Origin of the sequence: uncultured Tenacibaculum sp. (assembly GCF_947495995.1) — a bacterium.
Lineage (GTDB): Bacteria > Bacteroidota > Bacteroidia > Flavobacteriales > Flavobacteriaceae > Polaribacter.
The window spans coordinates 1-115,343 of record NZ_CANMAX010000009.1 but is presented as its reverse complement, the minus strand read 5'-3'; the positions used below and the strand labels follow the sequence as shown (position 1 = coordinate 115,343).

The 115,343-nt window shown below is 30.2% G+C and carries 109 protein-coding genes, 1 tRNA gene and 1 pseudogene (1 of these 111 running past the window's edge); 64 read left to right on the top strand and 47 right to left on the bottom strand.

What is annotated here, in order from left to right:
• Both Q1A15_RS18235 and Q1A15_RS18230 read left to right on the top strand, forming a co-directional pair.
• Window positions 1–144 carry the end of a class I SAM-dependent methyltransferase gene (locus tag Q1A15_RS18235; RefSeq protein ID WP_299627407.1) on the top strand. Its footprint begins 666 nt before the window's first position, so 144 of the gene's 810 nt are visible here — the last part of the coding sequence; its start codon lies off the left edge, out of view; its stop codon occupies window positions 142–144.
• A 75-nt stretch (window positions 145–219) separates the two neighbouring features.
• On the top strand, window positions 220–1,557 hold the full coding sequence (locus Q1A15_RS18230) for a lanthionine synthetase LanC family protein (RefSeq protein ID WP_299627405.1): 1,338 nt from the start codon (window positions 220–222) through the stop codon (window positions 1,555–1,557).
• A 64-nt stretch (window positions 1,558–1,621) separates the two neighbouring features.
• Here the strand turns inward: Q1A15_RS18230 and Q1A15_RS18225 are convergent, their stop codons facing one another.
• Window positions 1,622–3,514 carry a SulP family inorganic anion transporter gene (locus Q1A15_RS18225; protein WP_299627403.1) on the bottom strand — a complete coding sequence of 631 codons (1,893 nt, stop codon included), beginning with the start codon at window positions 3,512–3,514 and terminating at the stop codon, window positions 1,622–1,624.
• Between the two features lie 149 nt (window positions 3,515–3,663).
• Between Q1A15_RS18225 and pyrR the strand changes: the two genes are divergently transcribed.
• Genes pyrR through Q1A15_RS18205 form a run of 5 tightly spaced genes read left to right on the top strand, consistent with a single transcriptional unit; the run spans window position 3,664 to window position 6,769 of the window.
• Window positions 3,664–4,221: a bifunctional pyr operon transcriptional regulator/uracil phosphoribosyltransferase PyrR gene (gene pyrR, locus Q1A15_RS18220; RefSeq protein ID WP_299627401.1), complete on the top strand. Its 558-nt coding sequence runs from the start codon at window positions 3,664–3,666 to the stop codon at window positions 4,219–4,221.
• A complete protein-coding gene (locus Q1A15_RS18215) occupies window positions 4,221–5,153 on the top strand; it encodes an aspartate carbamoyltransferase catalytic subunit (RefSeq protein ID WP_299627399.1) in 933 nt (310 codons plus the stop codon). The genes pyrR and Q1A15_RS18215 overlap by 1 nt, the downstream gene beginning before the upstream one ends.
• Window positions 5,154–5,159: 6 nt before the next feature.
• Window positions 5,160–5,492 carry a hypothetical protein gene (locus tag Q1A15_RS18210; RefSeq protein ID WP_299627397.1) on the top strand — a complete coding sequence of 111 codons (333 nt, stop codon included), beginning with the start codon at window positions 5,160–5,162 and terminating at the stop codon, window positions 5,490–5,492.
• 18 nt (window positions 5,493–5,510) lie between these two features.
• A complete protein-coding gene (locus tag Q1A15_RS21050) occupies window positions 5,511–5,831 on the top strand; it encodes a T9SS type A sorting domain-containing protein (protein WP_363322695.1) in 321 nt (106 codons plus the stop codon).
• Window positions 5,828–6,769, top strand: a complete 942-nt coding sequence (locus Q1A15_RS18205; RefSeq protein WP_299627395.1) for a ribonuclease Z — start codon at window positions 5,828–5,830, stop codon at window positions 6,767–6,769. The genes Q1A15_RS21050 and Q1A15_RS18205 overlap by 4 nt, the downstream gene beginning before the upstream one ends.
• On the opposite strand, the gene Q1A15_RS18200 is transcribed toward Q1A15_RS18205, so the two are convergent.
• Entirely contained in the window at window positions 6,766–7,128 is a 363-nt protein-coding gene (locus Q1A15_RS18200) for a CoA-binding protein (RefSeq protein ID WP_299627393.1), read from the bottom strand. The genes Q1A15_RS18205 and Q1A15_RS18200 overlap by 4 nt on opposite strands.
• A 100-nt stretch (window positions 7,129–7,228) precedes the next feature.
• Here Q1A15_RS18200 and Q1A15_RS18195 point away from each other — a divergent pair, with 100 nt between their 5' ends.
• A complete protein-coding gene (locus tag Q1A15_RS18195) occupies window positions 7,229–9,697 on the top strand; it encodes an outer membrane beta-barrel family protein (RefSeq protein WP_299627391.1) in 2,469 nt (822 codons plus the stop codon).
• A 52-nt stretch (window positions 9,698–9,749) separates the two neighbouring features.
• Here the strand turns inward: Q1A15_RS18195 and Q1A15_RS18190 are convergent, their stop codons facing one another.
• The 7 genes from Q1A15_RS18190 to rpmH all read right to left on the bottom strand — a co-directional run bounded on the left by Q1A15_RS18190 (window position 9,750) and on the right by rpmH (window position 19,847).
• The gene (locus tag Q1A15_RS18190) at window positions 9,750–10,403 is read right to left on the bottom strand and encodes a hypothetical protein (RefSeq protein ID WP_299627390.1); all 654 of its coding nucleotides are present in this window, start codon (window positions 10,401–10,403) and stop codon (window positions 9,750–9,752) included.
• 87 nt (window positions 10,404–10,490) lie between these two features.
• Window positions 10,491–11,816 carry a TolC family protein gene (locus Q1A15_RS18185; protein WP_299627388.1) on the bottom strand — a complete coding sequence of 442 codons (1,326 nt, stop codon included), beginning with the start codon at window positions 11,814–11,816 and terminating at the stop codon, window positions 10,491–10,493.
• A gap of 13 nt (window positions 11,817–11,829) precedes the next feature.
• Window positions 11,830–14,988, bottom strand: a complete 3,159-nt coding sequence (locus Q1A15_RS18180) for an efflux RND transporter permease subunit (RefSeq protein WP_299627386.1) — start codon at window positions 14,986–14,988, stop codon at window positions 11,830–11,832.
• Between the two features lie 3 nt (window positions 14,989–14,991).
• Window positions 14,992–16,122: an HlyD family efflux transporter periplasmic adaptor subunit gene (locus Q1A15_RS18175; RefSeq protein ID WP_299627384.1), complete on the bottom strand. Its 1,131-nt coding sequence runs from the start codon at window positions 16,120–16,122 to the stop codon at window positions 14,992–14,994.
• 9 nt (window positions 16,123–16,131) lie between these two features.
• Window positions 16,132–16,587 carry a MarR family transcriptional regulator gene (locus tag Q1A15_RS18170; protein ID WP_299627382.1) on the bottom strand — a complete coding sequence of 152 codons (456 nt, stop codon included), beginning with the start codon at window positions 16,585–16,587 and terminating at the stop codon, window positions 16,132–16,134.
• A gap of 141 nt (window positions 16,588–16,728) precedes the next feature.
• Window positions 16,729–19,581, bottom strand: a complete 2,853-nt coding sequence (gene carB, locus Q1A15_RS18165; protein ID WP_299627380.1) for a carbamoyl-phosphate synthase large subunit — start codon at window positions 19,579–19,581, stop codon at window positions 16,729–16,731.
• A 104-nt stretch (window positions 19,582–19,685) separates the two neighbouring features.
• On the bottom strand, window positions 19,686–19,847 hold the full coding sequence (gene rpmH, locus Q1A15_RS18160; protein ID WP_095072834.1) for a 50S ribosomal protein L34: 162 nt from the start codon (window positions 19,845–19,847) through the stop codon (window positions 19,686–19,688).
• 218 nt (window positions 19,848–20,065) lie between these two features.
• Between rpmH and Q1A15_RS18155 the strand changes: the two genes are divergently transcribed.
• The 3 genes from Q1A15_RS18155 to Q1A15_RS18145 all read left to right on the top strand — a co-directional run bounded on the left by Q1A15_RS18155 (window position 20,066) and on the right by Q1A15_RS18145 (window position 22,825).
• Entirely contained in the window at window positions 20,066–21,679 is a 1,614-nt protein-coding gene (locus tag Q1A15_RS18155; RefSeq protein ID WP_299627377.1) for a CTP synthase, read from the top strand.
• 94 nt (window positions 21,680–21,773) lie between these two features.
• Window positions 21,774–22,343, top strand: coding sequence for a Crp/Fnr family transcriptional regulator (locus Q1A15_RS18150; protein WP_299627376.1), 570 nt, complete (start codon window positions 21,774–21,776; stop codon window positions 22,341–22,343).
• A gap of 59 nt (window positions 22,344–22,402) precedes the next feature.
• Window positions 22,403–22,825: an SRPBCC domain-containing protein gene (locus Q1A15_RS18145; protein ID WP_299627375.1), complete on the top strand. Its 423-nt coding sequence runs from the start codon at window positions 22,403–22,405 to the stop codon at window positions 22,823–22,825.
• Window positions 22,826–22,830: 5 nt separating this feature from the next.
• On the opposite strand, the gene Q1A15_RS18140 is transcribed toward Q1A15_RS18145, so the two are convergent.
• The gene (locus Q1A15_RS18140) at window positions 22,831–24,063 is read right to left on the bottom strand and encodes an FtsX-like permease family protein (protein ID WP_299627373.1); all 1,233 of its coding nucleotides are present in this window, start codon (window positions 24,061–24,063) and stop codon (window positions 22,831–22,833) included.
• Window positions 24,064–24,067: 4 nt separating this feature from the next.
• On the opposite strand from Q1A15_RS18140, the gene Q1A15_RS18135 reads away from it, so the two are divergent.
• Window positions 24,068–25,342 (top strand): DUF1343 domain-containing protein, encoded by a 1,275-nt coding sequence (locus tag Q1A15_RS18135; protein WP_299627371.1) that lies wholly within the window; start codon window positions 24,068–24,070, stop codon window positions 25,340–25,342.
• Here Q1A15_RS18135 and Q1A15_RS18130 read toward each other — a convergent pair.
• The gene (locus Q1A15_RS18130) at window positions 25,317–26,333 is read right to left on the bottom strand and encodes a cysteine synthase family protein (protein WP_299627369.1); all 1,017 of its coding nucleotides are present in this window, start codon (window positions 26,331–26,333) and stop codon (window positions 25,317–25,319) included. The two genes, Q1A15_RS18135 and Q1A15_RS18130, sit on opposite strands and share 26 nt — an antisense overlap.
• 106 nt (window positions 26,334–26,439) lie before the next feature.
• Window positions 26,440–28,602 (bottom strand): S9 family peptidase, encoded by a 2,163-nt coding sequence (locus tag Q1A15_RS18125; RefSeq protein WP_299627367.1) that lies wholly within the window; start codon window positions 28,600–28,602, stop codon window positions 26,440–26,442.
• 66 nt (window positions 28,603–28,668) lie between these two features.
• Between Q1A15_RS18125 and Q1A15_RS18120 the strand changes: the two genes are divergently transcribed.
• From Q1A15_RS18120 to Q1A15_RS18100, 5 genes are all read left to right on the top strand, one after another.
• Window positions 28,669–28,992 (top strand): YbaB/EbfC family nucleoid-associated protein, encoded by a 324-nt coding sequence (locus Q1A15_RS18120; protein ID WP_299627365.1) that lies wholly within the window; start codon window positions 28,669–28,671, stop codon window positions 28,990–28,992.
• A gap of 10 nt (window positions 28,993–29,002) precedes the next feature.
• Window positions 29,003–29,377 (top strand): VOC family protein, encoded by a 375-nt coding sequence (locus Q1A15_RS18115; RefSeq protein ID WP_299627363.1) that lies wholly within the window; start codon window positions 29,003–29,005, stop codon window positions 29,375–29,377.
• A gap of 51 nt (window positions 29,378–29,428) precedes the next feature.
• Window positions 29,429–29,692: a DUF2752 domain-containing protein gene (locus Q1A15_RS18110; protein WP_299627361.1), complete on the top strand. Its 264-nt coding sequence runs from the start codon at window positions 29,429–29,431 to the stop codon at window positions 29,690–29,692.
• Window positions 29,693–29,707: 15 nt separating this feature from the next.
• The gene (locus Q1A15_RS18105) at window positions 29,708–30,043 is read left to right on the top strand and encodes a CCC motif membrane protein (RefSeq protein WP_299627359.1); all 336 of its coding nucleotides are present in this window, start codon (window positions 29,708–29,710) and stop codon (window positions 30,041–30,043) included.
• A 179-nt stretch (window positions 30,044–30,222) separates the two neighbouring features.
• Window positions 30,223–33,198, top strand: a complete 2,976-nt coding sequence (locus Q1A15_RS18100; RefSeq protein ID WP_299627357.1) for an AAA domain-containing protein — start codon at window positions 30,223–30,225, stop codon at window positions 33,196–33,198.
• 57 nt (window positions 33,199–33,255) lie between these two features.
• On the opposite strand, the gene rocD is transcribed toward Q1A15_RS18100, so the two are convergent.
• The 3 genes from rocD to Q1A15_RS18085 all read right to left on the bottom strand — a co-directional run bounded on the left by rocD (window position 33,256) and on the right by Q1A15_RS18085 (window position 35,606).
• Window positions 33,256–34,536, bottom strand: coding sequence for an ornithine--oxo-acid transaminase (gene rocD, locus Q1A15_RS18095; RefSeq protein ID WP_299627355.1), 1,281 nt, complete (start codon window positions 34,534–34,536; stop codon window positions 33,256–33,258).
• A 143-nt stretch (window positions 34,537–34,679) separates the two neighbouring features.
• Window positions 34,680–35,063: a DUF6768 family protein gene (locus Q1A15_RS18090; RefSeq protein ID WP_299627353.1), complete on the bottom strand. Its 384-nt coding sequence runs from the start codon at window positions 35,061–35,063 to the stop codon at window positions 34,680–34,682.
• 6 nt (window positions 35,064–35,069) lie between these two features.
• Window positions 35,070–35,606: an RNA polymerase sigma factor gene (locus tag Q1A15_RS18085; RefSeq protein WP_299627351.1), complete on the bottom strand. Its 537-nt coding sequence runs from the start codon at window positions 35,604–35,606 to the stop codon at window positions 35,070–35,072.
• Between the two features lie 126 nt (window positions 35,607–35,732).
• Between Q1A15_RS18085 and rlmD the strand changes: the two genes are divergently transcribed.
• From rlmD to Q1A15_RS18035, 10 genes are all read left to right on the top strand, one after another.
• Entirely contained in the window at window positions 35,733–37,184 is a 1,452-nt protein-coding gene (gene rlmD, locus Q1A15_RS18080; RefSeq protein ID WP_299627348.1) for a 23S rRNA (uracil(1939)-C(5))-methyltransferase RlmD, read from the top strand.
• Between the two features lie 6 nt (window positions 37,185–37,190).
• Window positions 37,191–37,685, top strand: coding sequence for a DUF6452 family protein (locus tag Q1A15_RS18075; RefSeq protein WP_299627346.1), 495 nt, complete (start codon window positions 37,191–37,193; stop codon window positions 37,683–37,685).
• Window positions 37,660–38,382 carry a DUF6048 family protein gene (locus Q1A15_RS18070; RefSeq protein ID WP_299627344.1) on the top strand — a complete coding sequence of 241 codons (723 nt, stop codon included), beginning with the start codon at window positions 37,660–37,662 and terminating at the stop codon, window positions 38,380–38,382. Before Q1A15_RS18075 ends, Q1A15_RS18070 begins: the two co-directional genes overlap by 26 nt.
• A 61-nt stretch (window positions 38,383–38,443) precedes the next feature.
• Window positions 38,444–39,391: a 2-oxoglutarate and iron-dependent oxygenase domain-containing protein gene (locus Q1A15_RS18065; protein WP_299627342.1), complete on the top strand. Its 948-nt coding sequence runs from the start codon at window positions 38,444–38,446 to the stop codon at window positions 39,389–39,391.
• Window positions 39,392–39,394: 3 nt separating this feature from the next.
• Entirely contained in the window at window positions 39,395–39,718 is a 324-nt protein-coding gene (locus tag Q1A15_RS18060) for a translation initiation factor (protein ID WP_299627339.1), read from the top strand.
• Window positions 39,719–39,889: 171 nt separating this feature from the next.
• Complete coding sequence (locus Q1A15_RS18055) at window positions 39,890–40,822, top strand: DUF1835 domain-containing protein (RefSeq protein ID WP_299627337.1); 933 nt, start codon at window positions 39,890–39,892, stop codon at window positions 40,820–40,822.
• A gap of 7 nt (window positions 40,823–40,829) precedes the next feature.
• Window positions 40,830–41,699, top strand: a complete 870-nt coding sequence (locus Q1A15_RS18050) for a nucleoside phosphorylase (RefSeq protein WP_299627335.1) — start codon at window positions 40,830–40,832, stop codon at window positions 41,697–41,699.
• Window positions 41,700–42,554, top strand: coding sequence for a substrate-binding domain-containing protein (locus Q1A15_RS18045; protein ID WP_299627333.1), 855 nt, complete (start codon window positions 41,700–41,702; stop codon window positions 42,552–42,554).
• 24 nt (window positions 42,555–42,578) lie between these two features.
• Complete coding sequence (locus Q1A15_RS18040; RefSeq protein WP_299627331.1) at window positions 42,579–42,737, top strand: hypothetical protein; 159 nt, start codon at window positions 42,579–42,581, stop codon at window positions 42,735–42,737.
• Between the two features lie 156 nt (window positions 42,738–42,893).
• Window positions 42,894–44,144 carry a T9SS type A sorting domain-containing protein gene (locus Q1A15_RS18035; protein WP_299627329.1) on the top strand — a complete coding sequence of 417 codons (1,251 nt, stop codon included), beginning with the start codon at window positions 42,894–42,896 and terminating at the stop codon, window positions 44,142–44,144.
• Window positions 44,145–44,175: 31 nt separating this feature from the next.
• On the opposite strand, the gene Q1A15_RS18030 is transcribed toward Q1A15_RS18035, so the two are convergent.
• Window positions 44,176–44,817: a protein-L-isoaspartate(D-aspartate) O-methyltransferase gene (locus Q1A15_RS18030; RefSeq protein ID WP_299627327.1), complete on the bottom strand. Its 642-nt coding sequence runs from the start codon at window positions 44,815–44,817 to the stop codon at window positions 44,176–44,178.
• Between the two features lie 117 nt (window positions 44,818–44,934).
• On the opposite strand from Q1A15_RS18030, the gene Q1A15_RS18025 reads away from it, so the two are divergent.
• Both Q1A15_RS18025 and Q1A15_RS18020 read left to right on the top strand, forming a co-directional pair.
• Window positions 44,935–45,900 carry a Gfo/Idh/MocA family oxidoreductase gene (locus Q1A15_RS18025; RefSeq protein ID WP_299627325.1) on the top strand — a complete coding sequence of 322 codons (966 nt, stop codon included), beginning with the start codon at window positions 44,935–44,937 and terminating at the stop codon, window positions 45,898–45,900.
• A 31-nt stretch (window positions 45,901–45,931) separates the two neighbouring features.
• Window positions 45,932–46,819: a 3-hydroxybutyryl-CoA dehydrogenase gene (locus Q1A15_RS18020; RefSeq protein WP_299627323.1), complete on the top strand. Its 888-nt coding sequence runs from the start codon at window positions 45,932–45,934 to the stop codon at window positions 46,817–46,819.
• 68 nt (window positions 46,820–46,887) lie between these two features.
• On the opposite strand, the gene Q1A15_RS18015 is transcribed toward Q1A15_RS18020, so the two are convergent.
• The 6 genes from Q1A15_RS18015 to Q1A15_RS17990 all read right to left on the bottom strand — a co-directional run bounded on the left by Q1A15_RS18015 (window position 46,888) and on the right by Q1A15_RS17990 (window position 55,455).
• Window positions 46,888–47,808 (bottom strand): hypothetical protein, encoded by a 921-nt coding sequence (locus Q1A15_RS18015; RefSeq protein WP_299627321.1) that lies wholly within the window; start codon window positions 47,806–47,808, stop codon window positions 46,888–46,890.
• Window positions 47,809–48,337: 529 nt separating this feature from the next.
• A complete protein-coding gene (locus Q1A15_RS18010) occupies window positions 48,338–50,929 on the bottom strand; it encodes a T9SS type A sorting domain-containing protein (RefSeq protein ID WP_299627319.1) in 2,592 nt (863 codons plus the stop codon).
• Window positions 50,930–51,123: 194 nt separating this feature from the next.
• Complete coding sequence (locus Q1A15_RS18005; protein WP_299627317.1) at window positions 51,124–52,245, bottom strand: efflux RND transporter periplasmic adaptor subunit; 1,122 nt, start codon at window positions 52,243–52,245, stop codon at window positions 51,124–51,126.
• 30 nt (window positions 52,246–52,275) lie between these two features.
• Window positions 52,276–53,517, bottom strand: coding sequence for an ABC transporter permease (locus Q1A15_RS18000; protein ID WP_299627433.1), 1,242 nt, complete (start codon window positions 53,515–53,517; stop codon window positions 52,276–52,278).
• Between the two features lie 5 nt (window positions 53,518–53,522).
• Entirely contained in the window at window positions 53,523–54,752 is a 1,230-nt protein-coding gene (locus Q1A15_RS17995) for an ABC transporter permease (RefSeq protein WP_299627315.1), read from the bottom strand.
• 1 nt (window position 54,753) lies between these two features.
• The gene (locus Q1A15_RS17990) at window positions 54,754–55,455 is read right to left on the bottom strand and encodes an ABC transporter ATP-binding protein (RefSeq protein ID WP_299627313.1); all 702 of its coding nucleotides are present in this window, start codon (window positions 55,453–55,455) and stop codon (window positions 54,754–54,756) included.
• A 145-nt stretch (window positions 55,456–55,600) separates the two neighbouring features.
• Here Q1A15_RS17990 and Q1A15_RS17985 point away from each other — a divergent pair, with 145 nt between their 5' ends.
• Genes Q1A15_RS17985 through Q1A15_RS17975 form a run of 3 tightly spaced genes read left to right on the top strand, consistent with a single transcriptional unit; the run spans window position 55,601 to window position 57,372 of the window.
• A complete protein-coding gene (locus tag Q1A15_RS17985) occupies window positions 55,601–56,017 on the top strand; it encodes a thiol-disulfide oxidoreductase DCC family protein (protein ID WP_299627311.1) in 417 nt (138 codons plus the stop codon).
• Window positions 56,018–56,668: an HAD family phosphatase gene (locus tag Q1A15_RS17980; RefSeq protein ID WP_299627309.1), complete on the top strand. Its 651-nt coding sequence runs from the start codon at window positions 56,018–56,020 to the stop codon at window positions 56,666–56,668.
• Window positions 56,668–57,372 (top strand): SMI1/KNR4 family protein, encoded by a 705-nt coding sequence (locus tag Q1A15_RS17975; RefSeq protein WP_299627307.1) that lies wholly within the window; start codon window positions 56,668–56,670, stop codon window positions 57,370–57,372. The genes Q1A15_RS17980 and Q1A15_RS17975 overlap by 1 nt, the downstream gene beginning before the upstream one ends.
• A 19-nt stretch (window positions 57,373–57,391) precedes the next feature.
• Here the strand turns inward: Q1A15_RS17975 and Q1A15_RS17970 are convergent, their stop codons facing one another.
• The 6 genes from Q1A15_RS17970 to Q1A15_RS17945 form a co-directional block, all read right to left on the bottom strand.
• Window positions 57,392–58,552, bottom strand: a complete 1,161-nt coding sequence (locus Q1A15_RS17970) for a tyrosine/phenylalanine carboxypeptidase domain-containing protein (RefSeq protein WP_299627305.1) — start codon at window positions 58,550–58,552, stop codon at window positions 57,392–57,394.
• Window positions 58,553–58,576: 24 nt separating this feature from the next.
• Window positions 58,577–59,407 (bottom strand): N-formylglutamate amidohydrolase, encoded by an 831-nt coding sequence (locus tag Q1A15_RS17965; RefSeq protein WP_299627303.1) that lies wholly within the window; start codon window positions 59,405–59,407, stop codon window positions 58,577–58,579.
• Window positions 59,407–59,733, bottom strand: coding sequence for a hypothetical protein (locus Q1A15_RS17960; protein ID WP_299627301.1), 327 nt, complete (start codon window positions 59,731–59,733; stop codon window positions 59,407–59,409). The genes Q1A15_RS17965 and Q1A15_RS17960 overlap by 1 nt, the downstream gene beginning before the upstream one ends.
• Before the next feature lie 2 nt (window positions 59,734–59,735).
• Complete coding sequence (locus Q1A15_RS17955) at window positions 59,736–60,575, bottom strand: rhodanese-like domain-containing protein (protein WP_299627299.1); 840 nt, start codon at window positions 60,573–60,575, stop codon at window positions 59,736–59,738.
• Between the two features lie 9 nt (window positions 60,576–60,584).
• Window positions 60,585–61,616 carry a glutathione synthase gene (gene gshB, locus Q1A15_RS17950; RefSeq protein WP_299627297.1) on the bottom strand — a complete coding sequence of 344 codons (1,032 nt, stop codon included), beginning with the start codon at window positions 61,614–61,616 and terminating at the stop codon, window positions 60,585–60,587.
• 121 nt (window positions 61,617–61,737) lie between these two features.
• On the bottom strand, window positions 61,738–63,063 hold the full coding sequence (locus Q1A15_RS17945) for a dicarboxylate/amino acid:cation symporter (protein ID WP_299627295.1): 1,326 nt from the start codon (window positions 63,061–63,063) through the stop codon (window positions 61,738–61,740).
• Window positions 63,064–63,205: 142 nt separating this feature from the next.
• On the opposite strand from Q1A15_RS17945, the gene Q1A15_RS17940 reads away from it, so the two are divergent.
• Together Q1A15_RS17940 and Q1A15_RS17935 are read left to right on the top strand one after the other, a co-directional pair.
• A complete protein-coding gene (locus tag Q1A15_RS17940; protein WP_299627293.1) occupies window positions 63,206–63,847 on the top strand; it encodes a DUF937 domain-containing protein in 642 nt (213 codons plus the stop codon).
• Between the two features lie 90 nt (window positions 63,848–63,937).
• Window positions 63,938–64,243 carry a DUF6787 family protein gene (locus Q1A15_RS17935; RefSeq protein ID WP_299627291.1) on the top strand — a complete coding sequence of 102 codons (306 nt, stop codon included), beginning with the start codon at window positions 63,938–63,940 and terminating at the stop codon, window positions 64,241–64,243.
• A 3-nt stretch (window positions 64,244–64,246) separates the two neighbouring features.
• Here Q1A15_RS17935 and Q1A15_RS17930 read toward each other — a convergent pair whose 3' ends face one another.
• Window positions 64,247–64,549 (bottom strand): hypothetical protein, encoded by a 303-nt coding sequence (locus Q1A15_RS17930; protein WP_299627289.1) that lies wholly within the window; start codon window positions 64,547–64,549, stop codon window positions 64,247–64,249.
• Between the two features lie 85 nt (window positions 64,550–64,634).
• Here Q1A15_RS17930 and Q1A15_RS17925 point away from each other — a divergent pair, with 85 nt between their 5' ends.
• The 11 genes from Q1A15_RS17925 (at window position 64,635) to Q1A15_RS17875 (ending at window position 75,943) form a co-directional block, all read left to right on the top strand.
• Window positions 64,635–65,267: a CoA pyrophosphatase gene (locus Q1A15_RS17925; RefSeq protein WP_299627287.1), complete on the top strand. Its 633-nt coding sequence runs from the start codon at window positions 64,635–64,637 to the stop codon at window positions 65,265–65,267.
• 41 nt (window positions 65,268–65,308) lie between these two features.
• Entirely contained in the window at window positions 65,309–66,127 is an 819-nt protein-coding gene (locus Q1A15_RS17920; RefSeq protein WP_299627286.1) for a lysophospholipid acyltransferase family protein, read from the top strand.
• A gap of 36 nt (window positions 66,128–66,163) precedes the next feature.
• Complete coding sequence (locus Q1A15_RS17915) at window positions 66,164–67,255, top strand: M42 family metallopeptidase (RefSeq protein ID WP_299627273.1); 1,092 nt, start codon at window positions 66,164–66,166, stop codon at window positions 67,253–67,255.
• Window positions 67,256–67,353: 98 nt separating this feature from the next.
• A complete protein-coding gene (locus Q1A15_RS17910; RefSeq protein WP_299627271.1) occupies window positions 67,354–68,262 on the top strand; it encodes a hypothetical protein in 909 nt (302 codons plus the stop codon).
• A 129-nt stretch (window positions 68,263–68,391) separates the two neighbouring features.
• Entirely contained in the window at window positions 68,392–69,540 is a 1,149-nt protein-coding gene (locus tag Q1A15_RS17905) for an aminotransferase class V-fold PLP-dependent enzyme (RefSeq protein WP_299627269.1), read from the top strand.
• Between the two features lies 1 nt (window position 69,541).
• Window positions 69,542–70,090, top strand: coding sequence for an NUDIX domain-containing protein (locus Q1A15_RS17900; RefSeq protein WP_299627267.1), 549 nt, complete (start codon window positions 69,542–69,544; stop codon window positions 70,088–70,090).
• A 218-nt stretch (window positions 70,091–70,308) separates the two neighbouring features.
• The gene (locus Q1A15_RS17895) at window positions 70,309–71,070 is read left to right on the top strand and encodes a hypothetical protein (protein WP_299627265.1); all 762 of its coding nucleotides are present in this window, start codon (window positions 70,309–70,311) and stop codon (window positions 71,068–71,070) included.
• 183 nt (window positions 71,071–71,253) lie between these two features.
• Entirely contained in the window at window positions 71,254–71,634 is a 381-nt protein-coding gene (locus Q1A15_RS17890; protein WP_299627263.1) for a cyclophilin-like family protein, read from the top strand.
• Window positions 71,635–71,647: 13 nt separating this feature from the next.
• The gene (locus Q1A15_RS17885; RefSeq protein ID WP_299627261.1) at window positions 71,648–73,585 is read left to right on the top strand and encodes an alpha-amylase family glycosyl hydrolase; all 1,938 of its coding nucleotides are present in this window, start codon (window positions 71,648–71,650) and stop codon (window positions 73,583–73,585) included.
• A 67-nt stretch (window positions 73,586–73,652) separates the two neighbouring features.
• A complete protein-coding gene (locus tag Q1A15_RS17880; RefSeq protein ID WP_299627259.1) occupies window positions 73,653–75,263 on the top strand; it encodes a class I SAM-dependent methyltransferase in 1,611 nt (536 codons plus the stop codon).
• A gap of 8 nt (window positions 75,264–75,271) precedes the next feature.
• Complete coding sequence (locus Q1A15_RS17875; protein ID WP_299627257.1) at window positions 75,272–75,943, top strand: DUF4272 domain-containing protein; 672 nt, start codon at window positions 75,272–75,274, stop codon at window positions 75,941–75,943.
• A 436-nt stretch (window positions 75,944–76,379) separates the two neighbouring features.
• Here Q1A15_RS17875 and Q1A15_RS17870 read toward each other — a convergent pair whose 3' ends face one another.
• The 6 genes from Q1A15_RS17870 to Q1A15_RS17845 form a co-directional block, all read right to left on the bottom strand.
• Window positions 76,380–76,799, bottom strand: coding sequence for a hypothetical protein (locus Q1A15_RS17870; protein ID WP_299627255.1), 420 nt, complete (start codon window positions 76,797–76,799; stop codon window positions 76,380–76,382).
• Entirely contained in the window at window positions 76,796–77,428 is a 633-nt protein-coding gene (locus Q1A15_RS17865) for a hypothetical protein (RefSeq protein ID WP_299627253.1), read from the bottom strand. The genes Q1A15_RS17870 and Q1A15_RS17865 overlap by 4 nt, the downstream gene beginning before the upstream one ends.
• A 26-nt stretch (window positions 77,429–77,454) precedes the next feature.
• Window positions 77,455–78,696 (bottom strand): CapA family protein, encoded by a 1,242-nt coding sequence (locus tag Q1A15_RS17860; RefSeq protein ID WP_299627251.1) that lies wholly within the window; start codon window positions 78,694–78,696, stop codon window positions 77,455–77,457.
• Between the two features lie 92 nt (window positions 78,697–78,788).
• Entirely contained in the window at window positions 78,789–79,625 is an 837-nt protein-coding gene (locus Q1A15_RS17855) for a DMT family transporter (protein WP_299627249.1), read from the bottom strand.
• A 182-nt stretch (window positions 79,626–79,807) separates the two neighbouring features.
• Complete coding sequence (locus tag Q1A15_RS17850) at window positions 79,808–82,297, bottom strand: PIG-L family deacetylase (protein ID WP_299627247.1); 2,490 nt, start codon at window positions 82,295–82,297, stop codon at window positions 79,808–79,810.
• 172 nt (window positions 82,298–82,469) lie between these two features.
• Window positions 82,470–83,894 carry an AAA family ATPase gene (locus Q1A15_RS17845; RefSeq protein WP_299627245.1) on the bottom strand — a complete coding sequence of 475 codons (1,425 nt, stop codon included), beginning with the start codon at window positions 83,892–83,894 and terminating at the stop codon, window positions 82,470–82,472.
• Between the two features lie 105 nt (window positions 83,895–83,999).
• Here Q1A15_RS17845 and Q1A15_RS17840 point away from each other — a divergent pair, with 105 nt between their 5' ends.
• The 6 genes from Q1A15_RS17840 (at window position 84,000) to Q1A15_RS17815 (ending at window position 89,160) form a co-directional block, all read left to right on the top strand.
• A complete protein-coding gene (locus Q1A15_RS17840) occupies window positions 84,000–84,734 on the top strand; it encodes a hypothetical protein (protein WP_299627243.1) in 735 nt (244 codons plus the stop codon).
• Window positions 84,709–85,533: a DUF3822 family protein gene (locus tag Q1A15_RS17835; protein WP_299627241.1), complete on the top strand. Its 825-nt coding sequence runs from the start codon at window positions 84,709–84,711 to the stop codon at window positions 85,531–85,533. The genes Q1A15_RS17840 and Q1A15_RS17835 overlap by 26 nt, the downstream gene beginning before the upstream one ends.
• Window positions 85,534–86,070 (top strand): RsmD family RNA methyltransferase, encoded by a 537-nt coding sequence (locus Q1A15_RS17830; protein ID WP_299627239.1) that lies wholly within the window; start codon window positions 85,534–85,536, stop codon window positions 86,068–86,070.
• 402 nt (window positions 86,071–86,472) lie between these two features.
• Window positions 86,473–86,856 (top strand): BlaI/MecI/CopY family transcriptional regulator, encoded by a 384-nt coding sequence (locus Q1A15_RS17825; protein ID WP_299627237.1) that lies wholly within the window; start codon window positions 86,473–86,475, stop codon window positions 86,854–86,856.
• 112 nt (window positions 86,857–86,968) lie between these two features.
• A complete protein-coding gene (locus Q1A15_RS17820; RefSeq protein WP_299627235.1) occupies window positions 86,969–88,162 on the top strand; it encodes a peptidoglycan DD-metalloendopeptidase family protein in 1,194 nt (397 codons plus the stop codon).
• A gap of 86 nt (window positions 88,163–88,248) precedes the next feature.
• The gene (locus Q1A15_RS17815) at window positions 88,249–89,160 is read left to right on the top strand and encodes a M23 family metallopeptidase (RefSeq protein WP_299627233.1); all 912 of its coding nucleotides are present in this window, start codon (window positions 88,249–88,251) and stop codon (window positions 89,158–89,160) included.
• Between the two features lies 1 nt (window position 89,161).
• Here Q1A15_RS17815 and bshC read toward each other — a convergent pair whose 3' ends face one another.
• Entirely contained in the window at window positions 89,162–90,772 is a 1,611-nt protein-coding gene (gene bshC, locus Q1A15_RS17810; RefSeq protein WP_299627231.1) for a bacillithiol biosynthesis cysteine-adding enzyme BshC, read from the bottom strand.
• A 112-nt stretch (window positions 90,773–90,884) separates the two neighbouring features.
• On the opposite strand from bshC, the gene Q1A15_RS17805 reads away from it, so the two are divergent.
• The 5 genes from Q1A15_RS17805 (at window position 90,885) to Q1A15_RS17785 (ending at window position 96,095) form a co-directional block, all read left to right on the top strand.
• Window positions 90,885–92,819, top strand: coding sequence for a BatA domain-containing protein (locus Q1A15_RS17805; protein WP_299627229.1), 1,935 nt, complete (start codon window positions 90,885–90,887; stop codon window positions 92,817–92,819).
• Complete coding sequence (locus Q1A15_RS17800) at window positions 92,816–94,075, top strand: dihydroorotase (protein WP_299627227.1); 1,260 nt, start codon at window positions 92,816–92,818, stop codon at window positions 94,073–94,075. Before Q1A15_RS17805 ends, Q1A15_RS17800 begins: the two co-directional genes overlap by 4 nt.
• Window positions 94,076–94,078: 3 nt before the next feature.
• A complete protein-coding gene (locus Q1A15_RS17795) occupies window positions 94,079–94,408 on the top strand; it encodes a hypothetical protein (RefSeq protein WP_299627225.1) in 330 nt (109 codons plus the stop codon).
• 6 nt (window positions 94,409–94,414) lie between these two features.
• On the top strand, window positions 94,415–95,047 hold the full coding sequence (locus Q1A15_RS17790) for an alpha/beta fold hydrolase (protein WP_299627223.1): 633 nt from the start codon (window positions 94,415–94,417) through the stop codon (window positions 95,045–95,047).
• A gap of 112 nt (window positions 95,048–95,159) precedes the next feature.
• A complete protein-coding gene (locus tag Q1A15_RS17785) occupies window positions 95,160–96,095 on the top strand; it encodes a sterol desaturase family protein (protein ID WP_299627221.1) in 936 nt (311 codons plus the stop codon).
• Here Q1A15_RS17785 and Q1A15_RS17780 read toward each other — a convergent pair.
• Together Q1A15_RS17780 and bcp are read right to left on the bottom strand one after the other, a co-directional pair.
• Complete coding sequence (locus tag Q1A15_RS17780; protein ID WP_299627220.1) at window positions 96,092–97,300, bottom strand: lipid A-modifier LpxR family protein; 1,209 nt, start codon at window positions 97,298–97,300, stop codon at window positions 96,092–96,094. The genes Q1A15_RS17785 and Q1A15_RS17780 overlap by 4 nt on opposite strands.
• A gap of 75 nt (window positions 97,301–97,375) precedes the next feature.
• Window positions 97,376–97,828 (bottom strand): thioredoxin-dependent thiol peroxidase, encoded by a 453-nt coding sequence (gene bcp / locus Q1A15_RS17775; RefSeq protein WP_299627218.1) that lies wholly within the window; start codon window positions 97,826–97,828, stop codon window positions 97,376–97,378.
• Window positions 97,829–97,864: 36 nt separating this feature from the next.
• Between bcp and nth the strand changes: the two genes are divergently transcribed.
• The gene (nth, locus tag Q1A15_RS17770; RefSeq protein WP_299627216.1) at window positions 97,865–98,524 is read left to right on the top strand and encodes an endonuclease III; all 660 of its coding nucleotides are present in this window, start codon (window positions 97,865–97,867) and stop codon (window positions 98,522–98,524) included.
• A 229-nt stretch (window positions 98,525–98,753) separates the two neighbouring features.
• Here nth and Q1A15_RS17765 read toward each other — a convergent pair whose 3' ends face one another.
• Window positions 98,754–99,341 carry a sigma-70 family RNA polymerase sigma factor gene (locus Q1A15_RS17765; protein ID WP_299627214.1) on the bottom strand — a complete coding sequence of 196 codons (588 nt, stop codon included), beginning with the start codon at window positions 99,339–99,341 and terminating at the stop codon, window positions 98,754–98,756.
• Window positions 99,342–99,591: 250 nt separating this feature from the next.
• On the opposite strand from Q1A15_RS17765, the gene uvrA reads away from it, so the two are divergent.
• The 5 genes from uvrA (at window position 99,592) to Q1A15_RS17740 (ending at window position 105,738) form a co-directional block, all read left to right on the top strand.
• A complete protein-coding gene (gene uvrA, locus Q1A15_RS17760) occupies window positions 99,592–102,384 on the top strand; it encodes an excinuclease ABC subunit UvrA (RefSeq protein ID WP_299627212.1) in 2,793 nt (930 codons plus the stop codon).
• Window positions 102,385–102,426: 42 nt separating this feature from the next.
• Window positions 102,427–102,978: a YqgE/AlgH family protein gene (locus tag Q1A15_RS17755; RefSeq protein WP_299627210.1), complete on the top strand. Its 552-nt coding sequence runs from the start codon at window positions 102,427–102,429 to the stop codon at window positions 102,976–102,978.
• Window positions 102,979–103,499: 521 nt separating this feature from the next.
• Entirely contained in the window at window positions 103,500–103,655 is a 156-nt protein-coding gene (locus Q1A15_RS17750; protein ID WP_299627208.1) for a hypothetical protein, read from the top strand.
• A 164-nt stretch (window positions 103,656–103,819) separates the two neighbouring features.
• Window positions 103,820–104,593, top strand: a complete 774-nt coding sequence (locus Q1A15_RS17745; RefSeq protein ID WP_299627207.1) for a hypothetical protein — start codon at window positions 103,820–103,822, stop codon at window positions 104,591–104,593.
• An 11-nt stretch (window positions 104,594–104,604) separates the two neighbouring features.
• Window positions 104,605–105,738, top strand: a complete 1,134-nt coding sequence (locus Q1A15_RS17740; RefSeq protein ID WP_299627205.1) for a hypothetical protein — start codon at window positions 104,605–104,607, stop codon at window positions 105,736–105,738.
• Window positions 105,739–105,793: 55 nt separating this feature from the next.
• Here Q1A15_RS17740 and Q1A15_RS17735 read toward each other — a convergent pair whose 3' ends face one another.
• Both Q1A15_RS17735 and Q1A15_RS17730 read right to left on the bottom strand, forming a co-directional pair.
• Entirely contained in the window at window positions 105,794–106,621 is an 828-nt protein-coding gene (locus Q1A15_RS17735) for an aminotransferase class IV (protein WP_299627203.1), read from the bottom strand.
• Between the two features lie 92 nt (window positions 106,622–106,713).
• On the bottom strand, window positions 106,714–107,097 hold the full coding sequence (locus Q1A15_RS17730; protein ID WP_299627201.1) for an START-like domain-containing protein: 384 nt from the start codon (window positions 107,095–107,097) through the stop codon (window positions 106,714–106,716).
• A gap of 105 nt (window positions 107,098–107,202) precedes the next feature.
• Between Q1A15_RS17730 and Q1A15_RS17725 the strand changes: the two genes are divergently transcribed.
• Window positions 107,203–107,276 (top strand) — tRNA-Met (locus Q1A15_RS17725).
• 52 nt (window positions 107,277–107,328) lie between these two features.
• The gene (locus Q1A15_RS17720; RefSeq protein WP_299627199.1) at window positions 107,329–107,484 is read left to right on the top strand and encodes a hypothetical protein; all 156 of its coding nucleotides are present in this window, start codon (window positions 107,329–107,331) and stop codon (window positions 107,482–107,484) included.
• Between the two features lie 1,855 nt (window positions 107,485–109,339).
• Here the strand turns inward: Q1A15_RS17720 and Q1A15_RS17715 are convergent.
• The 6 genes and pseudogenes from Q1A15_RS17715 to Q1A15_RS17690 form a co-directional block, all read right to left on the bottom strand.
• Complete coding sequence (locus Q1A15_RS17715; RefSeq protein WP_299627197.1) at window positions 109,340–110,371, bottom strand: L-dopachrome tautomerase-related protein; 1,032 nt, start codon at window positions 110,369–110,371, stop codon at window positions 109,340–109,342.
• A 237-nt stretch (window positions 110,372–110,608) separates the two neighbouring features.
• Window positions 110,609–110,815: a hypothetical protein gene (locus Q1A15_RS17710; protein WP_299627196.1), complete on the bottom strand. Its 207-nt coding sequence runs from the start codon at window positions 110,813–110,815 to the stop codon at window positions 110,609–110,611.
• Between the two features lie 231 nt (window positions 110,816–111,046).
• Complete coding sequence (locus tag Q1A15_RS17705; RefSeq protein WP_299627194.1) at window positions 111,047–111,649, bottom strand: hypothetical protein; 603 nt, start codon at window positions 111,647–111,649, stop codon at window positions 111,047–111,049.
• Window positions 111,650–112,080: 431 nt separating this feature from the next.
• Complete coding sequence (locus Q1A15_RS17700; protein WP_299627192.1) at window positions 112,081–112,224, bottom strand: hypothetical protein; 144 nt, start codon at window positions 112,222–112,224, stop codon at window positions 112,081–112,083.
• 631 nt (window positions 112,225–112,855) lie between these two features.
• Window positions 112,856–114,499 (bottom strand): glycoside hydrolase family 16 protein, encoded by a 1,644-nt coding sequence (locus Q1A15_RS17695; protein ID WP_299627190.1) that lies wholly within the window; start codon window positions 114,497–114,499, stop codon window positions 112,856–112,858.
• Between the two features lie 13 nt (window positions 114,500–114,512).
• Window positions 114,513–115,343 (bottom strand): annotated as a pseudogene (locus Q1A15_RS17690) (hypothetical protein); the annotation flags it as partial.

Here is a 115,343-nt window from a genome sequence, read left to right as displayed (position 1 = left end):
CGTTTATTCTCTGCATACCAACCAGAAAGCTTTATGAAAAATATCACTCAAGAATACGGTTTAAAACTATTAAAACATATTCCTGGTAAAACTGAAAATAATCAGAAACCTCAACAGGATGTCTGGTTATTTCAGAAAAGCTAATTCAATTATTTTTTAGTTGTTTTTATTTAAATTTGGCAAACTAAATCACAACCAATTAAAATTAAATCAATTAAAATGTTAAAAATTAAAAGTTATCACTTTTACTCAATTTTGCTTACCATTCTTTTTGTTTCTTGTAATTCTACTCCCAAAAAAGAAAACACAAAATGGTTATCTCTAGCTAAAAAAACTGAGAAATATATCTTAAAAGGTAAAGATTCTTTTTCATATGGAATGGCTTGGAATAACATGCCTGATAGTACTAAGTCTAGAGCTGATGTATCAGTTTACAGTGGAGATTCTGGAATTATTCTGTTCTACTTAGAACTGTATAACGCAACAAAAGATACTACATATTTAAATCAAGCTAAAATTGGTGCTAATACATTAGAATCTCTCATTAAAGATTCTATCACATCTCCTTATTTCACTGGACTTTATGCTGGTTATTCAGGAATAGGTTTCACATTAGCAGAAACTTATAAAGTAACTAAAAATAAGAAATACAAAACTGCGGCTTTAAAAATCGTTGATCTTCTAGAGCAATATGCTGAAAAAACAGATCATGGAATTGAATGGAAAGGTTTTAATGATATTATGTACGGAAGTGCTGGTATAGGTTTATACTTACAATACATTAGTGATAAATTTGATTATAAAAAAGCGGATAGTCTTTCTGTTTTAGCAGCAAACGGATTAATTGATAATGCAATTGACACTTTAGGTGGTTATCGATGGGTATTCTCTCCTAAATTAACTAAGCCTATGGATAATTTCTCTCATGGAACAGCTGGTGTTGCATATTTTTTATCTGAAACTTATAGAAGAACTAAAGACAAAAAGTTTTTAGATGCTTCTTTACAAGCTACCAAATTACTGAAAAACATTGAGAATTCTAAAGGATATATTCCTCACGATTTACCTAAAGGAAAAGATCTTTACTATCATGGTTGGTGTCACGGTCCAGCAGGAACAGATCGATTATTTTATTCTCTTTATCATTCAACTGATGATAAAAAATGGATTGATAGAATTACAACTACTGCAGATTATTTAATTACAGACAATATAGACAAGGAAGAAAAACCTGGATATTGGAATAACGTTAGTAGATGTTGTGGTACCGCTGGAATTGCTGAATACTATGCTTGGGTTTATGAAATCACAAACAATGAAAAATATTTAAATTTTTCAGAAAAGCTTACAGAAAATCTTTTAGCTAAAGCTACGCATGAAAATGATTATATGAAATGGGTACAAGCTGAACATCGTGTAAAACCAGAATTTTTAGCTGCTCAAACAGGTTTAATGCAAGGAAATGCAGGTATCGGACTTTGGTTTTTAGAATTAGATGCAATTCATAACAATAAGAAAAAATTGATTCAATTTCCAGATAAACCGAAAGTAGAATAGTTTTACTAAAATAAAAAAGCGTCATAGTTAATTATGACGCTTTTTTTATTGAATTTTATATTCATTAAAATTTATATTCATGTAATGATTTAGGAAAAGCTTCAGGGTTTTCCGCTAAATGATAACGAGGATCATCTACATCTTCAATAATAACATTATGAAACTTATCACTAGCCTTATACATTAACACTTTAGAATCTTCATTTAAATGCTTTAATTTAATCGATTTTCCAGCTGCTTGATACTTCTCTACAAGTACAAATAATGCTTCTAAAGCTGAATGATCTGACACTCTACTTTCTACAAAATCAATTTCAACATTTTGTGGATCATTTTTAATATCAAATTTCTCATTAAAAGAAGTAATACTTCCGAAGAATAATGGTCCCCAAATCTCATAAACTTTTGTTCCATCTTCACGCATACGTTTACGTGCTCTAATTCTTTTCGCATTTTCCCAAGAAAAAGATAATGCAGAAATAATAACACCAACAAAAACAGCAATAGCTAAATCAAAGAAAACAGTAACTGCAGAAACTATAATTAATACAAAAGCATCTGACTTTGGTATTTTCTTCATAATTCTAAAACTAGACCAAGCAAATGTTTCAATTACCATCATAAACATTACTCCTACTAAAGCTGCAATTGGTACTTGCTCAATATATTTATCTGCAAATAATATAAAAACTAAAAGTGTTATTGCCATTGAAACACCAGAAAGTCTTCCTCTACCACCTGCATTAATATTAATTACTGTTTGACCGATCATACCGCAACCACCAGTACCGCCAAACATTCCGCTTAAGATATTACCAGCTCCTTGTGCAACACATTCTTTATTTCCATTACCTCTAGAATCTGTTAACTCATCTACTAGATTCATTGTCATTAAAGTTTCAATTAAACCTACCGAAGCAGCTAAGAATGCATATGGCGCAATAAACTTTAAAGTATCTAGATTAAATGGAAGATGACTCCATAAATCGAAAATATTTAGTTTTTTAGAAATTTCATCAACTCCATTTAAACCAGCTCCTCCACCTTCTCTAATAAAATCACCAACATTTATAGAATTAATTCCTCCTAAGATTACTATAAGTGAAACAATTAAAATAGCTGTTAAAGCCGCTGGTACTTTTTTAGTTAATTTTGGTAAACCCCAAACAATTAACATCGTAAGTAATACTAAAGCAATCATAGTGTACAGATCTTTCCCTTGCATCGTTTCTTTTACAACTCCATGATCTTTTACCGAGTAAAATCCATCTTCAGTACTATTAAAAACTACTTTTTTAGTATTTACATCAAACACTTGTCCATTTGAAATAAGAAAAGCCTCTTTGTTTGTATTTGCATTTACTACAGAATTATTATTAATAGTAAATAAAACTGTGTTTGAAGCTAAGTCTTTAACTTGGTTGTTTTCTACATTATAAACTAACTCTTTAGAAATCGTTTCTCTTTTGTTTTCTCCGTATACATTTTTTACGTGTTCTTTAAACATTCCCAATTGGGCCATGAAGATTACAATAGCCAATCCGTTCACAAATCCCATCATAACTGGATGCGGAATTAAACGTACAAACTTTCCTAGTTTAAAGACTCCAGCCAATACTTGTATAATACCCATCAACACCACTGCTGCTAACAGATAAAAATACCCCATATTTTCTACAGGTTGATCAAATAAAAGTCCTTTCGCATGACCTTCTTGAATCATATTAACAAAGATTACAGCAACTGCTCCAGCTGCTCCAGAAATTAATCCCGGTCTTCCTCCAAAAAGAGCTGCGATTAAACCTATAACAAAAGCACCGAAAAGTGCTACAATAGGACTAATTTGTGCAACGAATGCAAAAGCCACAACTTCAGGTATCATAGCTAAAGAAACTGTAATACCAGCTAACGCATCATCTTTTACGTTAATCTTCTTATTTCTAATGTATTTCATCATAATAACACGAGTCTTTTCTAAAAGTTGGCAAATGTAAAGATAATTTTATTGATATACTTTTTTGGTTTCGTTAACTTTAAATTTTGTTCACTTACTTTTTTACTTTAATTTTGGCCGAAAGAACTATCAAGAAAATTGGTAGCCAGGTCATGAGCAGAAAAACTTTACTTACTTCAAAAGAAATCGACATAATTCTGCATCGTTTAGCTTGTCAGTTAATCGAAAATCACAACGATTTTTCAAATACTGTTTTAATAGGTCTACAACCAAGAGGTACCTATCTTGCCCAACGTTTAAAGAAAATTCTTATTGAAGATTACAACATAGAAAACTTAAAATTAGGTCTTTTAGACATTACCTTTTATCGTGATGATTTTAGACGTAATGATGAACCCCTAGAAGCAACTCCTACTCAAATTGATTTCTTAATTGAAAACAAAAAAGTGGTAATTATTGATGATGTATTATACTCTGGAAGAAGTGTTAGAGCAGCTTTAACAGCTTTGCAAGCCTTCGGAAGACCAATTAATATTGAACTTTTAGTATTAATTGATCGAAGATTTAGTAGACATTTACCAATACAACCAAACTATAGAGGTAGACAAGTTGATGCTATTAACGAAGAAAAAGTTGTAGTAAACTGGGAAGAAACCCATACAAAAGACGAAATTTATTTAATACCAAAACAACCAAAGATAGATAACTAATGAAGCAGTTAAGTGTTGAACATTTATTAGGGATTAAATATCTAAACCAAAACGATTTAGAACTTATTTTTGAAACTGCAGCACATTTCAAAGAAGTTATTAATCGTCCTATTAAAAAAGTACCTTCATTACGAGATATAACTATTGCTAACTTGTTTTTTGAAAACAGTACTAGAACAAAATTATCTTTTGAACTTGCTGAAAAAAGACTATCTGCAGATGTAATTAATTTCTCTGCGGGTCAATCTTCAGTAAAAAAAGGAGAAACTCTAATTGATACTGTTAACAACATTCTTTCAATGAAAGTTGATATTGTTGTTATGCGTCATGGAAACGTTGGTGCTGGAGTTTTTCTTTCAAAACATGTAGATGCTAAAATTGTAAATGCTGGTGACGGAACTCACGAACATCCAACACAAGCTTTACTTGATAGTTTTTCAATGCGTGAAGCATTAAATTCTAATCTAAAAGGAAAGAAAATAGTTATTGTTGGTGATATCTTACACTCTAGAGTAGCTTTATCAAACATTTTTGCATTACAAATGCAAGGTGCTCAAGTTAAAGTATGCGGACCAACAACTTTAATTCCTAGATATATTTCAAGTTTAGGTGTAGAAGTAGAAACTAATCTTAAAAAAGCGCTTGAATGGTGTGATGTAGCTAATGTTTTACGTGTTCAACACGAAAGAATGGCTATAAAATATTTCCCTTCAACTAGAGAATACACGCAACTTTTCGGTATTAATAAAGAAATTCTAGATAATGTTGGCAAGGATATTGTAATCATGCATCCAGGACCAATTAATAGAGGTGTTGAATTAACTAGTGATGTAGCCGATAGTAAACAATCTATCATATTAAATCAGGTAGAAAATGGAGTTGCCGTACGAATGGCTGTACTTTATTTATTGGCGCAACAAATTAAAAGATAAATAGCTATGAAATTTGAGCAAAAACAGGATTACGTATTATTCACTTCTGAAAGCGAAAGTTTTAATGATTTTTATGATTTTTTTACAGCTAATCATAAAACTTTTACTCAAAATAGTGTATTTATTTACCTTTCGTCGAAACTTAACCTCCAAACGTCGGATATTTCCTTATTTTTACAATATGCTGATTTACATCAAAAAAACGGCACAACATTTGTTGTAATTTACCAAAATGTTGATGTAGATAGCTTTCCTGAAACGTTTAATATAGTTCCTACTTTAGTAGAAGCCGAAGATGTTTTAGAAATGGAAAACATACAACGAGACTTAGGTTTTTAATATATATAATCCCCAATTATGATAAGAAAACTACTTTTTATTCTTTGTATTACTTGTGTTGTTTCTGTTTTTTCGCAGCAAAAATCTGTGAATAAGTTAGTCGCATCACAAAATAGATACAACTCAATCACCAATATATCTTTTAACTCAACTAACAAACAACAAGTTATTATTAGTGTAAAAAATGTTCTAGGTAAAAATGTATTTCTAAAAAAAGTTATGGCCCATAAAGGGAAAAACACCATACGTTTTGACAGAAACAAATTAAAATCTGGAATTTACATTTACGCTATACAAACAAACAATACAATAATATCGAAACGTTTTGTACTTAAATGAGTTTACAGTTAACAATTTTAGGATGCCACTCTGCAACGCCAAGAGTTAATGCATATCCTACCTCTCAGTATTTAGAAATTAATAATCGCCATTTTTTAATAGATTGTGGTGAAGGAACACAACGACAAATGAGAAAATATAAAGTTGGTTTTTCTAAAATCAACCATATTTTTATTTCTCATTTACACGGAGATCACTTTTTTGGACTGATTGGTTTGCTATCTACTTTTGGTATCTTAAATCGTGAAAAAGATTTACATGTTTATGGCCCTAAAGGAATTAAAGAAATAACTCAATTACAGTTAAAACTTTCTATGTCTCATGTGAGATATAACATTGTTTTTCATGAATTAACTTCAAAGAAAAGTGAACTTATTTTTGAAGACGATAAAGTTTTGGTTCACACCATACCTTTAAATCACAGAGTGTATACAAATGGTTTTTTATTTACAGAGAAACCAAGACCTAGAGGTTTACACTTAGATAATATTAAGCAATACGACGAGATCGAAATTTGCGATTACCACAACCTAAAAGCTGGCAAAGATTTTATTTTGAGTTCGGGAGAAATTGTTCCGAACACAGAATTAACCGTAAATCCAGAAACCCCAAAAAGCTACGCATACTGTAGCGATACTACTTTTAAACCGGATATTATTCCGATTATAAAAAATGTTGATTTATTATATCATGAATCAACATTTTTAAAGGAATTAGAACACTTATGTGATCGTACAAAGCATTCTACTGCTGAACAAGCAGCAACGATAGCTAAAGAAGCAAATGTTGGTAAATTAATTTTAGGACATTACTCAAGCCGTTATTCTGATGTTACTTGTTTTAAAAAAGAAGCTGAAACAGTATTTAAAAATGTAGAACTTGGAGAAGTTGGTAAAAAATATACAACTAGCAAAGCTTGTAAAGAACTGGTGAATTAATATTGACCAGTTCCTAACAAAACTAAAGTACAAGCTGCTTCAGTTTCTATATTTTCTTCTTGTAATAATTTTATAAATTCATAATTCTCAGTTCCTGGATTGAAAATCACTCGTTCTGGACGTAAGTCTATAATGTAATTATAGTATTGTTTTTGACGCGATGGATTCAGATACAATGTTACCGTATGTATATCTTTATACGGTATTAATTCGGTATCTATTGTAACTCCTGCAACAATTCCTGAACGTAATCCTATAGCTTTTACCTCAACTTTTTTATCTACCAATCTTTTTATAGCTTTATTCGAATATCTCTCAGGTTTTATCGAGGCTCCAATGACTAATGTTGTTTTTTTCATAGTTGTTAATTTAAGTTAAATAAAACTTAAAACCGAAATTTTAGGTAACGTTTTTCTCTGTACAGTGTCTAGTCGGTATAACAACTAAAAGATTACAGCAATGCAAAAAGTACTATGCTTATTCATAATGTTAATAAGCACATTTTCATTTTCTCAAATGAAAAAAGAATATTTACCTAAACCCGGAAAAGTTTCTGGAAAGGTAATAGATAAAGTATCAAAAGAACCATTACCATACGTGAATATTATTATTCGCGACACTGCTAAAAAAGTTTTAACTGGAGGAATTACAAATGAAAAAGGAATTTTTAATGTACCTAAAATTCCATTAGGAAAAAACATCGTAGAAATTCAATTTATCGGTTATAAGACAATCACAAAAGAAATTGTAATCGATAATAAAAGTCGAAATGTAAAAATGGGAACTATCGCTTTAGAAGAAGATTCTACAACTTTAGACGAAGTTGAAGTAAGAGCTGAAACTTCTACTGTAGTTCAGAAAGTAGATAGAAAAGTAATTAACGTAGGAAAGGATTTAACTTCTGCTGGAGCAACTGCTTCTGAATTATTAAACAACGTTCAATCGGTAAGTGTTGATAGCCAAACTGGAAATATTAGCTTACGTGGTAACGAGAATGTTAGAGTTTTGGTAGACGGTCGTCCAACAAATGTTCCTGTAGCTCAATTATTAAGACAGTTACCTTCTTCTTCAATTAAAAGTGTAGAATTAATTACAAATCCTTCTGCTAAATACAATCCTGAAGGAATGAGTGGAATCATTAACATCATCTTAAATAAAAATGCAAATATTGGTTTTAACGGTTCTGTGAATACTGGAGTTGAAGCTGGACATTATGTTCGTTATAATGCTTCTACTAATATGAACTATAAAACTGGAAAAGTAAATTTCTTTGGAAATTATGGATTCAATGGTGGAAAACAATTCAACTTTGGTTTTGTAAACAGAGACAATGTAAACTTGCAAGATTTCCTTTTCAAAAACGATAATGAATCTCATTTATTCAAAATCGGAGCTGATATGTATATCGACGATAAAAATACTTTCTCGTTTTACACAACACAAAACTGGGCTAACAATTTTGCAAATGGTCGTGTATTAATTACAGATAACACAAATGCTTTAATTAGTAATTCACCAAATACACAAGATCCAAACAGTCATAATCAAACGTATAACATTAACTATAAGCACGATTTTAATGATAAGGGACATAATATTGAATTTGAATCTACATATTCATTAAACGATAATCCTACATTCTTAACGAACTCTGATTTATTATTAAATCCAACTGATAGAGATTATAGATTATTGAATTACTTCAATGATATTAATAATGAAGGTGAAAATATCTTACTAAATTTAGATTATACAAATCCTATTTCTAAAAAAGGAAAATTAGAAGTTGGGTTAGAATATAGAAGTAATGAAACTGACAATACTAATATTACAAATCAAGAAAGACATGTAATTACTGGAAATACTATTACAGGTACTACTCCTATTGGAAATTCTAGTTTTACATACGATAGAAAAATATATTCTGGTTATGTGAATTACGGACATCAATTTGGAAAACTTACGATGCAATTAGGTGCTCGTTTAGAGCAATATGAAATTGTAGGAAACTTTACAGGATTAGATGACAACTCAGTATTAAGAACAGAAGTAGTTACAGATGATATCTTCTCTGTTTATCCGTCTGCATTCTTTACATACAATCCATCAGAAAAGAATCAATTTCAATTAAGTTATAGCAGAAGAGTTGATCGACCAAGCATACAGCAAGTAAATCCGATTAGAGAATGGAGTACGCCATTAATTACTTCAATTGGTAATGAAAATTTAGTTCCTCAGTTTACAAACTCTCTTGAAGTAAACTATACACGTAGAATTAAAGGTGGATCTATTACTTTAGGAACATTCTATAGAAATATTAACGATGTTATTTCTAGAGTAACGTTTAAAGATCCTACAGATGTTTCAGATGTACGTCAGATCTTAACATTCCAAAACTTTGAAGATACAGACGCATACGGAATCGAACTTTCTGCAAATTATAAAATTGCAAACTGGTGGAGAGCAAATGCTAGTGCAGATTTCTATTCTCAAAAGCAATTTGGTATTGCTGATTTAAACGATCCTAACGCACCAAGATTAGAAGTACAAAACGAAGTGTTTAATGCTAGAATTAGCAATAGCTTTACAGTATCTAAACGATTACGTTTACAATTATTCGCAATGTATCGTGGAGCTCAAGAAGATATTCAATGGAAAACAGATCCAATGAAAATGGTGAATTTAGGAGCAAATTATACTGTATTTAAAGGAAAAGGAAACTTAACTTTTAGAGTTAATGATATTTTTAACACAATGCAATTCCAATTTCAATCTAGCAATCCGTTTACACAAAATGGACGCTTTAAATGGGAAAGTAGAACAGCTTATATTGGTTTCAACTATCGTTTTGGTGGAGGAAAGAATAAAGCAAAATCTAGAAGACGTAGAGATAGTAACGAGAAACAAGGTGGCGGAGGTTTCTTTTAACTGAAGGGTAAAAATTAAACGCTAAAAGTCGAAGTAATAACTTCGGCTTTTTTTATTTCAATTTAGTGACTCCAATATTTATAAATCTTCCTGTTAAGGTTCTTCCAGCATTTAAAACATAACGAAGAGAAATTTCATCATTAGCATTTAAACTATACATTAAAACACCTGTTCCTCCCCACCAGTCTTGAGAAGGTAAAGTAACAAAACCTCTTGTTAAATATCCTGCTAAACTTCCATTTCTAAACGCTCCTATAATATACTTCGTTCCTCCTGATGGCATATTCGATGTAGATAATTCTGCAGAAATTAAATATACTCCTGATTGAAGAACTCTAATTTTACCATTTCCTGTAACTATAAAAACATCTGAATCTATAGTTTGAATATGACTTCCATTGATAGGGAAATCAAAATAAGTATTTGTTGCATTGGGTAAAGTATATCCTCCTGTTCGATTCAATACGACTACCTTTAATGAATTCGGATTATTTAAAGGCACCCAATTTGTACCATTATAGTAATAAAATATTTTTTCGTTGGTACTATATGTAATTACACTTTCAACTGGAGAAGTTATGGCTTGAATTTGAGCTGTAGTTCCACTAGGAAAACCAGATACTGGCACTCCCGACAAAACTTGGGAATTTAATGCTATACTTAATAAAAGTAGTGTAGATGCTACTATAATTCTTTTAAAAAACATTGGAATAAAATACTTTTTAGATGAAATAAAAACAGATAATTTTATTAAAAATAAAAAAACCGAAGTATAAACTTCGGTTTTTTCTATTTAAAAATTCTTATTATCCAATAATGTTCCGCCTAATTGTAAGAGTTGAAGCTCTGCGTTTTTGGCAACATACTTTGCATTATTTCTACTTAACTCTGCATTAATTAAATTGATTTGTGCTTGACGAAAATCTATAGAAGAAATTTGTCCTAATTTATAACGCTCATTAGAACGCTCAAAGTTCAATTTATTTGTTAATACATTTTGCTCTTGAGCTTTTAAAGCAAACAAACTATTCTGATAAGTTTCCCAAGCATTATTTACATCTCGTTCTAATTGCTCTTGCAATTGTTCTTTTCGAATCTCTTGAGTTTCTAAAGCTATTTTAGCATTCTTTACATTGGTTTTTGTACGTCCACCGTCAAAAAGATCCCAAGAAAGATTTAAACCAGCGGTTAATCCAGTTTGCGTATTACTAATCGGACTAAATGCATTGGTTGCATCTCCTGTATTTCTATTCCAAGCATAAGAACTTGTTAAACTTACATTCGGCATCCAACCAGATTTATTAATCTTTACATCTAATTTACTCAACTCAATATTCTTTTTTGACTGTAATAAATTCGCATTTTTAGATGTGGCATGATTTAAAATATCATCTAAGTTGATTTTTATATCGTATAATACATTTGTATCAACATTTACAGGCGTATTTACATTTCTGCCTAAAACAACATTTAAATCTCGCTTCGCATTCTTTAGCTGTCTATTAATATCTATATAATTAATACTATCATTGTTCACATCAACTTCAGCATTTAAGACATCTAACTTGGTACTCTGTCCGTAATCAAAACTATATTTTGCTCTTTCTAAACGTTTTTTAGAAATCTCTAAAGCTTGTTTTTGAGTAGTTTCATTTTCAGACAATCTTCCAACTTCATAATACGCAATGAATAATGTAATTACTGTATTTTCCATTACTTGTCGCGCTTGTAATTCTGATAAATTATAGCTCTCTTTTAAACGCTTAAAAGTATTCTGACGATTAAATCCATTAAAAATGGTATAGTTCAATCCTACAGAAGCATTATACGTTTCAGATTCTGCTCCAGTAACAGAGTTTACTGTTCCGTCTTGAAATTCAATATCGGTATCATTGTTACTATATCTTGCTCCTGCATTTCCTGTAACCGTTGGTAAATAACCACTATTATAAATACTCTTATTATTTTTTGCTGTTGCTACGTTATTCTTGGTTACTCGAATATCGTAGTTATTCGCTAAAGTTAGCTCTAAAGCTTTCTCTTTAGTTAGTAATTCTTGTGCGTAAAAAGAACCACTCACTAAAAAAAGTCCAAGTATAATTTTTAACTGTTTTTTCATGTTCATTTACTTTTTAAGCTAATTCTTCGTTTTCTGATTTTAATTCTTTAATCGCTCTTTCCACTTCTTCTCTAGTTGGCTTTTTTCCTTCCCATAACCAATAGAAATATACTTTCACATAGTTTGAGATTGATAATAATACTGGCAACGTTAAAAGAGTTAAAAATGTAGCAATCATAATACCATAAGCAATAGATATTGCCATTGGAATTAAAAACTGTGCTTGTCTACTCGTTTCAAAAATTAACGGAGCTAAACCAGCAACTGTAGTTATTGTTGTTAAGAAAATAGCTCTAAAACGAGATCGTCCAGCTTCAAATAACGCTTGTTCATATTTCATTCCCTCTTTTAAATAACTATTGAATTTACTAATGAGGACTAATCCATCATTTACCATAATTCCGATTAATGCGATAATTCCTAAAAGTGATAAAATATTAACAGCAAATCCGTGAATCCAGTGTCCCCAAGCAACTCCAATCAAACTAAAAGGAACCATTACTAATAACATAAAAGGTTGACCATAAGAACGGAATGTAAATACAATTACAATGTAGATTAATAATAAAATTACTGGTCCGACTATTTTTGCTGATCCTGATACTTTTGAAGCTTCTCTATTCTGACCTTCATATAAAGCTGTAACTGATGGATACTTTGCTGTGATTTGAGGCATTATTCGTTCTCTAATATCAGTTAAAGCATCTGTTGCACTCGCTTGTGCATCTTTCATATCTGCTTCAACTTTAATTTCACGCTGACCTTCTAAGTGATTGATTGAAATCTCTCCCCTTTCTATTTCATAACTTGCGATTTCAGCTAAAGGAACTCGAGCTCCAGTTGGAGTAGCAATTCGCATTTCATCTAAATTCTTGATAGACGAACGCTCTTTTCTATCGTAACGAACCCAAACTTTGATTTCATCTTGTCCTCTTTGAAAACGTTGTGCTTGTCTTCCGAAGAAACCACTTCTAATTTGAGACATTACTTCGTTTAAATTTAACCCTAATAAATAAGCGTTATCTTTTAATTGAATTTTTATCTCCTTAATTCCTTGCGGATCGTTGTCGGTAACATCTTTTAATTCTTGATTCTTTTTAAGTTCTGATTTTAATTCAAGCTTCGCAGCTTTTAACTCTTGGATATTATTACTTAATAAAGAAACAGAAACCGGACTTCCTCCAAAGTTTCCTCCAGAACCAAAGGTTAACGATTCTACTCCATACACATCTCCTACTCTATCTCTAATCTCATTTGTAATTTCTCTAGAACCAAAAGTTCTTTCTTCACCAGGTAAAAGGTTAATTCGTAGTGAAGCTTTTGCTGAACCTGGACCTATTTGTTTTAATACATTTTCAACTACAGGTTCTCCATCAATTCCATATTTCTCAGTAAACTCTTTCTCTACTTCCCAAACTTTAGTTTCAATTACAGAAATAATACTGTCTGTAATTTTTTCATTCGTTCCTTGAGGCATTGTTAAGTTTACAGAAACACGGTCACTGGCGATAGAAGGGAAAAACGTTCCTTTTATTATTCCACCTTGAAAAGCTCCCATGGTAATCATTAACAACGCAATTGGAATAACTAAACCGAAAAATTTAAACTCTAAAACAAATTTAAGTGCAGGTGCATAAATTTTATCTCGCATAAAATCCATAACATCTTCTGCATATTTATTGAATTTATATAATTTCTGATTTCTATCTAAAGATTTTGAATGTGCAACGTGCGCTGGTAAAATAATTAATGCTTCTACCAAAGAAAGAATTAATGTTAACGCAACAACTGTGGCAACTTCTCCAAAAAACTCTCCAATATTTCCATCTAAAAAGAAGAATACCGAGAATGCTAAAACTGTGGTTGTAATTGCTGAAATGATTGGCGGAACAACTTCCATAGTTCCATCAATTGCAGCTCGAATTGGATTTTTTCCTTGTTCAAAATGATGATAAATATTTTCGGATATTACAATTCCATCATCCACCAGAATTCCAATAACGATAATCATTCCGAATAATGATAAAACGTTAATTGTAATATTGAAATATCCTGCTAACATAAACATTCCGAAGAATGCAACTGGTAAGCCTGCTGCTACCCAAAATGCTAATCGTGGACGTAAAAATAAAGACAAGAATAGCATTACAAGTAACATTCCTTGCCAAGCATTTTTAAATAATAATTCTGTACGTTGATTTAAAGTAATTGAAGCATCTCTAGTGATTTCAACTTGAACATTTTCATGCTCTTCGTTAAACTTTTCTATATACTCGTTAATCTTCTCTGCAGACGTTAATAAATCTTCACTGTTTGTGTTACTTACTTGAACGCGGACAGCTAAATTTCCGTTGTAATAATTTCGGTTTGGTGTTTCATTCCAAATATCTTTTACCGTTGCAACATCTTTTAACCTGATAATTCTACCTGATGCATCTGCTCTTACAACTAAATTATCTAACTCATCTCCATAATACGATCTGTTATTGGCACGAATTAAATATTCTTCTGCATCTGTTTTTACAGAACCTCCTGTAGTTAAAATATTTGCTGATGAAACTGCACTTGCGACTTGATTGAATGTTAAATTGTAAGCTAATAAATCATTCTCACGTACAGCGATTTCAATTTCTTCATCTGGATAACCTGAAATTGTAATTTGTGAAATTCCATCAATTCTTCTAATATCATTTTCAATATCTCTAGCGATGGATTTCAACGACTTTAATGGAATTTTATCTCCAGTAACTACAAAACTTATGGTTTCTGCAACGTTTTCAACTTTCGAAACAACTGGCGGTTCCATTCCTGTTGGAAAATTAGGAACTTTATCCACTGCATTTTTAACATCAGCTAAAACCACGTTTATATCGTAATCTTTTAAGGTTTCTACCGAAATACTTGCTGCATTTTCTGATGAAGTAGATGTTACACGATCGACACCTACTAAACCTTTAAGATTATCTTCTATTTTTAATACGACTCCTTCTTCAATCTCTTGCGGAGAAGCTCCAGGATATACTACATTAATCGTAATAAACTTTGCTCTAGTTAATGGAAAGAAAGAAGATTTTAACGTAGAAAAACCAAAATATCCTAGAATTACAAAAGCAATAATGATAATATTTACTGCAACAGGATATTTAATAAAATATGCTATTATTTTCTTCATTGCTTATTTGTTTTCTGTTTTTTGAGTTTCAGAAAAGATTTTAACTGGCATTCCTACATAAGCTCCTGCAACTGGTTTAGAAACCAATTGTTCACCATTTACCATACCTTCAATAACAACTGTATTTTCATTAAAATGAACTGGCTTAATTGCTATTAGATCCAAAGCATTGTTCTTAACGACATAAACAGATTTATTTTCTACTAATAGTTTTCTGTTTACTTCTATAGCTTCAGGAACAGACTTTGTAGTTACATTCGCTTCTAAATACATTCCTTCACGTAATCCGTCTCCTTTTACTAGTATAAAGATTTGAACAGTTTGAGATGTTTGATCTATCTTACCATTAATTCTGGCTACAGTTCCTTCCCATGTTTTAGTTTTCTCTAAATTTTGTAATATTACTTTTTTACCTTCAACTAAAATATCTGCAAAGCTTGCACTAACAGATAATGGTAATTCAAAAATTGATGTATCTATGAATTCTCCCATTTTTTGCCCAGATCTAACCAAAGTTCCGTTTGTTACTAAAGCTTCAGTTAAAACACCATTAAAAGGCGCTCTAATATTGTATTTTCCTAATCTTACTTCAAGATTTTTAATATTGTAAAACGTAGTGTAAATGTTTTTACCTGAAATAAAATATTTTTCTTTATCAGATTTAGGTTCTGGCAAAGGCGCTAATGTTTTATTGATATCGAAATTTTGTAAATACGTATTCCAAGCTTGAAAAGAATCTGCATAATCTAAACGAATATCTGGCATTACAGAAGCAATTAAATTCTGAAACGAACTACGTTGCGATTGAATAGATGCATAAAATTCTTGATTATTAATTCTTAATAAAGTTTGTCCCTTTTTATAAGTAGTACCTACTCTAAAATCTTTACCTGCAGTTTGTAAAACTCCTTGTACTTCTGAATAAATATCTACTTTATTTTTGGCAGTTAAATTTCCATTTGCGGTAATTGCAATAGGAATTTCTTTGTTTTTAACAGTAGTTACAAATACTGTTTTTTCAATTTTAGTTGCTTTTGGTTTAGGATTCTTCTTACTGTTTTTAAAATAACTTGATAGTAAAAATGATAAAGCTAAGACGACAATGCTTACTCCTGTTATGATTAGTTTTCTCATGTTTTATATTTAGTTGTTATTACAACTTTTCCCTGATTTTGATATTAAGTTTTCTTGTACTTTTTTTATGACTTCTATTGTTGATTTTATCTCTTCTGTTGAAATATTTTCTTGTAATGATTGTGCAAAACCCTCTATAATTGGTAATGTTTCTTTAAATAATAATTCTCCTTTTTTAGTTAAAAAAACATGGTTAATTCTCTTATCTAATTTTGATGGAATTCTAGCCACCAAACTTTTCTTTTCCATTGTATTTATTAACCTTGTAAGTGAGGTTTTATCTCTTCCTGTTAAAAAAGCTAACTCTTGCTGTGGCACACCATCTTTCTCATCTAATTTCTTCAACAATATCCATTGTGTTTTCGTGAGCTTAATATTTTTCTCATGAAAGATATCTTGAATATGATTGTCAATCATTTTCGTTGTTTTACCTAACCAAGGTGCTAATGTATTTTCTAATCCCATAAAAGCTATTTATAAGATACAAAATTACGGTTAAGGTTTAATTTAGTTGCATATACAACAAGTTAACTTTCTGTTAAAAAAGGCATAAAAAAAACCTGAAGATTGCTCTTCAGGTTTATATTATAATTTACAAATAAGTAATTATTTACTTAAATACATTTTTCTTCTAGAGTATAAATCGTAGAAATCATCGTCTCTTAAATTATCTATAAATAAAATGCTCTCTCCTGTACTCTTCATTTCTGGTCCTAGATTCTTATTTACATTTGGAAATTTATTAAAAGAGAATACTGGTTGCTTGATTGCAAACCCTTCCAACTGTGGATTAAAATCAAAATCAGTCACTTTTTTATCTCCTAACATTACCTTCGTAGCATAGTTTACATAAGGTTCTTTATAAGCTTTTGCTATAAACGGAACAGTTCTAGATGCTCTAGGGTTTGCTTCAATGATGTATACTTTATCATCTTTAATAGCAAACTGAATATTAATTAATCCAACAGTATCTAATGCTAGTGCTATTGTTTTTGTATACTCTCTTATTTGATCTAATACTAACTCACCTAAGTTAAAAGCAGGTAATGTAGCATTAGAATCTCCTGAGTGAATTCCACAAGGTTCTATATGCTCCATAATACCGATAATGTATACATTTTCTCCATCACAAATTGCATCTGCTTCTGCTTCAATTGCACCTTCTAGATAATGATCTAATAATAATTTGTTATTTGGAATCTTACGTAATAAATCAACTACATGCTCTAATAACTCTTCTTTATTGATTACAATTTTCATTCCTTGACCTCCTAATACATATGAAGGACGTACTAAAATTGGAAAATCCAACTCATCTGCCAACTTTAATGCTTCATCAGCATTTTCTGCCACACCAAATTCAGGATAAGGAATGTTATTTTCTTTTAATAATGTTGAGAAACTTCCTCTATCTTCTGCTAAATCTAACGCTTTGTAACTTGTTCCGATAATTGGAATCCCGTAACGATCTAACTTCTCAGCTAATTTTAAAGCTGTTTGTCCGCCTAACTGAACAATTACACCTTCTGGCTTCTCATGCTTAATGATATCGTAGATGTGCTCCCAGAAAACAGGCTCGAAGTATAACTTATCAGCTGTATCGAAATCTGTAGAAACAGTTTCTGGGTTACAGTTAATCATAATTGTTTCGTAACCAGCTTCTTTTGCTGCATAAACTCCGTGAACACAACAATAATCAAATTCAATACCTTGTCCGATACGGTTTGGTCCAGATCCTAAAACGATAATCTTTTTCTTGTCAGATACTTTACTCTCATTTGCCACATAACGTTCTCCATCAGCAGTTTCAATCTCTTGCTCGAATGTTGAATAGTAGTAAGGAGTTTGTGCTTTAAATTCAGCAGCACAAGTATCAACTAATTTATAAACACGTTTGATTTTATAATCTTCACGCTTCTTGTATACTTCACTTTCTAAACAGTTTAACATGTGAGCGATCTGACGATCTCCATATCCTTTTTGTTTAGCTTCAAGTAATAATTCTCTATCTAAAGTATCAATTGTATATGTAGAAATTTCCTTCTCTAAGTGGAATAACTCTTCGTATTGTTTTAAATACCACATATCAATCTTAGTGATATCATAAATCTTACTTAAAGGAATTCCCATTGCAATGGCATCATAAATTGCGAAAACACGATCCCAACTTGCATGAGTTAATTTATCTATTACTTGGTTATAATCTTTATATCCTTTTCCGTCTGCTCCTAAACCGTTACGCTTAATCTCTAAAGATTGAGTTGCTTTGTGTAACGCTTCTTGGAACGAACGCCCAATTCCCATTACTTCACCTACTGCTTTCATTTGTAAGCCTAAAGTTCTATCTGAACCTTCGAACTTATCAAAGTTCCAACGAGGAATTTTCACGATTACATAATCTAAAGTTGGCTCAAATAATGCAGAAGTAGACTTTGTAATCTGGTTATCTAATTCATCTAAAGTATAACCGATTGCTAATTTAGAAGCGATTTTTGCAATTGGATATCCTGTTGCTTTACTTGCTAAAGCAGAAGAACGAGATACACGTGGATTAATTTCAATTGCGATGATATCTTCTTTTTCGTCTGGAGAAACTGCGAACTGTACATTACATCCACCGGCAAATTCACCAATACTACGCATCATTTTAATTGCCATATCACGCATTTTCTGATAAGTTTTATCAGATAATGTCATTGCTGGAGCAACTGTGATAGAATCACCAGTATGAATTCCCATTGGATCCATATTTTCAATAGAACAGATAATAACAACATTATCGTTATCATCACGAAGTAATTCTAACTCGTACTCTTTCCACCCCATCATGGCTTTATCAATCATAACTTCGTGGATTGGAGAAATCTCTAAACCTCTAGTTAATGATTTTTCAAACTCTTCTTCGTTATACACGATAGAAGCTCCTGCTCCACCTAATGTAAATGAAGCTCTAATACATAATGGAAAACCAAACTCCTGAGCAATTTCTTTACCTTTTAAATATGAAGTAGCTGTAGCTTGTGGTGCCATCGGTACATCGATAGTTCCCATTAACTCTCTAAACTTCTCTCTGTCTTCTGTGATATTAATTGCATCAATATCTACTCCGATAATCTCTACTCCAAAATCTTCCCAAATACCTTTTTCGTCAGCCTCGATACATAAGTTTAATGCTGTTTGACCTCCCATTGTTGGTAAAACTGCATCTATTTGTGGGTGTTCTTTTAAAATTTTGATTATAGAACGAGTATTAAGAGGTAATAAGTAAACGTGATCCGCCATTGAAGGATCAGTCATTATCGTTGCTGGATTAGAATTGATTAATATCGTTTCAATTCCATCTTCTCGTAATGAACGTAATGCTTGCGATCCTGAATAGTCAAATTCACACGCTTGTCCGATTACAATCGGTCCAGATCCAATAATTAAAATCGATTTTAGTTCTTCTCTCTTAGGCATTTGTGTTGTATTGTGTTGTTTATGTAAAAATATAAAATTGATTAGGTATAAAAAAAGGTGTTACTAATAAAAAGTAACACCTCTATATAATTGAATAACAATCATTATTTCTTTGGTCTCGTTTCAGATGAAACTGATAATTTTTTTCTTCCTTTCGCTCTTCTTCTAGCTAATACTTTTCTACCATTAGCAGAAGCCATTCTTTCGCGGAAACCGTGTTTGTTTCTTCTCTTTCTTTTTGATGGTTGGTAGGTTCTCTTACTCATTTTAAATAAATCTTAAAATTTTTCTAAACTTATCTTTTGCTAATAGTGAAATTCGACTGCTAAAAGCGTGGGCAAATATACAACAGTTTTTCATTTTGACAAATCTTAAAAAGCTTTTTTTTAGAATATTTTTTTTAGAGCAATTTTCACACATTTTTTTATACTTTTTGGTTGCAAAATCTATCATTGTTATTACTTTTGCCCAAACCTAATACTACATGAACAACACTAAATATGTATTCGTAACAGGTGGTGTAACTTCGTCACTTGGTAAAGGAATTATTGCTGCCTCTTTAGCAAAGTTACTACAAGAACGTGGATATTCTGTTACAATTCAAAAACTGGACCCTTACATTAATATAGATCCAGGTACTTTGAACCCATATGAACATGGGGAATGCTATGTTACAGATGATGGTGCAGAAACGGACTTAGATTTAGGTCACTACGAGCGCTTCTTAAACATTCCTACTTCACAAGCCAACAATGTTACAACTGGTAGAATTTACCAATCTGTAATTAATAAGGAAAGAAGAGGAGATTTCTTAGGTAAAACAGTTCAGGTTATTCCTCACATCACTGATGAAATTAAACACCGCATTAAGATTTTAGGAAACACTGGCGATTATGATATCGTAATTACTGAAATTGGTGGAACTGTTGGTGATATTGAGTCGTTACCTTACATTGAAGCTGTTCGTCAATTACAATGGGAACTTGGTGAAGATAATGCTATTGTTATTCACTTAACTTTAGTTCCTTATTTAGCAGCTGCTGGAGAATTAAAAACGAAACCAACACAACACTCTGTAAAAATGTTAATGCAAAGTGGTATTGGTCCGAATATCTTAGTATGTAGATCAGAACATGAAATTTCTGAAGACATAAAAAGAAAACTAGCTTTATTCTGTAATGTAAAGAAAGAAGATGTGATTCAATCTTTAGATGCTGAAACAATATATGACGTTCCTAATCTAATGTTTGAAGAAGGTTTAGATCGTGTAGTGCTAAATAAATTAGATCTTTCTACAGAAAAACAACCAGAACTTGTTGATTGGAACTGTTTCGTTAAAAAATATAAGAATCCAAAGCGCACTTTAGAAATTGGACTTATTGGAAAATATGTAGAATTACACGATTCATATAAATCGATTACCGAAGCATTTATTCATGCTGGTTCTACTCATGAAGCTAAAGTAAATGTTCGTTGGATTCATTCTGAAGAATTATCAGTAGATAATATTAAAGAACATTTAGAAGGTTTAGATGGTATGTTAGTTGCTCCTGGTTTTGGAGAACGTGGAATTGAAGGTAAAATTGAAGCTGTTAAATATGCTAGAGAAAATAACATTCCTTTCTTAGGAATTTGTTTAGGTATGCAAATGGCAGTGATTGAATTTGCTAGAAACGTATTAAACTTATCTGATGCGAATTCTACTGAAATGAACGAAAAAACTTCTGCTCCTGTTATTAACTTAATGGAAGAGCAAAAAGATATTACCGACATGGGAGGTACAATGCGTTTAGGAGCTTGGGATTGCCAATTAACTGAAGATTCTAAAACTTTTGATGCGTATAAAACTGCTGATATTAGTGAAAGACATCGTCACAGATATGAGTTCAATAGTGAATATAAAGAACAAATTGAAGCGGCAGGTATGAAAGCAACTGGTATTAATCCAAAAACAGGATTAGTAGAAGTTGTTGAAATTCCAAATCACCCTTGGTTTGTTGGTGTACAATATCATCCAGAATACAAGAGTACGGTTTTAAATCCGCATCCTTTATTCTTAAGCTTTATAGAAGCTGCAATCAAATATTCAGAAAACTAATTTCTTAATTATATACATGTAAAGGCATCAACAATAGTTGGTGCTTTTTTATTTAGAAAACAATATCTTTATACTTAATAATCTATTGTTTTACATGGTTGCATTACAACAACAAATTCAATCTTATTTTGGTATTACTCCAGATGAATTTGTAGCTATTGAACATTTGTTCTCGAAAACTGAATTAGCTAAAGGAAGTTACTTTGTTAAGAAAAGTCAGTATTGCGAAAAGTTAAGCTTTATTAAAAGTGGATTCATACGCATTTATGCAACAGAGAACGATAAAGAAGTTACACAATGGATTTCTACCGAAGGATATTTTATTACAGATTTACATAGCTTTATTTTTGATCAAAGATCAAGATGGAATATGCAGGCTTTAAACAACTGTGTATTGTACACTATCACCAAAGAAAACTATAAAAAGCTTTATCAAATTTTACCTAATTGGTATCAAATTGAGAAAAAGTTTGTTGCTAGCTGTTTTACTATTCTTGAAAATCGAGTTTTTGATCATCTTTCCTTAAATTCTGAAGAACGTTATTTGAAGTTTTTCAGTCAAAATAAAACATTATTCAACGAAGTTCCTTTGCAATATTTAGCATCTATGTTAGGAATGACTCCTGAAACTTTAAGTAGAATTCGTAAAAAACATAATTCTTGATTTATATCAAGAGTAACAGTTCTATTCTTTCAGAAATTTGTTTTCATAAACTATAACTCATGAGAACAGAAATTACTACCTCAACTCAAATAAATGCTTCACCAGAAAAAGTTTGGAGTATTCTCTTAGATTTTAATAACTATTCAAACTGGAATCCTTTTATTACAAGTATAACTGGGGTTCCTAAAAAAGGAGAAAAACTTCATGTTCAAATCGGTTCTATGCAATTCTCTCCTATTATTCTTGAATATAACATCAACAAAGAATTAAAATGGAAAGGAAAGTTACTTTTTAACGGCCTGTTTGATGGAAAACATCGATTTTTACTAGAAGACAATAAAGATGGAACTACAACTTTTATTCACTCTGAAAAATTCTTCGGAATCTTAGTTCCTTTATTTTCAAAGAAGATTCACACAGAAGTCAGAAATGGTTTTATCAGTATGAACAAAGCGTTAAAAGAAATTGCTGAACGAGTTTAAAATTACTATTCAAATTTAATCGCTTTTGAAGGTTGTATTTTAGATATAATCATTGATGGAACCAATAACATCACTAAACACAATAACAACGTTCCTATATTAAGTAAAAACAAGTAAAAGAAGTTAAATTCTACTGGTACTGTAGATACGTTATATGTTTGCGGATCTAATCCAATTACTTTAAAATATTTCTGAATTAACAACAACACAAAAGCGATGAGGTTTCCCCAGAAAAGACCTTTTAAGATTAAATATCCTGCATTGTATAAAAATACTTTTCGAATTTCTTTATTCTTACTACCTAAGGATTTTAAAATCCCGATCATTTGTACACGCTCTAGAATAAGTACTAATAGCGCAGTTATCATATTTATTCCAGCAACTAAAATCATTATTCCAATAATAAACCAAACATTATTATCAAAAAGTTTTAGCCAATCGAAAAGTTGCCAGAAATTCTGTAATAAAGTACTTGCTTGTAAAGTCGGACTAATATTTAAATTAATCTCCTCCCCTTTTTCTTTTAAAAGATCAAAATCATCAATTAATACTTCGAATCCTCCAACTTCATTATCTTTCCATCTATTAATTCGTTGTACTTCTTTCAAATCACCAACAATAATAGAATTATCAAATTCAGCAAAACCAGTTTTATAAACTCCAACAACTACAGGTTTTCTAGATTTAAATCCGGTTGAAGATTCCACTTGAAAACCAATATTTATAGTATCATTTAAATTTAATTGTAACTGATCTAAAACTGATTTAGAGATTAAAATTTCTCTATTTCTTGGTTGATCGTAGTTTGGTAATCTTCCTTCAACTAAAAAATCTTTGAAAAATGAGAAATCATAATCTTTATTTACACCTTTAAAAACAACTCCTTGAAAATCGGATTTCGTTCTAATTAAGCCGGCTTTGTTAATGTAAGGTTGTACTTTTTTTATCCCAGAAACGTTTTTAAAATTAGGATAAAAATCCTGATTCAGATCTATTGGAACTGTAGAAACATCTGAAAAATTATTATCATAATTTGTGATCTGAACATGTCCTTTAAATCCTGCAATTTTTTCTCGAATCTTATTCTTAAAACCTAAACTTACCGATACAGAAATAGACATAATAGCAATACCTAAACTAATAGCAACGATCGCTATTTTTATTATTGGTGATGAAATACTATTTTTATGCTCTTTACCAGCAATTATACGTTTTGCAATAAATAATTCGTAATTCAAAGAAATGTTTTTTAATACAACCAAAAGTACATATTTATTCTTGTTTTTAACTACGATTTTTTTTCTTAGTTCTTGTAAACAAACTTCAGAAGTTTCACCTCAAAAGAACCAGGAAACAGAAATTATTCCTGAAGAAAAAGATACCATAATAGTTACCGCAGCTGATCAAACTGCAATTTATATTCCGAAAATTATAGGAAAGAAAGTAGGAATTATTGCAAATCAAACTTCTGTGATTAATAAAATTTCGAAGTTTAATCCAGAAATTAAAGGTATTCACTTAGTTGATTATCTACACAATTCTGATACAATTGATGTGATAAAAGTTTTTGCTCCTGAACACGGATTTAGAGGTAAAGCTGATGCAGGTGAAAAGGTAAAAGATGGTATTGATACTAAAACTGGATTGCCGATTATTTCTTTATACGGAAAAAACAAAAAGCCTTCTGCTAAACAATTAGAAGGTATCGATTTCATGATTTTTGATATTCAAGATGTAGGCGCACGTTTTTATACTTACATTTCTACGTTGCATTATGTAATGGAAGCTTGTGCTGAAAATAATATTCCTTTACTTGTTTTAGATCGACCAAATCCTAATGGTCATTATGTAGATGGGCCAATGTTAGAAACTGAACACAAAAGTTTTATTGGAATGCATAAAGTCCCTGTAGTATATGGAATGACAATTGGTGAATATGGTAAAATGATTAACGGAGAAAAGTGGTTAAAAAATGGAATTCAGTGTGATCTAACTGTAGTACCGATCAAAAATTACACGCATCATTCTACGTACAGTTTACCAATTAAGCCTTCACCAAACTTACCAAATGATAATTCTATCAATTTATATCCAAGTCTTTGCTTCTTTGAAGGAACTAATGTTTCTGTTGGTAGAGGAACATCTAAACAATTTCAGATTGTTGGTAGTCCATTTCATCATTTAAAAAGACACCATTATAATTTTACGCCAAAACCAAATGAAGGTGCTAAATACCCAAAACATGAAAACAAAGAATGTTACGGTTACGATTTATCTTCGGAAGAGAGATTACAACAGCTAAATTTACAATGGTTAATTGAATTCTATAATGCTCATAAAGAATACTCAAAAGAAAAAGTATTTTTCACTTCTTTCTTCACTAAATTAGCTGGAACTAAACAATTACAACAACAAATTGAAGATGGTTTATCTGAAGAAGAAATCAGAAAAACTTGGCAAAAAGATCTTGAAGAATTTAAGAAAGTAAGAGCTAGATATTTACTTTACGACGAATAGAAAACCCTTGAGCTTTCATCCATTCATCAGAATAAATCTTATCCATATAACGAATTCCATGATCTGGTAAAATTACAACAACAAAACTATCCGATTTAAACATTCCTTTTTCGGCATATTGCTGTGTTGCTTGAATTACAGCTCCAGATGTATAACCACATAATAAACCTTCGTTACGAACTAGTTCTCTTGCTGCTAATGCTGCGTCTTCATCAGTTACCTTTTCATAAATATCTATGACATCAAAATCTGTTGAAGTAGGAATTAAGTTTTTTCCTAAACCTTCAATTTTATATGGTGAAATTTCGTTTGGATCAAACTCTTTTGTTTCGTGAAACTTTTTAATTGCAGAACCAACTGCATCTACTCCTAAAACTTTAATATCTGGATTTTGTTCTTTCAAAAATCTTCCTGTTCCAGAAATAGTTCCTCCTGTTCCACTAGCTACAACTAAATGTGTAATTCTACCTTCCGTTTGTTTCCAAATTTCTGGTCCGGTTGTCTCATAATGAGCTTCTATATTTAACTCATTAAAATATTGATTGATGTAAATAGAGTTTGGAGTTTCACGATGTATTCGCTTCGCAGTTTCGTAATAAGATCTAGGATCATCAGCTGCCACATTTGCAGGACAAACATGTACCTCTGCTCCCATTGTTTTTAAAACATCAATCTTATTTTTTGAAGATTTATCACTTACAGCTAAAATACAACGATAGCCCTTTACTAGACTTATCATTGCTAAGCTGAATCCTGTGTTACCTGAAGTAGTTTCTACAATAGTATCTCCTGGTTTTAAAATACCTTTCTTTTCAGCATTTTCTATAATATGAAGTGCAATTCTATCTTTTGCTGACTGTCCTGGGTTAAAAGATTCTAGCTTTGCGAAATATTCCCCTGGTAACTCTTTAGTTATGTTATGTAATCTAACAATCGGGGTCTCTCCTACTAAATCTAAAATCGAATCTACTATTGCTTTGTTCCTATCCATTCTATATATAAAGAAACGTTATTGCAAAATTTATCATCTAATTGTAATTGAGATGTTTGTTTTTACAATAACGCTTACACTTACTCAATCGAGGGCAAAAATATAATTATTTTTCTAACTTATCTTCTAATGCTAATAAGAAAGTATATTCTCTAGCAGTTTCTTTTAAAGAATCGAACCTACCAGATGCTCCTCCATGACCTGCTTCCATATTCGTATGTAAGAATAATAGATTATCGTCTGTCTTTACTTCTCTTAATTTTGCAACCCATTTCGCTGGTTCCCAATATTGCACTTGACTATCGTGTAATCCTGTAGTTACCAACATATTTGGATATGATTTTCCTTCTACTTGATCGTATGGTGAATACGATTTAATGTAATCATAATATTGCTTATCGTTTGGATTTCCCCATTCGTCATATTCTCCAGTCGTTAATGGAATACTATCATCTAACATTGTAGAAATTACATCAACAAAAGGTACAGCAGCTATAATTCCGTTATATAATTCAGAATCCATGTTTACTACAGCTCCCATTAATAAACCTCCAGCAGAACCTCCCATTGCATATAAATGCTTTGGAGAAGTATATCCGTTATCAATTAAATATTTAGAGCAATCAACAAAATCGTTAAACGTGTTTTTCTTATTCAACATTTTTCCATCTTCATACCATTCTCTTCCTAAATATTGACTCCCTCTAATATGTGCTAAAGCGAAAATAAAACCTCGGTCTAACAGACTTAAACGTGTTGTTGAAAATCCATCAGAAACCGTATATCCATAAGAACCATATGCATATTGTAACACTGGAGTATTTTCGTCTATTTTAGTATCTTTTCGGTAAACAATAGAAAGTGCAACTTTTTTACCATCTCTGGTAGTTACCCATAAACGCTTACTTTCGTAATTATTTTTATCGAATTTTCCGCCTAATACTTCTTGCTCCTTTTTTATTTCTTTGGATTGATCTTTCATATTGAAATCAATCACAGAACTTGGAGTCGTCATTGAATTGTATGAATAACGAATTACATCTGTATCAAACTCTGGATTTGAATACACACCTGCAGAATATGTTTCTTCATCAAAAGGTAAATAGTAATCTTCAGTTCCATCCCAACGTTTTATTCTTGTTTTGAATAATCCATTGTTTCTTTCTTCAAGAACTAAATAATCTTTAAAAATTGAGAAATCTTCCAAGAAAGTATCTTCTCTATGCGGAATCACATCTACCCAATTTTCTTTAGCTGTATTATCTTCTGGAGTTTTCATAACTTTAAAGTTAGTTGCTCCATTCATATTTGTCTTGATATAGAAATGATCTTCATAGTGAGCTATATCATATTCTAAATCACGCTCACGTGGCTGAATTAAACGAAACTCACCATTTGGATTATCAGCTTCTAAAACTTGATATTCACTAGAAACAGTACTGTAAGATCCAATTACTAAATATTTTCTCGATTTTGTTTTGGTTACAAAAGTTCCGAAAGTTTCATCTTTCTCTTCAAATACTAATACATCTTCAGAAGTATCTGTACCTAAAACATGCTTATAAATTTTAGAACTTCTTAATGTTACAGGATCTTTTTTAGTATAGAATAATGTTTTATTATCATTAGCCCAAACACTTCCCCCTGTTGTATTCTCTATTTTATCATCATAAATTTCACCTGTATCAAGGTTTTTTACTTTAATAAAATACTGTCGTCTACTTACTGTATCTGTTGCATAAGCTACCAACTTATTATCTGAAGTTACATTTAGTCCGCCCAACTGAATATAATCATGTCCTTCTGCTTCTTTATTAACATCAAACATAATTTCTTCTTCCGCTTCTAAACTACCTTTCTTTCTAGAATATATAGGATATTGCTGTCCTTTCTCATATCTAGTAATATAGAAGTAACCATTCTTTTTATAAGGAACCGACTCATCGTCTTCTTTAATTCTTCCTTTCATCTCTTCAAATAAAGAAGATTGAAAATCGTTTGTATGTCCCATTACATTATCGAAGTAAGTATTCTCAGCTTCTAAATAATCGTAAACTTCTTGAGTTTGCTCGTCTTTATTTTCTGCGTTTTTTTGTTCATCTGATAAACGCATCCAGAAATAATTATCAATTCTAACATCACCATGTTTTTCTAATGTTTCTGGTTTTTTAGGTGCTAAAGGAGGTATAATTTTATTTGCCATCTTTTCTTTTTTGCAGGAAGCAAAAATAACACTTAAAGCGATACTGAAAACAAGTTTTTTTCTCATTTCACTAATTTTTAGTTAAGTATTGTAGTAATTTTGTAGTTGAATTTTATTAAAACACAATTACATATGTTCGGAGATTTATCTGGAATGATGGATAAGCTTAAACAAGCACAACAAAAAGTTGAAGAAACAAAACAACGTTTAAATACTGTTTTGATTGATGAAAGTGGAGCTGAAGGAAAAATAAAAGTTACAGTTACTGCTAATAGAGAAATTAAAGCAATTACTGTTGATGATAGTTTATTACAAGATGCTGAAGAATTAGAAGATTATTTAGTTTTAACACTAAATAAAGCATTAAAAAGAGCTGGAGAAATTAACGAACAAGAAATGGCTGTAGCTGCTAAAAGTGGAATGCCTAACATTCCAGGAATGGACATGTTTAAATAATTTTTACGCTATGAATCTGAATCAAATTACTGTTCCTTCTTTAGACTTATCTAAGTCGGTTGCTTTTTACCAAAAACTAGGTTTAACTCTTATTGTAGATGCTTTACCTCATTATGCAAGATTTGTATGTCCTGATGGAAATTCAACTTTTTCATTACATTTAGTTGAAGAATTACCAAAAGGAGATGGAGTTTATGTTTATTTCGAGTGTGAGAATTTAGATGAGTATGTTGAGCAACTGAAAAAACAAGGAATTGTATTTGATCAAGATCCTGTAGATCAAACATGGCTATGGCGAGAAGCTCGATTAAAAGATGTAGATGGAAATCAACTTATATTATTTTATGGTGGTGAAAACAGAATTAATCCGCCATGGAAAATATAAAGTATGCATAAAGAGCCAGAAAAAAATATCGAGAGTCACATGCTTCCATGCATGAATAAAAAGATTTTTGGAATAGACTGTCCGGGTTGTGGTTTCCAACGTTCATCTGTATTAGTTTATAAAGGTGAATTTAAAGAAGCATTTCATATGTTTCCCGGTATTTATACTTCGATTCTTTTCTTTTTAGCTGTTATTGCGCATTTCATATTCAAAAAAAAGATCACTGTTAAAATTTTACTTATTATTGCTATTATTAATGTTATAACGATAACTATAGCGTATTTAATTAAAATGAATACAATATTTTTCAATTAAAAAAACTCACAAATTATGTTCGAATTAGAAGAAAGAACTTTACCTAATGCTAATGTTGTATTAGTGCTTGGAATTTTATCAATATTAGGATGCTGTTGTTACGGATTACCTGGTATTTTACTTGGCGTAGTAGCATTAATCTTACATAAAAAGGATAAAGATTTATATTTAGCTAATCCATCAATTTATACAAATTATTCCAACTTAAATGTTGGGTTTATTATGGCTATTATTGGTATTGCTTTAAGTGTACTTTACATTTCTTTAATTTTTTGGGCAGTTTCTATGATTGGATGGGATGCTTTACAAGATCCAGAATTAATGCGTGAACGATTAGAACAAATGCAGTAAAAAACTTTTTTCTGTTATCGAATATTATAAAGTGAGGAAATCACTCACTTTCAACAATACGAAAAAGCAAACTTTAAAAAGTTTGCTTTTTTCGTTAATAAAAAACACTCAAAAAATCACTTCTTATTTTTAAAATAACCTATTTTCGCCACCTTTTGTAAGATTACGGGGATTAAATAATGGGAGAAAAAAACTGGTTACATTACTATAAAAATAGTTTAACAGATAGCGAGAATTTAGCTGTAGATATTGCTAAAATTAAGAACTTACAATATCAAAACAATTCTGATCTTAGCAACGCTATTATTAACGCTAAACAAGCTACAGAACTTATAGATGCTGAAGAAAGAAGAATTAACAGACTTCGTGGTATTTTAAAAAAAGATAGTAGCAATTGGCACGAAATAGATAAAACTAAAATCTTAATCGCTCCTTTTCATTTAGAATATCAAACTGATAACCCTAAATTTAAACAACGAATTATTCATCCTTTTTGGATTTATGCTTCAGTGAATCGATTAGGTCAGTTATCTGCTCCTAAAGATATTTTCCCATTGATTGTTCGTAATTATATGACACCAATGGCTGATGTGAAAAACGATTTTATTTTCACTTCTATAGATACGGTTTTAGATGCTAAAGAAATCGAACCTCCAATGCCAGAATATGAAGATGAAGTTGTGCCTTGGGATGAATATTGGGATTATATCAACGAGGTTTTTGAAGCTATTACCTATAAAAATTTATTCAATTATAAAGTAGATCGATATACTACTCAGTTTAAACTAACTTATTTCGCGGTTAGTTCTAAAATATCTACGGCAAAAAGTATTTTGTTTTTGTATGAAAACTTAATTGAGTATGATGAGGAATTACCTTTACTCTCGAAAATAATTGATCCGTTACAAATAGAAAAACGAGATGCAATTACAGATGAAGATTTTCTAAATTACAATCATCTTCATTTGGGACAAATGTCTAATGAATTTCCTTTATCTGTAAGTCAACGTAAAACATTATTGTCTTATTTAGCCGGAGAAGAAAATTCTGTAACAGCCGTAAACGGACCTCCGGGAACTGGTAAAACAACATTATTACAAAGTTTAGTTGCTACAGAAGTCGTAAAAAGTGCAATCATTGGAGATGAACCTCCGATTGTTTTAGCTTGTTCTAACAACAATCAGGCTGTAACAAATATCATTGATAGTTTTATCAACTCAAAAAGTAGTTTAGAAGAATTATCTGAACGTTGGGTTCCAGATTTTAAAGGTTATGCTACTTACCTTCCTTCCAACGGAAAGAATGAAAAATACTTAGGTGATATTAATTTCTTAAAGGGAAATTTATTCGGTCATGAAGGTACTTTGTGTAATCTTGAAAATGAAGAATATTTAGATGAAGCCGAATATTATTTCTTAACAAAATATTGCAACTATTTCAATGTACAGAGTAATTCTTTAGAAGATGCAATTCATCATATTCAAGATGAAATCATCATTATTGAAGAACTCTTGATTGATAGTGTCGATTATCCTAGAAATCATATAAATTCAATTAAAAAAATAAACAGCTCGTTATTACATGAAGAAAATCATGTATCCCGAGAAAACTTTAATATCACTAAGCTTACAGAATGGAGAACTATTTTAAGTTCTTTAAAAGCTAGTTATAAAAAACCAGACTTTTTATCACTTGTAAAACAATATTTCAAAGTTAACTTTGAAGAAAATATTGATGGCAACGAATGGATTTTTAAAATTGATGAAAGCACCATCACAGATAAAGAGAGAACTAATACGTATTTAAAAGAGTTAATCAATTATTTAAACATTGCATTACAATCTAATTTGAAGCTAAAAAATTGGCGTCAAAAAATGAATATGCAAAGTTTCCCGATTACTAAAGAAGACGATTTATGGGCTTCGGAGTTTGAGAAGTTAAACTCAAAAAATCCAACACCTCGTTTTTATTATGACGAATTAGATATTTCTTTGCGCCATAAAGCATTCTTACTAGCTACTCATTACTGGGAAGGAAGATGGTTATTAGCCACAAGAGAAGCTTTAGAAGAAGACACAGAACGAGGAACTGGAGAACATGCAATAATGCTCAAATGGAAACGAAGAGCAATGTTAACTCCGTGTTTCGTTGCTACTTTTTATATGGCTCCGAGTCACTTTTTATATAGTCAATATCAAGGAGAAAACGAAAACGGAAAACCGATTTTCAAATATTTCCCACTGTATAACTTCCTCGATTTATTAATTATTGATGAAGCCGGACAAGTAACTCCTGAAGTTAGTATTCCTGTATTTGCTATTGCCAAAAAAGCTTTCGTTGTTGGAGATTTAAAACAAATTCAACCTATTTGGTCTATTCCTTCTCGAATTGATAGAGGTAATTTATCGAGCTTAAATATCATTCAACAAGATCAAGACATGGAGTATTTAGAAAACTCTGGAGTTTTGGCATCTAACGGATGTATTATGAAAATGGCTCAAAATTCTTGTGAATTTGAAACTCCAATTGCAAATACAAAAGAACAAGGGTTGATCTTATTAGAGCATAGACGTTGTAATGATGAAATTATAAACTTCTGTAACGAATTGGCCTATGGAGGTATTTTAAAACCTATGAAAGGAAAAGCAAGAGAAGGACAAGCTTTTCCATCAATGATGGCCTATCATATCGAAGGTGTAAGTGAACGTAAATACAATAGTCGACAGAATGTTCAAGAAGTAAAAGCAATTATAACTTGGTTACAACAAAATAAGGAGAGAATAAAAGAAGCTTATGATGTTGAACGCGTTGAAGAAGTTTTAGGAATTATCACACCTTTTGCTAGTCAGAAAGGAGAGCTTTCAAAGGCATTACTAGAAGCTGGTTTTAAAGTAAACGACATTAAACTTGGAACTGTACATGCTTTACAAGGTGCAGAACGAAGTATTATTTTATTTAGTTCTGTGTACACTAATGAAGATGAAGGAACCATGTTTTTTGAAAAAGATAATAAACCAAACATGCTTAATGTTTCTGTTTCTCGTGCAAAAGACAGTTTTATTTTATTTGGAGATACTAGAATTTTCGATGAGACAAAAAACACCCCTTCAGGAATATTGAAAAAACATTTAAATATTTACGAAACCACCAATTAATCATAAAAAAAGCCTCACAAAATTGTGAGGCTTTTTCTTTAATTAAAGTGTAATATTTTATTTATCAAACTCTAAAATTGTTTTCTTGATAATAGAAATACAATCTCTAAGTTCTTCTTCATTCATTACTAATGGTGGTGCAAAACGGATAATATTTCCATGAGTTGGTTTAGCTAACAATCCGTTATCTCTTAAACGCATACAAATATTCCAAGCAGTATCACTTTCTTCAGAATCGTTAATCACAATAGCATTTAATAAACCTTTACCTCTTACTAAAGTTACCAATTCAGTTTCGTCTACTAACTTCCCTATTTCTTCACGGAAAATCTTTCCTAAACGATCTGCATTTTCAGCTAAGTTTTCATCTCTTACAACTTCTAAAGCAGCTATTGCAACAGCAGCAGCAATTGGATTCCCTCCAAAAGTAGAACCATGGTTTCCAGGACGAATTACATTCATAATTTCGTCATTTGCTAAAACTGCAGATACTGGATAAGCTCCTCCACTTAATGCTTTTCCTAAGATTAAAATGTCTGGTTTTACATCTGGAGTTCCAGAACAGTTTTTATCTTCACAAGAACAGTTTCCACAAGTTGCTAATAAACGTCCTGTTCTAGCAATTCCTGTTTGTACTTCGTCTGCAATGAATAACACGTTATATTTTTCACATAATGCTTTCGCAGCAGCTAAATATCCTTCAGAAGGTACATAAACCCCAGCTTCACCTTGAATTGGTTCTGCCATAAATCCAGCTACATTCTTGTTATTCACTAACGCTTCTTCTAAAGCTTGTAAATTATCGTATTCAATTTTAATGAATCCATTTGTAAAAGGTCCGAAGTTTTTACGTGCTACAGGATCATTAGAAAATGAAATGATTGTTGTAGTTCTTCCGTGGAAATTATTCTTACATACAATAATTTCTGCTTCATTTTCATCAATTCCTTTTACCTCGTAAGCCCACTTTCTACAAATTTTTAAAGCAGTCTCAACAGCTTCTGCACCTGTGTTCATCGGTAATAACTTATCAAAACCAAAATACTCAGTTGCAAATTTTTCATACTGACCTAACATATCGTTATAAAACGCACGAGATGTTAAGGTTAATGTTTTTGCTTGATTTACCATTGCATCTACAATTTTCGGATGACAATGACCTTGATTTACTGCAGAGTACGCTGATAGGAAATCGTAATATTTCTTTCCTTCTACATCCCAAACATACACTCCTTCACCTTTGCTTAATACAACTGGTAACGGGTGGTAGTTGTGAGCTCCATACTTGTTTTCTAAATCGATTGCTTGCTGTGACGTTAATTTTTCTAAAACAGCCATTTCCTTAATTTTTTTAAAAATTTATAAAATAACCATTCCTACTGTACCTTTATTCTTTCGAAGAAGTTCGAAAAAGCAGCGTGGGAGAGAAATCATCCCTAAGAGGTCTGCAAATTAATAAATATTCATCGGCTAATGAAATCTTACTTCAAGCTTTTTGATGCTAATGATAGTATTTGTATTTCTAATCTTTTTATCTCTCTTAATAGCGCGTTTTTATCCATTTGCATCCAAGCAAATATCTTCAACATACTTACACCAAGTAAAAAAATGACAGCTCCGGTTGCCCATTTTATCAATTCTTTAGTTTCCGTGGCATCAAAAAACTGAACAAGGCAGTATATGAAAAACCCGAAAAAGATTAATGTAACCATATTCATAGCAACTAAAATCCATTTATTTTTCCCTTTGAATAAACCAAAAGCCATTTGCCAAATGTTTTGCTCTTCTAACTCTTGATAAAAAACAGCTTCTTCTTCTGTTAATGTTTCTTTTATCAATTCATCGATGTCTTCTGTAAATTTCATATTGTATTATTTTATTGTATTTTTTAATTTCTCTCTTGCATGAAATAATCTTGATTTCACTGTACCTACTGAAATGTTGAGCAATTCACTTATTTCAGTTAATGATCGTTCTTCAACATAAAAAAGACGTATTACTTGCTGATGTGCAAGCGTTAATTTTTTAATTGCAATTCTTAATTTTTCTTTCTTTTCATTTATTGATTCTTCTGAATTTTCTTCAAATTCAACATCTTCTTTATAAAATGTCAAGTGTTTTGTTTGTCGCTGCTTCTTTCTTAAATAATCCAAAGCTTTTCGTTTAACAATTTGTATTGCCCAACTCTTAAATTTACCGACATCTTCTAAAGTATCTAACTTATCTACAATAACAACCCAACTTTCTTGAGCTATATCTTTAGCAATCGCTGAACTTCTCACGTACGAAAAAGCAATTTTACAAAAAGGCTGATGCCACTTTTTTACTAAAATCAAAAGTGCTTTACGCTCTCCATTTACATAAGCTTTGATAAGCTCTTTATCTGTATGTGCAGTTTTGTTTTTCATAAGTTATGTTCACTTACATGACGCATATTTTCACAAAAGGTTCATTTTAATATAAATTAATATTCGAAACCAATCTCAATAAGAGATATCTTTTCTAATTTTGCAAACCTTTAAATCAATATACAGATGCCAAGAAGAGAACGTAACAAGTTTGTTAAAAGAGGAGAAATTATTGAAATTCTTATTGAAGACTATGCTTTTGGAGGAAAAGGTATAGGACGTATTCGTAACGAACATGGAGAATTTGTAGTTTTTGTTCCGAATACTTTACCAGGTCAATTGGTGAAAGCACGAGTTACAAAATCTCAAAAGAAATATGCAGAATGTAAATTGGTAGATGTACTTAAAGCTTCTGAAGATGAAATTCCTTCAAACTATCAAGAAGTTCCTGGTGCACCTTATATTCAACTTCCAATAGAAAAACAACACGAGTACAAATACACAAGTACAATGTCGTTATTCAAAAAAATAGGAAAGATTGAAAATATTGAAGACTACTTTGATGAATTTGTAAGTTCTCCAAATGTATTTCACTATAGAAATAAAATGGAATATAGTTTTTCTGCCATTGGATATGATCGTGAACAAAAAACCGATGTAGATGAATTTACACTTGGTTTTAAAAGACGTGGTGTTTGGTGGATGGGTGAAAATTTAGATAAGGATAGTGGTTTATTCGATGCTGAATTTGAAAATAGTTTAAAAAGGATTAGAACTTATTGTGAAGAAACTGGTTTGGCACCTTGGCACGGACCAAAAAAAGAAGGTTTTTTCAGATATTTTGTAGTTCGAAAATCATACAAAACCAACGAATTACTTTGTAACTTAGTTACTACATCTAAAGATTTACCGAAATTTAGCATGCCTAATTTCGTTTCTCTTTTACAAGAGTTATTTGGCGATCGATTAGCTGGACTGTTACATACTATAAACGATGAAACTGGAGATAGAACAATCGCTACTTCTGGAAGTATTGATTTGGTATATGGTAAAGATAAAATTGTTGAGGAGTTATTAGGTTTGAACTTTGAAATTAGTATGAAAAGCTTTTTTCAAACAAATCCGAAATCAGCTGAGAAACTTTATAGTAAAGTAATTGATTATGCTTTAGAAAATAAAGATGCAATTGATAACACAATTGTAATGGATTTATTTTGTGGTACAGGAACTATCGGTCAAATATTAGCTTCTCGTAGTGAAAATGCTAAAATTGTTGGAGTTGATATTGTCGCTTCTGCAATTGAAGATGCTAAGAAAAATGCCAAACGTAATAATATTGAAGGCGTAGAATTTTATGCAGCTGATGTTGGTAAGTTTTTACTAGAACAACCTCAGTTCAAAAATAAAATAAAGACTATTATTTTAGATCCTGCTCGTGCTGGTATTGCTCCTAAAACACTTAAAAAAATCATAAATCTAAACGCAGATAGAATGGTTTATGTATCTTGTAACCCAGCTACTCAAGCTAGAGATACAGAGCAATTACAAGAAGCAGGTTATACTATTAAAAAAATAAGTTTAGTAGATCAATTTCCTCATACTGCTCATATCGAAACAGTAGTTTTATTTGAAAAGTAATAGTTTATGAGATTTTTAAAATATACTGTAATTCTAATTGTAGTTACAATTTGTTTTTTATCATGTGAAAAAGACGATTTCTGTACACAAACTCCTGTAACACCAAATCTTGTTTTACGCTTTTATGATAAAACAAACTTGACAGAATTTAAGGATGTACAACGTTTTTCTATGACAGCTTCTGGTATTCAAAATGCAGATAGTTTATTTATGAATATCACTGCAGACAGTATTGCAATTCCATTAAATACTTTAACGGAAGAAACTGTTTTCACTTTAAAAAGAAACGAAACAGATAGTGATGCTAGTGCAGGAAATGAATTTGCAACGCTAACAGTAAAATACACTCCAGAAAACGATTATGTATCACGTTCATGTGGTTTTAGAGTCATCTTTAATGAGGTTACTTTTGAAAAAACAGGATGGATTGATCGTTTATCTGTAACTGAAGTAGAATCTATTAAATCTCAAACAAATGCGCACGTTAACATATTTCACTAAGTTAGTCTTATTCTTATGTGTGGTTAACCTGCACGCTCAAAAAACTTCAAAAAAAAATACTCCTAAAGATACTGTAGTTTATAAAACTGGCTACGGATTACGTTTGGGTATCGATTTAAGCAAACCAGGATTAAGTTTTATAGATAAGAGTTATACTGGTTTTGAAATTGTTGGTGATTATCGTGTATCTAAGAACTGGTATGTTGCAGCTGAAATCGGTCACGAAGAAGAAATAACATTCGAAGACTTTACTACTTCAACTTCAAAAGGAAATTACATACGTTTAGGAGGAAACTTGAATACGTATACAAATTGGTTAGACATGAATAATGAAGTTTATGTTGGTGGTCGTTATGGTTTTGCCATCTTCGAACATACTCTTAATGAGTTTACACCAAATACTTCTACAGGTAATACTGCTACTCCTGATTTCTTTCCAATTCAAACGATTACAACTCCTGTTAGTGAATCTGGATTAACAGCACATTGGATTGAATTCCAATTAGGTATAAAAGTAGAAACATTTAAAAACCTTTTTATTGGATTTCACGGATCTTATAAAATCGGTTTAAGTATAGATGATCAAGATAATTTCAAAACATTATATGCTCCTGGTTTTAACAGAGTCTTTGAAAGTAATACAGGTTTCGGTTTTAACTACACAATTTCGTACCTAATTCCTTTTGTTAATAAATAATTTTAGAGCTTTCCCTCTATTTTACTACTTTTACATTAAGTAATAAACAAACTTATTAACAATGGATAGAATACCTAGCGTTGATTTAAGAGATTTTTTGTCTGAAGACGAAAATAGAAAGCAGAAATTTATAAATGAAATTGGAAACGCGTATGAAACTATTGGTTTTGTTGCATTAAAAGGGCACTTTTTAGATGAAACTTTAGTAGACAATTTATATGCACAAATCAAAAAGTTTTTCGAGTTACCTGTAGACACTAAACAGAAATATGAAATTCCTGGTATTGGTGGACAGCGTGGGTATGTTTCTTTCGGAAAGGAAAGTGCAAAAGGTAAAAAAGAAGGTGATTTAAAAGAGTTTTGGCATTTTGGTCAATATGTTGAAAATAATCCTACCTTAGAGAAAGAATATCCTGCAAACGTAAATGTAGAAGAGCTTTCTGAATTTAATGAAGTAGGAAAGCAAACCTATAAAATGTTAGAAAAAACAGCTAAGTATGTATTACGTTCTTTAGCTTTATTTCTAGATTTAGAAGAAGAATACTTCGATCAATATATCTTTAATGGTAATAGTATTTTAAGACCAATTCACTATCCGCCAATTCATGAAGAACCTAAAGGAGCTGTTAGAGCTGCTGCTCATGGTGATATTAATTTAATCACATTATTAATGGGAGCGCACGGAAAAGGATTACAAGTTCAAAATCATGATGGAGAATGGATTGACGCAATTGCTCAGCCAGATGAATTAATGATTAATGTTGGAGATATGTTATCTAGACATAGTAATAACAAGTTAAAATCTACAATACACCGTGTAGTAAATCCTCCAAAAGAGTTATGGGGAACTTCACGATATTCTATTCCTTTCTTTATGCATCCAGTTTCTGAAATGAAATTAGATGTTTTAGAAAACTGTATCGATGAAAACAATCCTAAACAATTTGAAGATATTACTGCTGGTGAATTCTTAAATGAGCGTTTACGCGAACTTGGATTAATAAAATAAGTAATGGACTTACAAGATCAATTAAAAAACCTTTTTCCAGATCATAAATTTGAAGAGTCAAAAGAGGAAAAAAAACCTGATGTTTGGTTACAAGACGAACCTTTGCTTTGTAAGTATGAAAAACGCAAAGGTAAACCGATCACAATAATAGATGGTTATAATGGTGCTACTGAAGATTTTAAAAAATTAGCCAAAGAAATAAAGACTAAATTTTCAGTCGGGGGTAGCTTTAAAGACGATAAAATTATAATTCAAGGTGATTATCGTGACAAAATTATGGAATTGTTAAAAGAAAAAGGTTTTAACGTTAAGAGAGTTGGTGGTTAACATATTAATTATGTTAACCATTTTTGTTAAAATCTCTTAACTCAATTTTACAAAAATCACTTTTTTAACAAAAAAAACTCTAATTATTTAAAAATTAGACCAAATCAAAATAATATTCTTAACGTATTATTTTTTTTATTATTATTGGAGAGCATTTTTAAGTCCTTATAAATGAGCTCATATTTACATATTACAAACGGTGATACTACTACTGAAATTTTAAAAAATTTAAAAATAGAAGGTGAAATTATCACTTGGAGAGAGATGTTGTGTGAAGGAAAAACTACTACAGATGTTGGTAGCGAAGATTTTTGGAAACTACGTTTTGACTTTTTTAGTTCTGCTTACAAAATAACAAAGAAGACTTTTATCGATTTTACACTTAAAGAGTATAGAAATCTGTGTAAGCAAAATCAAGATGAAATTATTTTATGGTTCGATTACGATCTGTTCTGCCAAGTAAACTTGGTTGCTGTAGTAAGTTGGCTTAAAAGGTATAGAAAAGGCAGAAAAATTACTTTAATACAAAGTGGAAAGTCTGATAATCATGAAAAAAATGTTGGTTACGGCTACTTATCACAAGAAGAACTTTTAGATTTATATAAAAATAGAGTAACCTTAACTCAAGATGATATTGAATATGCCGATTATATATGGCAATTATACTGTTCAGATAGTCCATTACGATTAGAAACCGTTCATAAATTTAATCCTTCTTCCCCTTTCATTTATTTATCAGAAGCTATTAATGCACACTTAAAACGTTTTCCTTCATTAGAAAACGGATTGAATAGCATAGAAAATACTATTCTTGAAACTGCTAATACTTCAAACGCTAAAAATGAGAATGAATTGGTACAATCTTTATTAATAAATCAAGAAGTTTATGGCTTTGGAGACGTACAGTATGCTAAAAAGATAAAAGAGTTAAAAGGTCTATTTTCTTCATTAAATCCTGTAAAATTAAGTGAGACAGGGATTAAAGTTCTTCATAATCAATTAAATCACTATAGAGAATTACGTTCTGATTTTTCGTATCTTGGCGGGGCAAAAAAATACAGCTATTTGTATGTTAATGCTACAAACAAGCTACTGAAATTATAACATCTTAATGAAGATTAAAAACTCTGAACTTATTTTAAATGCTGATGGCAGCATTTATCATTTAAACTTGAGACCAGAACATATTTCTACTGACATTATTTTTGTTGGTGATCAATATCGTGTAGATAAAGTAACAAAACATTTCGATTCTATTGAATTTTCTACGCAAAAACGAGAATTTAAAACGACAACTGGTATTTATAAAGGAAAAAGAATTTCTGTAATTTCAACAGGAATTGGTCCAGATAATATCGATATCGTTTTAAATGAATTAGATGCATTGGTTAATATCAATTTCGAAAGTCGTGAAATTAAATCAGAACATACGAAACTAAACATAACTCGAATTGGTACTTCTGGTTCTTTACAAGACGATATTCCTGTAGACAGCTTTTTACTAAGCAGTCATGCAATTGATCTTAACGGAATGTTACAATCGTACAATACTGAAGAAATTGCTCATCCAGATATTGAAGATGCTTTTGTAAAACAAACGGATTGGTCTTCTAAAAAGGCTTATCCTGTTGTAATTTCTAATTCAGAAGAATTAGCCAATAAACTTTCTTCATCTGAAACTTATGAAGGAATTACAGCTACAGCTGGAGGTTTTTATGGGCCACAAGGAAGAGTCTTACGATTACAACTACAAGATCCTGAATTAAATCATAAAATTGATAATTTTTCATACCAAGAACACAGAATTACTAATTTAGAAATGGAAACTTCTGCAATTTATGGTCTTTCAAAATTACTAGGCCATAACGCATGTTCTATGAATGCTATTTTAGCCAACCGTGCTAATGGTACATTTAGTGAAAAACCTGGCGATATTGTTGAAAAATTAATCAAATACACGCTAGATAAATTAGTTGAATAAATGTTGAATTTAAAAGTAGGTGGTGTTCCAGAACATTTTAACTATCCTTGGTATATTACCTTAAAAAACAAAGAGTATACATCGCAAGATATCAATTTACGTTGGCAGGATTTCCCTGGTGGAACTGGTGCCATGTGTAAAGCTTTACGAGAAAAAGAAATTGATATTGCTATTGTACTTACTGAAGGAATTATCAAAGACATCATCAATGGAAACCCTTCTAAAATTATTCAGACTTTTGTTGAAAGTCCTTTAATTTGGGGGATTCATGTTGGAGCTAAATCTAAATTTAAATCTATTGACGATTTAGAACATGCCACTGTTGCAATTAGTAGATATGGATCAGGTTCACATTTAATGGCGATTGTTAACGCATATAACAATGGTTGGGATATAGATAAACTACAGTTTAAAGTAGTTAAAAATCTTCAAGGTGGTATAGATGCATTAACCAATGGAGAAGCAGATTATTTTATGTGGGAACACTTTACTACAAAACCATTGGTAGACAATGGTACTTTTAGAAGAGTTGGTGACTGCCCTACTCCATGGCCTTGCTTTGTTGTTGCTATTCGAGAAGAAATTCTAGAACAACATCCAGAAGAAATAAAAACTGTTTTAGATATTATCAATAATTGTACAGCTGATTTTAAATCAATTGAAAATATTGATGAAACACTGGCTTTACGTTACGAACAACAGTTAGAAGATATTCAAAAATGGTTATCAATCACCGAATGGAATGATGGAAAACCTATTTCAGAAAAATTATTAACCAGCATTCAAAATAAAATGGTAAACTTCAACGTTATTGAAGAGAAAATTGATTCTGGTAAATTGATTAAAATTTTATAAATTAGCATTTCTAAACGTATTAAGATGAAAAGAGTAGTATTTATTGCAATTTGTGTAGTTGGTTTATTAGGATTAACATCATGTGGAAGCACAGCTCCTTGCGGCTTATCACAAACTAAAACTAAGCAAACTCAACAAAACTATCAACAAGAGGTTGTTGTTGCAAATGCAACAGCAGAATAAGTTGATTGTTCTTTTTTCAAATTCAATAAATCCGCTTTCTTTAGCGGATTTTTTTGTTTCTAACACTTCTACACACTTTTAAAAACCTAATAAATAGGATTTTAAACTATATTTCACTAGTTTTAACTGTACTTCAATATAAAACCAGATAGAAATATGAAATCAAAAATTACTTTATCAATAGTTTTAGTTTTTATCGCATTATTACAATCACAAAAAAGTAATTCGCAAGTAGACGATGTTCAAGTTTTTGGTTTTATACACAGTTTAGTGCATCATGCTTCTCAACGAGAAACTCCAATTCCTGAAACTGCAACGTTCTACTGGGTTAACGATATTGTTCAGAGCACTTCTGATACATTTGCTGCCTCTGGTACATTTGGTCAGCTTACAGATCATGTTGATCGAAACCTTCCTCCTACACCTGGAATTGGTTACAACGGTGTTCCTGGTACTTGGGATCCTGATACTGGTGGAACTTTTACAACCTCTACCACAAATACAATTTTAATTACTGCTGCTAATTTTATTCAATATGTTCCGTCTACACAACCAGATCCTGCCGATCCTACAGCTGGACGATCTGTGGTAAGCAAAACAGAAACACTTTTTGATTGGTTAAACAACGAAAAAACAAATCTTCGCTTTTATATTTATGGAAATTGGCCTGAGATGGATTTAATGAATAGCTATCCACCTACTTTACCGACTCAAAATGAAATTGATGAATTTCATAATATTACGATGGGAACTTCTGGAAGTTTTGATTCTTGGTGGACCGATTATCAAGATGCAATTGTTGCATCAAGATCTAGTTATAATGCTCGTTTAATTCCAGTAGGAAGAATCATCAGTCAGATATTAACTTCTGTGATTCCGAATCAAATTCCGTTTGATGAATTATATGAAGATTCTGATCCACACGGTAGAGCTAATATTTATTTTTTAGCAGGAATGATTACTTATGTCGCTTTGTATGAAAAAGAAATTCCGGCTAGCTACATGCCCTCTTCAATTATAAGTCCAGTGATAAGAAATAACCTGACTCAAATTCGAAATTTTATTACTCAAGAACTCAATAACTTTAACTTTTCAAATGGAGATAGTAGAGTCTTTTACAACAGACCAGTATTAAGTACTGATGAAAATCAAATTGTAGAAAATAATATTAATATCGTACCAAATCCTGTTACTAATACTTTTCAAATTGAAAGTCAGAATAACAACACATTTGATATTTCAATTTATAATGTAAACGGACAACTATTGAGAAACATTCCGAATTACAACACAGTAACAGAATATAATTTTATTGACATCAACGCTCTTTCTAGTGGTATTTATTTTTTGAGATTGAAAGATCAAACAAACAATTCTACGATAACACGAAAAATTATAAAAAGGTAGTTTATAAAGTCAACACCTCAAATACTTATAACTAATTCTTTTCCTTTAACATTGGTACAAACTTGAAATCACCAAGTTCGTGCTTTTCAAATTCTTTAAGAGATTTACGAATTAATAAAGTCATAATTTGAGTTCCTTCGCCAACAGGAATTAAAAGCTTTCCTCCTACTTTTAGTTGACCTAATAATGCTTTTGGAATAAAAGGAGCTCCAGCTGTAACTATAATTTTATCAAAAGGAGCTTGCTCTGGTAAACCTTTGTAACCATCTCCAAAAATAAAACGCTTCGGTTTGTAGCCAATTTTAGGCAAAAACAACGCTGTTCTTTTAAATAATTCGTGTTGTCTTTCTATAGTATAAACTTCTGCTCTTAATTCTAATAACACAGCTGTTTGATAACCAGAACCTGTACCAATTTCTAATACTTTTTCACCTTCTTTAATTTCCAATACTTGCGATTGAAAAGCTACCGTATATGGATGAGAAATTGTTTGGTTTGCAGCAATTGGAAATGCCTTATCTTGATATGCATGATCTTCAAAACTACTGTCTATAAATAAGTGTCTTGGAATTTTTCTTACTGCATTCAGTACTTTTTCATCTATAATCCCTTTCTTATGTAAAACATTAGCTAATTGGTTTCTAAGCCCTTGATGTTTGGTAGTATCTCGCACAACATATAAATTTTCCGCGGGTTAAAAGTAGCAATAAATACCAAAAAAAATCTATAAAAGTGTATCTTTGTTAACACTGATTTGTAAATCAGTTCAATAAAAATAAATCCGAAATTTATGCTAAAAGCTGGAGTTTTAGGTGCAGGTCATTTGGGTAAAATTCACCTACGCCTTTTACAAGAATCTGATAAATATGAACTCGTTGGATTTTACGATCCTAATAAAGAAAATGCAGATAAAGTTGTTACAGAATATGGTTACACCTTTTTTGATACAGTAGAAAGTTTAATCGATGCTGTAGATGTTATCGATATTGTAACTCCTACTCTTTCTCACTTCGACTGTGCGAAATTAGCCATCGAAAAAGGGAAACATATTTTTATTGAAAAACCTATAACGAATACAATACAAGAAGCTGAAGCAATTCGAACTTTAGCTAGCCAGAATCATGTTCGTGGTCAAGTTGGACATGTTGAGCGTTTTAATCCTGCTTTTACCGCTGTAAAAGATATTATTGAAACACCTATGTTTATTGAGACACACCGATTGGCTGAATTTAATCCTAGAGGAACTGATGTTCCTGTAGTTTTAGACTTAATGATTCACGATATTGATATTATTCTTTCTGTTGTAAAATCGAAAGTAAAAAATGTTTCTGCAAGTGGTGTTTCTGTAATTTCTGAAACTCCTGATATTGCAAATGCAAGAATAGAATTTGAAAATGGTTGTGTTGCCAATTTAACTTCGAGTAGAATCTCAATGAAAAACATGAGAAAAACTCGTTTCTTCCAAAGAGATGCTTATATCTCTGTAGACTTTTTAGAGAAGAAATCTGAAGTTGTTAAAATGAAAGATGCACCTGAAACTCCTGACGATTTTGCTATGATTTTGCAAAATGCAGAAGGTATTAAAAAGCAAATCTATTTTGAAAATCCTAAGATAGAACCAAACAATGCGATTTTAGATGAGTTGAATTCGTTTGCCGATGCAATTAAAAACAACACTACTCCAATTGTTTCTTTAACGCAAGGAACAGAAGCTTTACGAGTAGCACATCAAATTATCGATTGTTTTTCTAAATAATAATCCAAACAACACTAAAATTAAATTTTACATGAAAAATATTGCAGTAATTGGTGCTGGAACTATGGGAAATGGTATTGCCCATACGTTTGCTCAATTTGGTTACAATGTTCAATTAATTGATATTTCTCAAGCAGCTTTAGATAAAGGTTTAGCTACTATTTCTAAAAACTTAGATCGTATGGTTGCTAAAGAAAAAATATCTGCTCAAGATAAAGAAGATACATTAAACAATATTACTACGTTTACTTCAATAAAAGATGGAGTTCAATCTGCTAGTTTAGTGGTTGAAGCTGCTACTGAAAATATTGATTTAAAACTAAAAATATTTAAAGATTTAGATGAAGTTTGTGCTGAAGATACTATTCTTGCTACAAATACTTCTTCTATCTCAATTACTCAAATCGCTGCTGTTACAAACAGACCAGAAAAAGTAATAGGAATGCACTTTATGAACCCTGTTCCTATTATGAAATTAGTTGAAATTATTAGAGGTTATAATACTTCTGATGAAGTTAACAATACTATTGTTGAACTTACTGAAAAGATTAAGAAAGTTCCTGTAGAGGTAAATGATTATCCTGGTTTTGTGGCTAACAGAATTTTAATGCCTATGATTAACGAATCTATTGAGACTTTATACAATGGAGTTGCTGGTGTTAAAGAAATTGATACTGTAATGAAATTAGGTATGGCACACCCAATGGGTCCATTACAATTAGCTGATTTTATTGGTTTAGATGTGTGTTTATCTATTTTAAATGTAATGTACGAAGGATTTAAAAACCCAAAATACGCACCATGTCCATTATTAGTTAATATGGTAACTGCAGGTAAATTAGGAGTGAAATCTGGAGAAGGTTTTTACGATTATAGCGAAAGTAGAAAAGCAGAAAAAGTGGCTAAAATGTTTTCATAAAAATAGCTAAGCCTACTTTTTATAATATAGAAAAAGCAATCTAAAATATTTTAGATTGCTTTTTTAGTTTAATCGCCTATTGGATTTATTTCTTGTGGTGGAGTTTCTGTACCAACCCAAGTAATTAAAATCTCTCCATTTAATGTTTGCTCTGGACCAGCACCAAATGAATTTCTTAATTTCACATCAACAAACTTAATTGCAATCTGAAATTTCTGAGCTAAAATTTCTTCATTAGGTTCAAATATTTCGCTACGAGTTACATCTTTTGTTATTGTTCCATTAGCTCCAAAATTAGGTCTAAAATCTTCTAATTCTCCACCAATAGGAATTTGTAAACTAACATCTGCTAAATCTCGTGGATTATATACTTGAAATCCTGGATCGAAAAAATTTTCAGAAAAATCGACTATAGTAATTTGTGGTCTTAAAACAACATCATTAGAAATTAATGGATCATCTACTGGATCAAATCTATCATTCCAACGTCCACCAATAGTCAACAAAGTACCACTGTCGTTCATAAAAATATCATTCTTAACCAAGTCTAATCTTGTAATATTATCATTAAGTTTAAGATTATGATCAACTATATAAAAACCAGGAAAAATGAATCTTTTTACAACTCTACAAGATTGATCATCGACAGACGAAACATCATAAGAACCAGGCAAAGGATTATCAAATTCTCCTTCGTTACCATTTAATTGCCCTACTCTTCTTCCTGGATAAGCTGCATTACCTGCACGCATATTGTTAACTTCTAAAGGAGTAATTGAGTAATTCTCAAACTGAGTTTCGTAATTTGTAACATGAGAAACTGAGAAAAAACGCTCTACTACGTTAGATTTAAATTCTAAGTCACAAAAATTACCTGATGCATTTCCATCACCTCCATTTTCACCCCCCATTTCATCTTCTGAACTACTACAGGCTATAAAAAAAACAGAAAGTAATATGAAAGTTATTTTTTTAAAATTGATTTTCATTTGAATTCTTTTTATGTTCCTAACAAACTTATTTTTAAATCAAAATCTAACCAATACCTATTAATAGTGATTTTTTATTTTGGATATAAAAAAAGGAACTCAAAATTGAGTTCCTTTCTTTTTTTGGGGTATTACATGTTAAAATGTAAAAGGGGAAAAACATTATAGTGTATAAATTGGGGATTATACGAACTATTGATACTTTTATTTTTTAAAAGGGTGCTTATTATTCTTTTTTACATAAACTGGAATCTTTTGTACATTCATCTTAGGATTCACAGTTTCAAAGATATTCGCGATTAATTCATTTAGGATTTCAAAAACTTTCATAATTTCAACTTTTAAAGGGATTAACAAACTTTCTTACTTACGTTTGCTAAATTACAAAGCTTTTCAAGTTTAGAAATCGTTTTTTAGACTTCTAGTAGCTATACAATCGATAAACGGTAAGTATTCGTCGTTAAATTAAATTAAAGAACTCATTTACTGTTTAAATAGACGTAATAGCTACTTTAGTCTTACAAAAGAACTATTTGAAAATCAGTTTACCTTTCATTTCATGTTCTTTAGAGCTTATCTTGTAGAAGTAAATTCCTGATGCAAGTTGTTTTCTATTGAAGTTTATTGCATTGCTACCTACTTTAGCAGTTATATTTTCGTTATGCACTCGTTTACCTAATACATTAAATACTTCAAAATTGTATTTATTGGTTGTATTTGAGTTAAACGTGAACACAGCATTAGTTTCTATTGGATTTGGACTTACAATTGCCTTTTCAATTAAAGACTCGTCTTTTATAGAAGCTGTACTTTGTTTTGAGAATTTAATATTACCAATGTCTAAAGTTTTCTGAACTGTAGTTCCGTCTTCAGCAACAAGTGTAATGAATAACATTTTCACATCGTTTAAATTCACTTCACCACTTAAATTAGACATGATATCACCTTTATACATAGTATAGCTTGTTGTATTCTCAGTCAAATTCACTGTTATGTAAGGTTGATCGTTCCAATCTGCAACACTCTCTTTAACAAAGATCATTTTCATTTGTCCATCTCCTTTTGCATTGAATGAAACTTGATCGTATTCAGATAAATCTACTTGTTCAAATTTTGGCGTTAAAGATCTGTAAACAGATACATCTTGATTTGCAGTTGCTGTAAACGAAATGTTTCTTTCAACTTTATAAACACCATCTTCATCTGTTTCATTATTTGCGATTACATTAAATGAATCTACAAAAGTTTTAGAACTATCATCAACTCCCCAAGTTCCATCAGAAAGGAATAAATCATCTGGAGTTATATCATAACGATTACGAAGTCTGAATCCGAAGTCATAAAGGTTTCCAATATCTAAAGTTACATTGTTTATATAACCTGTTAAATCTACATTAAATGTTACTGCTTCTCCTGTGCTTGTTTCAGTTACTCGTTTATTTCCTTCAATAACTACTGTTGATGGTCTTAAATTATTAATGATTTCTAAATCAATCTTACCACCTCTTCTATAAGCTGCTTTCTTAATAAATACTGGTGGAGCATCTGAACTTCTATACTCACTAATTGGTTTTTGAACTTCTAATAAACGTAAAACCTCTACCGACATATTGTATAAATCATCTATAGAACTTGCCCAAACTTGGAAATTGTAATATCCGTCATCTTCATACTGATCTAAATTCCAGTGCGATTCTACAATAAACGAACTATTATCTGCCGATTCTCTTACTGAAAAACTTGCTACAAATTCTATAGAACCATTTGGTTGTTTAACTCTAGATTTGATAAATAATTCATCATTTACATCCATGTTAGAAACTGATAATAATTCAGCTCCTGTAAATCGGTCACAAATATGTTTTGTATGCTCGTAAACTTTATCTTCTGTTTTTAGAACTAGTAATGTTCCGTATGCCTGATTGTCTCTCATATAATCTACAGAAACTAACTCAGTAGCATTAGTAATTCCAACTAAATCACTTGGAGAACTTTCAACTGCAGTAGCTCCTGGAATAATATCCATTGGTACAAAATCCCAAAGTGAAATATTTTGATTACTAGATCTTCTTGCATAGAAACTATTTTTCTCTACTTTTCTAGCTTTTGCAGCATCGAATTTGTAATTCTTTTTTATTCTATTAATGTTTCTCTGATTAATTTGTTCAGATAAGCGATTGTTACTTTCTAATCCTCCGTTATTACCTGTTGAAGTTGGGGTAATATCTGGACAAGAAGCTACTCCTGAACAAGAAGGATCATCACAATCTACTAAACCATCACCATCATCGTCTACTCCATTAGTACAATCTTCTTGGGGTACTGGCGCAGTTGGGCATCTTGCTCCATCGTTTTGAGAACTAGAAGGACCAAATGCAAAAAGATTAGATGTCATGTCTAAACTACTCGTTACATTTTGAACAGCATATATGACGTAAACTGTTCCTGTTTGATTAGCTGACACATAAAAATTTCCATCTACATCAAAATATACTGCTCCATAAGTATAATTTAAACCAGACAAAATTGGAACTTCTCCTAACGATGTTACGTTTCCATTAGAAGGATCGATTTTATATAAAATGTTAGAGTTTTTCTCCACAGTATATAACATATCATCTACAGCATTGAATGCCCAATCGTGGTTTCCTATACTTTGAGATAAAGTTCCAGTTCCTATTTTAGTTAAATAATTAGCTGAAGCTGGATCTAAATCAATCATATAAAAAGAGTTTCCTCCTGATTTTAGATAGTAAATCCCATCTTGATTAACATCTCCTACATAACTGTAAGATGCTCCTGCAACAGTATATACTGTCGTTTCATAATCATTTCCAACTCTTATAATGGTATTTCCGTCTGTAGATTTTAAAGAACCCCAGATGTAGCCATCTTTTTCGTTGTATCCTACGCCGTTGATCACAAACGTAGATAAATTGATTCCATCTAAAATAGCATTTCCTGAAGCTAAATTTTGAGCATATACATCGTTGCTCTGAAATAAATAGGCTTCTTGAACACAATTGAAAGGCTCATTTGTTTGTGAAGTTAAATCCTGAAAAGTGAATGTTAAGATAATTACTAGTATTAAACTCTTTAATTTTGAGTAATAATTCTTCATGGTAAAAGTCGTTTATTGGGGGTTTAACAAAATGTTTATCACCAATTTACGATTTAAACCTGTAGATTACACAGGAAAAATACTGTTTCGTAGTTATGTTTCGTTTAATAACTTTAAAAAATAGATCAATGGTATTAAAAACACAAAAGGAAGCCTTTAATAGCTTCCTTTTGCGTTTTATCGATAGATTATGATTAATTATCTTCTTTCTTATCTTTATCGTCTTTAGACGCTTTATTCCATATTTTAATTTTGTCTTCTAAAGTAACTCCAGATTTCACCTCGATATTTACTCCATCAGAAATACCTAATTCTAATTCTTTCTTTTCGAATTTCCCATCTCCTAATTCAATTTCAACATATGGTTTTTCTGTTTTCTTGTCGAATCTCAATAAAGCTTCTTTAATAGCAAGAACATCTTCTTTCTTGTCTAATACGATATCTGCGTTTGCAGAATACCCTGCTCTAATAAAGTTACTATCATCTAAAGTTACATCTGCCTTAATTTTAAACTGAACAGCTCCGCCTTCTTCAGTACCTTTTGGAGCGATGAAATTTAATTCTGCAGGAAACTTCTTATCTTCAATAGCTCCTAATGAAACCTGTAATTTAGTTCCTCTAATTAATTTTCCGACTTCAGATTCGTCTACTTTTCCTTCAAAGATCATTTTATTCATATCGGCAATAGTTGCAATTGTTGTACCTGCATTAAAACTATTACTCTGAATTACTTGATATCCTTTTTTAACTGGAATTTCAACAATCATTCCTGAAGAAGTTGCTCTAATATTTGTGTTCGCAGCGCTTCCTAATCCTGCAGTTGTTCCTCTTTTTACAATATCCATATTAGATTTTGCATTAGATAAACGTTGCTTTGCATTATTAAATGATAATTCTGAATTTTCAAATTCTTGTCTAGAAATTACTCCTTTTTCAAAAAGACTTCTATTTCTATCAAATTGCGTTTTAGCATTCTCAAATGAAAGTTGCGCATTTTTAATTTCGTTATTTGCAGAGTTTAATGCTTCTACATTTGGCACTACTCTTACAGTAGCAATTAAATCTCCAGCCTTAACTACTTGTCCTTCTTCAACTAAAACTCTATCTACAATACCTGCTATTTGTGGCTTAATTTCTACTTCTTCTAAAGGAACTACTTTACCAGTAGCTACTGTTTTTTTAACGATCGTAGTTTTAAAAGGTTTTTCTGTTTCGAATTGTACTACGTTCTTCTTATTCTTTTTCGCAAACCAGATTAAAACGGTTGCAAACAGAATTGCTACAATTATTAATATAATTTTGGCTCTTTTACTCATTGTATTTGTTTATAAAGTCTGATTATTATTTTATTCTTCTCTTAATGCTTCGATTGGTTTTATTAGTGTTGCCATATAGGCTGGTATTAATCCTATTGAGGTTCCTAATACGATTAGTATTCCAAAGGCTATTAATATGATTGGAATATTTACTGTTGGATTTAATAGTGCAGCATCTGGTCCGGTAGCAAATGCTTTATCTATGAGATAGAGAATTAGTCCTCCAAATATAATCCCCAACATACCTGCAACTACAGTTAAGAAAATAGATTCTAATATTACTTGTAATCTTATTTCTATTGGTGTTGCTCCTAATGCTCTACGTATTCCTATTTCTTTAGTTCGCTCTTTAACTGTAATTAATAAGATGTTACCAATTGCAAAAACCCCTGCAATTAAAGTTGCTATTCCCACAAACCAAGTTAAGAACTGCATACCTGTTAAAAAACCTGTGAATTTTCCAATTTCTTTACCTAAATTAACTCCTCCTAAAGCTTTATTATCTTCAGGATCTACCTTATGCAAGTTTTTTAATGCTAATTGGATATCTAGCTCAAATTGTTCTATATCTACTCCTTCTTCAGCGGTAATCATCATCCAATCTATTCGATTACCTCTATTATAGACTTGTTGAAAAGTAGTGAACGGTATATATGCTGTATCTCCGTCAAAATCGATTGCTCCTGATTTATAAACTCCTACAACTTTATAGTTTACATTATTGATAATGATGTATTGATTAATTGGATCTTCATTTTTCTCAAATATTTGTTTATAGATATTTTCCTCTATAACAGTTACCTTGGTTTTATTTTCAATATCGTTTTGATTTAAAAACCTTCCATAAATTAGATTCTTTTTTTGAACCTTATCTAACACAGGATAATCACCACTTACTTGAAAATCTCCAGATTTAAATCCATTTACAATTAAGTTCATTGTTTGACATCTTGGAACAATATATTTTAATCGTCCATCAAACTCCTCCTCTAAAACTCTTACATCTTTACTTTTTAACTGAATTCTTCTTCCTTTCTGGAATCCTTTAAATGGTTTCTCTGTTCTGTTAGTCCAAACTACTAAACTATTTGTAGCAAAATCTCCAAATAAGTTTTTAAAGTTGTTTTCCATTCCTCTTGCAGCTCCAAGTAGTACTACTAACAAAAATATTCCCCAAAGCACTCCAATAATTGTGATTATAGTACGCGTCTTGTTTTTACGGATTCCTCCGTAAATTTCTTGCCAAGTATCTGAATCAAATAAAAATTTAATCATAATTAATCTGCTCTTAGTGCTACAATTGGTTTAATCTGTGCTGCTCTTTTTGCTGGTAAATAACCGGCAAGTAAACCTGCTAATATTAGGATGATTGTTGCTCCTATAACTATTCCAGGACTTACACTTGGATTATAAATGAAATACTTTTCTAAACTATCTCCAATTTGATCCAAAATAAAGGTTCCGAGTAATAATCCGAGATAACCTGCTAAACCTGTTATTAGTAATGATTCTTTTACTACCATACTAATAATTGAAATTGGTTTTGCTCCTAGTGCTTTACGGATTCCGAATTCTTTTGTTCGTTCTTTAATAGAGAAAATCATGATATTACTAATTCCAATAATTCCTGCTATTAAAGTTCCTGAACCTACAAATATTACAATAAAGAATAATGCTGCTGTTAACTGTCCAACTCCTTTATTTGCTTCTGCCATATTTCTAATAAATAAAGCACTTTGATCATTAGGATGAATATCTAATCGTTGTTTTAAATCTCTTTCTAATCCGTTTCCGAAGGCCAAAGCTTTGTCTATTGTTAATCTTGGATTATAACCAATTAAGATATTATCAATAAAATCGTTATTTCCATATAATTTTTGAGCAGTAGTAATTGGCATATAAATGTTACGCTCTTCTCTATCTCCACCTTCATCAGAAAATACCCCTACAATTTTATATGAAATGTTATTTACATTTACATATTTCCCAAGTGCTACGCGTTCTCCAAATAAATCTTTCTTAACTAAGCGACCAATTACAATTACTTTATTTTTCTGATTTAAATCTAAAGCATTTATGAATCTACCTTCATCTATAATTGTTTTCTCTAAATATCTATGATCAGGATGTACAGCTCTAATATTATAATTGTCTTGATTATTTTTATAAGCAACTTGAGCACTTAAATATTTTCTAGCTGAAATATGTTGAATTTTATCAGAATAATTATCTACGATGTAGTCTAAGTCTTTATTCCTTAATTTAATTCGCCTACCAGATTGAAGTCCTTTATATGGTTTAGTTGTTTTCCACACTCTAACAAACATTGAATTATTTGCGTCATCAACAAAAGCTTGCGTAAAAAAGTTTTGTAAACCATTTACAATACCAAATAACAAGGTAAATAATAAGATTGCGAATGAAATGGTAAATCCAGAAAGTATTGTGCGGAGTTTATTCTTATTTATACTTTGAAAAATCTCTCTCCAAGAATCTATATCGAACATACTAGTATACTTTTTTCAAATCTTTTTGTTTGGTATACTCGTCACTAATAATAACTCCATCTTTCAATCGAACAATTCTGTTCGTTTGTTCTGCTACATCTTCTTCGTGAGTAATTACAAAAACAGTCATTCCTTCGTCATTAATTCCTTTTAAAAGATCCATTACAGAATCTGTTGTTTTAGAATCTAATGCTCCTGTAGGCTCATCTGCTAAAATTACTTTAGGTTTTGTTACTAAAGCTCTAGCAATAGCAACTCTTTGTTTCTGACCTCCAGACAATTCATTAGGTAAATGATTTGCCCATGGTCCTAACTCTACTTTTTCTAAGTATTCTTGAGCTATTTTCAAACGTTCCTTTCTTCCCATTCCTTTGTAATAAAGTGGTAAAGCAACGTTTTCGACTGCTGTTTTGTATGATATTAAATTGAACGATTGGAAAACGAATCCTAAGAATTTATTTCTTAAAATCGCTGCTTTCTTTTCGTTTAGATTTTCTATTAGTTGTCCGTTTAAGTAATATTTACCTTCATCATGACTATCAAGTAGACCGACTATATTTAATAAAGTTGATTTACCAGATCCTGAAGATCCCATGATCGATACAAACTCCCCTTCTTTTATATGTAAATCTAGTCCTTTTAATACATGAAGTGATTCTTTTCCTATCGGATAAGATTTATGTAGTCCTTCTATTTTAATCATATGGTTAGTTAATTTTTACATTAAGTATATGGTTGCATAATAAATCTTATGCTTTTATACATACTTACAAACACAAGACGCTAACTTTCAATTTTTGTTACAAAAAGTTATTGTAATTTTGAAAAAAACTTTTTCAACTCTGTTTATGCTTGATTTTCCAGCAGATAAAAAAATAATAATCTTTGACGGTGTTTGTAATTTATGCAATCAAAGTGTTTTAAAGGTAATTAAATTAGATAAGAAAAACGCTTTCCTTTTTACTTCTTTACAATCAGAAATAGGAAAAGAAGTACTTGAACATTTAAAGATAGATACTTCAAAAATCGATTCTATTATTTTGTTTGATCCTAAAGGAAAATATTATATCAAATCTTCTGCTGCACTAAAGATTATGAGTAGTTTTAATGGTTTTTGGAAATTAACTCAAATTTTCTGGTTAATTCCAAAAGCTTTACGTAATCTTGTCTACGATTTTATAGCTAAGAATCGTTACAAATGGTTTGGTAAGAAAGATCAATGTATGATACCAACACCTGAGTTAACGTCAAAATTTTTGAGTTAAATGGTACAAGATTTAAAATGCGTAATCTTTGATATGGATGGCGTAATTATAGATTCTGAAGAATTACATAAAAAAGCTTACTATCAAGTATTTGAATCATTAGGATTAGATGTAAGCGAAACACTATATACTTCATTCACTGGTTCCTCTACCTTAAATGCTTTTCAGAAATTGGTAAAGCACTTTAATCTTAATGATGATCCTGAAACATTAGTTCTAAATAAGAGAAAACGATATATTGATTTCTTTGAAACTGATCCGAATTTAAAACTTATTGATGGTGTAGAAGAACTAATAAAGTACTTTTTTAACAAGGGTTATGTTTTAGTTTTAGCGTCTTCTTCTGCCATGGTAAATATCAATCGTGTTTTCGATCGATTTGATTTACAACAGTATTTTAAAGTTAAAATTAGCGGCGCAGAGTTAAAAGCTTCTAAACCACACCCAGAAATATTTCAAAAAGCTGTACATTTGGGAGGATTTAACAAGGGGGAATGCATTGTAATTGAGGATTCTGACAATGGAATTCAAGCAGCTAATGATGCTGGTATTTTTGTTGTTGGTTATGATAATCCCATAGTAACCAACCAAACATTAAAGAATGCCGACATGGTGATCTCTGATTACAAGCAGTTAATTGAATTATTTTAATGAAAGCAACGACTTTAAAGGCATTCATTATAACGCTTGTGTTTATTTTAGCGTTTGGTGGATTGTCTATATACATATCTCATAAATCTGAATCTAATGCAGCGGAAAAAAATGTCGCTGAAAAATTACAAATTGTAAAGAAAGTTAGAGATCAGATTGATTCTATAGATTTTGATTCTAAAGTGGAAGATCAAACTATGGATCAAGTAATTTCACTTTTAGATGATCATCAACTTCACGGAAAAAGTGGAGCCAAGCTTACTCATTTTGATATTCAAGAAATTGAACAAGATTCTGATCTTATTTTTCCTCAATCTTTTGTATTATTCTTAGAATATTTTGGAAACAAAGCACAACTGTATGGGAAATATTCTTTAAGAGATATTAAAAAACCAATTTTCTTATCAGAATGTATTGATGATATTTCTAGAAAAGTTGCACATGAAGATGGTGATGAAATTAGTGCCAATTCAATACTTTGTTTAACTTCTATAAATGCTAAAAAAGGTATTTGGTGTTGGTTAGTTGATAGTGAAAACTCTGAAAATGGTGAATGGCCAATAGCTTTTTTCAATAAAGCTGATCAGAAACTTTATTACGAAGTTGAAAACTTTAATGAATGGTTATCGTTTTTAATCGAACATAAAAACAGACCGTACGACGTTACTTATTCTGAGGATGACGCCATTAATTCTGCTGACTAAAGCTTCTTCTTAAATCTTCTTATTTTAAGTTCTCAAGAATAAAATCGATAGTTTCATTTGTATTATTATTCTCCCCAAAAGAATCAGTTATAAACTTTGAGGAAACCGCAAAATTATTCTCTATTAAATACTTTATTTCATCTTCAAATTCTAGAGATACTTTTCCTGTTAACAAAGTACTTAAATCTCTACCTTCTCTATAAAAATTATAAATTTTCTTTAGCCCGGTTAGGTATAGATAATCTTTAGTAAAACCTCCTCCTCTATAAGCTCTTAACGTAATATAAAAAGCTGATTCTCTATTTAAATCATACGTGTTATGTAATGATCTAAATGTTTTTGAAAATGAATATCCTTTGGCTAAACCATTCACTGCTAAAACACGATATGCTAATTCTTTCAACCTTTTTAAAGTAAGATTGCCAGACATATATTCACTAAAAACAGCTAAACCTTCTTGTGTTTCTTCGTTATTAGGAAAACCATGAGAGAATATTTTTAAAGTATGCTCTAGTGCATTCATGGTAGTAACCATATGCACACCAATTTCATGATTCGTTAAAATAGCCATTTCATTTTCAGAATAAGTATGATGACTATTTACCACTAAAGTTTTTGTACTATTTAAAACCATAGCAATAGCACTCATGGTAGAAGAGTGTTTGATATTGTAATCAAAATCGTAATGCTTTCCGTAGTCTCTAAAAATTGCTTCTGCTTCTTTTGGAGAATATTTTGGCTGAAATTGAGGGTCAGTTTCACTATCATCTTCAAAATGTAAAATAAACTTAGCGTTTTCTACATCTGCTTCCGTTGGTGAACCAAAAGAACGCAAACTATTGTAGTAAAACTTCTTTCCTTCACCAATTGTTTCTATACATTGAATTAATCCTGAGTAGAAATAAATGATTTCTTCATATAAATTTCTAATTTTTTCGTCTTCGATAGCTTCTAAGTCTAGAGCAAAAAACTGACTGTGTAACTTAAACTTATCGAAATCTCTTTCAGGATATTTAAATGATGGATCTGTTAGATATTTAGAAGCAAAAAACTTTTGTTTTTCTTCTTCAATATTTATTGGATTTACATATCGTAACAACTCGATTTTCTTAACAAGTGTATCGATTTGTTTATCTATATCTAATATTTTCTGTGTTTTGGTTGAAGTCTCAATCATCATTTTCAAAAACTCAATACTGCAAAGTTAAGATTTATGTTTAGCATAAAAATCGAAAGCATGTTCTTTTAACATGTCATCTAAATATTTTTTTACTGCTTTTACTACTTCTGGATATATAATTTGATTGATTTCATCGCAATATACTTTTGCTATTTCTGTGGCCAATACAAGTGTATTTTTAAAATTTGAAGTTATAAACTTTAGAAAATATCCATTTCCTTGAAAAGTATCATTTATTTTAGAAGTTGAAATTATTCCGTTAGGTAAAGGCATTTTTTCTAATAATAATCTCCAACTTTCAATTTCGTTTTTGAATCTTTCTTGATCTACATTTGAAGTTCCTAAATTCCATGTTGGCACTTCTCTATCCCAACGTTGCCAATTATAACTATGCATATCATAAACGATACAAGCTCCAAATTTACCTTCTATCTTCTCTATAAGTTTATATACTACTTTATAGAACGTTTCATGCTTTTTAAGACTCTTAATTTTCATCTCTTCTGCCAAAGGAGTTTTCCACAACTTCTTTCCCCAAGCATCTTCATAAATAGCATTATCTGGCGCACGGTTTAAATCATACTCAAAACGAGAATCCAAACCTGAAATTACAATTGGATGAGATGAAACCACTTGTTTTGTACATGGATCTTCTTCATACCAACGATCGTATTCAGAATGTAAACAATTATCCCAAAGTTCTTTTCTAAATTGATGTCCATCATGAACAGCGGCACAAACGTAAGGCTGATAATCTTCAATCTTTAATGTGAATGAATAATCATCAGAAACTGCTTCAAACATTTCTTCGGAAGCTATCTTTTGTATGATTTCTTCAACCGAAAGTTTTTCCATTATTTTAGAATTTTCTGTAATGTTTCAAAAATTTTCTTTTCGATTTTATCCACAGTTCCATCAGCAAAAAACACCTCTTTAATATCATTTATTAAAGCTCTTTTTTCCTCGTTAGAGTAGTTGTTCGTAAGTAGGTATTCTTTAATATTTTCAATAATATCTTCTTCTTTATCGAAGACAATTTGTGTATGTACTTTATTAAATGTTTTTTCGTCTACTTTAGAAAGAATGTATTCTCTTTCCTCTTCTGTTTCTAATAAGTTACATTGAGCTGCATATAACAAAACATATGCTTCAAACTCAATTTTAGTCCAATCTATACTCATATTTATTTTTCAATTGGTAAATCTGGTAAACTTCCCCACTCTGTCCAAGAACCATCATAAACAGCATAATTATTGTGTCCTGTTAACTCTAATCCTAAAGCCAAAATACAAGCTGTAATTCCTGTACCACATGAAAAAATATACGATTTATTTGTGGGATTTATTGTTTTAAAAACTTCTTGCAAAGCTTCTTTTGTTTTCATTTTTCCTGATTCTTGTAATTCTGTGTACGGTAAACTATAAGAATTCGGAATATGCCCGCCTTTAACAGTCGCTCTTGGTTCTGGAGTTTCAGCATAAAAACGACCTTTAGATCGTGCATCTGCTACACAAAAACTCTCATCAATAATTTTAGATAAAACTTGATCTATAAAAGTTACTTTTTCGGGTTGAAGTTTTGCTTTAAAGTTACCTTTCGATAACTGTTGTTTATAATTGTTTTCTACAGGGAAATTATTCTTTTTCCATTCAGGTAAACCACCGTTTAAAACCGCTACATTATTAAAACCAAATGTTTTAAACAACCACCAAACTCTTGCTGAAGAATAAACTCCTAATTGATCGTAAATTATAATACAACTATTTTGATTCACACCTATTTGCTGTGCTTGTTCTTCGAAGTAAGCTGTCTTTGGAAAAGTATTAGGAAATTCACCTTCTTTATCTAAAAAGACACCTTTTAAATCAAAGAAAATTGCATTTGATATACATTCTTTTTGTTCATTAGTTACCTCTTTAGAAGTTACTTTAGGAATAGTAGCATCGAAAATAATTAGGTTTTCCTGATCTAAATTTTTGTGTAACCAATCTACCGTTACTAATGGTTGATTAACATGTAACATAACTTTTTTTCAAGCTTCTTCTACTCTTCGTTTTAAATCTGTCATTCTTCTGAAAGCTGCATTCTTTTCTAACACTTTACTTTCTAAAAAGTCTATTACTTTTTCTTGAAGTCTTACCTTAGAAACTTTATTGATGTATGTAATTCCGCCTGGACTCATAACATTTACCTCAACCAGTTTTCCATTGATTACATCAATTCCAACAAAATACAATCCGTCTTTTACTAGTTTCGGACCAATTTTTTTACATAAAATCTTTTCTGCTGGCGTTAGTCTATGCTTCTCTACTCTACCTCCTGCAGTAACATTAGATCTATGATCTTTCTCTCCAGGAATTCTTTTCATTGCTCCAATTGGCAATCCATTTAACATTAAAATACGCACATCACCTTTCTCTGCTCCTTCTATATATTCCTGAAGAATCACATAATCTGAAGATCCATCTCTTTTACTAATGTAAAAATCTAACAAGGAATTAATATTCCCCATTGCTGACTTTTCAATTAAAATAACCCCAGATCCTCCATAACCATTTAATGGTTTCAAAATCATTTTATCTGAAGTTGATTCTTCAATAGTCTTTATAAGGTAGTTTTTGTTTTTGGAAACGTGAGTAACTGGAATAATCTCGTTATTTGGATCCTCAAAAACTGCAGTATACAGTTTATTATTTGCCTCTCGCATTCCTTGAACAGAATTGATGATAAAAACATCATCTTTTACCGAATCTAAGAAGTTCAGCATTAATGGATCTAAAGGCGGATTTGCTCTCATGAAAATGGCATCAAACCCAGCTAAAGGCAACATTTCTTCTCTTACAGTTGCTTTTTTAAAGTACGATTTGGGTGAAGAAGGAACTTTATCCATTCTATCAATAATAGTACAAAAAGCATTTGTTACACTATTACGAATTGTTAAGTTAGAAGGTGTACAAATAGCAACTCCATGTCCTCTTTTTGCACATTCATGAATAAGTGTTAATGAAGAATCATTGTCTGGTTTGATATCTTCCCAAGGATACATTAAAAAACAAATGTTCATTTAAATATTTATCGTTTAGTTAGTTTAAAATAGGCTATCAAAATACAAAAAACACCAATACTAGAATTAGTATTGGTGTTTATAAAATTACTATTTTTTTATATATGATAAAGAAATAAAATTATTTTACTTCATCGTAATGGTCGTCCCAGTTTTTTGGCTTTGGATCACCTAATTTCCCTACAGATTTTGCTACTAAAGTAGATACTGTTGCATCTCCTGTAACATTAATTACCGTTCTACACATATCTAATGGTCTATCCACAGCGAAAATTAAAGCTAAGCCTATTGCTAATTTATCTGCTGGAAAACCTACAGACTCTAAAACAATTACTAACATCACCATACCTGCTCCTGGAACTGCTGCAGAACCTATTGATGCTAGTAAAGCTGTTAGAATAATTGTTAATTGGTCTCCAAATGTTAAATCGAAACTTAAAGCTTGAGCAATAAAAACTGCTGCTACAGCTTGATATAAACTAGTTCCATCCATATTAATTGTTGCTCCAACTGGCAGTACGAAACTAGATACTTCTTTATCTACTCCAACATGCTCTTCTACACGTTCCATTGTAACTGGTAATGTCGCTGCACTTGAACTTGTTGAGAAAGCTAATAATTGTGCAGGAGAAATTTTACTTAAAAACCATAATGGATTCTTTTTTACAAAAACACTTATTAGAATCATGTAGAAAACTACCATTAATAATAATCCAAACACTACCGTACCTCCGTACTTTAACAATGCTAATAATAAATCTGGATCATTAGACGATACAACTACATTTGCTAATAAAGCAAACACTGCATAAGGAGCAAATAACATGATTAAATCTACCATTTTTAAAACAACTTCATTTAAAGAATCAAAGAAATGTTTTAATGGCTCAGATTTTTTCTCTCCTATTAATAACATTGAAATACCTAAGAATATCGCAAAGAAAATTACTTGTAACATTGCTTTGTTATTACTCATTGCTGCCATTGCATTATCTGGAACCATATCTACTAAAAATTGTAATGGTCCACTTGATTTCTGACGTGTAGCTTCTGCTATTTTAGATTGTACTCCACCACTATTTGCATAGGTTTGAGTTAACTTTTCAATAGTTTCTTCAGAAATTCCATCTCCTGGTTTTACAACATTTACTAACAATAAACCAATGGTAATAGCAATTACTGTAGTTCCAATGTATATAACAATAGTTCGTATTCCTATATTCTTAAATTTTGAAATATCTTTTAAATCAGAAATTCCTTTAATCAATGAAGCAATAATTAAAGGCACTGCTATTAATTTCAATAGTTTTACAAAAATAGATCCGAAAGGTTTTATCCAATTTCCAACAAAAGTAGTTCCTCCACTAACGTTAGTCATTACTAATCCAAATATAATACCCAGAATCATCCCTATTAAAATCTTCCAGTGTAGTGCTAATTTCTTCATAAATTAAATTTAGGTTGTGTAAAGTATGCGTAAAAATATAAAATTGAATACAATTATAACATGAATAAATTTCAAGAAAATTGTGACTTTGTTTTTGTATATTGTGTCTGTATAATCGTAGAATTAATATAAAATCAAAGAAATGGAAGGAATTTTAGACTTACTAAACAGCCCTATGGGTAAAACAATTATTAACGGAGTTGCTGGATCTACTGGTCAAGATAGTAATAAAACTGGTAGTGTTTTAACAATGGCTTTACCTGTTTTAATGAAAGCAATGCAACGTAATGCTGCTACTCCTCAAGGTGCTGAAGGATTAATGGGAGCTTTAACTAAACATGATGGTGGTATATTAGATAATTTAGGCGATTTATTTAATGGTGGTGTTAATAATGATGTTGTTAATGATGGAAGTAAAATCTTAGGACATGTTTTAGGGTCTAAACAACAGGGTGTAGAGCAAGTTATTGGTCAGAAAGCAGGAATGGATGTTGGCGCTGTTGGAAATATTTTAAAAACTGCTGCCCCAATTTTAATGGGAATGTTAGGTAAACAATCGAGACAAACTGGAGTTAGTAATTCTGGCGGTATTGGAGATTTACTTGGAGGGATGTTAGGTGGAAGTAAAACTCAAAACGAACAAAGTTTCCTTGAAAAAATATTAGATGCTGACGGAGACGGAAGTGTTATCGACGACGTTGCTGGAATGGTACTTGGGGGAAGTAATAAAAAATCTGGAGGTTTATTAGGTGGACTTTTAGGTGGTTTGTTTGGTAAGAAATAAGATTCATTACATATAATAACAAAAGGGTAAACAAGTTTTGTTTACCCTTTTTCTTTTCTATACATTTGCGTTTTTATTAAACTTTTTTTTGTGGATAAATTAAAAGAACGCTGGGGACTAAAAACTACATGGGATGTAGTAGCTGTACTAATTGTTTTTGCCATTAACGGTTCATTTTCTGCTTGGGTAGCAAAACCTGTTACCAATTTACTTGGATTATCTCCAGAAACTATGAATCCTTGGCTATATTATCCTTTAAGAATCCTTTTAATCTTTCCAATTTATCAAACTACATTACCAATTGTTGGATGGTTATTTGGTCAATTTAAATTTTTCTGGGAATTCGAAAAAAAGTTCTTATCACGTTTAGGCTTAGGCTTTTTATTCAAAAAATAGTTCTTAAACTTCTATTGTTTTTCTAATTTCTTTATCCTTTTTTGCTGTAAACACGTAAGTGTACAACCACATTAATGTAAAGGTTGGAATAATATCTAATCCAGGTAAAATTTCTTCAATAAAAGAAATAGCTCCTGCAATTTTCCCTTTATTTCCTTTATACATTTTCGTCAAAATATAAGCTGATGCAGGTGCCCAAAAGATATCTATAACTTCTCCTAAAAAAGGAATTATAAAAGAAGCATAACCTACAAGGTCAAAAAAGATACTTAAAATCAATTTTTGGTATTTATTTTCTGTATTCATATTTTTATTTTTTGTTATAGTTCAACCAAAACAAAGGTTTTACTATACTATTAGACCCTAAAAACGAAAAAAAGTAACACCTTAAATGGATTTTACTCAATTTAAATCACACATACGACAACTAAAAACCAAGCCTTTAGGAGGTTTAACTTCTCAGTTCAAATTAGTTCCTGAAATAAGAATTAAAATCTCTGAGGAAACCATAAAAAAAAGTAATCCACGAAAAGCAGCTGTATTTTGCCTATTTTATCCTAATAGTGAAGGAGAAATGTTTTTTCTTCTTACCAAGAGAGCAAGCTATAAAGGAACACACTCTGCTCAAATAAGTTTTCCTGGCGGAAAGGTAGACGACGTTGATAAAGACCTAGAGGACACGGCACTTAGAGAACTTGAGGAAGAAGTTGGTATCCATAGAAATACTATTACATTAATAAAACAAATGTCTGATACTTACATTCCTCCAAGTAATTTTATGGTGACTCCTTTTATTGGATTTTCAGATGAAAAACCAGAATTTATAATCAATGAAGAAGTCGCTAACACAATAGAAGTTTCCTTAAAAGATCTATTAGATGATAGTTTAGTATCTTCAATTGAAATGAATACTTCGTACATGAAAAACATCGAAGTACCATGTTTTAAATTTAATGGATACATCGTTTGGGGCGCTACAGCTATGATCTTATCTGAAATAAAAGATTTGATAAAAGAATCATGATTAAAAATCTTTTGTAAATTTGTTTAACTAAAGAATACTATATGCCCCTGTTTAAAAGGAATCCTTTTGGCCATATTTTGTTTATAAAGAGGTTTTTAATTCAAATTTTAGGAATTATTTCTCACGGCCGTTATAGAAGTTTTAACGAACTACAAATCGAAGGATCAGATATTTTAAGACAATTACCAGACAAAAACATACTATTTATATCTAATCATCAAACGTATTTTGCAGACGTAGCTGCGATGATACACGTTTTTAATGCTTCCTTAAAAGGTAGAGATGATAATATTAAAAACATTGGTTATTTATGGAAACCAAAATTGAATGTTTACTATGTAGCAGCTGGTGAAACTATGCGTTCTGGACTTCTACCTAGAATTTTTGCATACACTGGTTCTGTTTCTGTTGAACGTACTTGGAGAAGCGCTGGAAAAAACATCAATCGTCAAGTAAAAATGTCTGATATTTCTAATATTGGAAAAGCTTTAGATGATGGTTGGGTTATTACATTTCCGCAAGGAACTACAACGCCTTTCAAACCAATTCGTAGAGGAACTGCTCACATTATCAAAACATTTAAGCCAATTGTTGTACCTATCGTTATTGATGGATTCAGAAGATCTTTCGATAAAAAAGGATTAATGATTAAAAAACGTAATGTGTTACAATCTATGGTAATTAAAGATCCGTTGGAAATTGATTACGATAATGAAAGTATCGAAAGTATTGTTGAAAAAATCGAATATGCCATAGAACAACATCCTTCATTCTTAAAAGTATTAACACCTCAACAATTAAAGGAACAAGAAGAATTTATCGAAAGTAGAAGCTTCTGGGGTGTTGATAAAAAAGAATAGAAGTACAAAGAATACTAAAAAATAAAATCTAATATTATGTCTAAAGACAAATCTATATTAAATGAAAAATCACTTGATTTTTTAGAAAGATATCTTAATAATGCTGCTCCTACAGGTTATGAATGGGAAGGGCAAAAAATATGGATGGAATACCTAAAACCATATGTCGATGATTTTATTACCGATACTTATGGTAGTGCAGTTGGAGTTATCAATCCAGATGCTAAATACAAGGTAGTTATAGAAGGACATGCAGATGAAATTTCTTGGTATGTAAATTATATTTCTGAAAAAGGATTAATTTATGTGATTAGAAATGGTGGAAGTGACCATCAAATTGCGCCAAGTAAAGTAGTAAACATCCACACAAAAAATGGTATTGTAAAAGGTGTATTCGGTTGGCCAGCGATTCATACAAGAGATCGCGGAAACGAAACTCCACCTAAACCAGATAATATTTTTATTGATGTTGGTTGTGCAAACAAAGAAGAAGTTGAAGCTTTAGGTGTTCACGTAGGATGTGTAATTACATACCCAGATGAATTCCATGTATTAAACGGAGACAAGTTTGTATGTAGAGCTTTAGACAACAGAATGGGTGGTTTTATGATTGCTGAAGTAGCTCGTTTACTTCACGAGAATAAAAAAGAATTACCTTTCGGTTTATATATCACAAATTCTGTACAGGAAGAAATTGGTTTACGTGGTGCAGAAATGATCACTGAAACAATAAAACCTAACGTAGCTATTGTTACAGATGTAACTCATGATACAACTACACCTATGATTGACCAGAAGAAACAAGGTCATTTAGAAATGGGTAAAGGTCCAGTTATAGCTTACGCACCTGCTGTACAACAAAAGTTACGTGATTTAATTATTGAAGGAGCTGAAGAAAATGAAATTCCTTTTCAACGTTCTGCTTTATCTAGAGCTACAGGAACAGATACTGATGCTTTTGCTTACAGTAATGGTGGTGTTGCTTCTGCTTTAATTTCTTTACCATTACGTTATATGCATACAACTGTAGAAATGGTTCACAGAGAAGATGTTGAGAATGTAATAAAAATGATATACCAAGCTTTATTAAAAATAGAAGACGGAGAAGATTTTTCTTACTTTAAGTAAGAAAAATTCAAAAATATTTTTAACCCTTACAGATATTGATCCATCTGTAAGGGTTTATTTTTTTGGTAATATATTGATATCAATATTAATTTTAGAAAATGGTAAAAGAAAAATTTGATTATCAATATTTAGGTTTAAAAATATTAATTTATGGAGGTACGCTCGCCTTTTTTCTATTTCAATGGTTTGGACCTGGACTTATAAAAGCATATAAAGAAAAAAAAGAACGTGAATTAATACTACATGGAGGTAGTATTTCTGAAGCTAACGCTACTATACAAGAAAGAAATAAAAAATTAATAGAACTTAACAATTTAGAGAACGAAGAAGCTAAAAAACATAATGAGTTTTTAGTCTTCACTAACGATACTACTAGAACTATTACAACTCTTTTGCAAGCTAATAGAAGATATCGCGATAATTATAAAAATCCTTATAGTATTGGCTATAATACTATTCAAAAAAATGAAGAGGATATTAATTATATAAATGATTTTTTTAATAAAAAAGACAGTTTAGGTTATAACATTTTTGCTTTGAATGCCTTTAAAAATCAAGAGGTAAAATTAATGCAAACAAACACTATTGATACAAATTACCGATTTAAAGTTTCTTATTTTTATTACTATACCGAAAAGCAAAAAAAACATTTAGCCAAGCGCATTAATGAAAAGCCTAATAACCACTTTAGTTTCGTTTTTGAATCAAAAAAAGAAAAATTAGCAAAACTAGACAGCATTCAATTTTCAAAAATTGTTTTAAGTGAGGTAGAATTAAAAGATGAAAAGATAAACCAACGTGGTTTGGTTAAACTCTTTGCTCCTAGAATTAGCGCTAATAATTATGGTGTTTTTTATTTTTCTTGTTATAATAAACCAATAGATAGTATTACTTTTCATAAAAAAATCATCTCTTTTACATCGATGTTTCTAAAAGATTTAAAAGGTAAACATAATGGAAAAATAAGGCGTTTTACTGTTCCAGAAAACAAATTAGATTATGAATGATAGTATAATTCATAAGATAACTAAACAGGAGTATGTATTTTGTAGTATTTTGAACAAGTTTAAAAATCTAATACGATTTTAACAAAAGTTCAAAATGACATTTTTTATTTTTATGGAAAATCAATACAAATGAGCTTAACACATCAAAAAGATTTATTTGATATTCCTGAAGATATTACCTACTTAAATATAGCTAGTCTTTCCCCTTCTTTTAAAAGCATAGAAGAAGCTGGAATAAAAGCCGTGATGGAAAAAAGTAAACCTTATTTAATTCCAAGTTCAGACTTTTTCAATCCGGTTACTAAACTTAAAAAATTATTTGCACAACTTATCGATGTTGATGATTACAATAGGATTGCCAATATTCCATCTGTTTCTTACGGATTAGCTACTATTGCTAATAACATTACCTTAACTGAAGACAGTGAAATTGTATTGATTGAAGAGCAATTTCCTAGTAATTATTATATCTGGGAAAAATTAGCAAAGAAGTACAACGCAACTCTTAAAATTGTGGCTCAACAAGAAAATGGTGAGCTTTGGAATCGTGCAATTTTAGAAGCAATTAATGATAAAACTGGGCTTATAGCACTGGGAAATATTCACTGGGCTAACGGAACCATATTTGATGTAAAAGCTATTCGAGAGAAAACAACACAACACAATGCGTTATTAATTATAGACGGAAGTCAATCTGTTGGAGTCTTATCTTTTTCTGTAGAAGAAATTCAACCAGATGCTATGATTTGTGCTGGTTATAAATGGCTTTTTGGTCCTTATGGATGTGGTTATGCTTACTTCGGATCATATTTCGACAATGGTAATCCTATAGAAGAAAATTGGGCTAATCGTTTGGGAAGTGAAAACCTTAGTAATTTAACAAATTATGCATCTGAATATAAACCACTAGCCAATCGTTACTCTGTAGGCGAACATGGAAGTTTTATTTATGTTCAAATGCAAATTGCTGCCATCACTCAATTACTTGAATGGAGTGCAATTGATATTCAAAACTATTGTCATCAAATCACTAAAACATCAGTATTAAAACTTAAAGAAGCTGGTTGTAGTATTGAAAACGATGAATTTAGAGCGAAGCATTTATTCGGTATAAAATTGCCTAATTCAATAAATAAAGATGCTTTAAAAGAAAAGCTATCTCAAAATAAAATATTCGTTTCTTTTAGAGGTGATTATATTCGAATTTCATGTCATTTGTATAATACTGAAGCTCATTTCGAAAAATTAACGCAATGCATTATTTCAGAAATTTCTTAGCATGGATGAATTAATTGATATTGTTGATGAACAAGGAAATTACACCGGAAAAACTTGTTTAAAATCAAAAGCCCATAAATTCGGTTACTTCCACCCTACTGTTCATATTTGGATATATACTAAAGATCACAAGATTTTACTTCAGCAAAGAGCTTTCACAAAAAAAGTTTTCCCTGGATTATGGGATATTTCTGTTGCAGGTCATATTGGAGCTGGAGAAATTATTGAAGAAGCTGCCATTAGAGAAGTTGAAGAAGAAATCGGATTTAAGGTTAAACCAGAAAACCTAATAAAAATAGGAACTCGAAAACACCAAGTCAATCATCCGAATGGAATTATTGATAATGAATTTCATCATGTATTTATTACTGAATTGAATGTTCCTGTTGAAGAATTAATCATACAAGAAAGTGAAGTAGCTGGACTACAACTTTATGATTTAGATATTCTAAATAAAACATCGGAGTACGAAAATGTTCTTCTGCCTGAATATAGTCAATACTACGAATCTGTATTTACAGCTATTATCGCTAAAACTGAAAAATCTTAAAATTCTTTCTTCTTTTTAGTGTTAAAAAGCACCTACATAATGTTAAAAACAATAGGAAACTTCATCTAAAATGATATGAAAAATGCATTTTATAATATAAAAAACACAATTATTGTGTCGTTTTATACTATACATACAGTTAACATAAAAGGTTCATTATCAAACCAATCAGTTTTTTAAATTTGTGGCGAATTTTGAAAAACAAAAAACTTCATTTGATGAAAAAAAGTACCGTTTTTATAGTCCTATTACTGGCTGTGAACTTTATAAGTTGTAAGACTGAAAAACACAATTTTCCAATAGATAAAGAATATTGGGATGTTAATGATTATGACAAAGCTATTTTTGATTTAAGGTTTACTTACGAAGACAATGAAACAAAACCAACCTTCGACAATCCTGAGCAAAGAGTTATTTTAGAGAAATTAACAAACCCAGATAATTATAAAGTACTTTTAGACAACAACGATCTAGATTTAAACCAAAAAAGTAAAATAGCTGCTAACTTTATTTCACAATGGAATGAAATGAATAAAATTTATGCTATTACCGATACTAGCGATAAATTTCTATACGGAAAAGAAATGCTTGCAATCTGGCAATTTGGTTTAGGATTACAACTTGCTGCTTTTGATATCGAATTTGATCAAGTTGTAGCAAAATCTAAAGATCCATTATCAGAAGAAGTAGAAGAAAATATTGAACCTAGCATTAAGAAATTAATCAGAAATTATGCTAACTATTTAAGTTTAGCAGCTAAAGAAAATTCTTTCTATGAAAAAGAAAAAGAAGATTATGCTAAAGGGTTAGATAAGTATTTTAAGCAACTAATTCAGGTTTATCCGGATGCTGATTATGATCGATTATTAAAGAAAGCCACTTCAATATTAGAAGTTGCAAAATCATCTACAATCAAAACTCCATTAAAAAACTTAATTGCTTTAATCAACACTCAAAAGAATAAAGAAGAACAAGCATAAAACAACGTTTATCGTTTTTTATTAGCACTAATGTTAAAGTAAAATTTAATATTAGTGCTATTTTTTTGTAGTTACATTAAAATTAATTTTCTCAAATTCATCTCTTAAAATTAAGAGTTAAAGTCATGTTATACTATATTCAAAATAGTTAACTTGATCCTTTCTAAAGAACTTATTTAAAAAATGAAAGGATTACTTCAATACAACGATAATCGAATAGAAATACACTGGGATACTTCTTCTTATATGTGTCAACAACTTTTACATCATATTTCTTTAAAAGGAGTTGCGAATAATATTGGAGGTGAAGTTTTCTTTTATCAATACGATTTAGATATTGAATTTGATGGAAATCAAAAAGAAATTTTTGACGTTGGTGATGTAGTGTATTGGCGTTCTCCGAAAGAAAAAGGAAAATTCGGAATTCTTTTTATGTATGGAAATACCAGCTATGGAGACGGCACAAAGCCGAGAACTTCTAGTCCGGGTATTAAAATAGGTACTTTCAAAGCCATATCAGAAATGAGTAATATTGCTTCTGATACAGCTCTAGAATTAATTTAATTTCTGCTTACTTATGAGGTTTCATCACACTACAATAATCAAACAATTCGTATTTGTAACATTACTTTCACTCTCTTTAAGTTGTAAAAAAGAGGTTCAAAAAGAAGTTCAGACAGAAAATATAGCGGAAACACTTTTAGACGCACCACCAAAATGGGCAAAAGAAGTTGTTTGGTACGAAATCGCAGTTGAACGTTTTTATAATGGAGATACTTCTAACGATCCTTCTGTAGCAGATATTCAAGGCTCTTACCCAGGATTTGTTCCTAAAGATTGGAAAGTGACTCCTTGGACTCAAGATTGGTATAAAGAAGATTCTTTTTTTGACGATTATAAAAACCATAAAGATTTCTACGGAAATACACTAACAAAATTCGTTGATAAAGTTCAGTTAAGACGTTATGGGGGTGATTTGCAAGGTGTGTTAGATAAAGTAAATTATTTAGATTCTTTAGGTGTAACAGCTATTTACTTTAGACCTTTAAACGATGCACCATCGTTACATAAATACGATGCTAGAAACTGGAGACACATCGATCGTAATTTTGGTCCGAATCCTAAAAAAGATATTGAGACTATTAATAATGAAACACCTGACGATCCTAGCACTTGGCAATTTACTGAAGCGGATAAATTATTTTTAAAGGTTATTGATGCTTTTCATAAAAGAAATATTAAAGTAATTTTAGATTATTCTTGGAATCATACGGGAGGAACATTTTGGGCTTGGCAAGATGTTTTAAAAAATCAAGAAAAATCGAAATATAAAGATTGGTATTGGATTGATGAATTTGATAATCCTGAAACTCAAAAAAATGAATTCAAATATCATGGTTGGTCTGGTGTTCATGAACTTCCTGAAATAAAAGAAACTCAGAAACAAGATTTATCAGTTAAAGTAAATGCCTTTGAAGGAAATGTATATAGTGATGCTGTAAAAAATCATATTTTCAGTATTACAAAACGATGGTTAGATCCGAATGGTGATGGTGACCCTTCTGATGGTGTAGACGGTTATCGTTTAGACGTAGCTGGTGAAATGCCTTTAAATTTCTGGAAAGATTTTAGAAAACAAGTTCGAGATATTAATCCTGATGCATATTTATTAGGAGAGATTTGGTGGGAACAATGGCCAGACAAACTGTTAAATCCAGAACCATTTTTAAAAGATAGTATTTTCGATGCTGTGATGAATTACAGATGGTATAGAGCTTCAAGACAATTCTTTAGTACTACTCCAAAAAACATTACCGCTCATCAATTTATTGATAGTCTGCAAACTTTTACTAAAGGTATTAGAAAAGCGAATAACTATGTAATGATGAATTATACTGGAGGTTTTGACACACCACGATTGCTTACTTCTTTATTTAATAATACCCAATATAAATTCGGATGTAAAACTCATGAAAATCCAGATTATAAAATTCATAAACCAGATAATGCTACACTAAAAACCTTAAAGTTATTGATTACTCACCAACACACTTATTTTGGCGCTCCACATATTTATGCTGGAGACGAAATGGGAATGTGGGGAGCAGATGATCCTTCGTGTAGAAAACCTTTAATTTGGCCAGAGTTTACTTTTGAAGATGAAACAACTCATCCTCTTGGATTAAAAAGACCAACAGATCAGGTAAAGTTTAATAATGAACTTTTCAGCTTTTATCAGAAAATCATAAAAATAAGAAAAGAAAATTCGGTTTTAATTCATGGAGAAATTAAGTACATTAAACAAGACAATCCAGCAGTATTATTATATAAACGTTATTATAAAGGTGAAGAAATTTTTGTTGCTTTTAATATTGGATTAACTCCTACTCAAGTTGTATTACCTAAAGAGAAATCAGAAAAAACAGAGATTATTTTTAGCACTTCTAAAATAGAAATTGAAGAAAATAATACGAACATATTAATTCCTGAAAGAAGCGCTGTTATTCTAAAATAAAAATAGAAATCTATAGTATATTTCAAAGAAAGGTTTAAATTTATAAGTAAACAAACTAACCTTCAGTATGCTATCTAAACAAGAAAAATCAGAACTCAGAGGTAAATTATTTAGACATTTAGACGGAATCGTTACTTGTCCTGCTGCCTTTGAGCTTCATAAAAAAGGAATTACAACACATTTATTAAAGGAGAAATCTATTACGATAAATGAGCTTGCAAAAGACTTTAAAGCAAATGAAGGTTATTTAAATGTAGCGTTACGTACTCTGGCTTCTCAAGGTTGGTTGCTATACAAGGTTGATAATACTTCAGATACTATCAAAGTAAGTACAAATGAGGTTTCTGAAATTGCTTTTCAGCATTTTCATATGTATAAAGAAGCTGCAGAATTACTTAAATTTTCAGAACAATTTAGTCCACGTAAATTCGAAGTCGCACCTTTTTTAAAACTTGAAGCATTATTTAAAAACTTTACCCAAAATTTTGGTGTAACACTTTCTGAAGATCAGAAAACTAAAGAAATACAAACACAAATACTAACTCATATTGAAGGTATAATTGTGGGGCCGACTTTAGTTTTATTAGGTATGAAAGGAATGTTTCATAAATACTTCATGCAAACTAAATTTAAAGCTGAAGAATTCCATAAAGATCCTGAGAATTTTGGCCGCTTATTAGATATTTTAACACACTTAAAATGGTTTAATAAATCTGGAGATTCATATGAGTTCACCGATATCGGATTGTTTTTTGCAAGAAGAGCTAGTGCTTATGGCGTAACGGTTTCTTACATCCCAACACTTCGAAAACTAGATAAGTTTATTTTTGGCGATCCTACCATTTTTAGATCTGAAGGAAAAGGGAATGAAGAAATTCATCTCGATAGAGAAATGAATGTTTGGGGAAGTGGTGGAGCTCATGCTGCTTATTTTAAAGTATTAGATGAAATTATTATCAATTTATTTAATAAACCAATACACGAACAACCCAAAGGAATTTTAGATGTTGGTTGTGGAAATGGTGCTTTTTTAAAACACCTTTTTAACGTAATTGAAAATAGAACAGCACGTGGAAAAGTATTGGAAGATCATCCGTTATTTTTAATTGGTGTAGACTATAATGAAGCGGCTTTGAAAATTACACGAAAGAACTTAGTACAAGCTGATATTTGGGCCAAAGTTATTTGGGGAGATATTGGAAATCCTGAGGCGATGTCTCAAGATTTAAATGAAAAATACGGAATAGATTTAGCTGATTTATTAAATGTTCGTACGTTCTTAGATCATAATAGAATTTGGGAAACGCCTAAACCAAACCCTAATATGACTACAACCAATTCTACTGGTGCGTATACACACAGAGGTATTCGATTAAACAATAATCTTGTTGTAGAATCTTTAAAACAACATTTTAATAAATGGAAACCTTATATCAAGAAATTCGGATTGTTACTTATAGAATTACATACCTCTAAACCAGAACTGGTTGCTAAAAACTTAGGAAAAACTGCTGCTACTGCTTATGATGCAACTCACGGTTATTCTGATCAATATATTATAGAGATTGATGAATATATGAGCGCCTTAAAGGCTATTGGTTTAGAACCTTTTGAAAATTCATTCAAAAAGTTTCCTAATTCTGAATTAGCAACTGTATCAATAAACTTATTTAAATAAAAACTACTATGATATCTGTAGATTTATCAGAAGAAAGAAAAGAGATCAATAAAATTTGTACTTCTCATGGCTTTGCATATGCAGCTTCTTTACCTTGGATAAAAGAAGTAGAACTAAGACCTAAAATTGAAATTGCAAAAAGATTACACGCTATAAAAGCATTAGTTTTATGGGTATTAATTCGCCCTGAAGAACTTTCAGATAAAAAGATATTAGACTTTATAGATAATAATGATCTGAATGATTTTATTACTGAAGAAGAAATGTATTTTTTGAATGCCGAGCGTGGCGATCAGAATGCTATAAATTCTATCGGTTGGAAGTTTGAAAACGCACTTCCTTTAGCTTGGTTTTTTGGGTTTGGTGACTTATTACCTTCCGGAGAAATGATGAACGGTGAAATAGCTCGAAACTTATTCTTTGAATTCTGTGCTAAAATTGATGATTCTGTTGAAGATTGGATGCAACAACTGCAAGAAAAAAACCAAACAGATGTAGTTTTTCAAGAAGATCTTTTTTATTGTTTGCACAATGCGGTTAGAAGCGCACAATTAGGTAATAAAACAGTACCAGAAAATTTTGATCCTATTGGAAATGGTGGAGTAATTCACGAAAAAAGACATGCTTTAACTTGGATGCTTTCTAATATATCTTGGGAAGAAACAGATTTAAGTACATAAAGTACTGTTTGGTTAACCACACCGTAAGATAAAGCGAGGTAAAATCATAAAATGTAAATAAGTTTCCCCGCCCATCAAACAATGTTTCCATTACAAAAAATTAGTGTTATCTTTTGTAATTAACGTTGAATTAATCAAAAAACAGAAATTGAAGAATAGTCATCTATAATTAATAAAAACTATTAATATATAGACACTTGCATCAAAGGTAATGATTTAGCATAAAGATTGGTAAGCATTTTAAAAAATTAACACTCACACAAGGGTAAACAACTATTAAACAGTTTATAACATTTTTTAAAACGTATAAAAACGCTGTTTTTAATGTTAAAATTTAATCACCAAATGAAAATATAATATCAATTGTGTGATTTGATATCAACTCTATTTCATCTTTAAATAAGGCTTGAAAACAACTAAAATTTGAATTACTTTTTTAGCTTCCTATTTTTTCTACAAATAGCTTTTTTAATTTTTTAGACTCTTTTACGCTTTCTTCTAACGCTTCAGATTCTTCTTCTGAATTTTGTTTTTTTGGCCAGATATGAAAACCTCCACTAAAATTAGCTCCTATATTCCATCTTCCCCAAATACCATTTTCATCAACATCTCCATTATAATCTACAGTATGACTCGGATATGTTTTTACCATATTAATTTTAAACGTATCTAAACTATATTCTCCTTTCCAAGAAAAATAGTTGATATCGTCTGTACCTGATCCGAATATCTTTCCTTTTTTGAAACTTAATTCAATAAACATTTTATGTTGTGCAGGAGAATGTGAATAACAATAAAAACCTTCCCACTCTCCACTTGGTAAAAACTTATGTGATTCTAAATTTTCTTTTTTCATCTTTCAAATTTAGCAACATCGTATAATTCTTTTTCGAACTTAATTTCTTTCTCTATTTGTCGGAATAATTTTCTTGAAATACTTAATGGATGTTCAGGAAATTCTTCATCATATTTTTCTTCTTCAGATTTGTTCATTCTTATTCCATCCGAAATAGTAGCATCATACGGATCGTAAAACCAATTCTCTATATTTTTATCTACAACTTTTACTTCTCCGTTAGCCAATAATTTATTAAAAATCACAGTATCTCTCATACCTGAAACTCCACTTTCAGATGCTTGGATTTTAACTACAAAACTATAATCTCTAAATGGTATCGTGTAAGACGATAAATAAGCCATACCAGGATTTTGAGGAAACTTCATTATAATTTTTACTGCTTTGAATCCTGATAATTCAACAATATCTAATGATACAATACCTCCATTATTATTTCTTAACATTTCTCCGTACATCTTTCTTAAAATATGGATATTCTGTATAGTTGGCAGGTCTGGAGGAATATTAAAAAAATTAACTGAAAGTATTTTCGCTCTATCTTTAGAACTCCACTCAAGTAAATTCGCATTTTTTTCTTTTTCTACCCAATCAAATGTAGGAATAGCTATTGAGTTTATATTTACCATTTGCTTCTTCTTAACTTAATAACAATTTACTTTTTATACTCATTTATATTTTTATTGTGCTCTCCTAACAACTTCCTAGCATGCTTTACAAAACGCATCATTTTATCATAATCTTTTTTCTTGGTAAAAGCTTCTGGCTTGCTAGTATAAGCATCGGCAGGTAACACATAATACTCTTTCTTTTTGTTTACTACGGGTTCGTGTACCCAAGTAAGAAAATAATCGGCTTTCTTAATTTTTACTTTATTGTCTTTTCCTTTCTTCAACCATAATTTAAATACAGCTCCTCCATCTCTTGGAAAAGTACGTTGATGTGATACAAAATTCCCTAAAGAATAAACTACTAAGCTTTCTTGTTCATTTTCCTTAGTTGCTTTGTGCCATTCCATAGGCTGTAAAACATGAGGATGTGCTCCAATAACAATATTTACGCCTAAAGATTTAAAGTATGTAAACATATCTTTTTGAGATTTATTTGGCAGATCTTTATATTGATCTCCCCAGTGAACAAAAGCTATAATTTGATCTGGGTTGATCGAAGAATTAATGTAATCTACATCCTTTTTAATCGTTTCTTTCTTTAAATAATTTACAACATTTGGCTTAGTAGGTTTTAATCCATTTGTACCATATGTATAGCTAATAACAGCAATTTTAAAATTGTTTTTATCAATCACATAAGCAGGATTCTTCGTTTTCTCAATAGCACTAATAAATGTTCCTGTATGACCAATATTTAATGAATCTAAAATATGAATAGTACGCTCTACTCCTTTTTTACGTTTATCACACGAATGATTGTTAGAAGTTGTAAGAATATCTACTCCTGCATTTTTAATCGCGCTTGCGTATGACGGCGGAGAACTAAACTGCGGATAACCTGAATATGGTTTTACGCCTAAAGTAACTTCTAAATTTCCTAAAGTTACATCAGCATTACTTAAAATTGGTTTTATTTTAGAAAAGCAAGAATCGTATTCGTAAGTTTTTGTCTTTTTGCTATAAGCAGCTTTTATTTGATCCATGTGTCCCATAAAATCACCGATAAACAACAAACTTATTTCATCATCTTTCTTTAGTACTTTTATTTTTTTAGGAAGTTCTTTTTTCTCTTCTTTAACCTCCTTAACAAATTTTTCTTCTTTAGTTGTTTCTTCTACTTTCGTTTTTGTTTCTGTAGTTTGTTTTTCTTGCACTGTCTTTTTCGATGCACAAGTATATATTAAACCTAAAACTATAATAGAAATTACTACTCTTACTTTCTTCATACGATGTAAATCATTTAGAATAGCAATATATTAAAAAGTGGGTAGTTTAAAGTTTGAAGTGTAGAAAATTATTAATGTCTTTTTTTCTAGTTTTACTTAACCTTCTGCTTATATAATACATTTAATACTAAAGCTACAACTACTAAAAGTACACCTAAAACACTTAATAACGGATAGGCTTCACCGAACCAAATCATTCCTAAAATCATAGTAAAGATTACTTCTACATATTTTAATGGTACGATTTTATTTGCTGAACCTAACTGATAAGCTCTAGTCATAAATAACTGTCCGAAATAACCGAAAACACCTAAACTAAGAAGAATAAACCATTCATTTCCTTGCGGATTTTTCCAGTTAGAAATTGATAACAATCCACCTAAAATCACAGAAATCCACATAAAATAATTTACAATAACTACTGGATGATCTTTATTACCAATCTTAGAAATAACTACGTAGACTAATCCGCTGAAGAAAGCAGAAACTAAAATTAAAGACAATCCTAAAATATTGATTTCATTATCGAATCCTTTGATAAGTAAAACTCCTAAAAAAGCTATTATAAAATAAAACCATTGCAATTTAAAAATCTTCTCTTTCAAAAAAAACACGGCTAAAATTGCTGCAAAAATTGGTGATGTATAACGTAAAGAAACTGCCGTTCCTATAGATAAGTAATCTGTAGAAGCAAAAAACAATCCCATTGACGTTACTCCAACCAAACCTCTTAAAACTAGTAACTTTTTTTGATTTCCACCCATTGGGATTTTGTAATACAATAAATATCCCATAGTAAACACTAAAGATCCTAAAGCTCTAAAAAACACTTTTTGATATGTTGAAAATTCTGATAAATATTTTACAAACACATTCATAATTGTAAAACACAAAGCACTTAACAACATTAAATAAATAGCTTTTTTCATCTTTATTAATCTAGAATTACACGATTAGTTTTCTCTTTCAAACAAACATATTCTTAAAAAGCTAATAAAACTAATTAAGAGATAAATTAAACTTAAGTGTTACTTTACTTATATCTTTAAACAATTGCATAAAAAAAGCGAAGTGTATTACTTCGCTTTATATTTATTTAAGTAATTGAATCTTAATTTTCTTTTACTGAAAGTAAATTTGCAAATAATCGATAAGCACCAGGAACACCTGCAGGTAACTCTCTAAAGAAACTTAACCCTGTATAGATGTAATTTCCTTTACCATATTTAGCTACCAATAAACTTCCTTTTTTAATAGATTCTCCTTTATCATTCATTGCTAAAATTGGAGTAAATTCATTCGCCCATTTATTTGGGAAATATAATCCGCGTTCTTGTACCCAACCTTCAAAATCTTTATTTGAAATTTTGTTTGGATAGTTTAAGACCATATGCTCTTTTGCTAAAATTTCAACTTTAGCATGTTCATCTGTAACTCTATCTCTTGATAACTGTAAATCGTAAGGAGGTTTTACATCTACTCTCCTATTTGTATTGTACTGAACAACTACATTTCCTCCGTTTTTAACGTAATCTAATAAATGCTTTTGTTTGAACTGTAATACTTGTTTTGTATTGTAAGCCCTAATACCAACTACAACTGCATCGAATTTATTTAATGTTGATTCATTAATTTCTTCCGGAGTAACCTCTGTTACGTTATAACCAATTTGACGTAAACTTTCTGGAACAGCATCTCCCGATCCTTGAATGTATCCTATTTCTTTACCTTCTTTTTTGATATCTAAACGAACAACTTTTGCTTTAGATGGTAATAAAACAGATTGCTTAGGAATATGATTGTAATTAATTTCGATTAATTCTTTATCAAACTTCTGATTTCCAACAGATGCGATTGCTTCAATAAACCCTTCTGATTGATTTTTTGAAGGCGAAACAGTAAACGAAACTACTTGTTTATCTCCTTTTTGAGTAATATTAAAATTAGCTTCTTTCGGAGTAACAGTCCATCCACTAGGAACTTTTAACGCTACTTTACCTGAAGCATTTTTCTCTCCAGATCTTACTTCTACAATAACTTCTTTTGAATTACTATCTGAAAAAATTAAAACCTTATCCTTTAATTTTGTTGTTACTTTTGGTAGAATTTCAAATGGCTCGTAAATCTCTCCTTTATCTCTTTGAGAATATCTTCTTACTATATTTTTTGTAAATGAAATTGGAGTATCTTCAATCATCAAATTGAACTTCACTTGAATCGGACGAGAAGTTTCTGGATTTCCTCTTAATTCTTGATTTTTTACCGTGTACATTCCTAATCCCCATTCATCAGATAACCAATATGGAGCAGAATAATCTAAACTTCCTACAGCTACAGTTTCAGTAAAGTTTTTTCTCTTATTATCAGATAAAGCTAAATCTTTCTTTACTATTTTCTTACTTGGTAACCATTCAATAGAAGTCAAATCCATTGAAGCTCCACTTCTATTTAAAGCTTCAAAATCTACTTTAATATCTGAATTTGGTGTTGTACTTGATGTTTTTGCAGATGCTTCTAAATATAAACCAGCACAAGCTTCTATAATTTCTTTTATTTCTTTTGATTTTATAGCTTTCCAATGCTCATCTTTTAAACCATCAATTAACTGATAAGCTTTTAATAAACTTGGTAAATGCTTTGAAGGATTTACAAAATCGAAATTCTTTTCAACTTCATATAAAATATCTCCAATTGCTCCACCACCAGCTACTCTATTCCAAGTAGTATTGATACCAGAGAATATATCCTTTTTATCTTTTGGAAACTTTCCTTTTAAGAACTCAACATATTCTGTTTGCTCTCCTCTAGTAGTTAATCTACCAAAACCTTGACATAAATGTTGGCTACTTGCTAAAGAAGCTAATTCGTTATTAGAAACTCCTTTTAAAGGATAATATACTCCAATATCGAAGTTTAACATTTTGCTTTTATCGGCTTTTGCAAAATTTTCTCTACTTCCGTAGAACCACCAAGATGTATTAAAATATAAACTATTCGGTTGCCAAGTAGATGTATATTTTAATTGTTCAGGATATTTTGTTTTATCTGCGGCTAAATCAAAAGCTTCTACACTCAACATTGCTGAAGTTGTGTGATGACCATGAGTTGTTCCTGGAGTTCTATGGTTGAATCTATTGATAATAACATCTGGTTTGAATGTACGAATTGCCCATACAACATCTGCTAAGACTTTGTCTTTATCCCAAATATTTAAAGTTTCATCTGGATGTTTTGAATATCCGAAGTCGTTTGCTCTAGAAAAACGTTGTTCTCCGCCATCAACTCCTCTGGCTGCTAATAATTCTTGAGTACGAATTACACCTAATAATTCACGAATTTCTGGTCCAATTAAATTTTGCCCACCGTCTCCTCTTGTTAACGATAAATAAGATGTTCTTGCTTTTACTTTGTTGGCTAAATACGCTATTAAACGAGTATTTTCATCATCTGGATGCGCTGCAACATATAATGCTGAACCTAGAAAGTTTAGCTTCTGAACTTTCTCGTAGATTTGATTTGTAGTTAATTTTTGGGGTTTTTGACCTAAAACTGAAAAAGAAATCAGCAAAAATGAAAGGCTAACTAGTATCTTTTTGTTCATTTTTAATAGTTAAGATTTACAAACAAATGTAGTCTTTTTACTATTCTATGCAGTTGAGTTTAACAAAACACTAACATTTATAAGTTGATAATGTGTACGTATAAAGTAAAAATACGATAACACGACTAACTTCTTATTTAAATGAATTGAAAACTCTATTCAAATCAACAAATTAAATAAACCATTCGTCTTTAAAACCGATTAAATACAATTTATCTTGGGCTCTTGTTATGGCAGTATATAACCAACGTAAATATTCTACACTACTACCGTCTGGCAAATATGGTTGTTCAATAAATATTGTTTTCCATTGACCTCCTTGAGATTTATGACAAGTCATAGCGTAAGAAAACTTTACTTGAAGTGCGTTAAAATATTTATTCTTTTTAACGCCCATAAATTGTTTGTACTTCGATTTTTCGTGTGCGAAATCTTCTTTCACTGCTTCATACAAACGATTTGACTCTTCATAACTTAATGAAGGGCTTTCACTAGTTAAAGTATCAAGAAGTAATACAGTTTCAAAGGGTTTCATATCAGGATAATCAATCATTCTGATAGTTACTTCAGCAAATTTGAATCCGTATAACTCTTTAATATCATTAATTCGCATGACTTCGCAAATATCTCCATTCGCAATAAAGCCTGCTGAAGAAGAATCTTTCAACCAGAAATAATTATTTTTAACAACCATTACATAATCTCCAACTGAAATTTCATTTTCTTGCCCACGTATTTTTGTACGAATTTGTGAATTATATTGATTTGCTCTTTTATTAGAACGTACAATTATTGCTGTATCTTCTACTCCAATATCACCATCGTATGCGTCTGTAATAGCATCTTGAATTTCATATCCATCTTGTAAACGAACAATATCTGGGAAATTTACATCGAACTGAAAATCTATTCCTTCGTTCTGAATTAACAGTCTTAAATCTGTCGCATTTGCCAAAATTCCGGAGTCTTGTTGCTGACGAACAACCTCATCTAACTCTATTTCGTTTACATTTTTGTTAAAATGAAGTGATAATTTATCTGCATCTAAAGCTGGACTCACATCTAATTTTACAGGAGGTAACTGTGCGGTATCTCCAATAAAAATCAATTTACAATTCTTACCTGAATATACATATGAAATTAAATCGTCTAATAAAGATCCGTTTTCAAATAGCTTCGCATTTTGTACCTGATCAGAAATCATTGAAGCTTCATCTACAATAAATATAGTATTGGTATGCTTGTTAGGTTGCATCACAAAACTTACACCTCCATTAGTTTGTTTCTTAGGAAAGTAAATCTTTTTATGTATCGTAAATGCCTGTCTTTTAGAGTATCCAGAAATAACTTTTGCAGCTCGACCAGTTGGCGCTAATAAAACTGCTTTTTTTCCGGCTTTCCATAAACTATGTACCACAGTACTAATTACTGTAGTTTTTCCTGTTCCAGCATATCCTTTTAACAAAAACAATTTATTCGTATCTGTGTTAAAAATATACTCAGCTAATTGATCTATTAGCTCTAACTGTTTTTGTGTTGGATCGTAAGAAAATTTCTGAATTATCTCTTTATGGAAATCGTTAGCAGATTTAATCATATTTAAAATAAAACGACAAAGGTAAATGTATTATTAAATATTTGTTTTCATGATTGAAAAAAAATTGTAGATTTGCGATTATCATACTTAAAAAATCTAAAAACAATGTTAGCATTACTAATTATAGGATCTTTAATAGGTACATTCTTATTAGCTTTTATCATAGTCAAATTCGTTCCATTAAAACTTAGAGGTTTAGTTTCAATATTATTATTGGCTTTAGCTGGGTATTTAACGTTTTTGATTTATAGCGGTGTAATGGAGCCTATCAAGTTCGATATCGAGAAAAAGAAACGTTATGCTAAAGTGATTGATAAATTAAAGTTAATTAGAGAGGCACAAATCAAATATAAAGATGTAAAAAATACTTACGCTAGTAATAAAGACTCTTTAATCTATTTTATAGAAAAAGATTCTTTAGCTATTATTGAAGTATATAACCAAGATACAATCGTTGATGTTGGTGGTGGAATTACTGAAAAGAAATCTATTCGTAAAGAGCGTATTTCTAAATACGAGCCAATTATCGATTATTTTGAAGGTAAAGACTTTACTAACATGTTCAAAGTTCCTGATACTGATAAAGAGTTTAAGTTAGAAACTAGTAGTATCGAAAAAGTAACAGGTTTATTTGTACCAGTATTTGAAGCTAGTATCGATAAGGAATCAATCTTAAAAGGATTAGCAAGACACCTTGTAAAGCAAGAATTAGAAGTAATTGAAGCAGATCAAATTAAAGGTAGTAAAGTATCTGTTGGTTCTTTAAATGAAGTTTCTACTGGTGGTAACTGGCCTCCATATTATGATACCGGAGATGCAAAAGCTGAGAAAGAAGAATAATAAAGAAATCATATCTCAACATAAAAAGTTGTCCATCCAATTTAGTTTGGATGGATTTTCTTTTTGTGTAAAAGATATTCCTACTAATGAGATTTTAGTAGTTACAGAATATGTGTTTAAAGAACGTTTAAACACTCCTAACCTTCTATTAGATAAAATAGTAGAAGCTTTTGAAACAGATAAAGATTTACAAGCTGACTTCGAAAAAGTAACGGCTATTCATAGAAATAAACTTTCTACAATAGTTCCTAATGCTTTATTTGATGAACAGCATATTAAATCTTATTTGAACTATACTATTCAAACTCTTTCTTCTGATTTAGTTGTTTTTGATGATTTAAAAATTGAAGCTAAAAATGTTTACATTCCTTATGTAAATATCAATAATTATCTGTTTCAAAATTTTGGTGAATTTGAATATAAACATCATTCAACATTATTTATTGAAGAGATTTTAGATCGAAAAGAAGAGTTTAATACCAACAGCCTTTTTGTAAATGTATCGTATTCTAATGTAGATGTTATTATTATAAAGGACAGCGAATTCTCTTTATACAATTCATTTTCTTACAATACTAAAGAAGATTTTATTTATTATATCTTATTTTGTGTTGAGCAATTAGAAATGGACATCAATGAATTTACCTTATATTTCTCTGGAAATATTATACATGAATTCGATATTTATAAAATAGCTTACGATTACATAAAGAACATAGAATTTTTAACACCGAATCATGACTTTTTTAAAAAGTCGGAATTTTTCTTTGATCACTCACTTTATACCCTAGTATCATAAATGCGTATTATTTCAGGAAAATATAAAAGCAAACGAATTTCAGCGCCAAAGAACTTACCTGTACGACCAACTACAGATATGGCAAAAGAATCTTTATTTAATATTCTTAATAATTTATATTATTTCGATTCTATTAGTGTACTAGATTTATTTGCTGGTACTGGAAATATCAGCTATGAATTTGCCTCTAGAGGAACTGAAACAATTTATGCTGTAGATGCTCACTTTGCTTGCATAAAGTTTATTAATAAAATCGCTAAAGAATTAGAAGTTGACATTACTACTTTTAAAAGTGATGTCTATAAATTCCTTGAAAAAACTGCACTTAAAACTGATGTTATTTTTGCAGATCCACCGTATGATTTTTCTGAAGAAGAATTCCTAAAAGTGGCAGATTTAGTATTCGAAAAAGAACTTTTAAATGAAGAAGGAGTACTAATAATTGAACATTCTAAACATACAGATTTATCTAAACATCCCAAACATAGTTACGATAAACGTTATGGAGGTAATGTTTTTAGCTTCTTTGAAAATTAATTACAGAAACGAGAATTATGAAAAAGATCTACCTAACCTTTTTCCCTATTTTCTTGATTTGTTTAGGTAGCCTTATTGTAAGCTCTTTACACATACCAAAGTCCAATCTTTTCATCTTTTATTATAAGTTATGGATACTTATCGTATGTATTAGTTTATTTATAATCTCAATAGTCAATACGATTAGTTCTTATAAAATAAAATTCACTTCAGACATAATTTTAAATTCATTAGGTATAGTTATTTCATTACTGTTACCTTTTTTATTAATGTTGGGAATTTTATGGCAAATTCACTAATCTACTCCCAATTTATTTCGCTTAAATGTTAAAAAATCTATTTTAACATATTTTTTATTACTATAACTATAGTTATAGTAATTCGTTTTTATATATTAGCCACATGAATAAATTAACCAAACCAGAGGAGCAAATAATGCATTATTTGTGGAAGCTAAAAAAAGCCTTCTTAAAAGACATTGTAGATGCTTTTCCTGAGCCTAAACCTGCTTATACGACTATTTCAACAGTGGTTCGTGTACTTGTTAAAAAGAAGTTTATAGACTATAATACATATGGTAAAACAAGAGAATATTATCCTCTTATTACTAAGAAAAAGTATTTTAATGAATACATGCAAGATGTTATTTATAGTTTCTTTAATGGTTCATCTGGTCAATTTGCTTCCTATTTCACTCAAAATGAAAATTTAAATCTTTCTGAATTAGAAGAAATCAAATTATTAATTGAAGAAAAAATAAAAAAACTGAAAGATCAAGATGTATAGTAATTTCATATACTTATTAGAAACAAGCTTAGTTTTTACTTTTCTTTTTTCTATTTATCGATTGATGTTAAGTAAGCATACTTTTCATAATTTAAACAGGATTGTTTTAATAATGATTATACCTATTTCTATCATTATTCCTTTTGTAAAGAGTAAATACTCTTTTCAAGTTATTCCAACGAATATTCCTGTTTTTAATGAAATGCATTCCGAGAATTTAAATGCATTACAGACTAACACTACAATAGATTTTTTTCAAATCAATTACATTCAAATACTATATTTTTTATACGGAATTGGTATTCTTCTTTCCTTTTTTAAAATTGGAAAAGCAATTGTTCATTTGTATAAATTAAGAAGAGACGCAATTATAACACATTCTGGGAAATATCAATTAGTATTTTGTAAAACCTTAGAAACGTTTTCTTATTTCAATTGGATATTTATTCCTTTGGAATCAACAGATAAAGCTGATAAAATCATAATCGATCACGAAAAAAAACATGCTGATTTCTATCATACTTTAGATCGTTTATTAACTGAAATATTCATCGCTTTTTTCTGGTTTAATCCTATTGTTTACTTATTCAGAAAATCTTTAACATCTGTACATGAATTCCAAGTAGATTCTAAAGTTTTAAAAGATAAAAACATTAATATTTCTGAGTATTTACAATTACTTTTAGATACTATAAACAGTAATCATAACAAGAATTTATACAGTTATTTTAATCAATCTATGATTAAAAATCGTGTTGAAATGATCTGTAAAACAAAAACGAATAAACTTCATCAACTAAAATATTTAGTATTAGTTCCTGTTTGTTTGTTGTGTCTTCTTTCATTTACTCAAAAAGAATATTCGATTATTACTCCAGAAATTACTACTAGTGAAGCAAAAAAAACAACAACATTTACTTATCCTATACAAGGAAGTACGAAACCATATATAACTTCTTACTTTGGTGTAAACAGAAAAGTTTTTAAAAACTTAAAAGCTAAAATTCATAATGGAGTGGATTTTAGAGCAAAAGTAAATACTCCAATAGTTGCTTCTTCAGATGGTATTGTAACTACTGCTTCTTTTGAAGGAAATTGGGGAAATTTAATCATTATAAAACATGCTGATGGATATGAAACTTTATATGCACATCTTAATAAATTCAATTGTAAGAAAAATCAAATTGTAAAAAAAGGAGAAATCATTGGATACACTGGGGCAACAGGACGCATTAAAGGTCCGCATTTACATTATGCAATTAAACAAAATGGTGAATATGTAAATCCAATGAATTATCTCAAATAATCAATCATCAACTAATCAAATTTAATTTTTAAATAAAAAACAAATCTTTAGCTGTTAGCTAGAGCAGAAAAACTATGTACTTAAACATGAAACATACTATTAAACGTGTATTACTATTTGTTACTGTAGCTCTTTTATCAATAAATATGTACAGTCAAAATATTAATGACAGTTTTTTAAAACTAGATTCTATACTTCAAGCATACAAGAAAGATTCATTAAAGATTGCACAAAAAAATGATAGTTTAAATCATTTAATTTATAGTCAGAATTGGGATACAACAACTGTTAATGCTTATAGAGATGTACATAATAGCTTTCCTTTTGAGGTAAGTTTTACAGATAGTGTTTATGCTTCTCCTATTTCTAAAAAACATGTGGTAACTTCAAGATACGGATGGCGAAGAGGAAGACCACACAGAGGAATTGATATTGATCTTGTAACTGGTGATAGTGTTTTTAGCATTTTAAGTGGTAAAGTTCGTTTTGTAGGTTATAGCTCAGGATATGGAAGAACTGTTGTGGTAAGACACGATAATGGATTAGAAACTTTATATGCACACTTATCTGGTTATAAAGTAAAGAAAAACGATATTGTTAAAAAAGGTCAAGTCATTGCTTTAGGCGGAAACTCTGGTCGTTCTAGAGGTAGTCATTTACACTTAGAAACTCGTTACAAGGGAACAGCAATTAACCCGGAATATCTACTCAATTTTAGAAACGATTTAACAATAAGAGGTAAAAATTTGTGGGTTACCAGAGATTGGGCTAGAGCATATTACCATAGTTCTAGAAGACAAAGTAAACTTGTTACTTTAGATACATATGATAAAGCTATAGCATATAAAAAACGTAAGCGTAAAGTATATATCGTTAAAAGCGGAGATACACTTTCTGGAATTGCTTACAAAAATCGTACATCGATAAGTAGGATATGTAAAACAAATAAAATTAGAAAAACAACCACTTTAAAAATTGGTCAAAGATTAATTCTCTAGTTTATTTTACCAATACAAAAAACTCTAATTGCAACGGTTTTAATTCATGCTTTAACGTTTGAATAAAATCGTTGCCATATTCTAAATAATACTCAGAAAAGTTTCGTTGACGCTCCTCTAAACTTTGATTTGGTAAAATACTATTCTGCAAATCTGTAATTCTTTTTACACTATCCGATTGCTTTCTTTTTTCAGCACGCAACAATCGTTTCTCTAAGTTTAACAAACCTTTCATTTGTTTTTTCTCTTGAGCATTTACTGCTCCAACAAAAGAAGCATCAGTTTGAGCTGCGATATTTCTTAGTGACGAAAATTGTTGTTTTAATGTTTGTTTCTGACTTGCAAAATCAAAACTAACTTCAGCATTTTCATTTACTTTTTTAGCCACAAGATCTTGTTGTTTTAAAAACAATTCTTGTAAAGAAATTGATAATCGTTCTAACTTACCAAATTGTTTTTCACTGATTACTTGTACAGAATTACGAAGTAAAAGAATAGGAAATGGTACAGAAACCTTTTCAAAATATGCTTTTAACTGCATCCAATAAGCTAGTTCTCCTCCTCCACCGATATAACAAAGATTCGGTAAAATTACTTCTTGATATAAAGGTCGCATAATTACATTAGGCGAAAAACGTTCTGGATGATTTTTTACTTCTTCTAAGATTTCTTCCTTTGAAAAACTTAACGGTGTATTATTTACTTTGTAAACTCCTTCCTCGAGAATAATTCGTTCTCTAATAGTATCGGTAAGATAAAATAGATTAATTTCTCTCGGATTTACCTGAATTTTATAGTTCTCTTCTAATATTGAATTAGTTGTTGAAACTTCTTTAAATGAAACTGAATCTGTTAAATCCTTTACGACATACGGACTAAACAAATTTTTAAGTTTTGCGTCGTCTGCATCAATAATAATTAATCCAAAATCTTTGAATAATTCATTGGCAATATATCTTGTTGCATCGGCTAATTTTTCATGATTTACATAAGCTTTAGAAAACAGTTCTTCTAAATATTTAGCATTTCTAGAACTTCCAATTTCTTGAGTAAAAACTTGTAAAACTTCTGCTAATCCTTCAGTACTAAATCTTCCTACACCACCAGTTTGATCAGAATTCCATTGTATTTTCTTTCCTCTAAAATTGAAGTAATTAATTTCATCAAAATCATGATCTTCAGTTGCCATCCAATACACAGGAACAAAATTTTGTTCAGGAAACTTTTCTCCTAATTCTTCAGCTAAATTTATTGCAGAGATAATTTTATATAAGAAATATAACGGTCCGGTAAACAAATTTAACTGATGTCCAGTAGTAATTGTAAACGTATTCTCATCATTTAACAAGTTTATATTTTCCAATGTTTTCTCTGAAACATAAACATTTGAATATTGATTTTTCAACACTTCTACTAAAACATTCCTATGTTCTTTTGAAAATGCTTTTTTCTTCTCATCAATCTGGTTTTCAAAACCTTTATGATCTGGAAAATTATGATAAAAACTTGTGATTTTTTCAGATTTTTCAAGATAATCACACATCATCTTAGAAAAAAAACCTGTTTCTTGAAATGGAATATAAGTGCTACAATCACTCTCGGATAACGACATTACTTACTTTTTTAGTAAAGTAACAAATTTAATGCTTTGCTCACAACTTGAATTGATCTTAACAAAACTTTATTAAATCTATTTTCTATTTTTACATAACAAATAGTCTATAATGCAATTTAAACATCCAGAAATTTTATATTTCTTATTTCTATTACTAATTCCCATACTAGTTCACCTTTTTCAATTACGTAAGTTTAAAAAAGTAGCATTTACCAATGTTGCATTTTTAGAGAACTTAGTGATTAAGAATAGAAAAAGCTCTCAGCTAAAAAAGTGGCTAATTTTATGTACACGCTTGTTGTTAATATCAGCTATTGTTCTTGCTTTCGCTCAACCTTTTTTCAGTAATCAAAAAGCTAATACAGAAAATCACGTAGCTATTTATTTAGACAATTCTTTAAGTACTAACGCTAAAGGTGCTAAGGGAAATTTATTAAAAATTGCTGCTCAAGATATTATAGATAAAACTTCGGATAATACTACATATTCATTAGTTACAAATGATAATGTACACTATAAGATTTCAGAAACCGAATTAAAAAAGATATTGCTTAACATAAAAAACACCATTTCTAATTTATCTATTAACGATGTTTTATTAAAGCTTTCAAACTTAAACAATACTACAGAAAACCTTTTAATTTCTGATTTTCAAAATATCAATAAAGATGGTTTTTCTTCAGCCAATTTAACTTTAACTGTTGCTCAGATTTTACCAGAAAGAAAAGATAATATTGCTATTGACAGTGTTTATATTTCTACGGATGCGAATGCTAAAAATGTGGTAAATATTAATGTTAAAAATCAAGGAAATAAAAAAGAAAACGTTCCTATTGCCATATACAATGGAGACAAATTGATAAGTAAACAAACTTTCTCTATTGAAAAAAACGCACAAAAATCAGTTCCTTTTGCTATTGAAAATATGAATGATTTTTCTGGTGTTGTAAAAGTTGACTTTAACGATACTTTTGCTTTCGATAACCAGTTCTTCTTTTCAATAAATACAAATGAAAAAATAAATGTTTTAGCTATTGGAGAAAACAACGATTTCTTAGCTAGAATTTATACTGATGATGAATTTAACTTTGTTTCTTCAGCTATTAAAAACATTAACTATAACAATATTAATCAGCAACAACTTATTCTTTTAAATGAAGTTGACAAGATTCCTGAAAGTTTACATAAGAGCTTGTTAGACTATGCCAAAAACGGTGGGAACTTAGTTATTATTCCTAATGAAAAATCTCAGTTTAAATCGTATAACACATTGCTTCAAGGATTAAATGTTGGTAAATTACTTAGTAAGAAAGTAGATTCATTAAAAATCACTAAGATTAATTTTAATCATCCTTTATTTAAAAATGTATTTGATAAAAAAGTAAAAAACTTTCAATATCCAAGTACAAATACATTTTTCAATACAAAACTCAATAATGCAAGTACTATCGTTTCTTTTGAAAATGAAGAAAGTTTTATTCAACAAATAGCTTTATCGAGTGCCAATGTATTTTGGTTTGCTTCTCCTCTGAATAAAAACAATAGTAATTTTACAAATTCTCCTTTGATTGTTCCTGTGTTCTACAACATAGCAAAGCAAAGTTTAAAACTTTCAAAACTATACTACACTCTAGGACAACAAAATACTATTGAAATTCCTACAAGACTTCAAAAAGACGATATTCTAACAATTAAGAACGAACAAAGTTCTTTCATTCCTTTGCAACAAACGCTTCAAACTAAAATAAGATTAATTACTAAAGAGCTTCCTAACCAAAACGGATTTTATACTATTTCGAAAGGAAATTCTAAAATTAATACCATCGCCTTTAACAATCCTGCTTCTGAAAGTTCTCTTGAATATTTGAACTTAAACACTATTGATAATTCAAAAGAAAATATTGTTATAAGTAACTCATTAAAAGATGGTTTTAATAAAATTGATAATAAATACAAAGTTCATTGGATTTGGAAATGGTTTTTAATTCTTGCCATTGTATCTTTGTTGCTGGAAATTTTGATTTTAAAATACTTTAAAGTATGATCACGCTTTTAAAATCTGCGAAGATTGTAGACAATAATAGTCCGTTTCACAATAGTATTAAAGACATTTTAATCTCTGATGGAGTTATTATTGAAATTAGTGATGTAATCGATAGTAAAGAAGATTACACAGTTGTAGAACTCGATAATTTACATGTATCTTCTGGATGGTTTGACACGAGTGTGTCGTTAGGTGAACCAGGATATGAAGAACGTGAAACTATAGAAAACGGTTTAAATGTTGCAGCTAAGTCTGGTTTTACAAGAATTGCTGTAAATCCAAATACCAATCCGATTTCAGATTCTAAATCTTCAATTGAATATTTAATTCACAAATCAAGTAATAAAGCTGTGCATTTACATCCTATTGGCGCTTTAACTCAAAAAAGCGAAGGTGTAGAAATGGCTGAACTTTACGATATGCAACAATCTGGTGCTATTGCTTTTGGTGATTATAAAAGATCAATCGAAAACGATAATCTTTTAAAAATCGCCTTACTTTATGCTCAAAATTTTGATGGTTTAGTACTAAGTTTTCCTAAAAATAAAAAGATCGCTGGTGAGGGTGTTGCTCATGAAGGTGTAAACGCTACACGATTAGGTTTAAAAGGAATTCCTGCTTTAGCTGAAGAAATTCAAATTGCTCGAGATTTATTTTTACTTGAATACACAGGGGGAAAATTACACATTCCAACAATTTCTACTAAAAAATCTGTCGCTTTAATTAAAGAAGCAAAAAACAAAGGTTTACAAGTTACTTGTAGTGTTGCTGCTCATAATCTTTTATTAACTGATGAAAAGTTAATTGGATTTGATGCCAAAGTAAAAGTTAATCCTCCACTTAGAACAGTAGAAGATAAAGAAGCATTAATAGCTGGAGTTAAAGAAGGAGTTATAGATATTATTACTTCTGACCACAACCCAATTGATATTGAAGAAAAGAAAGTTGAATTTTCTATAGCCAAAGATGGAACAATAGGAATGGAAACCACTTTTGGAGCTTTAGCTTCTGTATTCGATGTAGAAACTATCGTAAAATGCTTAAGTGATCGTCCAAAATCAATTTTCGGAATTGAAAATACTGTGATTGATATTAATGCGAAAGCAGAAATTACTTTATTTAATCCTAAGGAAACGAGGACTTTTGACGAAAAGGATATTATTTCAACTTCAAAAAACAGTATATTTATAGGTGAAAATCTAGTAGGAAAGGCATATGGTATATATGCTAACCAACAACTAATTTTAAACACCTAAAAAATGAAAAATCTAACATCAATCGAAGAAGGTAAAACTAATGCTATTATTAGTTATTTAACCATTATTGGTACTATTGTGGCTATAGTATTAAATAATTCAAGTAAAAACGCTTTTGCAAGTTTTCATATTCGTCAAAATATCGGTTTAAACATATTTTTAATTTTAAACAGCTGGTTAATTTTAAGACTTTTTGGATATTTTGGATACTTTATTGTAGGCGCTTTAATAGCTGTACTTTGGTTTATTGGCTTAATGGGAGCTATTAATGGTGATGAGAAAAAGAGTCCAATAGTGGGCGACCTTTTTCAAGATTGGTTTAAAAGCATATAATTTTTAATGAGTTTATTTTACATAGAAAGAGCACCGAAAACAGCTGTAGAAAACCCAAATGTTTTAATTCTTCTACACGGTTACGGTAGTCATGAAAATGATTTATTTTCCTTTGCTGAGGAACTTCCAGACGAACTTTTAATAATTTCAGCAAGAGCACCATTTGAAATGGGCTATGGAGGTTACGCTTGGTATGCTATTAATTTTGATGCCAACAACGAAAAATTTTCTGACGTTGCTCAAGCTAGTGACTCTGTTGATAAAATAGCAGAGTTTATCGATGAAATTAAACGTAAATACAACACTAAAAAAACATTTTTATTAGGATTTAGTCAAGGTGCTATTTTAAGTTTCGGATTAAGTTTTCGCTATCCAAACAAGGTAGATCACGTAATTGCTTTGAGTGGTTATTTATTAGAAGATTTAATTCCTAATGAAATTTCTGCAGATATTACAACAGATTACTATATTTCTCACGGATTAGTTGATCAAGTAATTCCTTTTACTTGGGCGAAAAAAACACCTGATTTTCTAAATAATTTAAATTTATTAAACGAATTTCATGAATATCCAGTAGGCCATGGTGTTGCTCCTCAGAACTTTTATAGTTTCAAAGATTGGATTCATAAAAGGTTATAATTATAGTATAAACAAAACTTATGTATAATAAACCCTTTTAAGTCAATATCGCTTACCTTTGCACGAGATTAAACTTAGATATCTTCTATCTTTTTAACCTAAATATTTTTATATGGATATTTTCACTCATCAAAATGCTTACATATGGTTTGTGCCCGTTTGTGCTTTAGCCATTGGTGTTGAGATGTATTTTAGCTACAAAAGAAAAGCCAAAAACTACGAGTTTAAAGATGTTTCTACAAACGTATATTTTGCGTTAGTTAATGTCTTTTTAGATGGATTGATGTACGCTACATCCTTTATAGTAATGGATTTCTTTTATGATTATCGTTTTATTAACTGGGAGAATACAGGGTTTTTATATTGGTTTATAGCATTTGTTGGTCAAGATTTCTTGTATTATATACATCATTATGTAGATCATCATTCACGTTTTTTCTGGGCTGTTCATGTTACACATCATAACTCAGAATATTACAATATCTCTACAGGTTTCCGTTCACCAGTTCTGCAACCATTTTATCGTTTTATGTTTTTAATTCCGTTAATTTTAATAGGAATTCAGCCATTACATATCATGTTTGCTTACGCGATGAATCAAAATTATGGAACTTTATGTCACACAAATTTTATAAAACCAACTAAGAGAAAAGGATTTGTAGGTTTTTTACTAAAAACTTGGGAATATATTTTTGTTACTCCTTCTCATCACAGAGTTCACCATGCTTCTAATGTAAAATACTTAGATAAAAACATGGGAATGTTCTTAATTATTTGGGATAGAATGTTTGGAACTTTTCAGGCTGAAGAAGAAGAAATGGAATATGAAAAGCTAAAATTCGGATTAACGAAACCTTTAGAAGACAAAGGACCAATCAATATCATTTTTCATGAATGGAAAGAAATCTTTAAAGACTTCTTCAGTAGAAAAAAAGATTTGCCATTGGGTACTCGACTAAAATATGTTTTTATGCCTCCAGGATGGAGTCACGATGGAAGTTCTAAAACAAGTAGAGAACTGCAACGTGAATTAAAAAACAATAACTAAATATTTAAAGTAAAAGAGATTCTTCCATACCTGTGGAAGAATTTTTTTTTCCATGCATAATCATACTCCGGAGTTTGAAAAAAATATTCAAATAAAAAATTTGAATTATAGTTTCGAAAACCAAAGCTGAAACTAAACTTTCCTACAACATGGTTTATGGGATTAATTACAGGAACCTCTACTTTATTTCCTTCATCGAAAACAAACTCTTTATTATTTGTTGGGTATCCTTGCAACATTGTATTGTAAAATACAATTTCTGGTTGAACATTAACTGCAAAAAATGCTGTTTGTTTGATCTGATCCCACCATTTTTGTGACCCAAAGAAATGATTTTCACTATTGATTGCACTATCCGGATTTCTTTCAAAAAAACATTTATTAGTCAACGATAACATTGGAGACACATAATTCTTTTCCCAACCTAAACCATACTGGAAACCATAATGAAAATAGAGTTCTTTTTTCCCTAATTTGTTTTCCCATTGATGATTATTCATGTATTGTAAAGCAAATCTTCCTCCATTTGCTATCTGGTAATTCCATCCATTATTGTTTTCAGAATCTGTAATATCTCTATGAATTACACGCTGGAAATTTCGACTTACCTCTCCTCCTATTATTCCTATTTTAATTTCAGCAGTAGATCGATATCTTCCATCGTATCTAATGATGTTTCTAGTTCTTCCTATATACTGAAATGAAGCAAAAGGTCTATCAATTGGATTTAAATCACCAATATCATTTACATTTAAAACATTAGGTGTGTATAAATCAAATCCAAAAAATACAGACTGATATGATAGATACTTATGGTCTCTTCTGAACGAAATTAATTTCAATCCAACATAATCGGTAATAAATGCGATTCTAACACCACCAGTATATTCATGATCTCTATTATCAAAAACAGCAAAAGCATCGTTATCGGTATAAACTCTAACTCCTTTGATAATCTTTTTATCTGATTTAAAATAACGATAGTATTCTGTTACAGAATCATAATATTTCTGTAAAAAAGCAGTGTTTTTAGTAACGTCATTTCTAGTAAGTGAAGTACTTGTAAGTCGTTTTCCTTCATAATACTCTTGAAGTTTATCATGTGCGTTTTTTACTTCATCTGGAATTTTATCTACTTGAGAAAAAGCATTTTCTCCAATTAAACTCCACATAAAGAATAGCAATAAGTAGCGTAAAAAAGTCATAAAGCGTAAATCTAGTGTGGAAGACACTACAATTTACGCTTTATTAAACCATATAAATCAGGGTTTTAACTAATTTTACCCTAAAATTTGCTCAGTATGAGTTTTCGTTTTTACTTTAGAAATAACTTCTTCGATAACTCCATTCTCATCAATTACAAAAGTAGTTCTATGAATACCATCATATTCTTTTCCCATAAACTTTTTTGGCCCCCAAACACCAAAAGCATTAATAACAGCTTTATCTTCATCTGCTAATAATGGAAATGGTAATTCGTTTTTATTGATAAAGTTTTGTTGACGCTTAGCACTATCTGCACTAACCCCAAGAATATCATATCCTTTTGCTAAGAAAGTTTGGTAATTGTCTCTTAAATTACAAGCTTCTGCTGTACAACCAGGAGTACTAGCTTTTGGATAAAAGAATACTACTAATTTCTTTCCTTTGTAATCTTCTAATTTAACTGTATTTCCTGCCTGATCTTTTGCTTCGAAATTTGGTGCGTTATCTCCTATTTTAAGTGTTGTCATAATTCGGTATTTTTGTTAAGTAAAAATACTGAAAAAATGAACAAAACAGAAAAAGTTCAGTTTGTAATTGATACTTTAGAACGACTATATCCTGAGACTCCAATACCTTTAGATCATAAAGATCCTTATACACTATTAATTGCAGTTTTAATGTCTGCACAAAGTACCGATGAACGTGTAAATATTATCACTCCTTTGTTGTTTGAACGAGCTGATAACCCTTATGATATGGTACAATTATCTGTTGAAGAAATTCGAGAAATTATAAAACCTGTTGGGCTTTCACCTATGAAATCTAAAGGAATATATGGTTTATCTAAAATTTTGATCGAAAAACATAATGGAGAAGTTCCGCAAAGTTTTGAAGATTTAGAAGCTTTACCTGCAGTTGGACATAAAACTGCAAGTGTTGTTATGGCACAAGCTTTTAATGTTCCTGCTTTTCCTGTAGATACTCATATTCATCGTTTAATGTACCGTTGGAATTTATCTAATGGAAAAAGTATCGCGCAAACAGAAAAAGATGCAAAACGTTTATTTCCGAAAGAGATTTGGAATAAATTACATTTACAGATTATTTTCTACGGTAGAGAATATTCACCAGCAAGAGGTTGGAATTTAGATAATGACATTATAACTAACGCCATAGGTAGAAAAACAGTAATAGCAGAATACAATAAAAAGAAGAAGAAATAAAAAAGCTCCAGTTCGCACTGAAGCTTCTTCACTCTTAATTCAAATTCAATTCAATGAGAACATCGTTTTCTGTTCTTACTGTTTTGAAGCTTTTAGAAAAGTTTAATATAAATTGTACTGTGGATTTTTTTGGGTTCATCTTGAACTCAGATGATCTTTCAGAGTAAATTTGCGCCATATATATAATTTTGTGCTTAATTATATATGTAACGCTAAACTTTTCTATTTATTATTCATTAACTAAAATAATTTGATTCTTATCAATTAGTTTTCTGAGGTTTATCAATGCATAACGCATTCTACCTAGTGCTGTATTAATACTTACTCCTGTATTTTCAGATATTTCATTGAAACTCATATCCATATAAATACGCATTTTTAATACTTCTTTTTGTTCTTCTGGTAATTCTTCGATTAAATTTTTAACGTCTAACAGAATTTGGTCTTTAATAATTCTATTCTCTGCGTTTAAAGCATCATCTCCTATGATAGAGAAAATGTCAAAATCTTCAGAACTATTAAAATATGGCATACGATTATTCTTTCTAAAATAATCAATTACTAAATTGTGTGAAATACGCATTACCCAAGGCAAGAATTTTCCCTCTTCGTTGTAGTTTCCTTTTTTTAAGGTTTTAATTACTTTAATAAAAGTATCTTGAAAAACATCTTCTGCAACATCTCTGTCTTGTACTTTACTATAAATAAAACTAAAAATTCGTTGTTGATGTCTTTTAACCAGAAGCTCAAGTGCTATTTCTCTTCCGTTAATATACTCTTTTACTAAGACGCTATCATCTGAAGTTTGTCTATACATAACTACTACTTTTAAGGAGATTAAGTAATCTCTATTTGGGATTTTAATAATTTTTAAAAGTAGTTTTCTTGTATAGGCGTATGATATTTAATCGGTTATGCGAGCGACAAATATCATTTTTTTTATCAGAAAATGCAAATTTTATGCTAATATTATTTAAATTTTGTCTTAATTAATAGATCATTTTACTTTAAAAGTGATTATTAAATCCCTTGTAAAATCCTTATTTTTGGTGTTTATATTTTAAACAATGGCAAAAGATCTTTCTACTATAAATCCTAAAGAAAACATCATTATTAAAGGTGCATCTTTACACAATTTAAAGAACATAGATGTTGTTATCCCACGAAATAAGTTAGTTGTAATTACCGGACTTTCTGGTTCTGGTAAATCTTCTTTGGCTTTCGATACATTATACGCAGAAGGACAACGACGATATGTAGAAAGCTTATCTTCTTATGCTCGACAATTCTTGGGTAAACTTCATAAACCGAAAGTCGATTATATTAAAGGAATAGCTCCTGCTATTGCCATTGAACAAAAAGTAAACTCAACAAATCCGAGATCTACTGTTGGTACTTCTACCGAGATTTACGACTACATAAAATTATTATACGCCAGAATTGGTAGAACCTTCTCTCCTATTTCAGGAAATGAAGTCAAAAAACATACAGTTACAGATGTTGTTAACTACGTAAAATCTCTAGAAGAAAAAACGAAACTATTATTAGTTGCTCCAGTAACACTTCCAGAGAAAAGAACTATTGAATCTTTACTCCAAGTATTGAAACAACAAGGATATGCGAGATTAAAGTTCAACAATAAAGTATATCGAATTGATAAGTTTCCTGTTGAAGAATTTACAGGTAATAGTATTGATTTGGTTGTGGATCGTGTAGTTATTCAACATGATGAGGATTTTTATAATCGATTAGCAGATGCTATTCAAACAGCATTCTTTGAAGGTAAAGGCGTTTGTTATATTGAAAACTTAGAAACCGAAGAAAAAACTGAGTTTAGTAATAAGTTTGAATTAGATGGTATTACTTTTTTAGAACCAAATACGCATTTATTCAGCTTTAATAATCCATACGGAGCTTGTCCTACTTGTGAAGGCTATGGAAATGTAATTGGTATTGATGAAGATTTAGTTATGCCAAATACTGGTTTATCTATTTATGAAGATGCCATTTTCCCTTTTAGAACAGACGCTTACAAATGGTACAAAGAGAACCTAATTCTAAACGCAGATAGTTATAACATTCCAATTCATAAACCTTGGTTCGAACTTACAGAAGAACAACAAAACTTAGTTTGGCAAGGAACCGATAAGTTTAGTGGAATTCAAGATTTATTTAACGAGTTAGAAGAGAAAAGTTATAAAATTCAGAATAGAGTTATGCTTTCTCGTTATCGTGGAAAAACACAATGTCACGAATGTGATGGAACACGATTACGTAAAGAAGCTAACTATGTTAAGGTCCATGATAAAACAATTTCAGAATTAGTTAATCTTCCTTTAGATGAACTTAGTGTGTTTTTTAAATCCATCACACTTAATGAATACGAAGAAAAAATAGCAAAACGATTACTAACTGAAATTAACAATCGTTTACAATTCTTAACTGATGTTGGACTAAGTTATCTTACTCTAAACAGAACTTCAAACACGTTATCTGGAGGTGAAAGTCAACGTATTAATCTTGCTACCTCTTTAGGAAGTTCATTAGTTGGTTCTATGTATATTTTAGATGAACCTAGTATTGGTTTACACCCAAAAGATACAGAACGATTAATTAAGGTTTTAAAAAACTTACGTGATTTAGGAAATACAGTAATTGTAGTTGAACATGATGAAGATATTATGAAGGAAGCAGACTACATTATTGATATTGGCCCGGAAGCAGGAACACATGGTGGAGATGTTGTCGCTGAAGGAACTTATGATGAAATAATAAATTCAAGTACACTTACTGCAAGATATTTATCAGAAAAACTAGCGATTGAAGTTCCTGAAAAAAGACGAAAAACTAAGAACTTCATTAAGATTATTGGAGCAAGAGAGAACAATCTTAAAAATATAGATGTTACTTTCCCACTAAATAATTTGACTGTAATCACAGGAGTTTCTGGTAGTGGTAAAAGTACTTTAGTAAAAAAACTTTTATATCCGATTATGCAGAAAAAGCTTATTGGATATGGAGATAAAATCGGTCAGTATACAGATATTGAAGGAAGCTACGAAAATTTAAAACATGTAGAATTTATAGACCAAAATCCTATTGGTCGTTCTTCTCGTTCAAATCCTGTGACATATATTAAAGCTTACGATGACATTCGTAAACTTTTAGCTACTCAAAAGTTATCGAAAATTAGAAATTACCAACCTAAACACTTCTCATTTAACGTAGAAGGTGGTCGTTGTGAAGTTTGTAAAGGTGAAGGTGTAGTTACTATTGAAATGCAATTTATGGCCGATGTTCATTTACAATGTGAAAGTTGTAAAGGAAAGCGTTTTAAGAAAGATGTTTTAGAAGTAGCCTTTGAAGGAAAAAATATTGATGATATTTTAAATCTAACTATTGATGATGCAATAGACTTCTTTTCTAAAAATGAAGCTCCGAAGATTGCCAATAAATTAAAACCACTTCAAGATGTTGGATTAGGATATGTACAATTAGGACAATCTTCATCTACACTTTCTGGTGGCGAAGCGCAACGAATTAAATTAGCTTCATTCTTAATTAAAGGAAATACTAAAGACAAAGCTTTATTTATTTTTGATGAACCTACTACTGGATTACATTTTCACGACATAAAAAAGTTATTAAATTCATTTAATGCTTTAATTGAAAAAGGACATTCTATTATCGTTATCGAACACAATACAGATCTTATTAAGTGTGCAGATCATATTATAGATTTGGGTGTTGAAGGCGGTAAAAAAGGTGGAAATTTGATATTTGAAGGAACTCCAGAGGACTTAATACAGGAAAAAGACTCTTTAACAGGGATTTTTATTAAAGAAAAGTTAAAAAATTGAAAAAATATTTTTATTTTACTTTAAATTTTAACATTAACAAGGATGTTAACCCCGAAAAAAGGAAGATTATTAATAGCAGAACCATCAATTTTAAATGATGATTCTTTCAAAAGAGCGATCGTATTAATTACAGATCATTCTAATGCAAGTTCTGTTGGTTTCATATTAAATAAACCAATGCAATATGTTTTAGAAGATTTGATTCCAGATATTGATTGTGATTTTACAATATATCAAGGTGGACCTGTAGAACAAGAGAACTTATATTTTATTCATCGTATACCTCATTTAATAGAAGACAGCATAGAAGTTGCCAATGGTATTTATTGGGGTGGAAACTTTGAATCTTTAAAACAACTTTTAAACGATAACTTAATTAAATCTACTGATATTAGATTCTTTTTAGGTTATTCTGGTTGGGGTTCTCAGCAATTAGAAAGTGAATTAAATACGGAATCTTGGTTTATATCTGAAAATGATTTTTCAAATATCTTTAGCCAAGATGAAGAATTGATCTGGAAAAACAAACTACTACAAAAAGGTGGTAAGTATAAAATATGGGCTAATGCTCCTGCAGACATCACAATGAATTAATTCATTTATCTGATTACAAGGCGTAAACAACTACAAAAAGCCGCCTTACAACTTCTTAGCATCATTTTCAGATAGAAATATTACTAAATTCATGATACAAACAAAATACAAGTATTATGAAAGTAAAAAATACCTTAGTTAAATTAGTTAAATTAGTTAAATGTCATGGAAATGAATTTGAGATAGAATTCCCACAATTAAAATTATCATTATCTGTAAGTAGATATTATTACGAGAAGCTATCCAATAGTCCAAATGAATATACTTTCATTTAGAAACAAAGTGAATTCATACAATAATACATATCAATATATTCGTGCTATTTTTGTTTTAAATGTATACCCCTTACCTAGCAATTTGTTTCATTTAATTGTTTAAAAACTTCAAAAAACGACAATTTAACACAACCAAATATCATTAAATAACTACCATTCATCTAAAAAAAACTACCAAATACCTAAAATTTCAATCCAAAAAGAGAAATGATTTATAATTTCATAGCACCAAAAAACTTAGTAATTATGAATTATTCCCCTAAAAAAGTAAAGTTTATTACCCCGAGTGGTAGTGAAATGGAAATGAAGTTACCAACTACAGATTTAACATTAACAATCAACAGGTATTACAATAAAGAATACTTTGTTGATAAAGTTAAAGTTAATGTATACCTTAATTAAGATTAGACTTTACCATTTAATAACAACAACTAATTCTTCTTTTTAAAACATGAATTCTAGCGCTGTTTTACTAATACGCTATCATCGTGTATTTTAATCCACCATTTAAAAACTTTTGCTCCATATTATATTGATTTAGCTATATTAGCGGAAAAATAATATTTATGTTAAGCAAAAAGTTTTTTTCTGTTGTTATACTATTAGCTATCTTTTCTTGTGATTCCCCTAAACCTAGTCATAGTGCGGTATTAGAAGAAGAAATCCCTGAATGTAAAATTATGATTGTTTTGGGTGATGATAGAAGTGGTTCTTCAGAAAGCATTCAAAAATTAAACAAAGACGATTACAAAGCTATTGTTGATGTAATCAACGAAAACGGAAGTGGATATTTTACATCTACAATCATAGGAAATCCTGCTCCAAATTCTAAAGAAATTTTCAGATTAAAAGTAAGCGCTTTAAAGCCTTACAAGAATATATTAACTTCTGAGCACCCTACACTTTCTGAACAAGCAAAACAGAAGAAATATAATGATAAGATAAAAGCCAAAAATGAAAAGATTAAGAAGAAAAATGCTTCTAAATTAAATAGCTTTTTATCTAAAACAGTTCAAAGTTCAATTGTAGGATATAAACCTTACAAAGGAAAAGACATTACAAATATTGATTTAGCTTTCGAACACATTAACAAGCTTTTAAAAGAACCAAACGTAGAAGATTACGACAAAGTAATGGTTGTACTTTTTACAGATGGTGTTAATGAACCTAAACGTTCTGGAAGAATTGAAAAAATAAAAACCAAACTTGCATTACCAGATAACGCTGAACTTTTCTTAATCGGATGGAAAGATACTTCTATTTTCGACGGAGCTGAGTTAAATGAATTTGAAGGTAAAGAAGGATTCTTTAGTTATATTGAAGACTTTGATTGTTTATAAAAACTAGAGTTATGATTATTAATTGGGACAAACCATCTACAGATGAATCGGAAGATCTTTTTAAAATCTCTGACGAATTAGCTTCAAGAGCAAATTCTGCATCAAAGAGAGCGAGAGATACTTTTGAAATTTTAAAACCAAATGAAGAAAAACTAAGTCACTGGGACAAGATTATGTCGAATGCCTATGTCGTTCCTTTCACCATTGCTTTTGTTGTTATCTGTATTTTAGAATATTATTTCAGTAGAGAAATTTATAGAGATATTTTACCTCAAGCGCCTTGGGTTATTGGTGTGGGTATTATTTTTATTTCGATTGTAATTGCTGAATTAATGGTAGGAATGTTAAGTTCTCATACTCGAAATAAACGTTTTTTTGAAGAGAAAAAAATTCCTTCAAATTCAGCAAAACCTGAATCTGACATTAGAAAAGGAATTGTTAGAGATGTTAGAATTCAGTTTTTTATAGGGACTACGCTATTCTCAGCAATTGGTGTCGCTATATTTTATTTCTCAAAAGAGCGTGTGGCTAGAGAAATTTCAGCAGGTATTAGAGAATCTGCTTTTGGAATTCAAGATGTTTTACCAGTACTTTTCTACGTATTAGAGGTATTAGCTGGTTTATTTGTATTTTATTTATTCAAGAGATCTGTTTTAGCATTTAAAAACTATAGAAGCAGAAAAAGATATAGCAAAGAAGTACAAAACGCTAGATCTAACACAAGTGAATCTTGTAAATATTTTGATGACGCTGAAAAGAAAGGATACAATACTTTTTTAGATGATGTAAGTAATAATGTTCATTTAGGATTTTACAGAAACAAACATCAAAATACGAACGAGCAACATTTAAAATATGTAAACGAGCCTGAAAAAGAATTACAAGCTTTTAAAGCACTATTTAAAAATGCAAGTGGTAATCCGATTCAAGTTACCATTGATGCTTTAACAGAATACAAATTTAGAGAGAGTAAAACGAGTAACCCAGAAGGTATAATCGATATGAACTTTAATTCATATCCAGAAGATCAAATCAAACAATTTAGAGTTACTTATTTCGATGCGAACAAAGAAAAGTTAGTTGAAGAAATATCTGGAAACTACTCACTAAATAATGATACACCTTACGAAATCATTTTAAAGTAAGTTTAATCGTATATAAATTAAAAAGAGGTCTAAAATATTTTAGACCTCTTTTTTGTTATCCTGTGATAGACACAAAATTTAAACTCTTTTGTATCTTTTTTGAAATCTCAGTTTTAAATTCTTTTTTCCTATAATTCGTAACAGGCTGTACACCTAGAATTGCATTCGTAATAAATACTTCATCTGCTTTTTGAATTTCAAATGGAGAAATCGTAGTTTCCTCAATAGAATAATCGTCATGCTTTTCTAACAATTCGATTATTTTTTTTCGAACGATACCTTTAATACAACCTTCTGTTAAAGCTGGTGTTTTAATTGTATTTCCTTTTACGATAAAAATATTTCCATTTGTTACTTCTGCAACACCTTTACGTTCGTTTAGCAACACACAATTATCAATATCATTTTCCTGAGCATAAACAGAAGCAATGGTATTTAACATTCTGTTCGTTGTTTTAATTGTAGACAACATTCCAGAATAATTGTAGAAATCTTTATATAAATCTAATACGTATTTATCTTTAGCTACTACAGAAACAGGTTTTACATCAATAACATAATCTATTTCATTAGTTTTTGGTGTGTATAAACCACCATCTTTTCTGTATACTGTTAATCTAGCTCTAAGAATGTTTTCAGAAAAATGCGCTACAACTTTTTGAATTTCCTTTTCTAAGAATTCTAATGTAAATTCCATCGGAATCTTCATTCTAAGCATACGCATTGAAGCCATTAATCTAAAATAATGATCTTCTAAAAATACTACTTTACCGTTCTGAATTTTAATAGTTTCAAAAATACCATCTCCAAATTTAAAAGCCCTATTTTCTATAGTTAAAGGCGCTTCAGAAGCTTTAATTATATTTCCGTTGTAATTTATCATTCTAAATAATTAATAGAACGAAATTAGTAAATAAAAAGATGTTACAAATAAAAAACTCGGCATTTAGCCGAGTTTAGAATATCTTAAAATAATTAAGCACCTATTAAATGTTTTAATTCATCGATTTGATTTTCCCAAAGCATTTTTGCTTCTTCTGCAGACTCTTCGTCGTCGGCGAAATCTGTTATGATTAACGAAACGTCTTTTGTTAAAGGATCTACCTGAACTCTAAATTCAAAATAACTTTCGTCATCTTCACTTTCTGTCCATTTAAATTTTATACGCTCGTCTGCTTTTTTTGTTACTATGGTTGCTTCCTCTTCACTATCATCCCAATAAAAGGTAATAATTTTACCTCTAGAATTCACTCGATCGGCAAACCACTCTTCTAATCCTGAAGGTGTTGCAAAATATTGATATAAAAGAGCTGGAGAAGCGTGTACAGGTATTTCTAATTCAAATTTAACTTTACTCATTTACATTTAAGTTTAGCACACAATATATAGAAATATTCTTTTTAAAAAAAATCATTTAGTTTTCTTGTTTGAAACAAAAATTGAACTATATTTGCATCCGCAATCGGCGAGGTAGCTCAGGTGGTTAGAGCGCAGGATTCATAACCCTGAGGTCGGGGGTTCAAGTCCCCCCTTCGCTACGGAAAAAACAGTTACAATTTTTGTAACTGTTTTTTGTTTTAAAAAAGCTTTATGAAAACTCTAAAAAAATGGTATTGGCGTTTACTTTTTAGTTTAGTCATCGGACAAACAGTTGTTCAAATGTTTCCTGGTTTTAACGACTTTATATTTGTAGTTACGATTATTACCTCTTTCATTATTTTATCTGCGATGGCGACTAAATTATGAATCATCTTTTATTGGATTCTTTTTAGTTATCTTTAAAACTAAATAAATCTATTTCTATGAGTGGAAAATCTTTCTTCAGAAACTTTCTAATGCTTTTACTACTTACCTCTCTTATACTTATTTTCACCTATGCTTCTATGTTTTTATATTTAGCATGTTCCTGTGTTATTGGAATTGCTATTACATATATCAATGAAGAAAACTAAATATTAAAATATGTTAGGAATCTTTATTAATATTTTTAAGCTATGATTATTTTCATACTTATTTTAATATTCGTTTATTCCATTCTTATGTTGTTAATGAAATTATACAAACCTTCTTTTCAACCGTTTTTTGAAAAACACTTTATCGTAATCCATATTTCATTACTTTTAATTTCTGGTTACCTCTTATATACTTTTATGCAGATTTCGTATCAAATAAGAAGCTTAGATTAAAAAGATAAAATTAAAGGGCTAGTTTTTTTGTTTAAAATCGTAAAAATGAAGATTAAAATGACCGATAGAAAGCCTACACATATTTAAAATACTGGAGATACAGTTTTTTATTTTTTTTCTAATATTGGACTATTCATTTTGTTTTGTTAATCACTCTTTTTTGTTTATACTTTAGAATCATGGAATCATATATGTTAATTATTATAATCATCGTAATTGTAGTTGTTACTTTTATTTGTCCTAAGTGCGTTAAAATTTTTGGAATAGGAAGCGATATTTTTTTTAAGGACAGAAAGTAAAAACTACACTTTTACTTTATTTTGTTTTTACTACTTTCACTCAATGTTAATTTCAAGATTATCTTTTGGTTTAAGTATTATTTCAATCCTATTAGGTTTATGGATGCAATTTGATCTATATATTAATTTTATAGAAGCAGTTGGAAAAACAAGAGCTCTTTATGGGCTTAAACATCTTTTACTTTGGATTATATTACCAGCTTCTATTCTAGGGGTAATTGCGTTTATTTTATTACTCTTATCATTTTTTTTAAAAGAAAAAAGAAAGACAATTATTATAAATCTATTTGTATCAATCCTAGTCTATGTAATTCTAAAATTTCCATTTTGGCTCTGGTTATCATAATTAATAAAGTTTATTTTTAATTTTCTCTTTTAACTCAGATATTCTTTTTATTGTTTTGGATTTTATTCTAAAAAGAGCGAATAACAAATAATACTCTTTATACTCTCATTCTTTTTTCAATTCCTCTAAAGTCAAAACCTGCTCTTTTTATAATGTTCGTTTAACTATTTTTTTTCTTAAATAATATCTTTCAATTTTAGCTTTGCAATGTTGTTAGTTGTCTAAAGAAAAATTGAATCAGTTTTAATTTTGCCATACTTAGGTGTTCAAGTATGGCTTTTTTTATCCATACTCTAATGTTAAATTTCATTTCTCTTACCTTTTTCTAACTTTACTTTTACATTGAATATTTAGGTAATAAATATTTTTGTCTTGTAAATAATTTGAACTATTTCCCCCTCAAAAAAACAAACAACTATTATTAGTTCGTTTGTTTTTTGTTTAAAATCGTAAAATTAAAATAATCAACAGAAAGGCTGCACATACTGTAAACACTGATTGTACAACATTTTTTACTGTAACGAAAACTCGCTAAAATAATCTCCAGAAGAATAAAATCTACATATTTATACTTTTAATAAGAAAATATGAAATTCATTTAGTAAATTTGAAATGTCTAAAAGACGTTTTAGACACTTTTTCTTTTTCATAGCAATTTTCCCACTCAAGCTTTGAGTGGGTTTTTCTTTTAAAAAATAATCTTTGTTTTTGTGGATGAAAAGATGATAATTTCAACTAAAACAGATACATTACATTAGCTAATATTACACTTAATTTATTTTCAATTTATTAATACTAAACTCGATCTCACTGATATCTCCTTTAGTTTCATTAATCCTAGAGTTCGTGTAAAATAACTCATTGTTATAAATACTAAATGTATCTGCCCATTTAACTTTATCTCCTTCTGCTGCAACAGTAATCTTTTCACTTGAAATAGCTAGTTTCATAATTTTATTGTTTTCTAAGTCGGCAAAAAACAAATTACCCGACTCATCTATAATCATTCCATCTGGAGCAGCTGTTTTTGTAACAAACTTTATACTTTTTTCAATTTCTGAATTATCTTTTTTGATTAATTCCTCTGTAGAAATTGCGTATAAACTATATCCAGTTAATGCATGAAAATACAATACATCATTTTTTGTATCTAATGCTATTCCGTCAGAATGCACGGTATTCTTCCAAATACCATTACTAAACGTTAATTGATCTTTTTCGGCAAGTGTAGATTTATGATTATCTAAAACTCTGAATGATTCACCTGAGTTTATGTCTACAATTACAATTCCTGCGTGACCAGAATCTGTTAAGTATATTTTACCTTTTTTCTTATCTACACGTAAATCGTTGATGTATGAATCTTTATGAAAACTCTCTTTATTTAACTTATAAGTCTTCACCAATTGATTAGATGTAAGATCAAATGTGAAAATTCTAGGATTATCAATCACACCTTTAAATAATGGATTACGTGTATCTAAAACATAGAGCTTGTTTTCAAAAGCAACCACAGATTGAACAGCAACAAATATGCTATCAGAATGTACATCGCCTATTTTCCAAGTATTCCATTTTTGATTAGGAAAAGGAATTGATTTCCCAGCTTCTAAAACTTCAACAACTGAATTTTTCACATTTTCTCGCCACCTAGGAAAATTTGCAAAAATTCGACCTTCTTTACTTACACTTACACCTGTTACTTGTTGTCCTTTAAAGCTTGTCACATTTTCTATTTGTGCTTTCTTAGAATTACAGCTCAAAATTCCTAGAGCAACAATAAGTATTAGTATTTTTTTCATTTTTGATTTAATTAAATATAATGCTTGGTGTAATCTTATTTCTAATTGTAAAGTTAGTTAAAAGAGCTAAGTCGTAACATAGATTTCATGATTACATTTCTTAAACTTTTGTCAATTTCTATTGGTGACATTACTTAATCTTTAGTCATACAACTTCATTTCTTTGTGTTATTAGCAAAAAAAAGAAGATCTCGCTTTTAGCGAAATCTTCTATTATATTATTTGTAAAAATGTATCCTAAAAATAGGTTAATTCACACGTTCCTTGACTACTAAATCTATTTCTCTTACAGTAAACATCTGGCCATCCAAATGTACCTCCAAAAGCAGTACAATCTGCATTTGTTCTACAAATCCTTCCTATTACAGGAAGTTGACCTCCATTAATTTCTTTTTGCTGGTTTTTCGTAAGAAACTTACCTAAGTTTTGAATGTTTTTTTTCATTTTAATAATTTTAAAAAAGGTTAATTTTTGCTTTAATAAAAAAGCACTCCGATAAATATAATTATTTTATTTTGAATATAGTATGGTTAATTACTGTTGATTAAAAAATAGAAGTATGTTATTTACACTACCAACGGACTAGTATATGCTTCATTTATATTTTAATCGTATTGTTAATTAAAAAAGATCATTTTTTTGATGTGGAGAGATATAGTTAGAAACACAAATTAATTATTCTTTAAATGAGTAGTAAACTGTATCATCAATTACCGCGTAAACACCACCTCTCATTAAAAATTCATAAATATGATCTCCTGAATAATTCAAATCCACTAAAGGTTTAGATAAATATTGTGCGAATGAGTAATGGCTAGAAATACAATCAATGGCCTGAAATATAGCAAAGGTTTTAGGGTTTTGATCTATTTTTTTTCGTCCAAAAAAATCACCAAATCGCTGAGAAAAGACATCACTCATTACTTTATTACTTACTTCTTCATAATTAGAGTTAAATTGAAACTTCGTTGGAAAATTAATATTTTCAAAAAGTTTTTCATTTTCTACTACTAACTTTTTCTCTTCAATATCAGCTTTTAAAAGTTGCTCCAAATATTCTTTTCTATTTTCAGTTTCATCTTTAATACCACCATTTCGATAATCCTTTAAATAACGACTCATACGTTCAGTCAACTCATTTTTATTTATAAAAGGTTTATATATTTCTTCAATCTCGTATTCTGTTGGATTATCCATAAATAACGTATCAAAAAATCCTTTTCTAACTGAACGATCAACTTCATAAAATTCGATCCAACTTTCGACAATATTTCTCATAATTAATTTTTGTTTTATTATTTGATCAGTTATAAAATCTGATTCTAGAAAATTTCACAAAATTTGTACGAAGGAATAAATCAGACTCCTTAGCTATGCTTCTATTTTTGTTTAACTAAACCTACTTATCTTATTAAATAGTAATTGAAAAATATAAAAGATAAATTTTACCTTCTTTATATATTAAATAGATTTTGTAAGGCAAGCCATAATTATAATTTTCATCAAATTCTACTTTGTCTACTTTAGATGAATTTTCAAAAAAATCATTTAACAACTCAACAAATAGTTTTTTTATTGAAAAATTATTTAGTTTATCTGATATACCTTTATTTATATCTTCATTATTAGAATCACCTATTTTATAAATAAAATTTTGACAAAACTCAGAGTACACTTTTTCAAGTTGAAATTTAAAATCGGTTATAGGGCTAAAATTCTTTTAAATGCTCTTCTAACGTTTCATTCATTAGTTCAAATTCAGATAAATGGAAATCTCTACCATGATTATCTTCATTTAATAAAGTAAGTACTTCAAATACACCTTCGATATATCCTTTAAGTCTTTCACTCATTTATTTTCTCTTAATTTTGACTAATATTGGGGTTCATCAATAATAATCGGTAATTAGTTTTTGAATTCTTTTAGAGAAATCACATACAAGGGTTTGATTTATATAAGTTTCACTTCCTAGAACCTACTACAAGAAATAAACTTACATTGTTATTTGTTCGCAACCTTAAAAAATTCACTAGACTTTCAAACAAAAATAAGTGAACTTGAAAAAAATCAGAAAACTTGTTAAACAAATCTACTTTTTAATAAAGAACCTTTTTATGGTTTAGAAATACAATTCATCTTCACAATTAAAAAAATCCGAAAAATAAAACTCGTAAAAAAAGCTACAACTACTGTATTTACTAGCTTTTGAAAATCATAAAAAAAACATATGATAATTTCTGTGATTAATTGCAGATTTAATTATTCTATTTAAATTTTATTCTCTACATTTACCCCATATTAGTAATAGTTTATATTACCTTTAAGAAAAATGTATAACGTTTAGCCTCATAGTAAAATATGAGGCTTTTTTGATTTATAATTTAAGGTATTGTAAACTCTTTGTAAAGTCGAATTATAACAAAAAAGAAGACCAACACATTCTAAGAATGCATCGGTCTTCCCAACACTAATTCAAATCTTCTTTATTGAAATACTTTTACGTAATCTATTTCCATTTTTGCTTCTGAAAAACCTGCATCTATTGTTCCTCCTAAAGTTCCTCCCATAGCTACATTTAAAATCAAAAAGAAATCTTGATTAAAAGGCAACATAGATGAATTGGTTAACTCATAATACTTTGTATTATCTAGATACATACTAATGCTTGTTTCTGTCCATTCTAAGGTGTATAAATGAAACTCTGATGTAGCATTGGTAATCGCAGTAGTTTGACTAAAATCTGCTTTGGTATTACTCGCCGTGTCTTGCCAATGACACGTAGCAAGAACTGTATTTTTATCTGCGCCAGTTTGCTCCATTATATCAATCTCTCCAGAAAACGGCCAACCTACAGTAGGAAAATTAGAACCTAGCATCCAAATTGCAGGCCATGTTCCTGCGCCTTCTGGTAACTTGGCTCTAACTTCTACTCTACCGTACTTAAAATTAAATAATCCCTGTGTTTTTAATCGTGCTGAAGTAAAATTGCTTCCAGAAAAATTCTCACGTTTTGCTGTGATTACTAAGTTTCCGTTTTCAACTACTGCATTATCTGTTCTATCTGTATAATATTGTACTTCATTGTTTCCCCAGCCATTGGTACCTGTTCCAATGTCATAAGTCCATTTTGAACTATCTGGAGTTCCGTTTGTAGTAAAGTCATCTTCCCAAACTAAAGTATTAAAAACGAACTGAGAACTTGGATCCGGTTCTTCTGAAGTAATTAAAAACCACCAATCAAATTCATTATTTGCATCTGTAATTCTTAAAGCCAATTCGTTAGGAGTTTGTCGATTAAAAATTTGATACTCATGATTTCCGATGTAGTAACCAATAAAACCGAGTCCAGACAATGCGATAGTTTCTACACCTCCTGGTGCAATCAAACTCCAATTCCCTGTATAATCTGCTAACGAATAATTCAGAATATCAGCATTATCGGCTGTTCCTCCAGAACCTCCGATACTTGATAATTCGTCTATTAATCCACCTCTTCCAAATACAGTTCCATTAGTAACATGTTGAAATGTTCCATCTGAATTAAAAATAAAACGATCGTCATACATTCCTACACCATCTTTTTCATTTGCTGATGCTTGATACCATTCTCCAAAAACAGTTCCTCCGACCGGACCTAAACCAAAGTGTCCTGCAACTTCTGATTTAATTCTCCATGTTTTTGATGTTACTGCATCTGGATTTGCTGGATCGAATCCGTATAACATTTGCTTTAAATCATCTGGAGCTGAGTATAATGCCAATACATCTACTTGTATGGTTTTACTTGAACTTACTCCGCCTGTTCCTATAGCAACAACTGAAACTGTGTATGTGTTTACACCTAGTTCACTGAAGTTATAAGTAATCTTTCCATCAGGTTTGGTAGCTTCTGATCCGTTGTAAACAAACTTGAATGATAAAGCATCGTCTGCCGTGGCTGTAAAATTTACAACTCCACTTCCATCTCCGTTTGGATTTGTAGCATCTTGACCAATAATTTCTGCTACTATATTGATATTACTTGGTGTTATAATATCACCAAATTCGTAAGTATTCTCTTCACAACTATGAAGCAATACTAAACTTAATAGTAATAATCCTAACTGTATATATCTCTGTATTTTCATTGCTTTCATTAGTTTAATTCGTTAATGTTAATTCATCATAGTAATACACGCTATCATCTCCATTCACTCCGAAATCAAAAAAGATAACTACTCGAACATAATCAGCTGCTGGCACACCACTAAAATCATAAATCAATTCTTCCCATGAATTGGAAACTGTAGTGTTTAAATCAACTTCATAAGTAATACTAGCATCTTGATTCTCTAATTTTAACTTCACTACTGCTCCTTGTTTTGGTGACCATGTTTTTACACTAATCTTGGAATATGTTACAAAATCTAACGCTGCTCCTGTTTCAAAAAAGGCACCGGCCCAAACTTCCGAACCATTGGTCTTAGTTAACTTTGCTACATTAGATGTAGTATTTACACCACTCATATCTGGATTGGCTATTACTTCAACTCCGGCAATGTTTCCGAATGAAGTAAAAGTTAGGGCTGTGCCTTCAAAATCTTGGAATAATAATGGAGAAACTCCTGAGTCGTTTACTAAAGTTATAGCATCATAATAATACTCACTACCATCTCCGTTTACTCCAAAATCAAAGAAAATAACTATACGAACATAATCTGCTGTTGGAGCTCCACTGAAATCATAAATTAATTCTTCCCAAGCATTAGAAACTGTTGTATTTAAATCAACTTCATGAGTAATGCTCGCGTCTTGATTCTCTAATTTTAGTTTTACCACTGCTCCTTGTTTTGGTGACCAGGTTTTTACACTAATCTTAGAAAAAGTAGCTAAATCTAATGGAGAAGTAATTTCAAAGAATCCTCCTGCCCAAACTTCTGATCCGTTACCTTTTGTTAATCGTGCAACATTAGCAGTAGTATTGATTCCACT

What these genes read in the sequence shown, in the direction of transcription:
- Q1A15_RS18230 (WP_299627405.1), top strand. Translation starts at nt 220, where the DNA reads ATGTTAAAAATTAAAAGTTATCACTTTTACTCAATTTTGCTTACCATT.
- Q1A15_RS18225 (WP_299627403.1), bottom strand. Translation starts at nt 3,514, where the DNA reads ATGATGAAATACATTAGAAATAAGAAGATTAACGTAAAAGATGATGCG.
- pyrR (WP_299627401.1), top strand. Translation starts at nt 3,664, where the DNA reads ATGAGCAGAAAAACTTTACTTACTTCAAAAGAAATCGACATAATTCTG.
- Q1A15_RS18215 (WP_299627399.1), top strand. Translation starts at nt 4,221, where the DNA reads ATGAAGCAGTTAAGTGTTGAACATTTATTAGGGATTAAATATCTAAAC.
- Q1A15_RS18210 (WP_299627397.1), top strand. Translation starts at nt 5,160, where the DNA reads ATGAAATTTGAGCAAAAACAGGATTACGTATTATTCACTTCTGAAAGC.
- Q1A15_RS21050 (WP_363322695.1), top strand. Translation starts at nt 5,511, where the DNA reads ATGATAAGAAAACTACTTTTTATTCTTTGTATTACTTGTGTTGTTTCT.
- Q1A15_RS18205 (WP_299627395.1), top strand. Translation starts at nt 5,828, where the DNA reads ATGAGTTTACAGTTAACAATTTTAGGATGCCACTCTGCAACGCCAAGA.
- Q1A15_RS18200 (WP_299627393.1), bottom strand. Translation starts at nt 7,128, where the DNA reads ATGAAAAAAACAACATTAGTCATTGGAGCCTCGATAAAACCTGAGAGA.
- Q1A15_RS18195 (WP_299627391.1), top strand. Translation starts at nt 7,229, where the DNA reads ATGCAAAAAGTACTATGCTTATTCATAATGTTAATAAGCACATTTTCA.
- Q1A15_RS18190 (WP_299627390.1), bottom strand. Translation starts at nt 10,403, where the DNA reads ATGTTTTTTAAAAGAATTATAGTAGCATCTACACTACTTTTATTAAGT.
- Q1A15_RS18185 (WP_299627388.1), bottom strand. Translation starts at nt 11,816, where the DNA reads ATGAAAAAACAGTTAAAAATTATACTTGGACTTTTTTTAGTGAGTGGT.
- Q1A15_RS18180 (WP_299627386.1), bottom strand. Translation starts at nt 14,988, where the DNA reads ATGAAGAAAATAATAGCATATTTTATTAAATATCCTGTTGCAGTAAAT.
- Q1A15_RS18175 (WP_299627384.1), bottom strand. Translation starts at nt 16,122, where the DNA reads ATGAGAAAACTAATCATAACAGGAGTAAGCATTGTCGTCTTAGCTTTA.
- Q1A15_RS18170 (WP_299627382.1), bottom strand. Translation starts at nt 16,587, where the DNA reads ATGGGATTAGAAAATACATTAGCACCTTGGTTAGGTAAAACAACGAAA.
- carB (WP_299627380.1), bottom strand. Translation starts at nt 19,581, where the DNA reads ATGCCTAAGAGAGAAGAACTAAAATCGATTTTAATTATTGGATCTGGA.
- rpmH (WP_095072834.1), bottom strand. Translation starts at nt 19,847, where the DNA reads ATGAGTAAGAGAACCTACCAACCATCAAAAAGAAAGAGAAGAAACAAA.
- Q1A15_RS18155 (WP_299627377.1), top strand. Translation starts at nt 20,066, where the DNA reads ATGAACAACACTAAATATGTATTCGTAACAGGTGGTGTAACTTCGTCA.
- Q1A15_RS18150 (WP_299627376.1), top strand. Translation starts at nt 21,774, where the DNA reads ATGGTTGCATTACAACAACAAATTCAATCTTATTTTGGTATTACTCCA.
- Q1A15_RS18145 (WP_299627375.1), top strand. Translation starts at nt 22,403, where the DNA reads ATGAGAACAGAAATTACTACCTCAACTCAAATAAATGCTTCACCAGAA.
- Q1A15_RS18135 (WP_299627371.1), top strand. Translation starts at nt 24,068, where the DNA reads ATGTTTTTTAATACAACCAAAAGTACATATTTATTCTTGTTTTTAACT.
- Q1A15_RS18130 (WP_299627369.1), bottom strand. Translation starts at nt 26,333, where the DNA reads ATGGATAGGAACAAAGCAATAGTAGATTCGATTTTAGATTTAGTAGGA.
- Q1A15_RS18125 (WP_299627367.1), bottom strand. Translation starts at nt 28,602, where the DNA reads ATGAGAAAAAAACTTGTTTTCAGTATCGCTTTAAGTGTTATTTTTGCT.
- Q1A15_RS18120 (WP_299627365.1), top strand. Translation starts at nt 28,669, where the DNA reads ATGTTCGGAGATTTATCTGGAATGATGGATAAGCTTAAACAAGCACAA.
- Q1A15_RS18115 (WP_299627363.1), top strand. Translation starts at nt 29,003, where the DNA reads ATGAATCTGAATCAAATTACTGTTCCTTCTTTAGACTTATCTAAGTCG.
- Q1A15_RS18110 (WP_299627361.1), top strand. Translation starts at nt 29,429, where the DNA reads ATGAATAAAAAGATTTTTGGAATAGACTGTCCGGGTTGTGGTTTCCAA.
- Q1A15_RS18105 (WP_299627359.1), top strand. Translation starts at nt 29,708, where the DNA reads ATGTTCGAATTAGAAGAAAGAACTTTACCTAATGCTAATGTTGTATTA.
- Q1A15_RS18100 (WP_299627357.1), top strand. Translation starts at nt 30,223, where the DNA reads ATGGGAGAAAAAAACTGGTTACATTACTATAAAAATAGTTTAACAGAT.
- rocD (WP_299627355.1), bottom strand. Translation starts at nt 34,536, where the DNA reads ATGGCTGTTTTAGAAAAATTAACGTCACAGCAAGCAATCGATTTAGAA.
- Q1A15_RS18090 (WP_299627353.1), bottom strand. Translation starts at nt 35,063, where the DNA reads ATGAAATTTACAGAAGACATCGATGAATTGATAAAAGAAACATTAACA.
- Q1A15_RS18085 (WP_299627351.1), bottom strand. Translation starts at nt 35,606, where the DNA reads ATGAAAAACAAAACTGCACATACAGATAAAGAGCTTATCAAAGCTTAT.
- rlmD (WP_299627348.1), top strand. Translation starts at nt 35,733, where the DNA reads ATGCCAAGAAGAGAACGTAACAAGTTTGTTAAAAGAGGAGAAATTATT.
- Q1A15_RS18075 (WP_299627346.1), top strand. Translation starts at nt 37,191, where the DNA reads ATGAGATTTTTAAAATATACTGTAATTCTAATTGTAGTTACAATTTGT.
- Q1A15_RS18070 (WP_299627344.1), top strand. Translation starts at nt 37,660, where the DNA reads ATGCGCACGTTAACATATTTCACTAAGTTAGTCTTATTCTTATGTGTG.
- Q1A15_RS18065 (WP_299627342.1), top strand. Translation starts at nt 38,444, where the DNA reads ATGGATAGAATACCTAGCGTTGATTTAAGAGATTTTTTGTCTGAAGAC.
- Q1A15_RS18060 (WP_299627339.1), top strand. Translation starts at nt 39,395, where the DNA reads ATGGACTTACAAGATCAATTAAAAAACCTTTTTCCAGATCATAAATTT.
- Q1A15_RS18055 (WP_299627337.1), top strand. Translation starts at nt 39,890, where the DNA reads ATGAGCTCATATTTACATATTACAAACGGTGATACTACTACTGAAATT.
- Q1A15_RS18050 (WP_299627335.1), top strand. Translation starts at nt 40,830, where the DNA reads ATGAAGATTAAAAACTCTGAACTTATTTTAAATGCTGATGGCAGCATT.
- Q1A15_RS18045 (WP_299627333.1), top strand. Translation starts at nt 41,700, where the DNA reads ATGTTGAATTTAAAAGTAGGTGGTGTTCCAGAACATTTTAACTATCCT.
- Q1A15_RS18040 (WP_299627331.1), top strand. Translation starts at nt 42,579, where the DNA reads ATGAAAAGAGTAGTATTTATTGCAATTTGTGTAGTTGGTTTATTAGGA.
- Q1A15_RS18035 (WP_299627329.1), top strand. Translation starts at nt 42,894, where the DNA reads ATGAAATCAAAAATTACTTTATCAATAGTTTTAGTTTTTATCGCATTA.
- Q1A15_RS18025 (WP_299627325.1), top strand. Translation starts at nt 44,935, where the DNA reads ATGCTAAAAGCTGGAGTTTTAGGTGCAGGTCATTTGGGTAAAATTCAC.
- Q1A15_RS18020 (WP_299627323.1), top strand. Translation starts at nt 45,932, where the DNA reads ATGAAAAATATTGCAGTAATTGGTGCTGGAACTATGGGAAATGGTATT.
- Q1A15_RS18015 (WP_299627321.1), bottom strand. Translation starts at nt 47,808, where the DNA reads ATGAAAATCAATTTTAAAAAAATAACTTTCATATTACTTTCTGTTTTT.
- Q1A15_RS18010 (WP_299627319.1), bottom strand. Translation starts at nt 50,929, where the DNA reads ATGAAGAATTATTACTCAAAATTAAAGAGTTTAATACTAGTAATTATC.
- Q1A15_RS18005 (WP_299627317.1), bottom strand. Translation starts at nt 52,245, where the DNA reads ATGAGTAAAAGAGCCAAAATTATATTAATAATTGTAGCAATTCTGTTT.
- Q1A15_RS17995 (WP_299627315.1), bottom strand. Translation starts at nt 54,752, where the DNA reads ATGTTCGATATAGATTCTTGGAGAGAGATTTTTCAAAGTATAAATAAG.
- Q1A15_RS17990 (WP_299627313.1), bottom strand. Translation starts at nt 55,455, where the DNA reads ATGATTAAAATAGAAGGACTACATAAATCTTATCCGATAGGAAAAGAA.
- Q1A15_RS17985 (WP_299627311.1), top strand. Translation starts at nt 55,601, where the DNA reads ATGCTTGATTTTCCAGCAGATAAAAAAATAATAATCTTTGACGGTGTT.
- Q1A15_RS17980 (WP_299627309.1), top strand. Translation starts at nt 56,018, where the DNA reads ATGGTACAAGATTTAAAATGCGTAATCTTTGATATGGATGGCGTAATT.
- Q1A15_RS17975 (WP_299627307.1), top strand. Translation starts at nt 56,668, where the DNA reads ATGAAAGCAACGACTTTAAAGGCATTCATTATAACGCTTGTGTTTATT.
- Q1A15_RS17970 (WP_299627305.1), bottom strand. Translation starts at nt 58,552, where the DNA reads ATGATGATTGAGACTTCAACCAAAACACAGAAAATATTAGATATAGAT.
- Q1A15_RS17965 (WP_299627303.1), bottom strand. Translation starts at nt 59,407, where the DNA reads ATGGAAAAACTTTCGGTTGAAGAAATCATACAAAAGATAGCTTCCGAA.
- Q1A15_RS17960 (WP_299627301.1), bottom strand. Translation starts at nt 59,733, where the DNA reads ATGAGTATAGATTGGACTAAAATTGAGTTTGAAGCATATGTTTTGTTA.
- Q1A15_RS17955 (WP_299627299.1), bottom strand. Translation starts at nt 60,575, where the DNA reads ATGTTACATGTTAATCAACCATTAGTAACGGTAGATTGGTTACACAAA.
- gshB (WP_299627297.1), bottom strand. Translation starts at nt 61,616, where the DNA reads ATGAACATTTGTTTTTTAATGTATCCTTGGGAAGATATCAAACCAGAC.
- Q1A15_RS17945 (WP_299627295.1), bottom strand. Translation starts at nt 63,063, where the DNA reads ATGAAGAAATTAGCACTACACTGGAAGATTTTAATAGGGATGATTCTG.
- Q1A15_RS17940 (WP_299627293.1), top strand. Translation starts at nt 63,206, where the DNA reads ATGGAAGGAATTTTAGACTTACTAAACAGCCCTATGGGTAAAACAATT.
- Q1A15_RS17930 (WP_299627289.1), bottom strand. Translation starts at nt 64,549, where the DNA reads ATGAATACAGAAAATAAATACCAAAAATTGATTTTAAGTATCTTTTTT.
- Q1A15_RS17925 (WP_299627287.1), top strand. Translation starts at nt 64,635, where the DNA reads ATGGATTTTACTCAATTTAAATCACACATACGACAACTAAAAACCAAG.
- Q1A15_RS17920 (WP_299627286.1), top strand. Translation starts at nt 65,309, where the DNA reads ATGCCCCTGTTTAAAAGGAATCCTTTTGGCCATATTTTGTTTATAAAG.
- Q1A15_RS17915 (WP_299627273.1), top strand. Translation starts at nt 66,164, where the DNA reads ATGTCTAAAGACAAATCTATATTAAATGAAAAATCACTTGATTTTTTA.
- Q1A15_RS17910 (WP_299627271.1), top strand. Translation starts at nt 67,354, where the DNA reads ATGGTAAAAGAAAAATTTGATTATCAATATTTAGGTTTAAAAATATTA.
- Q1A15_RS17905 (WP_299627269.1), top strand. Translation starts at nt 68,392, where the DNA reads ATGAGCTTAACACATCAAAAAGATTTATTTGATATTCCTGAAGATATT.
- Q1A15_RS17900 (WP_299627267.1), top strand. Translation starts at nt 69,542, where the DNA reads ATGGATGAATTAATTGATATTGTTGATGAACAAGGAAATTACACCGGA.
- Q1A15_RS17895 (WP_299627265.1), top strand. Translation starts at nt 70,309, where the DNA reads ATGAAAAAAAGTACCGTTTTTATAGTCCTATTACTGGCTGTGAACTTT.
- Q1A15_RS17890 (WP_299627263.1), top strand. Translation starts at nt 71,254, where the DNA reads ATGAAAGGATTACTTCAATACAACGATAATCGAATAGAAATACACTGG.
- Q1A15_RS17885 (WP_299627261.1), top strand. Translation starts at nt 71,648, where the DNA reads ATGAGGTTTCATCACACTACAATAATCAAACAATTCGTATTTGTAACA.
- Q1A15_RS17880 (WP_299627259.1), top strand. Translation starts at nt 73,653, where the DNA reads ATGCTATCTAAACAAGAAAAATCAGAACTCAGAGGTAAATTATTTAGA.
- Q1A15_RS17875 (WP_299627257.1), top strand. Translation starts at nt 75,272, where the DNA reads ATGATATCTGTAGATTTATCAGAAGAAAGAAAAGAGATCAATAAAATT.
- Q1A15_RS17870 (WP_299627255.1), bottom strand. Translation starts at nt 76,799, where the DNA reads ATGAAAAAAGAAAATTTAGAATCACATAAGTTTTTACCAAGTGGAGAG.
- Q1A15_RS17865 (WP_299627253.1), bottom strand. Translation starts at nt 77,428, where the DNA reads ATGGTAAATATAAACTCAATAGCTATTCCTACATTTGATTGGGTAGAA.
- Q1A15_RS17860 (WP_299627251.1), bottom strand. Translation starts at nt 78,696, where the DNA reads ATGAAGAAAGTAAGAGTAGTAATTTCTATTATAGTTTTAGGTTTAATA.
- Q1A15_RS17855 (WP_299627249.1), bottom strand. Translation starts at nt 79,625, where the DNA reads ATGAAAAAAGCTATTTATTTAATGTTGTTAAGTGCTTTGTGTTTTACA.
- Q1A15_RS17850 (WP_299627247.1), bottom strand. Translation starts at nt 82,297, where the DNA reads ATGAACAAAAAGATACTAGTTAGCCTTTCATTTTTGCTGATTTCTTTT.
- Q1A15_RS17845 (WP_299627245.1), bottom strand. Translation starts at nt 83,894, where the DNA reads ATGATTAAATCTGCTAACGATTTCCATAAAGAGATAATTCAGAAATTT.
- Q1A15_RS17840 (WP_299627243.1), top strand. Translation starts at nt 84,000, where the DNA reads ATGTTAGCATTACTAATTATAGGATCTTTAATAGGTACATTCTTATTA.
- Q1A15_RS17835 (WP_299627241.1), top strand. Translation starts at nt 84,709, where the DNA reads ATGCAAAAGCTGAGAAAGAAGAATAATAAAGAAATCATATCTCAACAT.
- Q1A15_RS17830 (WP_299627239.1), top strand. Translation starts at nt 85,534, where the DNA reads ATGCGTATTATTTCAGGAAAATATAAAAGCAAACGAATTTCAGCGCCA.
- Q1A15_RS17825 (WP_299627237.1), top strand. Translation starts at nt 86,473, where the DNA reads ATGAATAAATTAACCAAACCAGAGGAGCAAATAATGCATTATTTGTGG.
- Q1A15_RS17820 (WP_299627235.1), top strand. Translation starts at nt 86,969, where the DNA reads ATGATTATACCTATTTCTATCATTATTCCTTTTGTAAAGAGTAAATAC.
- Q1A15_RS17815 (WP_299627233.1), top strand. Translation starts at nt 88,249, where the DNA reads ATGAAACATACTATTAAACGTGTATTACTATTTGTTACTGTAGCTCTT.
- bshC (WP_299627231.1), bottom strand. Translation starts at nt 90,772, where the DNA reads ATGTCGTTATCCGAGAGTGATTGTAGCACTTATATTCCATTTCAAGAA.
- Q1A15_RS17805 (WP_299627229.1), top strand. Translation starts at nt 90,885, where the DNA reads ATGCAATTTAAACATCCAGAAATTTTATATTTCTTATTTCTATTACTA.
- Q1A15_RS17800 (WP_299627227.1), top strand. Translation starts at nt 92,816, where the DNA reads ATGATCACGCTTTTAAAATCTGCGAAGATTGTAGACAATAATAGTCCG.
- Q1A15_RS17795 (WP_299627225.1), top strand. Translation starts at nt 94,079, where the DNA reads ATGAAAAATCTAACATCAATCGAAGAAGGTAAAACTAATGCTATTATT.
- Q1A15_RS17790 (WP_299627223.1), top strand. Translation starts at nt 94,415, where the DNA reads ATGAGTTTATTTTACATAGAAAGAGCACCGAAAACAGCTGTAGAAAAC.
- Q1A15_RS17785 (WP_299627221.1), top strand. Translation starts at nt 95,160, where the DNA reads ATGGATATTTTCACTCATCAAAATGCTTACATATGGTTTGTGCCCGTT.
- Q1A15_RS17780 (WP_299627220.1), bottom strand. Translation starts at nt 97,300, where the DNA reads ATGACTTTTTTACGCTACTTATTGCTATTCTTTATGTGGAGTTTAATT.
- bcp (WP_299627218.1), bottom strand. Translation starts at nt 97,828, where the DNA reads ATGACAACACTTAAAATAGGAGATAACGCACCAAATTTCGAAGCAAAA.
- nth (WP_299627216.1), top strand. Translation starts at nt 97,865, where the DNA reads ATGAACAAAACAGAAAAAGTTCAGTTTGTAATTGATACTTTAGAACGA.
- Q1A15_RS17765 (WP_299627214.1), bottom strand. Translation starts at nt 99,341, where the DNA reads ATGTATAGACAAACTTCAGATGATAGCGTCTTAGTAAAAGAGTATATT.
- uvrA (WP_299627212.1), top strand. Translation starts at nt 99,592, where the DNA reads ATGGCAAAAGATCTTTCTACTATAAATCCTAAAGAAAACATCATTATT.
- Q1A15_RS17755 (WP_299627210.1), top strand. Translation starts at nt 102,427, where the DNA reads ATGTTAACCCCGAAAAAAGGAAGATTATTAATAGCAGAACCATCAATT.
- Q1A15_RS17750 (WP_299627208.1), top strand. Translation starts at nt 103,500, where the DNA reads ATGAATTATTCCCCTAAAAAAGTAAAGTTTATTACCCCGAGTGGTAGT.
- Q1A15_RS17745 (WP_299627207.1), top strand. Translation starts at nt 103,820, where the DNA reads ATGTTAAGCAAAAAGTTTTTTTCTGTTGTTATACTATTAGCTATCTTT.
- Q1A15_RS17740 (WP_299627205.1), top strand. Translation starts at nt 104,605, where the DNA reads ATGATTATTAATTGGGACAAACCATCTACAGATGAATCGGAAGATCTT.
- Q1A15_RS17735 (WP_299627203.1), bottom strand. Translation starts at nt 106,621, where the DNA reads ATGATAAATTACAACGGAAATATAATTAAAGCTTCTGAAGCGCCTTTA.
- Q1A15_RS17730 (WP_299627201.1), bottom strand. Translation starts at nt 107,097, where the DNA reads ATGAGTAAAGTTAAATTTGAATTAGAAATACCTGTACACGCTTCTCCA.
- Q1A15_RS17720 (WP_299627199.1), top strand. Translation starts at nt 107,329, where the DNA reads ATGAAAACTCTAAAAAAATGGTATTGGCGTTTACTTTTTAGTTTAGTC.
- Q1A15_RS17715 (WP_299627197.1), bottom strand. Translation starts at nt 110,371, where the DNA reads ATGAAAAAAATACTAATACTTATTGTTGCTCTAGGAATTTTGAGCTGT.
- Q1A15_RS17710 (WP_299627196.1), bottom strand. Translation starts at nt 110,815, where the DNA reads ATGAAAAAAAACATTCAAAACTTAGGTAAGTTTCTTACGAAAAACCAG.
- Q1A15_RS17705 (WP_299627194.1), bottom strand. Translation starts at nt 111,649, where the DNA reads ATGAGAAATATTGTCGAAAGTTGGATCGAATTTTATGAAGTTGATCGT.
- Q1A15_RS17700 (WP_299627192.1), bottom strand. Translation starts at nt 112,224, where the DNA reads ATGAGTGAAAGACTTAAAGGATATATCGAAGGTGTATTTGAAGTACTT.
- Q1A15_RS17695 (WP_299627190.1), bottom strand. Translation starts at nt 114,499, where the DNA reads ATGAAAATACAGAGATATATACAGTTAGGATTATTACTATTAAGTTTA.